This window comes from Simplicispira psychrophila DSM 11588, from assembly GCF_000688255.1.
In the GTDB taxonomy this organism is placed as follows: Bacteria; Pseudomonadota; Gammaproteobacteria; order Burkholderiales; family Burkholderiaceae_C; genus Simplicispira; species Simplicispira psychrophila.
Window position 1 is genome coordinate 226,673 of sequence record NZ_JHYS01000003.1, and the last position, 88,882, is coordinate 315,554.

The 88,882-nt window shown below is 60.5% G+C and carries 78 protein-coding genes (1 of these 78 only partly in view); 42 read left to right on the plus strand and 36 right to left on the minus strand.

Annotated features, from left to right (window positions below; translation table 11 throughout):
• The 3 genes in view from smc to ligA are tightly spaced (at most 17 nt apart) and all read left to right on the plus strand, a layout consistent with a single transcriptional unit that may run on beyond the window.
• Window positions 1-2,815 carry the 3' portion of a chromosome segregation protein SMC gene (smc, locus tag Q390_RS0104940; protein ID WP_027995066.1) on the plus strand. 725 nt of this gene lie to the left of the window's left edge, so 2,815 of the gene's 3,540 nt are visible here — the last part of the coding sequence; the start codon falls outside the window, past its left edge; it ends in the stop codon at window positions 2,813-2,815.
• Between the two features lie 16 nt (window positions 2,816-2,831).
• Window positions 2,832-3,965, plus strand: a complete 1,134-nt coding sequence (locus Q390_RS0104945; protein WP_027995067.1) for a cell division protein FtsZ — start codon at window positions 2,832-2,834, stop codon at window positions 3,963-3,965.
• A gap of 17 nt (window positions 3,966-3,982) precedes the next feature.
• Entirely contained in the window at window positions 3,983-6,076 is a 2,094-nt protein-coding gene (gene ligA / locus Q390_RS0104950; RefSeq protein ID WP_027995068.1) for an NAD-dependent DNA ligase LigA, read from the plus strand.
• 45 nt (window positions 6,077-6,121) lie between these two features.
• Here ligA and Q390_RS17585 read toward each other — a convergent pair whose 3' ends face one another.
• On the minus strand, window positions 6,122-8,713 hold the full coding sequence (locus tag Q390_RS17585) for a chemotaxis protein CheW (RefSeq protein WP_084153782.1): 2,592 nt from the start codon (window positions 8,711-8,713) through the stop codon (window positions 6,122-6,124).
• Window positions 8,714-8,807: 94 nt separating this feature from the next.
• Between Q390_RS17585 and Q390_RS20490 the strand changes: the two genes are divergently transcribed.
• The 4 genes from Q390_RS20490 (at window position 8,808) to Q390_RS0104970 (ending at window position 10,171) form a co-directional block, all read left to right on the plus strand.
• Window positions 8,808-8,942 (plus strand): hypothetical protein, encoded by a 135-nt coding sequence (locus Q390_RS20490; protein ID WP_281174773.1) that lies wholly within the window; start codon window positions 8,808-8,810, stop codon window positions 8,940-8,942.
• Window positions 8,943-9,056: 114 nt separating this feature from the next.
• Complete coding sequence (locus Q390_RS0104960; RefSeq protein ID WP_027995069.1) at window positions 9,057-9,368, plus strand: ElaB/YgaM/YqjD family protein; 312 nt, start codon at window positions 9,057-9,059, stop codon at window positions 9,366-9,368.
• A gap of 60 nt (window positions 9,369-9,428) precedes the next feature.
• Window positions 9,429-9,824: a phage holin family protein gene (locus Q390_RS0104965; RefSeq protein ID WP_027995070.1), complete on the plus strand. Its 396-nt coding sequence runs from the start codon at window positions 9,429-9,431 to the stop codon at window positions 9,822-9,824.
• Window positions 9,824-10,171 (plus strand): hypothetical protein, encoded by a 348-nt coding sequence (locus Q390_RS0104970; protein WP_051603039.1) that lies wholly within the window; start codon window positions 9,824-9,826, stop codon window positions 10,169-10,171. The genes Q390_RS0104965 and Q390_RS0104970 overlap by 1 nt, the downstream gene beginning before the upstream one ends.
• 87 nt (window positions 10,172-10,258) lie before the next feature.
• On the opposite strand, the gene Q390_RS0104975 is transcribed toward Q390_RS0104970, so the two are convergent.
• The gene (locus tag Q390_RS0104975; protein WP_027995072.1) at window positions 10,259-11,344 is read right to left on the minus strand and encodes a quinone-dependent dihydroorotate dehydrogenase; all 1,086 of its coding nucleotides are present in this window, start codon (window positions 11,342-11,344) and stop codon (window positions 10,259-10,261) included.
• 36 nt (window positions 11,345-11,380) lie between these two features.
• On the opposite strand from Q390_RS0104975, the gene rpiA reads away from it, so the two are divergent.
• Window positions 11,381-12,070 (plus strand): ribose-5-phosphate isomerase RpiA, encoded by a 690-nt coding sequence (gene rpiA / locus Q390_RS0104980; protein WP_027995073.1) that lies wholly within the window; start codon window positions 11,381-11,383, stop codon window positions 12,068-12,070.
• 30 nt (window positions 12,071-12,100) lie between these two features.
• On the opposite strand, the gene Q390_RS0104985 is transcribed toward rpiA, so the two are convergent.
• The 5 genes from Q390_RS0104985 to Q390_RS0105005 all read right to left on the minus strand — a co-directional run bounded on the left by Q390_RS0104985 (window position 12,101) and on the right by Q390_RS0105005 (window position 19,039).
• On the minus strand, window positions 12,101-12,748 hold the full coding sequence (locus Q390_RS0104985) for a glutaredoxin family protein (protein WP_037472181.1): 648 nt from the start codon (window positions 12,746-12,748) through the stop codon (window positions 12,101-12,103).
• Window positions 12,749-12,799: 51 nt separating this feature from the next.
• Window positions 12,800-14,830 (minus strand): M3 family metallopeptidase, encoded by a 2,031-nt coding sequence (locus Q390_RS0104990; RefSeq protein WP_027995075.1) that lies wholly within the window; start codon window positions 14,828-14,830, stop codon window positions 12,800-12,802.
• A 63-nt stretch (window positions 14,831-14,893) separates the two neighbouring features.
• The gene (folD, locus tag Q390_RS0104995) at window positions 14,894-15,760 is read right to left on the minus strand and encodes a bifunctional methylenetetrahydrofolate dehydrogenase/methenyltetrahydrofolate cyclohydrolase FolD (RefSeq protein ID WP_027995076.1); all 867 of its coding nucleotides are present in this window, start codon (window positions 15,758-15,760) and stop codon (window positions 14,894-14,896) included.
• A 94-nt stretch (window positions 15,761-15,854) separates the two neighbouring features.
• Window positions 15,855-16,481 carry a response regulator transcription factor gene (locus Q390_RS0105000; RefSeq protein ID WP_027995077.1) on the minus strand — a complete coding sequence of 209 codons (627 nt, stop codon included), beginning with the start codon at window positions 16,479-16,481 and terminating at the stop codon, window positions 15,855-15,857.
• Complete coding sequence (locus Q390_RS0105005) at window positions 16,478-19,039, minus strand: PAS domain S-box protein (RefSeq protein WP_037472183.1); 2,562 nt, start codon at window positions 19,037-19,039, stop codon at window positions 16,478-16,480. Before Q390_RS0105005 ends, Q390_RS0105000 begins: the two co-directional genes overlap by 4 nt.
• A 167-nt stretch (window positions 19,040-19,206) precedes the next feature.
• Between Q390_RS0105005 and aceE the strand changes: the two genes are divergently transcribed.
• From aceE to Q390_RS0105035, 5 genes are all read left to right on the plus strand, one after another.
• On the plus strand, window positions 19,207-21,945 hold the full coding sequence (gene aceE / locus Q390_RS0105010) for a pyruvate dehydrogenase (acetyl-transferring), homodimeric type (RefSeq protein WP_027995079.1): 2,739 nt from the start codon (window positions 19,207-19,209) through the stop codon (window positions 21,943-21,945).
• Between the two features lie 29 nt (window positions 21,946-21,974).
• Complete coding sequence (aceF, locus tag Q390_RS0105015) at window positions 21,975-23,684, plus strand: dihydrolipoyllysine-residue acetyltransferase (RefSeq protein WP_027995080.1); 1,710 nt, start codon at window positions 21,975-21,977, stop codon at window positions 23,682-23,684.
• A gap of 58 nt (window positions 23,685-23,742) precedes the next feature.
• Window positions 23,743-25,611, plus strand: coding sequence for a dihydrolipoyl dehydrogenase (gene lpdA, locus Q390_RS0105020; protein ID WP_027995081.1), 1,869 nt, complete (start codon window positions 23,743-23,745; stop codon window positions 25,609-25,611).
• Window positions 25,612-25,639: 28 nt separating this feature from the next.
• A complete protein-coding gene (locus tag Q390_RS0105025) occupies window positions 25,640-25,858 on the plus strand; it encodes a DUF3079 domain-containing protein (protein ID WP_027995082.1) in 219 nt (72 codons plus the stop codon).
• A gap of 174 nt (window positions 25,859-26,032) precedes the next feature.
• The gene (locus Q390_RS0105035; RefSeq protein WP_027995083.1) at window positions 26,033-26,467 is read left to right on the plus strand and encodes an EamA family transporter; all 435 of its coding nucleotides are present in this window, start codon (window positions 26,033-26,035) and stop codon (window positions 26,465-26,467) included.
• A 9-nt stretch (window positions 26,468-26,476) separates the two neighbouring features.
• Here Q390_RS0105035 and Q390_RS0105040 read toward each other — a convergent pair whose 3' ends face one another.
• Window positions 26,477-28,060, minus strand: a complete 1,584-nt coding sequence (locus Q390_RS0105040; protein ID WP_027995084.1) for a methyl-accepting chemotaxis protein — start codon at window positions 28,058-28,060, stop codon at window positions 26,477-26,479.
• A 199-nt stretch (window positions 28,061-28,259) separates the two neighbouring features.
• On the opposite strand from Q390_RS0105040, the gene Q390_RS0105045 reads away from it, so the two are divergent.
• Complete coding sequence (locus Q390_RS0105045; protein WP_027995085.1) at window positions 28,260-29,207, plus strand: class I SAM-dependent methyltransferase; 948 nt, start codon at window positions 28,260-28,262, stop codon at window positions 29,205-29,207.
• A 7-nt stretch (window positions 29,208-29,214) separates the two neighbouring features.
• On the opposite strand, the gene Q390_RS0105050 is transcribed toward Q390_RS0105045, so the two are convergent.
• Genes Q390_RS0105050 through Q390_RS0105060 form a run of 3 tightly spaced genes read right to left on the minus strand, consistent with a single transcriptional unit; the run spans window position 29,215 to window position 30,476 of the window.
• Window positions 29,215-29,718: a hypothetical protein gene (locus tag Q390_RS0105050; RefSeq protein WP_027995086.1), complete on the minus strand. Its 504-nt coding sequence runs from the start codon at window positions 29,716-29,718 to the stop codon at window positions 29,215-29,217.
• A gap of 32 nt (window positions 29,719-29,750) precedes the next feature.
• A complete protein-coding gene (locus Q390_RS0105055; protein WP_027995087.1) occupies window positions 29,751-30,002 on the minus strand; it encodes a GlsB/YeaQ/YmgE family stress response membrane protein in 252 nt (83 codons plus the stop codon).
• A 3-nt stretch (window positions 30,003-30,005) separates the two neighbouring features.
• Window positions 30,006-30,476, minus strand: coding sequence for a C40 family peptidase (locus tag Q390_RS0105060; RefSeq protein WP_425423934.1), 471 nt, complete (start codon window positions 30,474-30,476; stop codon window positions 30,006-30,008).
• A gap of 279 nt (window positions 30,477-30,755) precedes the next feature.
• On the opposite strand from Q390_RS0105060, the gene Q390_RS0105065 reads away from it, so the two are divergent.
• Window positions 30,756-31,367 (plus strand): isochorismatase family protein, encoded by a 612-nt coding sequence (locus tag Q390_RS0105065; RefSeq protein WP_027995089.1) that lies wholly within the window; start codon window positions 30,756-30,758, stop codon window positions 31,365-31,367.
• A 309-nt stretch (window positions 31,368-31,676) separates the two neighbouring features.
• Window positions 31,677-33,572 carry a propionate--CoA ligase gene (locus tag Q390_RS0105070; RefSeq protein WP_027995090.1) on the plus strand — a complete coding sequence of 632 codons (1,896 nt, stop codon included), beginning with the start codon at window positions 31,677-31,679 and terminating at the stop codon, window positions 33,570-33,572.
• Window positions 33,573-33,871: 299 nt separating this feature from the next.
• On the opposite strand, the gene Q390_RS0105075 is transcribed toward Q390_RS0105070, so the two are convergent.
• The gene (locus tag Q390_RS0105075) at window positions 33,872-34,423 is read right to left on the minus strand and encodes an NUDIX hydrolase (protein ID WP_027995091.1); all 552 of its coding nucleotides are present in this window, start codon (window positions 34,421-34,423) and stop codon (window positions 33,872-33,874) included.
• Between the two features lie 112 nt (window positions 34,424-34,535).
• Window positions 34,536-35,231 (minus strand): fumarylacetoacetate hydrolase family protein, encoded by a 696-nt coding sequence (locus tag Q390_RS0105080; RefSeq protein ID WP_027995092.1) that lies wholly within the window; start codon window positions 35,229-35,231, stop codon window positions 34,536-34,538.
• Between the two features lie 141 nt (window positions 35,232-35,372).
• Between Q390_RS0105080 and pgeF the strand changes: the two genes are divergently transcribed.
• Window positions 35,373-36,245 carry a peptidoglycan editing factor PgeF gene (gene pgeF, locus Q390_RS0105085; RefSeq protein WP_027995093.1) on the plus strand — a complete coding sequence of 291 codons (873 nt, stop codon included), beginning with the start codon at window positions 35,373-35,375 and terminating at the stop codon, window positions 36,243-36,245.
• Here the strand turns inward: pgeF and Q390_RS20280 are convergent.
• Window positions 36,165-36,470 carry a hypothetical protein gene (locus Q390_RS20280; RefSeq protein ID WP_084153783.1) on the minus strand — a complete coding sequence of 102 codons (306 nt, stop codon included), beginning with the start codon at window positions 36,468-36,470 and terminating at the stop codon, window positions 36,165-36,167. The genes pgeF and Q390_RS20280 overlap by 81 nt on opposite strands.
• A 118-nt stretch (window positions 36,471-36,588) precedes the next feature.
• On the opposite strand from Q390_RS20280, the gene Q390_RS0105095 reads away from it, so the two are divergent.
• The 3 genes from Q390_RS0105095 to phbB all read left to right on the plus strand — a co-directional run bounded on the left by Q390_RS0105095 (window position 36,589) and on the right by phbB (window position 40,371).
• A complete protein-coding gene (locus tag Q390_RS0105095) occupies window positions 36,589-38,289 on the plus strand; it encodes a PHA/PHB synthase family protein (RefSeq protein ID WP_027995095.1) in 1,701 nt (566 codons plus the stop codon).
• A gap of 34 nt (window positions 38,290-38,323) precedes the next feature.
• On the plus strand, window positions 38,324-39,502 hold the full coding sequence (locus Q390_RS0105100) for an acetyl-CoA C-acetyltransferase (protein WP_027995096.1): 1,179 nt from the start codon (window positions 38,324-38,326) through the stop codon (window positions 39,500-39,502).
• Between the two features lie 131 nt (window positions 39,503-39,633).
• A complete protein-coding gene (phbB, locus tag Q390_RS0105105) occupies window positions 39,634-40,371 on the plus strand; it encodes an acetoacetyl-CoA reductase (RefSeq protein WP_027995097.1) in 738 nt (245 codons plus the stop codon).
• Window positions 40,372-40,802: 431 nt separating this feature from the next.
• On the opposite strand, the gene Q390_RS0105110 is transcribed toward phbB, so the two are convergent.
• The 6 genes from Q390_RS0105110 to dapC form a co-directional block, all read right to left on the minus strand.
• On the minus strand, window positions 40,803-42,866 hold the full coding sequence (locus Q390_RS0105110) for an ABC-F family ATP-binding cassette domain-containing protein (protein WP_027995098.1): 2,064 nt from the start codon (window positions 42,864-42,866) through the stop codon (window positions 40,803-40,805).
• Window positions 42,867-42,964: 98 nt separating this feature from the next.
• Window positions 42,965-43,897 carry a 50S ribosomal protein L3 N(5)-glutamine methyltransferase gene (gene prmB / locus Q390_RS0105115; protein WP_027995099.1) on the minus strand — a complete coding sequence of 311 codons (933 nt, stop codon included), beginning with the start codon at window positions 43,895-43,897 and terminating at the stop codon, window positions 42,965-42,967.
• Window positions 43,894-45,078, minus strand: a complete 1,185-nt coding sequence (gene dapE / locus Q390_RS0105120) for a succinyl-diaminopimelate desuccinylase (protein ID WP_027995100.1) — start codon at window positions 45,076-45,078, stop codon at window positions 43,894-43,896. The genes prmB and dapE overlap by 4 nt, the downstream gene beginning before the upstream one ends.
• Window positions 45,079-45,096: 18 nt before the next feature.
• Window positions 45,097-46,266: a PilT/PilU family type 4a pilus ATPase gene (locus tag Q390_RS0105125; protein ID WP_027995101.1), complete on the minus strand. Its 1,170-nt coding sequence runs from the start codon at window positions 46,264-46,266 to the stop codon at window positions 45,097-45,099.
• Between the two features lie 49 nt (window positions 46,267-46,315).
• On the minus strand, window positions 46,316-47,140 hold the full coding sequence (dapD, locus tag Q390_RS0105130) for a 2,3,4,5-tetrahydropyridine-2,6-dicarboxylate N-succinyltransferase (RefSeq protein ID WP_027995102.1): 825 nt from the start codon (window positions 47,138-47,140) through the stop codon (window positions 46,316-46,318).
• Window positions 47,137-48,351, minus strand: a complete 1,215-nt coding sequence (dapC, locus tag Q390_RS0105135) for a succinyldiaminopimelate transaminase (protein ID WP_027995103.1) — start codon at window positions 48,349-48,351, stop codon at window positions 47,137-47,139. The genes dapD and dapC overlap by 4 nt, the downstream gene beginning before the upstream one ends.
• Window positions 48,352-48,587: 236 nt before the next feature.
• Between dapC and Q390_RS0105140 the strand changes: the two genes are divergently transcribed.
• Window positions 48,588-50,102 (plus strand): methyl-accepting chemotaxis protein, encoded by a 1,515-nt coding sequence (locus Q390_RS0105140; RefSeq protein WP_027995104.1) that lies wholly within the window; start codon window positions 48,588-48,590, stop codon window positions 50,100-50,102.
• 9 nt (window positions 50,103-50,111) lie between these two features.
• On the opposite strand, the gene Q390_RS0105145 is transcribed toward Q390_RS0105140, so the two are convergent.
• Window positions 50,112-50,735, minus strand: coding sequence for an RnfABCDGE type electron transport complex subunit B (locus Q390_RS0105145; RefSeq protein ID WP_051603040.1), 624 nt, complete (start codon window positions 50,733-50,735; stop codon window positions 50,112-50,114).
• Window positions 50,736-50,752: 17 nt separating this feature from the next.
• The gene (locus Q390_RS0105150) at window positions 50,753-52,228 is read right to left on the minus strand and encodes a polyhydroxyalkanoate depolymerase (protein WP_027995106.1); all 1,476 of its coding nucleotides are present in this window, start codon (window positions 52,226-52,228) and stop codon (window positions 50,753-50,755) included.
• 585 nt (window positions 52,229-52,813) lie between these two features.
• Here Q390_RS0105150 and Q390_RS17590 point away from each other — a divergent pair.
• Window positions 52,814-55,531 carry a bifunctional diguanylate cyclase/phosphodiesterase gene (locus Q390_RS17590; RefSeq protein WP_245606868.1) on the plus strand — a complete coding sequence of 906 codons (2,718 nt, stop codon included), beginning with the start codon at window positions 52,814-52,816 and terminating at the stop codon, window positions 55,529-55,531.
• Window positions 55,532-55,534: 3 nt separating this feature from the next.
• Here the strand turns inward: Q390_RS17590 and dusA are convergent, their stop codons facing one another.
• On the minus strand, window positions 55,535-56,563 hold the full coding sequence (gene dusA, locus Q390_RS17595; protein WP_037472186.1) for a tRNA dihydrouridine(20/20a) synthase DusA: 1,029 nt from the start codon (window positions 56,561-56,563) through the stop codon (window positions 55,535-55,537).
• A gap of 149 nt (window positions 56,564-56,712) precedes the next feature.
• On the minus strand, window positions 56,713-58,560 hold the full coding sequence (locus Q390_RS0105165) for an AMP-dependent synthetase/ligase (protein ID WP_027995107.1): 1,848 nt from the start codon (window positions 58,558-58,560) through the stop codon (window positions 56,713-56,715).
• Window positions 58,561-58,702: 142 nt separating this feature from the next.
• On the opposite strand from Q390_RS0105165, the gene Q390_RS0105170 reads away from it, so the two are divergent.
• Entirely contained in the window at window positions 58,703-59,362 is a 660-nt protein-coding gene (locus tag Q390_RS0105170) for a c-type cytochrome (RefSeq protein WP_027995108.1), read from the plus strand.
• Window positions 59,363-59,366: 4 nt separating this feature from the next.
• Here the strand turns inward: Q390_RS0105170 and Q390_RS0105175 are convergent, their stop codons facing one another.
• Window positions 59,367-60,002, minus strand: coding sequence for a GntR family transcriptional regulator (locus tag Q390_RS0105175; RefSeq protein WP_027995109.1), 636 nt, complete (start codon window positions 60,000-60,002; stop codon window positions 59,367-59,369).
• Window positions 60,003-60,150: 148 nt separating this feature from the next.
• On the opposite strand from Q390_RS0105175, the gene scpA reads away from it, so the two are divergent.
• From scpA to bioB, 8 genes are all read left to right on the plus strand, one after another.
• Window positions 60,151-62,313: a methylmalonyl-CoA mutase gene (gene scpA / locus Q390_RS0105180; RefSeq protein ID WP_027995110.1), complete on the plus strand. Its 2,163-nt coding sequence runs from the start codon at window positions 60,151-60,153 to the stop codon at window positions 62,311-62,313.
• Between the two features lie 11 nt (window positions 62,314-62,324).
• Entirely contained in the window at window positions 62,325-63,374 is a 1,050-nt protein-coding gene (gene meaB / locus Q390_RS17600; RefSeq protein ID WP_051603042.1) for a methylmalonyl Co-A mutase-associated GTPase MeaB, read from the plus strand.
• Between the two features lie 36 nt (window positions 63,375-63,410).
• The gene (locus Q390_RS0105190; RefSeq protein WP_027995111.1) at window positions 63,411-64,943 is read left to right on the plus strand and encodes an acyl-CoA carboxylase subunit beta; all 1,533 of its coding nucleotides are present in this window, start codon (window positions 63,411-63,413) and stop codon (window positions 64,941-64,943) included.
• Window positions 64,944-64,964: 21 nt separating this feature from the next.
• Window positions 64,965-67,019 (plus strand): acetyl-CoA carboxylase biotin carboxylase subunit, encoded by a 2,055-nt coding sequence (locus Q390_RS0105195; protein ID WP_027995112.1) that lies wholly within the window; start codon window positions 64,965-64,967, stop codon window positions 67,017-67,019.
• A gap of 113 nt (window positions 67,020-67,132) precedes the next feature.
• Window positions 67,133-67,603 (plus strand): VOC family protein, encoded by a 471-nt coding sequence (locus Q390_RS0105200; RefSeq protein WP_027995113.1) that lies wholly within the window; start codon window positions 67,133-67,135, stop codon window positions 67,601-67,603.
• Window positions 67,600-68,244, plus strand: coding sequence for a fused MFS/spermidine synthase (locus Q390_RS0105205; protein WP_211250415.1), 645 nt, complete (start codon window positions 67,600-67,602; stop codon window positions 68,242-68,244). The genes Q390_RS0105200 and Q390_RS0105205 overlap by 4 nt, the downstream gene beginning before the upstream one ends.
• On the plus strand, window positions 68,241-69,131 hold the full coding sequence (locus tag Q390_RS0105210) for a spermidine synthase (protein WP_211250416.1): 891 nt from the start codon (window positions 68,241-68,243) through the stop codon (window positions 69,129-69,131). Before Q390_RS0105205 ends, Q390_RS0105210 begins: the two co-directional genes overlap by 4 nt.
• Before the next feature lie 154 nt (window positions 69,132-69,285).
• Window positions 69,286-70,329, plus strand: coding sequence for a biotin synthase BioB (bioB, locus tag Q390_RS0105215; RefSeq protein WP_027995116.1), 1,044 nt, complete (start codon window positions 69,286-69,288; stop codon window positions 70,327-70,329).
• Between the two features lie 127 nt (window positions 70,330-70,456).
• Here the strand turns inward: bioB and Q390_RS0105220 are convergent, their stop codons facing one another.
• Complete coding sequence (locus Q390_RS0105220) at window positions 70,457-70,648, minus strand: YgaP family membrane protein (protein ID WP_027995117.1); 192 nt, start codon at window positions 70,646-70,648, stop codon at window positions 70,457-70,459.
• Window positions 70,649-70,695: 47 nt separating this feature from the next.
• Window positions 70,696-70,905: a YgaP family membrane protein gene (locus Q390_RS0105225; protein WP_027995118.1), complete on the minus strand. Its 210-nt coding sequence runs from the start codon at window positions 70,903-70,905 to the stop codon at window positions 70,696-70,698.
• A gap of 152 nt (window positions 70,906-71,057) precedes the next feature.
• On the opposite strand from Q390_RS0105225, the gene Q390_RS0105230 reads away from it, so the two are divergent.
• Window positions 71,058-71,399 carry an ArsR/SmtB family transcription factor gene (locus tag Q390_RS0105230; protein ID WP_027995119.1) on the plus strand — a complete coding sequence of 114 codons (342 nt, stop codon included), beginning with the start codon at window positions 71,058-71,060 and terminating at the stop codon, window positions 71,397-71,399.
• A 68-nt stretch (window positions 71,400-71,467) separates the two neighbouring features.
• Here Q390_RS0105230 and Q390_RS0105235 read toward each other — a convergent pair whose 3' ends face one another.
• Entirely contained in the window at window positions 71,468-72,535 is a 1,068-nt protein-coding gene (locus Q390_RS0105235; protein ID WP_027995120.1) for a tyrosine-type recombinase/integrase, read from the minus strand.
• 132 nt (window positions 72,536-72,667) lie between these two features.
• On the opposite strand from Q390_RS0105235, the gene Q390_RS19020 reads away from it, so the two are divergent.
• The 7 genes from Q390_RS19020 (at window position 72,668) to gloA (ending at window position 78,273) form a co-directional block, all read left to right on the plus strand.
• Window positions 72,668-73,657 (plus strand): DNA-binding protein, encoded by a 990-nt coding sequence (locus Q390_RS19020; protein ID WP_084153784.1) that lies wholly within the window; start codon window positions 72,668-72,670, stop codon window positions 73,655-73,657.
• A gap of 204 nt (window positions 73,658-73,861) precedes the next feature.
• Complete coding sequence (locus Q390_RS0105245) at window positions 73,862-74,230, plus strand: c-type cytochrome (RefSeq protein ID WP_027995121.1); 369 nt, start codon at window positions 73,862-73,864, stop codon at window positions 74,228-74,230.
• Window positions 74,227-75,516, plus strand: a complete 1,290-nt coding sequence (locus Q390_RS0105250) for an NAD(P)/FAD-dependent oxidoreductase (RefSeq protein ID WP_027995122.1) — start codon at window positions 74,227-74,229, stop codon at window positions 75,514-75,516. Before Q390_RS0105245 ends, Q390_RS0105250 begins: the two co-directional genes overlap by 4 nt.
• A gap of 42 nt (window positions 75,517-75,558) precedes the next feature.
• Window positions 75,559-76,902: an NAD(P)/FAD-dependent oxidoreductase gene (locus Q390_RS0105255; RefSeq protein WP_027995123.1), complete on the plus strand. Its 1,344-nt coding sequence runs from the start codon at window positions 75,559-75,561 to the stop codon at window positions 76,900-76,902.
• 3 nt (window positions 76,903-76,905) lie between these two features.
• A complete protein-coding gene (locus tag Q390_RS0105260) occupies window positions 76,906-77,442 on the plus strand; it encodes a thiosulfate oxidation carrier protein SoxY (RefSeq protein ID WP_051603044.1) in 537 nt (178 codons plus the stop codon).
• 15 nt (window positions 77,443-77,457) lie between these two features.
• On the plus strand, window positions 77,458-77,784 hold the full coding sequence (gene soxZ, locus Q390_RS0105265) for a thiosulfate oxidation carrier complex protein SoxZ (protein ID WP_027995125.1): 327 nt from the start codon (window positions 77,458-77,460) through the stop codon (window positions 77,782-77,784).
• Between the two features lie 75 nt (window positions 77,785-77,859).
• Entirely contained in the window at window positions 77,860-78,273 is a 414-nt protein-coding gene (gloA, locus tag Q390_RS0105270; protein ID WP_027995126.1) for a lactoylglutathione lyase, read from the plus strand.
• A 74-nt stretch (window positions 78,274-78,347) separates the two neighbouring features.
• Here the strand turns inward: gloA and eda are convergent, their stop codons facing one another.
• The 3 genes from eda to Q390_RS0105285 form a co-directional block, all read right to left on the minus strand.
• Window positions 78,348-78,986 carry a bifunctional 4-hydroxy-2-oxoglutarate aldolase/2-dehydro-3-deoxy-phosphogluconate aldolase gene (gene eda / locus Q390_RS0105275; protein ID WP_027995127.1) on the minus strand — a complete coding sequence of 213 codons (639 nt, stop codon included), beginning with the start codon at window positions 78,984-78,986 and terminating at the stop codon, window positions 78,348-78,350.
• Window positions 78,977-80,830: a phosphogluconate dehydratase gene (gene edd, locus Q390_RS0105280; protein WP_027995128.1), complete on the minus strand. Its 1,854-nt coding sequence runs from the start codon at window positions 80,828-80,830 to the stop codon at window positions 78,977-78,979. Before edd ends, eda begins: the two co-directional genes overlap by 10 nt.
• 136 nt (window positions 80,831-80,966) lie before the next feature.
• Window positions 80,967-81,497 carry an OmpA family protein gene (locus Q390_RS0105285; RefSeq protein ID WP_027995129.1) on the minus strand — a complete coding sequence of 177 codons (531 nt, stop codon included), beginning with the start codon at window positions 81,495-81,497 and terminating at the stop codon, window positions 80,967-80,969.
• 118 nt (window positions 81,498-81,615) lie between these two features.
• Between Q390_RS0105285 and Q390_RS0105290 the strand changes: the two genes are divergently transcribed.
• From Q390_RS0105290 to Q390_RS17610, 3 genes are all read left to right on the plus strand, one after another.
• Window positions 81,616-82,185: a gamma-glutamylcyclotransferase gene (locus tag Q390_RS0105290; RefSeq protein ID WP_084153786.1), complete on the plus strand. Its 570-nt coding sequence runs from the start codon at window positions 81,616-81,618 to the stop codon at window positions 82,183-82,185.
• Entirely contained in the window at window positions 82,182-82,844 is a 663-nt protein-coding gene (gene pdxH, locus Q390_RS0105295; protein WP_027995131.1) for a pyridoxamine 5'-phosphate oxidase, read from the plus strand. The genes Q390_RS0105290 and pdxH overlap by 4 nt, the downstream gene beginning before the upstream one ends.
• 134 nt (window positions 82,845-82,978) lie before the next feature.
• A complete protein-coding gene (locus Q390_RS17610) occupies window positions 82,979-84,070 on the plus strand; it encodes a site-specific integrase (RefSeq protein WP_245606869.1) in 1,092 nt (363 codons plus the stop codon).
• Here Q390_RS17610 and Q390_RS0105305 read toward each other — a convergent pair.
• The 5 genes from Q390_RS0105305 to msrA form a co-directional block, all read right to left on the minus strand.
• On the minus strand, window positions 84,024-84,977 hold the full coding sequence (locus Q390_RS0105305; RefSeq protein ID WP_027995132.1) for an AEC family transporter: 954 nt from the start codon (window positions 84,975-84,977) through the stop codon (window positions 84,024-84,026). The genes Q390_RS17610 and Q390_RS0105305 overlap by 47 nt on opposite strands.
• Before the next feature lie 155 nt (window positions 84,978-85,132).
• The gene (locus Q390_RS0105310) at window positions 85,133-87,157 is read right to left on the minus strand and encodes a TonB-dependent receptor domain-containing protein (RefSeq protein ID WP_051603059.1); all 2,025 of its coding nucleotides are present in this window, start codon (window positions 87,155-87,157) and stop codon (window positions 85,133-85,135) included.
• Between the two features lie 231 nt (window positions 87,158-87,388).
• Window positions 87,389-87,787: a hypothetical protein gene (locus Q390_RS19025; RefSeq protein ID WP_051603045.1), complete on the minus strand. Its 399-nt coding sequence runs from the start codon at window positions 87,785-87,787 to the stop codon at window positions 87,389-87,391.
• A gap of 10 nt (window positions 87,788-87,797) precedes the next feature.
• Window positions 87,798-88,064: a hypothetical protein gene (locus Q390_RS0105320; protein ID WP_027995134.1), complete on the minus strand. Its 267-nt coding sequence runs from the start codon at window positions 88,062-88,064 to the stop codon at window positions 87,798-87,800.
• 124 nt (window positions 88,065-88,188) lie between these two features.
• Window positions 88,189-88,725, minus strand: coding sequence for a peptide-methionine (S)-S-oxide reductase MsrA (msrA, locus tag Q390_RS0105325; protein ID WP_027995135.1), 537 nt, complete (start codon window positions 88,723-88,725; stop codon window positions 88,189-88,191).
• Window positions 88,726-88,882: the final 157 nt, after the last annotated feature.

An 88,882-nucleotide genomic window follows, 5' to 3' on the forward strand; every position in this document is an offset into this window, starting at 1 on the left:
CGAGCAGGCGCGGGTACGAGCCGACGGTCTGCAGGCCGTCAACGACTTGGAGGCGCGCATGGCCGAGCTGCGGCACATCGAATCCGAGCTGGAAACCATCCGCCAGGCGCATTACGCCGCGGGCGACGAGGTCACCCAGGCGCAGGGAAAGCTGTACGAGGCCACGGCCGAAGTCGGGCGCCTCGAAGCCGAAATTCGCTACGTCATCGAGGGTCGCCAGCGTGTGCAGCAGCGCTTGGTGGCGCTGGCCGAGCAAATCACGCAGTGGTCAGAGCGCAAAGACGCAGCTGAATTTGAACTGGAGAACTTGGCGGGCGCGGGTGTTGATGCTGAGGAGCGCGCTGAATTGCTGGCTGCGCAGGTTGAAGAGCAGGCGCTGCAACTGCCCGATCTCGAAGAGGGTTTACGCCAAAGTCAGCACCACGCCAACGAACAGCGCAGCGCTGTGGTGCAGGTGCAGCAACAGATTGGCGTGCTGGCGGCTGAACAGCGCAGCATCGACGAACAAAGTCGCCAGCTCGATACGCGCTACGAGCGCCTGCGCGCTGACCGCAATGCGCTGGCCGCGCCGGACGAGGCGCGTCTGGCAAATCTGCGCAGCCAACTAGACGCCGCGCAAGCAGATACGCAAGTGACCGAAGCGTGTCTGGCCGATTTACAAGACGCCGTGCCGCAACTGGACGAGGATCGGCGCACGCGCCAGCAGACGGTGAACCATGAATCTGCACGCCAGGCCGATTTGTCGGCGCGCATGGAAGCGCTGAAGGCGCTGCAAGAAAAGCTCAAAACCGACGGCAAGCTGCAACCGTGGTTGGCCAAACACGGCTTGGACGGCCTGCAAGGGCTGTGGAGCCGTATCCATATTGAAAGTGGCTGGGAGCATGCACTGGAAGCCGCGCTGCGCGAACGTTTGGGTGCACTCGAAGTCGGCCGACTGGACAGCGTGCGCGGTTTTCTGGGGGCGAGCGGGGGCGATGCGCCGCCGGCTAAGCTGGCGTTTTTCAGCGCCCCGGTCGTCGGTGTAGCCACCCCAGCCCCTGGGCAGCGCAGCGGTTTGCCGCGTTTGGCCGACTGGCTGCGCTTGCAAGACGCGGGTTTGCGCGCCGTGCTGACGGACTGGTTGCAGGGCTGCTACACCGCGTTCACACTGGACGACGCCTTGACGTGGCGCAGCCAGTTGCAGGCCGGTGAAGCCATTTACATTCCCGGTGGCCATGTCGTCACGCCGCACAGCGTGGGCTTTTACGCACAGGACTCCGAACAGTCGGGTCTGCTGGCACGCGCGCAGGAGATTGACCATCTGACCAAGGAGTTGCGCGCCCAGGCGCTGATCAGCGAAGAAGCCCGTAGCGCGCTGGTGCGTGCCGAATCGACCTATGCCGACGCCGCCCAGCGCCTGACTGCCGTGCGCCGCGAGGCCAGCGAGGCGCAAAGCCGTACGCATGGGCTGCAGGTCGAGCACCTGCGCCTGTCGCAACTGGTCGAGCAGACGCGCGCGCGCAGCACGCAGCTTGGCGCCGATCTGGCCGAGGTGGAGGCCCAATTGGCCGATCTACAGGAACGCCGTGTGCTGGCCGAAGCGCGTTTTGAAGAATTGGACATGCAACTGGCCGATACGCAGGAGCGCCACGCCCAACTGGACGACCGCGTCATCGGGGCTGAACGCCAATTGAATGAGTGCCGCGAGCAGCAGCGCCGCTTGGAGCGCCAGGCGCAAGAGGCGACGTTTTCGCAGCGCAGCCTGGACGCACGCCGCGCCGAACTCGCGCGCACGTTGGCCACTGCCAGTGGCCAAGCCATTGCGCTGCTGGAGGAGAGCGTGCGCGCCCAGGGTGAATTGGAGCGCCTGTCTGACGCCGCTGCGCAGGGCGGTTTGCAGGAGGTGCTGGCGCAAAAAATGGAGCGTGAGCAGGCGCTGGCAGCGCAGCGCAGCGCTTACGATGGCCTCACGACCCAGCTGCGCACCAGCGACGAGCGGCGCGTGCAGATCGAGCGTGCGCTCGACCCGCTGCGCGCGCGCATCACCGAATTCCAGCTCAAGGAGCAGGCCGCGCGCCTGGGCGTGGAGCAATACACCACGCTGCTGCAAGACGCCCAGGCAGATCTGGAGGCTGTGGGCCAGTCGATAGCGGCAGGCAACGTGCGCGTGACGGGCTTGCAGGGTGAGATCGACCGCTTGCACCAAGCGATTGCTGCGCTGGGCGCTGTCAATCTGGCGGCGCTGGACGAACTGGCGGTGGCGCGCGAACGCAAGACCTTTCTGGACATGCAGACCGCTGACCTGACAGAAGCCATGACCACGCTGGAAGACGCCATCCGCAAGATTGACGCTGAAACGCGCGAGCTGCTCTCGGGCACCTTCGACGCAGTCAATGGCCATTTCGGGCGCATGTTCCCCGAGCTGTTTGGCGGTGGCAATGCGCGCCTGATCGTTACCGGCGATGAAATTCTCGACTCAGGCGTGCAGGTCATGGCCCAGCCGCCCGGCAAAAAAAACCAGACTATCCACCTGCTGTCGGGTGGCGAAAAAGCGCTGACCGCCATCGCACTGGTATTTGCCATTTTTCAACTCAATCCGGCGCCTTTTTGCCTGCTCGACGAGGTCGATGCCCCGTTGGACGATGCCAACACCGAACGCTATGCCAAACTGGTGTCCAGCATGAGTAAAGAAACCCAATTCCTGTTTATCAGCCACAACAAGATCGCCATGGAAATGGCTGAGCAGTTGATTGGCGTCACCATGCAAGAACAGGGCGTCTCGCGTATCGTGGCAGTGGACATGGAGTCTGCCCTGTCAATGGCTGACGCCGCCTGAACCCAACCTACCCACCATGAGCACTTTGCAAATCAGCCTGGCCATCATTGGCGTCGTTCTGTTGACCCTCATCGTTGTCTACAACGCCTGGACGGCACGCCGCAATGCGCCGAAAAAGGCCCGTCCACCCGATCTTGAACGCGACTCCGAACTGTCGCGCCAAGAGCCGGCATTTGACGCTGGCGGCGGGCCCCACAGCCAGGTCCCTATCCCGCATCCGCCCGACAGCATCCATTCAACTTTCGACTCGGTGCCGGGGCCCACCTCCCACGCCATTGACGATAGCGATGCCCACAACCTGCCCGCGCCCGTGCGCATGCATGAGCGCCGTTCTGGTCTGGACCCGCTGATCGATGTGATTGCGCCCATGCAGTCCGATCAACCGGTGTCGGGCGAGGCCGCACTGGCCGCGATGCCCACCACGCGCCGCGTGGGCAGCAAACCGTTTGGCATTGAAGGCTTCAACGAAGAGATGCAGCAGTGGGAGCGGCCCCTGACGGGCCAGCGCTATCGCTTGTTTCAAGCCGGTGTGCAGTTGGCCAACCGCACGGGCGCGTTGAATGAAATCGAGTACTCCGAGTTTGTGGTCAAGGCGCAGGCCTTTGCCGATTCGATCAACGCGGCGCCAGATTTTCCGGACATGCTGCACGAGGTGGCGCGGGCGCGCGAGCTGGACCAGTTTGCCAGCGAGCACGATGCGCAACTGGCGTTTGTGCTGCGCGCGCGCCGTGCGGCCTGGAGTGCCGGTTATTTGCAGCAAAATGCCGCCCGCATGGGTTTTGTGGCGGGCGTGCTGCCTGGGCGCATGGTGCTGCCGGCGAGTACGTCGGGTTTGCCGCCCCTGCTCAATCTGGTGTTTGATGGCCAGGCTGCCACGGCCGATGACATGGATCAGTCTGCCATCCGCGATCTGCTGATCAGTCTGGACGTGGCCCAGGTGAATCGCACCGAGAAGCCGTTTGCCCGCCTGCGCGAGATTGCCGTGGTGTTGTGTACCCATATGGACGGTGTGCTGTGCGACCAGAATGGCTCGCCGCTGCCGGCCATGGCCATGGAACCCATCGCCACGGATCTGGAACTGCTCTACGACAAGCTCGATAGCCGCGATCTGGCCGCCGGTTCGTCACTGGCACGGCGTCTGTTCAGCTGAGGCGGCGGTGCGCTGCCATGACTGATAATTTAGAGCTTTTTGGGGCTACAGAGCCCAGCAGGGCTGCGCTTGTAGCTATTAAAAAAGAAGTGCAGGCGCTGCGCACGCAGCTCAATGCCTGGGCGCACCAGTACTACGTGCAGGACGCGCCCACGGTGCCTGACGCTGAATACGACCGGCTCTACCAAGCCCTCGAAGTCTTGGAGTTTCAATATCCCGAACTGGTCACACCCGAGTCCATTACCCAGCGCGTCGGCGGTGCAGTGATGGAGGGTCTGGCGCCGGTGCGCCACGCCCTGCCCATGCTCAGCATCCGCACTGAAACCGACACCCAGGGTAGCGGCGCGCAAGCTTTTGATGCGCGCGTGCGCCGCGAATTGGGCCTGCAGGACAGCGACCCGTTGGTGGAATATGTGGCTGAGCCTAAATTTGACGGCTTGGCGATGAGCCTGCGCTACGAAAATGGCCAGCTGGTGCAGGCCGCCACGCGCGGCGATGGTGAAGTGGGCGAGAACGTCACGCACAACATCCGCACGCTGCGGCAAATTCCGCTCACGTTGCCGAGCGGCGTGCCGCCGCTGCTGGAAGTGCGCGGTGAGGTGTTCATGCGCCGCGCCGACTTTGATGCGCTCAACGAGCGCCAGCGCGCGCAGGGCGCCAAGATCTTCGTCAACCCGCGCAATGCTGCCGCCGGGGCGGTGCGCCAGTTGGATTCGGGTATCACCGCACAGCGGCCGTTGAGCTTTTTTGCCTATGGGTTGGGCGCAGTGACGCCAGCGGACGAGGGTGGCCCGGCGTTTGCCACGCACTACGTCCTGCTGCAAACGCTGAAATCATGGGGTTTTCCGGTCGCAGCCCAGGTGCAGATTGCGCAAGGCGCTTCTGAATTGATAGCTTATCACCAGCACATCGGCGCCGCACGCGACCAGCTGCCTTACGACATTGACGGCGTGGTCTACAAGGTCAACGCGCTGGAGGTACAGCGCCGACTGGGCTTTGTAGCGCGCGAGCCGCGCTGGGCGGTGGCGCACAAATACCCGGCGCAAGAGATGGTGACACGCATCGAAGGCATTGATATACAAGTCGGGCGCACCGGCAAGCTGACTCCGGTAGCGCGCCTGGCGCCGGTGTTTGTCGGCGGCGTCACGGTGACCAATGCCACGCTGCACAACCTGTTTGAAATCCGCAAAAAAAAGGTGCGCGTCGGCGATCAGGTGATCGTGCGCCGCGCGGGCGATGTGATTCCGGAAGTGGTCGGCTTGGTGCCGGGTGCGCCTGCGCGCCCGGTGTATGTGCCCAATTTTCAGATGCCTAAGCAGTGCCCGGTGTGCGCCAGCACCGTGGTGCGCGAAAAGGGCGAGGCCAATCACCGCTGCACGGGCGGGCTGTTCTGCCCGGCCCAGCGCAAAGAGGCCCTCCTGCACTTTGCCGCGCGCCGCGCCATGGACATTGAAGGGCTGGGCGACAAGCTGGTGGATCAACTGGTCGAGCAGCACGTCATCGGCACGCTGCCCGACTTGTACCGTCTCGGGTTGGTGTCCCTGCTGGCGCTGGAGCGCATGGCTGACAAATCAGCGCAGAACCTGCTGGCTGCGTTGCAGCAGTCGAAACAGACCACTCTGCCGCGCTTTCTGTTTGGCCTGGGTATTCGCCACGTGGGCGAGGCCACGGCGAAAGACCTGGCACGCCACTTTGGCAGCCTGGACGCCATCATGGACGCGCCCGAGGAGCAATTGCTGCAGGTGAACGATGTTGGCCCGGTGGTGGCACACAGCTTGCGTACGTTTTTTGACCAGCCGCACAACCGCGAGGTGGTCGAACAGCTGCGTGCCTGTGGCGTGGCCTGGGAAGAAGGGGCACCGGCCGAGCGCGCCGCTCAGCCACTGGCGGGCATGACCGTGGTGATTACCGGCACGCTGCCCACGCTCAGCCGCGAGCAGGCCAAAGAACGGCTCGAAGCCGCCGGCGCCAAGGTGGCCGGCTCGGTGAGCAAAAAAACCAGCTATGTGGTAGCGGGTGAGGAAGCCGGCAGCAAGCTGGCTACAGCGCTGAAGTTGGGCGTCCCCGTGCTGGATGAGGCGGGCATGTGGGCGCTATTGGCCCCGCCTTGATGCGTGCGCTGGAGCGGGCCTTTTCCTGACGCTGGCCTGCGCGCGTTAGGCCGCCCGCCGGGGTGCTGGCGTGGCAAGGTCAAGGCCCGGCTCTGGCAGTGGGGGGGCTGTAGTATCGCTGGATCGGCGCAGTAGGGCCATAATTTTTTCGACATCCAGGCACTGCACCAGCACTTGCCCCTGATTGGCTTTAATCAGGCGGTCGATGAGTTGGCCGTTGTAGCCCGTCAGGGCCGGGGCCTGCATGATCCGATGGCTGGCGAAAGTGGTCACCCCGTGCAGTTCATTGACCAGCAGACCGATGCGCCGGTCATCGTGTTCCAGCACGATGACTTGGCTGTGCGGTGTCGCCTGCGAGGGCGTGCCGCGCAGCAGGTGGCCCAGATCAAATACCCAGATATAGCCCGTGATGTTGCCCTGGGCCTTGCGCGCCACGGCCCCTACGCAGTAGGGCAGCCGACCCACCGAGACTGTGGCGATGGCGCTGGCGGGTAAGGCCTCCAAAATGCCTTGCGTGTCCAGAGCAAAGAGCCCGGCATCGACAAAAAATGTGGCCATTTCCTGGTTGCCTGGTGCTGTCACATCGGACACCAGCGTGGTGCGCCGGCGTTGGGCGGCATCGGTGGCGCCGCTTTGCACAGCACCAAACGATTCAAAAGACAGCGCCAGTACGTCATGGCGGTAGCCATCGCTGACCTTGAATTCACGGTAGCCATTGGAGGCTGAACAACCCACGATGCAGTAGTGGCCGTCATGCACCATGGCGCGTGCCAAGCTGGCCCCATTGGGCAGTGCCTGCATGTCGCTGGGTAGAGCGAGAAACTGGCCCACTGGTCTTGTTGGGTCGGTGCTGGCAAGGACTTCTCCGCGGCGATCGACAAACACTGTGACTGTGTTGGGTTTGCCTGCTGTGGCGCTGTGCAGCATGGCGGCAAACTCCCCGCTGGCATTGAAAACAATGCCGATGCCCCCGACCACGGCGTTGTCATCGCCGGGCGTGCGAATAGCAGCGTGGTAGACGCAGGTGTGCTTGCCATCGTCCAGGGGCGAGGGTCCCCAGGGGGTGACGTGGTAGGACTGTGTGCTGGGCAAGGCGAGCACGGCAGCCAGCGTGTCTGACGCCAGCGACGTGCCCAGCACGCTGCTGCCATCTTGGCAGGTGGGACGGCTGGCGGCCACGATGTGGCCCTGGCGGTCGTACACCACCAGACGGGTGTACACCGTGTAGAGGCTATTGATGTGCTCCAGAAGTTGGCAAGCCCCGGTGGTATCTGGCGTGCGATTGGCCAGTAGGGCGCGCAGCGCGGGAGTCTGGGCCCACCAGCGGCAGTCGTTAGCACGCTCGTACAGGTTGCGGTCGAGCAGATCCACCAGCAATTGGGTCAGAAACTCGCTGTCACGCATGCTCGAGCTCAATACCGTGTCGTACAAATCACGGATGGATTGGCTGAACATCTCGTTGGTGCGTGCACCTGTCTCACCAATCTGCTCCAGGATGGCCTTGAGCTTTTGCACTCCGCCTGATTGGCCGGCGGTCATGACCTGGCCATTCCAGACTACGCGGCGGATCGTGTCTGCAGCGCTGACGATTTCGTACAAAGGCGGGCAGAAAGTGTGTGCGTGCGCCAGCAGGCCCTGGGCGATGGCAGGTTCTAATCGGTCGATGGCCCGGCTGGGCTGGGCCACAAATGCCAGCTCTACCGGCACCATGACTTGGCCGCGCCAGCCAAGCGGGCCCGGGTAGCCCTGATAACCCTGCGCCGCCACGGTTTGCGTCAAATAGGTGCGTCCGCCGTGCAGCAGCACAGGCGATGCCCTATTTTGGTGCACTGGCACCTGGGCACCGACGGGCACCCAGAGCGGGTCAGCGCTGGCGATGACCCGGTTGTCAGCGTCCAGCAGCAGGGCGATATTGCGTGCGTTTTCGTTTTGCCGCGAGTGAAAGATGCCTTGCATCTCTTCCTGAAACGAGAAACTCAGGCACAGCACACCTACAGGCTCGCCAGTACGCGGGTGCAGCATGCGTTGTGAATAAATCAAGGCATGGGGCTTGCCCGGCCGCAGATCGGTGGCGCGGAAAGTCTCTACATAACTGTGGCTTTGCAGCGTTTGCGCCAGCAGGGGGTCGCGGCTGCCCTCTACGGGCGAGTCTTCGTCTATCTGCGCCAGCACGTTGCCGTGTAAATCCATCAGCATGATGTCGTCATAGACGGTGTATTTGCTGCGGTACTCGCGCAAGCGCGCCAACACTGGGCCCAGGTCGTTATCGACGCAGGCCACAAAGCGGCACAACTGCCGATCGGTGGCCAGAAATCCTACGTCGGCAGTGCGTTCGTAAAGATTACGCACCATGATGTCGATGACATGGCGGGCGTGGGTGCTGATTTCTGACAGCACTTTGCCCAGTGATTCCTGCACCAAAGAAGTGACCAGATCACCTTCCAGTCTTTGAAAACCTTCGCGTGTAGCCGCCACCATCGGCAAGATGCTGTGGGCTTCTTGTGGGCAATTCATCTTGGCCGAAGCTTCAATCAGGCGCCACATCAGATTCAGCTCCCGCAGCGAACTCTCGCAACGTGTGACATTGCGCATGAACGGCATGAACATGTCGGTGTGGTCGATGGTATTGGATGGCATGGATAGCTTTCTTGGTAGGTGTCGCAGGTTGGTACCCACGCCAGGAACTGACCAAATATATAAAGCAAGAGACGGGCCAGGTGTCGGAATACCCATGGCCGCAGCCACCGTTATGGTTTCTTTCAGAGAAATAAACAGCATTTTGCATTGGGGGAAAAGCGCCAGCGCGGCACAAAAACAATGCAAGGCCCTGCCTTTTGTAGGACTGGTGCCAAAAAAAGTTTTTTGATCGGTCTATGTGATGTGTGTCTGACAACTCGTGGCTAAGATAGGACGTCTCTTGGCAGGCCAAGACCCTGGCCGCAGGGAAAGGCCCTCGTTTTTATCGTGTTGAAAGACTTGTATGACAAAGAATTTTGCTGACGCCATCCCCACCACTCAAAGCGAATTGGAAAAACTGGTTGCGGATCTGCGCGGCCTGATCTCCAGCCGTGATCTGGACAGCCTTCCTGAAATTAAGGTATTGCGCCAACGTCTGGACGATGGCATGCACAGCGTGCGCGATGCCGCTGTGAATGCTGCCCAGGACGCCGCCCGTCAGGCCCGTGAAGCTGCCCGTGTGGCTGACCGCTATGCGCATGATGAGCCGTGGCGCGTTGCCAGTGCAGCCCTGGCGGTGGGGGCCTTGGTGGGCTTTTTGCTTGCACGTCGCTGATCGCCGGATGATGGTGTCACGGCAGGCGCTGTCCCTGTCACTACCCAGAAAGGAGCACACATGAACTGGATTTCTTTGCTGGGGCTGGAAGCCTTTGTCGCACGCTGGCACGCTGCCGGAATCGAGAGTGCTCTGGCCGCTGAAGACCGTCTGGAGTTGGCGCATCTGGAGTGGCAGGCGCAAAAACAACGTTTGCGCCAAGTGCTGGTGCTGGCTTTGCTGGTGGCTGCACTCACGGTGGTGGCCCTGATAGTGCTGTCGCTGGCGCTGATTGTGCAGTTTTGGGACACGCCACAGCGCATTTTGGTGGCATGGTTGTTGGCCGGGGGCTGGTTGGTAGTCTGGGCTGGCATGTTGATGACCTTGCTCTCGACGGCGCGCCAGGCGGGCAATGCCTTTGGGCTGACACGGCGTGAATTGAAGCAGGACTGGCTGGATATCAAGGAGCATTTGTGATGACACACCCTTCCGCGCCTTCTACTTCTTCGGTTCCTTCAGCTGCCGCACCGGCGCTGCCTACGCCAACCGCAGATCAGCAGGTGGTGCTGGACCGTATCGCCGCGCAGCGCGAGCGTTTGCGCGACCGGCGTGCCCGGCGTGCACAGCAGCAAGTCATGCAGCGGGCTGAGCCGGGACTGCCGCCCGACGCCTCGGTGGCGCTGCGTGCGGTTGTATTTGCCAAACAGTACCCGTTGGCGGTGGCCGCAGTGGCAGGCGTAGCAGTTGTCGCTGGCCCCAAACGGCTGATGCGCTGGGCCGGCTTGGTGTTGCCGCTGCTGCTGCGTTTGCGCACGCAGCGTTGATTTTTTCTGTGCCGCGTTGGTAGCGCAGTCCCCAAAAAAAAGAGCGACCCGTCATGTCTGACGGGTCGCTCTTTTTACTTTTTTTGCTTATGCCATGGCTTTGATAGCCCGCGCAGCACGGCTGGGTAGTCCCGGGCCTTCATAAATCAAGCCGGTATAGATTTGCACTACATCGGCACCGGCGCGGATTTTGCTGATGGCATCCTGCTCACTCAGAATGCCGCCCACGCCAATGATCGGAAAGCGGCTACCCAGGGCCGAGCGCAATTGGCGAATCACCTGGTTGCTGGTTTCCAGCACTGGTGCGCCACTCAGGCCGCCGGTTTCTTCGGCATGGCGCTGGCCTTGCACCGCGTCGCGGCGGATGGTGGTATTCGTGGCGATCACGCCGTCCATGCCGTGGCGTTGCAGCGTGGCGGCAATCACGCCCACCTGCGTTTCATCCAAATCAGGGGCAATCTTGACAAAAATCGGCACCCGGCGGGCGCTGCTATAGCCTTTGCTATCGGTTTGCGTGTATTGCTGCTGTAGCACTTCGCGCCGCTCGGCAATCGCGCCCAGCAAGCTGTCCAAGGCCGCATCGCTTTGCAGTGCGCGCAGGTTTTGCGTGTTGGGCGAACTGATGTTGATGGTGACGTAGTCGGCGTGCGGATAGACGCCGTCGAGGCAGGTCAAGTAGTCGCTGGTGGCGTCTTCGATGGGGGTGCTGGCGTTCTTGCCAATGTTCAGGCCCAGCAGCATCGGGTGGTGGCCCTTGCTTTGCGTGCGAAATTTGGCCTGCTGCACATGGCGTACAAAGGCGTCCAGGCCGTCGTTGTTAAAGCCCAAGCGGTTGATCAGGGCTCGGCTCTCAGGCAGACGGAACATGCGCGGCTTGGGGTTGCCGGGCTGGGGCTTGGGTGTGACGGTGCCCACTTCAACAAAACCAAAACCCATGGCGCCCAGCGCGTCGATGCAACGGGCGTTTTTGTCCAGTCCCGCGGCCATGCCGACGCGGTTGGGGAAAATCAGACCTGCCAGCTCGATCGGATCGTCAATGGTTTCGTGGCACCAGGCCCATTGCAGTGGCGAGCCTTGGCCGCGTGCCAGCATATCCATAGTGAAGTCGTGGGCGGCCTCGGCGTCCATGCCAAACAAAAACCGGCGGGTGAGAGCGTAGGGAATCAGTGACATGGGGATAATTCAGAATTCATCCCCTGATTCTCCCCCATGACAACACCTACTCCCCTGACACAAGACGAACTCAAGACACTGGTCGGCCAAGCGGCGCTGCAATACATCACGCCGGGCGACATCATCGGCGTGGGTACCGGCTCGACAGTCAACAAGTTCATCGACGCGCTGGCCAGCATCAAAGACCAGATTCGTGCTGCCGTCTCCAGCTCGGTCGCCAGCACCGAGCGCCTGCAAGCCATCGGCATCCCCGTGCTGGATGCGAATGAAGTCGAGAGCCTGGCGGTCTATGTGGACGGCGCCGATGAAATCGATGGCCACGGCCACATGATCAAAGGCGGCGGCGCTGCCTTGACACGCGAAAAAATTGTCGCGTCGCTGGCGCAGCGCTTTATCTGCATTGCCGACGAATCCAAGCGTGTGGAGGTGTTGGGCCAATTTCCGTTGCCAGTCGAAGTCATTCCGATGGCGGCGAAACAGATAGCACGCCGCTTTGCTGCTCTGGGAGGTCAAGCCGTGCTGCGCTGCAAGAGCGGCCAGCCTTTAGTCACCGATAACGGCCAGCATATTTTGGACGTCACTGGCCTGGCGATTGCCGATCCGCTGACATTTGAATCAGAAGTGAACCAGTGGCCGGGCGTGGTGACGGTCGGTGTGTTTGCACACCAAAAAGCCTCAGTCTGCCTGCTGGGTACGACACAAGGCGTGCAGACGCTGGTGTATTGAGCCTCAGCAGCTGCTCAATCTGTTCAAACTCTAGAAACGAATTCCCGCCGGGTTGCTGGGGCCAGGGCCGGTGGGTGTGGTGGGCGCAGGGCGCAGCGCATCGCGTGGCGGGGTTTGCGCCGCAGCGGCTGCTGGCACAACAGGTTTGACGGCTACCAATGGCATAGCCGCCGGTTGACGGTAGTTGCTCGGCAGCTCTGATTTTTTCGGGTAGCCGGCGGCGTCCAGGTACTGTGTCCACTCGCTGTCTGAAAAACCGGTCAGGTGCTGACCGCCAATGGTGCCAAAGGGCAGGCTGGAGCCGCCGCCCAGGCGTCCCAGCTCCACGATGTCTTCGTTGCTGCTGACACTGCGCTCGGTGAACGGCACGCCGCGCCCGACCAGCAGGTTGCGGGCACTGGTGCAGGGCGCGCAGTCAGCTGCGGTGTAGAGCGTGACGGGAAAGCGCGACGCCACTTGGCGCAAGGTGTAAGGCAGGGCGCTGCTACCGTCCGCGCTTGCGGGCGTGTCGGCGGCTCTGGTGGGCTTGGCGTCTTCGTTCGGCGCGCGGTCAGAAAATGTTACTTTGCCATCGGGGCCGACGATGCGGTAGACCGGCTGGGCCTGGACCAAGCTGGAGCAGGCCAGGGCGCACAGGGCCGCAGCCAGAGTCAGCGTGGTGTGGGCTGGCAAGTGCATGGTGTCATTTTCAAAAAATTGAGCGTGCGCTGGTGCAACATTCGCACATTTTCAGGCCATGCCCTGGTGGCGCAGCAACGCGTCCAGGCTCGGCTCGCGGCCCCGGAAGGCTTTGAACGATTCCATTGCCGGGCGGCTGCCACCGGCTTCCAGAATGGTCTGGCGGTAACGGCGGCCGGTGTCGGCGTTGGGAGCGCCATCAGCGCCGATGGTTTCTTCAAACGCGGCGTAGGCGTCAGCGCTGAGCACTTCAGCCCATTTGTAGCTGTAGTAGCCGGCGGCGTAGCCCCCGGCAAAAATATGGCTGAAGGTGTGCATGGTGCGGCTGAAAGCCGGCGGCTGCAGCACGGCGACTTCATCGCGTACCTGGGTCAGCAGGGGCATGAAGTCGTGCGCCGGGTTGTGTGCGGTGTGCAGCAGCATGTCGAACAGCGAGAACTCGATCTGGCGCAGTGTCTGCATGCCGCTCTGGAAATTTTTGGCAGCCAGCATTTTGTCGAACAGCGCGCGCGGCAGCGGCTCGTCCGTCTCGACGTGGGCGGTCATGTGTTGCAGCACATCCCACTCCCAGCAGAAATTTTCCATGAACTGGCTCGGCAGTTCGACCGCATCCCATTCGACGCCGCCAATGCCCGACACGTCGCGCTCATTCACTTGCGTCAGCATGTGGTGCAGGCCGTGGCCGAATTCGTGGAACAGGGTGATGACGTCGTCGTGTGTCAGCAACGCCGGTTTGCCATCAACGCCGCTGGCGAAGTTGCACACCAGATGCGCCACCGGTGTTTGGAGTACGCCGGTATCGGGGCGCAGCCAGCGCGTGCGCATGTCGTCCATCCAGGCGCCGCCGCGCTTGCCGGTGCGTGCGGGTTGGTCCAGATAAAACTGGCCGACCAATTCGCCGCCGCGCTCGATGCGGTAGAACTGTACGGCCGGATGCCAAACGGGCGCATGGTCGGGACGGATGGCGACTTCAAACAGCGTTTCGATGATCTTGAACAGGCCGGCCAGCACCTTGGGGGCGGTGAAGTATTGCTTGATCTCTTGCTCGCTGAAGGCGTAGCGTGCTTCTTTGAGCTTTTCGGCCACATATGGCCAGTCCCAGGGCTGTGGGTTGGGCAGGGCCAGCGACTCAGCGGCAAAGGCGCGCAGATCAGCCACGTCTTTTTCTGCATAGGGGCGCGCGCGCGTGGCCAAGTCGCGCAAGAAGGTGATGACTTCATCCGCTGATTCAGCCATTTTCGGCACGACTGAGACTTCGCCAAAGTTGGCATAGCCCAGCAGGTGTGCTTCTTCTTGGCGCAGCGCCAGAATTTGCTGGATCAGCGCAGTGTTGTCGTATTGCGCGGCATCGCCGGTCGACTGGTCGGAGGCGCGCGTGACATGGGCGTGATAAAGCGTTTCGCGCAGTGTGCTGCTGGCGGCAAATTGCATCACCGGCAGATAGCACGGCATTTTCAAGATGAGCTTGTAACCGTCTTTGCCTTCAGCACGGGCCGCTTCCAGGGCGGCTTGTTGCACGTCGGCAGGTACGCCATGCAGTTCATCGGCGCGCGCGTAGTAGCTGTAGGCGTCGGTGGCGTCGAGGGTGTTTTCGCTGAATTTTTGCGCCAACTCGGCTTGGCGCTCTTGAATTTGCGCAAATCGCTCTTTGGCCGCGCCGGTCAACTCGGCGCCCGACAGCACGAAGTTGCGTACGGCGTTTTTGAGTGCTTGGCGCTGTTCGTCGTTCAACGTCGCCGGGTCGATGGCCTTGTACTTGGCGTACAGCCGCTCGTCGGCGCCCAGGCGCGTCCAGAACTCGGTCACGCGCGGCAAGGCTTCGTTGTAAGCGGCGCGCAGCTCGGGCGTGTCGGCCACGCTGTTCAGGTGGCTGACTACACCCCACGAGCGTCCCAGTTGCTCGGTGGCCACGTCCAGCACGGCGGCGATGGCGCTCCAGCGGGCGGGGAATTGCGGCGCGGTAACTGTTTCAAGGGCCTGGTTGGCACGCGCCAGCAGCGTATCCAGGGCCGGTGCCACGTCGCTGGGGGTGATGCGGTCGAACGCGGGCAAGGCGGAGAAGTCGAGGAGGGGATTGCTCATGCGGGCTTAGGTGGCGCTGTAGGGTGACAGTTCAAGTCAACGGTAAAAAAACGCAGCTGCTTTTTAGGCGCTGAGGGGGGCGCCAGCAGCGCGCTCGGCGGCTTCCAGGGTATTGACCAGCAGCATGGTGATGGTCATCGGGCCCACACCGCCGGGCACCGGGGTGATGTGGCTGGCGACGGCTTTCACACCCTCAAAGTCCACGTCCCCGCAGAGCTTGCCTTCGTCGTTGCGGTTCATCCCGACGTCCAGCACCACCGCACCGGGTTTGACCATGTCGGCGGTCAGCACATTGCGCTTGCCCACGGCGGCGACGATGACGTCGGCTTGCAGCGTCAGCGCTTTCAGGTCTTTCGTCGCGCTGTGGCAGAGGGTGACGGTGGCATTTTTGCCCAGCAGCATCAACGCCATCGGTTTGCCGACGATGTTGCTGCGGCCAATCACCACCGCGTGTTTGCTGCGCAGGTCGTAGCCGATGCTCTCTAACATCTTCATGCAGCCGTAAGGAGTGCACGGCCAAAAGCCGGGCATGCCGGTCATCAGTGCACCGGCGCTGGCGATGTGAAAACCGTCCACATCCTTGGCTGGCGAGATGGCTTCGATGACTTTTTGTGCGTCGATGTGCGCCGGCAGGGGTAGCTGCACCAAGATGCCGTGGATGCTCGGGTCGTTGTTCAGTGCTTCGACACGCGCCAGCAGATCCGCTTCGCTCAGGGTCGGCTCGTAGCGCTCCAGCACCGAGTGCAGTCCGGCGTCTTCGCAGGCCTTGACCTTGTTGCGCACATAGACCTGCGAGGCCGGGTTGTCGCCCACCAGTACCACGGCCAGACCGGGCGTCACGCCACGGGCTTGGAGTGCGGCAGTGCGCTGGGCGACCTCGGTGCGCAGTTGGCGGGAAAGGGCGTTGCCGTCAATCAGTTGGGCTGTCATGTCTGAAAATAGGAGTAAAAACAGCTTCTGGCGCTTATGGGATAAGCGCTAGAAGCTATTAAATTGAGAGTAATTGACGCTGACGAAGTACCGATCAAGCGCTGGCCGTGGTCGGGCCGATGGCGATTTTGATCAGGTCGGCGACGGTGTTGGCACCGAGCTTTTCCATGATGTTGGCGCGGTGTGCTTCCACCGTCTTGATGCTGATGCCCAGGTCATCGGCGATCTGCTTGTTCAGACGCCCAGCGACGATGCGCTCCAGCACCTGCGCTTCGCGGCTGGTCAGTTTGGAGAGCAGGGCGTCGCGGCTGGCCGCTTGCTGGTGGCCGGTGAAGGCGTCGCGGGCGTGCTCCAGCATGCGTTCGACCAAACTGGTCAAGGCTTCTTCATTGAAGGGTTTCTGGATGAAATCCAGCGCACCTTTTTTCATGGTGTCCACCGCCATGGGTACATCACCGTGGCCGGTGATGAAGACGATAGGCAGCGGCGATTTGCGCTCGATCAGGCGGTCTTGCAGCTCCAGGCCGGTCATGCCGCCCATGCGGATGTCCACAATCAGGCAGGCGATTTCGCGTGGGTCGTAGCGCGCGAGAAAAGTTTCGGCCGAATCAAAGCATCGAACGCGGTAGTCTTTTCCCTCTAGCAACCATTGCAGCGAGTCGCGCACCGCCTCGTCGTCATCGACCACATACACAGTGCCTTTTTTCGGAATCAAGCTCATTCAACTATCCTTGGGATTGGTGCGATAGCTACTGAATTGGTAGCGTCATTGTCAGGCGCAGCGAGCGGCAGCCAGAAAGAGAACCTGCAACCCGTGACCTCCAAACCATTGTAGAGGTTCTCTACATGGATTCTTCCTTGGTGGGATTCGACAATGCTGCGGCACAGGTTCAGGCCCATGCCCATGCCTTCCTGCTTGGTCGAAAAGAAAGCTTCAAACAACCGCTCCAGCACATCCTGGGCCAGGCCCTGGCCGGTGTCGTGAACCGAAAATTCGATCACCTCTTGGCCTTCGATATTTTTCGGCACCACACGCAACTCGACGCACCGTCCCGCCAGCGGCCGCTGCGCTTGCACGATGGACTCGGCGCCGTTTTTCATCAGGTTGATCAGTACTTGCTCGATCAGGATGGAGTCCGCCATGATCGGCGGTAGGCGCGCGGCGACGTAATGCGTCAAGCGCACGTTGTGGCGGCGCAGTTCGATATCGGCCAGTTCGACAGCCTCGCCGACCATGGCGGCAGCGTCAGCCAGCTGGCGGTTGGGCGCGCTTTTCTTCACAAAGTCGCGGATGCGCTGAATGATCTGGCCGGCGCGCTGTGCCTGGTGGGCGGTTTTTTCAAGTGCCGTGAGCAGCGTTTCCTGCGTGATCTGCCCGCTGTGGATGCGCGAGACAATGCCGCTGCAATAGTTGTTGATGGCGGTCAGCGGCTGGTTCAGCTCATGCGCCACGCTGGACGCCATCTCGCCCATGGTGATCAGGCGGCTGACCGATTGCGCGCGCTCGGTTTGGCGCGCGGTTTGCTCTTCGGCGCGGCGGCGCGGGGTGATGTCGGTGGCAATCACCATTTGCGCTAAACGGCCATCCACCCAGCTCAGATAGCGTGAGCGCACTTCCAGCCATTTGTCCAAATGCGGCAGGTAGATTTCGGCGTTTTCAGTGTGGGCACTGGTCAGCGAGTCGGTCGGCAGGCCCATCAGGCCGTCTTCGTCCTGCGGGTGGTGCGGGCTGGTGGGTGTGACCGGTAACACACCGGCCTGGGCCACCAACTGCAGGTGGCCGTCGGTTTGCGAGCCAAACCACTGGCGGTAAAGCTTGTTGGCAAACAGCAGTTCTTGGCTGCCCAGTGGTGCCACCGAAACCGAGGCGTCCAGGGCTTCGAGGACGATGGTGAACCGCTCGTGTGAGGCCGAGAGTTGCTCACGGATACGGTTGGGCTCGGTGATGTCGGTCATCGAGGTCATCCAGCCAGTCTGTTGGCCGCGCGCGTCGATCAGCGGTGAAACATACAGCCGGGCATCAAACACGGTGCCGCTCTTGCGTCGCACGCGTACCTGAAAACCGCCCGGCGCGGTCTTGCCGTTGATTTCGTCGAACAGCCGCGCTTGCAGCGTCTCCATGTCCGATTCTGGCCAATACGGAAACGGTGCGGTCTGGCCGACCAACTCGGTATCGCTCCAGCCGGTCATCTGGCAAAAGGCGGCGTTGACGTAGGTGATGCGCCCTTGCAGATCGAGGGCGCGCATGCCGGTCAGCACCGAATTTTCCATCGCCCGGCGGAAGTTGGTTTCGGTGACCAGCGCCTGCTGGGCCTGCATGCGTCGGCGCGTGTGGCGCCAAGTAGCGATCAGCATCCAGACCGTCATGGTGCTCAGCACCACCACCAGCCAGAACAGGCCGCTGCCGACCACCCCCAGCGAGGTGCGGTAGGCCTGGGCGCGCAGCAGCAGGCCGTTACCCACCGGCGAGACCGGTACTTCGTAGGCGTTGGCGCGTGCGCTCAAGGGCAGCCACTGCGGCGCGCGGTGGTTGCGCGGCCCCAGTGGCGTGCCGGCCAGCACTTGGTGGTTGGCGTCCAACAGGGTGACGGCGTAGCGCGCCAGTACTTCAGTCGGCGTGCCGTAGCGCAGCAGGCTGTCGATAGAGTATTCGCCCAGCACCACGCCGCCAAATTTTCCCTGCACGTTCAGCGGCACCTGCAGTTGCAGCAGCGGTGCGGCGTCACCACTGCGGGCCACGGGTTGGGTGTAGATGGGTTGTTGCAGGTCGCGCGTGAGTTCAAATGTGCTGGCGGTTTCGTCTTTTTTCAGCACTTCGCCAACAACGCGGATCTGGCTGCTCGCCAGGGTCGGTGCGGCCTGGCTGGCACGTACCCGGCCATGTCCATCGATCCAAGTGATGGCTTGCAGCTCTGGGTATTGGCTGATCAATGCCTCGGCGCGCCGGTTGAACTCTGCGCCTTCCAAGTCATGGTTGGACAAGTCGCGTGCAATGCGCATAAGCTGCTCCTGGCGTTCCAGCAGGCGCAGGCGCACACGCTGTTGGGCGTATTCGACATCGCGGCGCAATGCTTCCTGTTCGCGCTCGCCTTCTTCCAGGCGTAAATACCAGAACGCTGCCACGATGACCGCCATGAAAAGTAGCACGGCTGCCAACGGTGCCAAGGCGGCAAAGCGGTCTTGGCGCATCGGCGAAAGACTGCGCCACCAGGCGCGCCAGCGCTGTGCCAGCGCTGCGCTACGGGGGAGTGGTAAAGCGGTAGAAATCAACGGTTGCATGATGCAAGTGTAGGTGGCGCAGTGATTTTTTCAGAGCTTGGTATATTGTGCAACTGCAGCAATTTTTCATATTATAAAATCAAAAAGCATAATTTGAAATTATGAAAAATCTATGAGAAACTAGAGAGTAGACATTTCATTTAGGCCCTACCCCCAGGAGACAAGCCATGTCAGCACAGCCCGATTTCCCCGCCGGCAACGGTGTTACCCATACGCAAGATACGGACAGCCAAGAGACCCGTGAATGGACGGACGCCCTGTCTGCCGTGATTGCACAAGAGGGGCCGGAACGGGCCCACTTCTTGCTCGAACAGCTGTTGGAACATGCGCGTCAGAGCAGCCTCGACATGCCGTTCTCGGCCAACACTGGCTACGTCAATACGCTTGACGTAGACCAAGAGGCCCGCTGCCCCGGCAACTTGGAACTGGAAGGGCGTCTGCGTGCTTACATGCGCTGGAACGCCATGGCCTTGGTGGTGCGCGCCAACCGCCACCACCCGCCTGAAGGTGGCGACCTGGGTGGCCACATTGGCTCGTTTGCCTCACTGGCGAATATGTTTGCCGCCGGTTTCAACCATTTCTGGCACGCCGAGAACAACGAACCCGGCAAAGAACATGGCGGCGACTGCCTGTATATCCAGGGCCACGTCTCGCCCGGCATTTATGCCCGCGCCTTCATGGAAGGGCGTTTGACCGAAGAGCAGCTAAACAACTTCCGCCAGGAAGTGGACGGTAAGGGTCTGTCGAGCTACCCGCACCCCAAGCTGATGCCCGACTTCTGGCAATTCCCCACGGTGTCGATGGGCCTGGGCCCGCTGATGGCGATTTACCAAGCGCGTTTTTTGAAGTACCTGCACGCGCGTGGCATTGCCAATACTGAAAACCGCAAAGTCTGGGTGTTCTTGGGCGACGGTGAGATGGACGAGGTCGAATCACGCGGCGCTATCGGCTTGGCCTCACGCGAGAAGCTGGACAACCTGATCTTTGTCATCAACTGCAATCTGCAGCGCCTCGACGGCCCGGTGCGTGGCAACGGCAAGATCATCCAGGAGCTGGAAGGCGACTTCCGCGGCTCCGGCTGGAACGTCATCAAGCTGATTTGGGGTGATCGCTGGGACGCGCTGCTGGCCAAGGACAAAGACGGCGCCTTGCGCAAAATCATGATGGAATGCAACGACGGCGATTACCAGTCGTTCAAGGCCAACGATGGCGCCTATGTGCGCAAACACTTCTTTGGCCGCGACCCGCGCACGCTGAAGATGGTGGAGCACATGAGCGACGACGAGATCTGGAACCTGCGCCGCGGTGGCCACGACTCGCAAAAGGTCTACGCCGCCTTCCACGCCGCCAACGAGACCCAAGGCCAGCCTACCGTGGTGCTGGTCAAGACCGTCAAGGGCTTTGGCATGGGAAAAATTGGTGAGGGCAAAAATACCGTCCACCAGACTAAAAAATTGGGTGCCGAGGACATCCGTGCCTTCCGCGACCGCTTCAATATCCCGATTCCGGACAGCCAGATTGACAGCCTGCCGTTCTACAAGCCAGACGACGACACACCAGAAATGCGCTACCTGCACGAGCGGCGCGAGGCACTGGGCGGCTATTTGCCGCACCGCCGTGCCAAGGCCGACGAGCAGTTCACTATCCCGCCGCTGGATACTTTCAAAGCTGTGCTGGAAGCCACCACCGAAGGGCGTGAAATCTCGACGACGCAGGCCTATGTGCGCTTTTTGACGCAACTGCTGCGCGACAAGGAACTGGGCCCGCGCGTGGTGCCGATTCTGGTGGACGAGGCGCGCACCTTTGGCATGGAAGGGCTGTTCCGCCAAATTGGTATTTACAACCCAGCAGGCCAGCAATACACCCCGGTCGATAAAGACCAGGTGATGTATTACAAGGAAGACAAAAAGGGCCAGATCCTGCAAGAAGGCATCAATGAAGCCGGCGGTCTGAGCAGCTGGATTGCGGCGGCCACCAGCTACAGCACCAGCAACCGGATCATGATTCCGTTCTACGTGTACTACTCGATGTTCGGCTTTCAGCGCGTGGGCGACCTGGCCTGGGCAGCGGGCGACATGCAGGCACGCGGCTTTTTGCTCGGCGGCACCTCCGGGCGCACCACTCTCAACGGTGAAGGGCTGCAGCACGAAGACGGCCACAGCCACATCCTGGCCAATACCATTCCCAACTGCGTCACCTACGACCCGACCTTTGCCCACGAAGTCGGCGTGATACTGCACCACGGCCTGCAGCGCATGGTCGAGCGCCAAGAAAACGTCTACTACTACATCACCCTGCTGAACGAAAACTACGCCATGCCCGGCCTGACGCTGGGCACCGAAGAGCAGATCATCAAGGGCATGTACCTGTGCCAGCCCGGTGCAGCCGATGCGCCAGCGGACGCCCCACGCGTGCAACTGCTGGGTTCGGGCAGCATCCTGCGCGAATCGTTTGTAGCGCAAGAACTGCTGGCGGCTGACTGGGGCGTGCAGGCGGATGTCTGGAGCTGCCCCAGCTTTAACGAGCTGACGCGCGACGGCCAGGACGTCGAGCGCTGGAATCTGCTGCACCCGCTAGAAACCCCGCGCGTGCCGTTTGTCGCGCAGCAACTGGCCGACCATGCCGGCCCGGTGGTGACTTCCACCGACTACATGAAGGCTTACGGCGAGCAGATTCGATCCTTCCTGCCGGCCGGCCGCACGTACAAGGTGCTGGGCACCGACGGCTTTGGCCGCAGCGACTTCCGCCGCAAACTGCGCGAGCACTTCGAGATCGACCGCCACTACATCGTCGTCGCCGCCCTTAAGGCCTTGTCTGAAGAAGGCAAAGTGCCAGTGCAACTGGTGGCCGATGCGATTGCCAAATACGGCATCCAGACCGACCGCATTAACCCGCTGCACGCTTGAGCGCGCCTACAGAATAGGGAGACAACACCATGGCACTGATTGAAATAAAGGTTCCCGACATTGGCAGCACCGACGAGGTTTCGGTGATTGAAGTGTTGGTCAAGGTCGGCGACAGCATCAAGGCCGAACAATCGCTGATCACCGTCGAGTCCGACAAGGCCTCGATGGAGATCCCGTCCAGCCACGCCGGCGTGGTGCAGGAGCTGCGCGTCCAGTTGGGCGACCAGGTCAAGGAGGGCAGCGTGGTGCTGGTGCTGCAAGCCGAAGGCGCTGCAGAATCGGCACAAAATACAGCTCCAGCCCAATCTGTACCAGCGCCTTCAGCTATTAAAAATGAAGTGCCTGCGGCGCCACCAGCAGCGCCTGAAGCTGCCCCTGCAGCGGCCCCGGCCGCCGCCAGCGGCCCAATCGAACTGCGCGTGCCCGACATCGGTGACTTTAAGGACGTCTCCGTGATTGAAGTGCTGGTCAAAGCCGGCGATACCGTCACGCTGGAGCAGTCACTGTTCACCATCGAGTCCGACAAGGCCTCGATGGAAATTCCTTCGCCCATGGCGGGTGTGATCCAGTCCTTGACGGTCAAGGTCGGTGACACCGTGAACATTGGTGATCTGGTCGGGCTGATTGAAGGCGTGGCTGCAGCTGCAGCACCGGTAGCAGCACCCGCTGCGGCGGCGATTCCAGCTCCTGCAGCTGCTCCTGCTGCAGCTGCGACGCCCACGGCAGCAGCAGCCAGCGCTGCACCGGCCACCACTGCTGTGCCGGCGCACAACCCGACAGCCGCCCCCACCGGCCAGTTGGCGCACGCTTCGCCCTCGGTGCGCAAATTTGCCCGTGAATTGGGCGTGCCGCTGACCGAAGTGCAGGGCAGTGGCCGCAAGGGCCGTATCACGCAGGAAGACGTGCAGTCGTTTACCCAATCGGTGATGCGCGGCACGTTGCAGACGGCAGCGCAACAGGCGGTGCAACCGAAAAGCGCAACACCCGGTACGGGGACGGGCGCTGGCCTGGACTTGTTGCCCTGGCCCAAGGTCGATTTCGCCAAATTCGGTGCTATCGAACGCAAGGACCTGTCGCGCATCAAGAAAATCAGCGGCGCCAACCTGCACCGCAACTGGGTGATGATTCCGCACGTCACCAACAACGACGAAGCTGACATCACCGAGCTGGAGGCCTTCCGCGTCTCGACCAACAAGGACAACGAAAAGAGCGGCGCCAAGGTGACCATGCTGGCGTTTGTCATCAAAGCGGTGGTCGCAGCGCTGAAGAAATTCCCCGACTTCAACGCCAGCCTGGACGGCGATACGCTGGTCTATAAGCAGTATTTCAACATCGGTTTTGCTGCAGACACGCCCAACGGGCTGGTGGTGCCGGTGCTGAAAGACGCTGACAAAAAAGGCATCTTGCAAATCAGCGCCGAGATGGGCGAACTGGCGAAAAAAGCACGCGATGGCAAGCTGGGCGCAACGGATATGCAGGGCGGTTGCATGTCGATTTCGTCGCTTGGCGGTATTGGGGGCACGCACTTCACACCGATCATCAACGCGCCTGAAGTAGCGATTCTGGGACTGTCCAAGGGCCAGCTGAAGCCCGTGTGGGACGGCAAACAGTTTGTGCCGCGCCTGGTGCTGCCGCTGTCGCTGTCCTACGACCATCGCGTGATCGACGGCGCGTCGGCGGCGCGTTTCAACGCCTATCTGGGCCTGGTGCTGGCGGACTACCGCCGCATCCTTCTCTAAACCTTGCGGGACAGACCAAAGCAGCGCTTTGCTCTGTCCCCAACTGATTGGAAAAAAGATGGCAACGATAGACATCCAAGTGCCGAACATCGGCGACTTTGCTGAAGTTACCGTGATCGAATTGCTGGTGAAACCCGGCGACACCGTGGCAGCCGACCAGAGTCTGGTCACTGTTGAATCCGACAAAGCCTCGATGGAAATCCCGTCCAGCCACGCCGGCGTGGTGCAGGCGCTGCACGTCAAGCTGGGCGACAAAATCGCTGAAGGCAGCCTGCTGGTGACATTGCAGGCAGAGGCTGGGGCGGCTCCTGCTCCAGCAGCTACTCCTGAAAAAGTAGCTGCAAGCGCTGGTATCCAAACGGTTACAGCATCAAAACAACCTGAAAACCTTGCAGCGCGTGCGGTAGCAGCTCCTATAAACGCAGTACCTGCTTACGCTGGCACGGTGGATATGGAGTGCGATGTGCTGGTGCTGGGCGGCGGCCCCGGTGGTTATTCCGCCGCTTTCCGTGCCGCCGACCTGGGGCTGAAGGTGGTGCTGGTCGAGCGCTACGCCACATTGGGCGGCGTGTGTTTGAACGTCGGCTGCATCCCGTCCAAAGCGCTGCTGCACGTCGCGGCGGTGATGGACGAGGTCCGCCACTTGGCTGATCTGGGTGTTGATTTTGGCCGTCCGGTGGTCAACATCGACCAACTGCGCGGCCACAAGGAAAAAGTCATCGCCAAGCTCACCGGCGGTCTGGCGGCGATGGCCAAAATGCGCAAGGTGACCACCGTGCGCGGCTACGGCAGCTTTGTCGGCGCGCACCATTTGACGGTGGAAGCAACCACCGGCAGCGCGCAAGAAAAGACCGGCGCCAAGCAGGTGATTGGCTTCAAAACCGCCATCATTGCCGCCGGCAGCCAAGCGGTGCGCCTGCCGTTCATGCCCGACGATCCGCGCGTGGTCGATTCGACCGGTGCGCTGGAGCTGAAAGACGTGCCCAAGCGCATGTTGATCCTGGGCGGCGGCATCATCGGCCTGGAAATGGGCACGGTGTACTCCACCTTGGGCGCGCGCCTGGATGTGGTGGAAATGCTGGATGGTTTGATGCAAGGCGCTGACCGTGATCTGGTCAAAATCTGGCAGAAGATGAACGCCAAGCGCTTCGACAACATCATGTTGAAGACGAAAACCGTGGGTGCCGAAGCCACGCCCGAGGGCATCAAGGTGACGTTCGCTGCCGCCGAAGAGGGCGGAACAGCACCCGAACCACAAACCTACGACTTGGTGCTGCAAGCCGTGGGCCGCACGCCTAACGGTAAAAAAATAGCCGCCGACCAAGCCGGCGTGGCCGTAACCGAGCGTGGCTTCATCAACGTGGACATCCAGATGCGCACCAACGTGCCGCACATCTTCGCCATCGGTGACATCGTCGGCCAGCCGATGCTGGCGCACAAAGCCGTGCATGAGGCGCATGTGGCGGCGGAAGTGATTGCCGGGGAACTGCAAAACAATAAGGAGCTGGCCAGCAGCGCCTTCAATGCCCGTGTGATCCCGTCGGTGGCCTATACCGACCCCGAGGTGGCCTGGGTCGGCCTGACCGAAGACCAGGCCAAGGCGCAGGGCATCCAGATCAAAAAGGGTCTGTTCCCGTGGACAGCGTCCGGCCGTGCCATTGCCAACGGCCGCGACGAGGGCGTCACCAAGCTGCTGTTTGACGACAGCCCGGAGGCGCATGGCCACGGCAAGATCCTGGGTGGCGGCATGGTCGGCACGCACGCTGGCGACATGATTGGCGAGATCGCTCTGGCGATTGAAATGGGTGCCGACGCGGTCGATATCGGCAAGACCATCCACCCGCACCCGACGCTGGGCGAGAGCATCGGCATGGCCGCCGAAGTGGCGCATGGCAGCTGTACCGACCTGCCGCCGGTGCGCAAATAGGCTGCATCCCCAGCTGACGAGGCGGACCATGGCAGCAAAGAAATTCCCCAACGCACCGCAGCACCCCGAGCGGGTGTGTTGGGGCTGCGATTTGTATTGCCCCGTCAAAGACATGCGCTGCGGCAATGGCTCAGACCGCACGCCGCACCCGTCAGAGCTGTTTGGCCCGGACTGGGCACAGTGGGGACAAGGGGAGGGCGATCAGGAGGCACAGGACACCAAGGACGCCGTGCCGCCGGCTGCTTGACCCGACCGCAGCCCCACAGAGAGGTTTCTGATCGCTCTTTGGTTAAAACCAAGCAGTTGTTCCTGCGTCTGCACGAAGAAAAAATCAACGTGTTTTATATCAAGATGCCGATGGAGTTTGGTATGGCCGATGAACCATGGGCCTGAAGCTTGAAAATTAATCAAATTCAAATACATGTTGACATCAACCGACTGGTTCTATTGGGCCATTCTGTCTGCAGTTTTCGCTGCACTGACCGCCATCTTTGCCAAGATAGGTATTCAGGGCGTTGATTCAGATCTCGCCACCTTAATCCGAACGGCCATCATCATCGTAGTGCTGTCGGTATTCGTCGTTTACACAGGCAAATGGGCCAACCCTTTTGAGCTTTCGGCGAAGACTTGGCTGTTTCTTGGGTTGTCCGGCCTAGCGACCGGTGCATCGTGGGTATGTTACTTTCGGGCGCTCAAGATAGGAGATGCATCCAAGGTCGCGCCGGTGGACAAGCTCAGTCTGGTTCTGGTGGCAGTATTTGCATTCACTTTTCTGGGAGAGCGTCCGTCGCTTCGCGAGTGGTCAGGTATCGCGATGGTCGCTGGCGGCGTTCTCTTGCTCGCGTTCAAGCGTTGATGGGTTCGATCAGTAGCGTGTTGGCTGATCGCTGAGTTTGAAGCTGCTGACCGCTTCGGTCAGCAACCGGGTTTGCTGCTTGAGACTGTCCGCTGCGGCGGCACTTTGCTCTACCAGCGCAGCGTTTTGTTGGGTGCTCTGGTCGAGCTGGGTAACCGCTTGGCTCACGTCGCCAATGCCCCGTGTCTGCTGCAGCGTGGCGGCGCTGATCTCGCTGATCAGATCTGAGACGCGCTGCGCCTGTGTGACGATGTCTTGCATGGTCGCACCGGCGTCGCCCACCAAGCGCGAGCCGGCTTCCACCTTCTCCACGCTTTTACTGATCAGATCTTTGATCTCTTTCGCCGCCTGTGCCGAGCGCCCGGCCAAGCTGCGTACCTCAGATGCCACCACGGCAAAACCCCGGCCTTGCTCGCCTGCGCGTGCGGCTTCCACGGCCGCGTTCAGCGCCAGGATGTTGGTCTGAAAGGCAATACTGTCGATCACGCTAATGATGGCGGCAATTTTGTGCGAGCTGGCCGTGATCTCTTCCATGGTGGTGACCACTTCGCCGACCACTTGGCCACCTTTTTGCGCGGTGGCGCTGGCAGAGCTGGCCAAGTCGTTCGCTTGGCGTGCGGTTTCCGCGTTGTGCTGCACAGTGCTGTTCATCTGCGCCATCGAGGCGCTGGTTTGCTGGAGGCTGGAGGCTTGTTGCTCGGTGCGGTGCGACAGATCGGCATTGCCAGTGGCAATTTCTTCTGACCCGGTGGCGATGGAGTTGGATGCTTCACGCACCCGGCTGACCAGCTGGCTCAGACTGCGCTGCATCGTCACCAGCGATGCCAGCACGCTACCCGCAGGCGCCTGCGCCGCATTCGGCACGGGGCTCAAGTCGCCCTGGGCCACCCGCTCGGCCACGGCGCCCAGCTCTGCGGGTTCGGCACCAAGTTGCATCACCACGCTGCGGGCAATCCACCAGGCCAGGACCAGCGCCATCACCAACGCTACACACATGGCGGCCAGCATCACCGACAGAAAGCCTTGGGCGCCTTCCAGCGCGGTCTTGTTTTGTGCCTGGATGCGGACTTCTTCGTGGTCGATCAGGCGGTTGATGGCCGCCAGCCACTGCACGTACTGCGGCTTGGCTTGTGTCCAGAGCTGCTGTTTGGCGCCTTCGGTGTCGCCGGCTTCAAGTTGTTTGATGATGGACGCAGTCGTCTGCACTGTTTGCGCCTCAATCGCCTGTATGCCGGCATTGAGCTCCCTGAGCGTGGCAACTTCTTGGGAGCGCTCGACCAGCTGCTGGAGCGGTGCGGCGGATTGGGCATAGAACGCCGCCAGATCAGCGATGGCAGTCGCTTCCTTCTGGCGATCGGCAGCAGACGTGGCCAGTACCATATCGCGGATGGCGATCGAGCGATCATGGGCCGAGCCACGGAAATTGATCGCATGCCGTTGAATCAACGCATGCTGCTGGCTGTTCATTTTCAGCGCCGATTCGATGGTCTGTACCTTGACGATGGCGGCCAAAGTGACCCCCAGCATCACCACGATCATTGCGCCAAAGCCTATATACAGGCTCTGTCTGACCGTTATTTGCCTCATACCCATGGTATTTATCCTAATTTACATTACTGATCTGCAAAGATCGTAACAGCGTATGAAATTCTCTGCGCCGGTCGTCGATATCAAAACAATAGCTGTCAGCGTAGGTAGATAGAGCGTTTGTGGCCCAAAATACCCTGAAAATAGCCAGCGCCTCCGCTTTTTTCTTACATCTCCTGTGCATTCCTGAATGCCTATTCCCACCATGCACGCCTTGCTCGACGCGATTAGTACCTTGTCCCTGCCAATGGATGCGCAGCGCATTTTTCATGGGCGCGGCGGCCTGCACCCTGGCTGCGAGCAGTGGGCGCTGGATGCCTATCCCCCGGTGCTGGTACTGACCAGTTTTGCGCCGGTGACCGATGAAGAACTCGCCACCCTGGGCGCGGCGCTGCAGCAGCGCTGGCTGCAAATCGCACCGCAGGGCGCGCCGCTGAACTGGGTCTTCCAGTACCGACATGGGGGTGGTGCGGACACGCGCCTGATGGCCGGCAGCGTGCCCGAGCCGCACACCGTGACAGAGCAGGGTGCGCAGTTTCGGGTGCATGTGGACAAGGGCCAGAACCACGGCCTGTTTCTGGATATGGCCGAGGGCCGGCGCTGGGTGCGCGAGCATGTCGCCGCCCACGCCACGGCGGGCGCTGGCGGCCGTGGCCTCAAGGTGTTGAATCTGTTTGCCTACACCTGCGCGTTTTCGGTGGTGGCGCTGCAGGCCGGCGCCCGGCAGGTGGTGAATGTCGATATGTCTCGTAGCGCTATCGCCATGGGCCAATACAACCACCAGCTGAATGGCGTCACCGCCGGGACCAGCTTTCTGGCACACGACATCTTCAGCACTTGGGGAAAAATCACGCGCAGCGGGCCGTATGGTTTGGTGATCGTTGATCCGCCGAGCTACCAGAAGGGGAGCTTCATTGCCACCAAGGATTACGCCCGCCTGATGCGCCGCCTGCCTGGTTTGCTGGCGCCGGGCGGACACGCGCTGCTGTGCCTGAATGCGCCCGAATTAGGGCTGGATTTTTTGCAAGACCAGATGCGTGAGCTGGCGCCAGAGCTGATTTTTGTCGAGCGGGTGGCCAATCCGCTGGCCTTTGCCGATGTGTCACCCGAGCGGGCGCTCAAAGTGCTGGTGTATCAGGCACCGCCGCTGTGATGCCCTGCTAATGCTCTGGGCCGGGCGCGGGCAAGGCCAGCCCGGCGGCCTGCACCACCCGCACACAGTCTTGGATGTGCTGCTGCCCGATGTAGCGCAAGGTGGCATATCCCAGTGCCGCCGCCACGGCCTGTCCCGCCAGGGGCACATACTTGGCCAGTTGGCGCGTGGTCATGCGCATCCCGAGGGTTTTCACGGCTTTGAGCACCAAGTCTTTGGTGATGAATTTTCCAATCAGAACCGAGCCCACCATGGCCACGGCCTTTTGTACCTGCTCGTGTTTTTGTGGATCGAGTTGGTTCAGTTGCTGTGGCGTCAGGCCAAACTCGGCGCTGATTTTGGGCAGAAGCCGGGCCAGCAACGCGGCGTCCACCGCCCAGTCCAGGCCGGGCACCGGCACCGTGCTGGCAACGGCGGCCACCATGGCGCGGCGGTGCAACAGGTGCTGGGCGCGTAATACCGCTGCGTCGATGGGGCTATCGGTAGGGGGGCGTCGTCTAGGAAGGAACATGAAAAGAGCGCTGTGCAAGCCACAAAGCGCTTTTATACTTTTCTTTTGATGAGTCCGTAAAGGACCAGCAAAATGACCGCGCCAATGATGGAGGCCAACCAGCCCGCTGGTGCACCCGGTGCATACCAGCCCATGGCTGCACCCACGTAGCTGGCGACAAAGGAGCCGGCAATCCCCAGCAGGGCGGTCATGGTCCAGCCCAGTTTGTCATCGCCGGGTTTGATGGCGCGGGCAATCAGGCCCACGATCAGGCCGACAAAAATGGTTCCGATGAGGGAGATCATGGCTTATTGGGCTTGCGTAGTGAGCGAGTAATCGACGACACGGCGGGCGCCATTGAAGCGCTTTTTCCAGTACGCAGCCTGCATATCTTCCACGCGTACGGTCTCACCGGTGCGCGGCGAATGCACGAATTTGCCATCGCCGATGTAGATACCGACATGGCTGAAGGTGCGCCGCATGGTATTGAAAAACACCAAATCACCGGGTTGAAGCTCTTTTTTGTCAATGGTCTGCGTCGCGGCAGCCTGCTCGTTGGCGCGGCGCGGCAGCACCAGGCCAATGGTCTGGCTGTAGATGGCGCGCACAAAACCACTGCAATCAAAGCCTGTTTCTGCACTGGTGCCGCCGCGCCGGTACGGCACGCCCAGCAAACCCATGGCGGTGACGACCAAGCCCGAAGTTTTGTCGGCGACGTCGTGGCGCACGGCATCGATCTGGGTCATGACGCTAGAGGTCATCACATTTTTGTCCTCCATCCAGCGATCGATCACCTCATGGGTGTTCATCATCCAACGGTCGGTTACCTCGTTGGTGTCATTAGGGGGGGCCGCATGGGCTGCGCTGGCAAAAACCAGCAAAAGAGTACAAAACCATTGAGACATGGAGCGCGAGGGTACCACGGTATGTAGGACAAAAGAGCCATTGGCTGCCCAGCACTATCCCGGAGCGCTGATCTGGCGCAGAGAGGCGGGCAGTTTTCTGACTTTGCGACAATCAGCCCACTTTTTTTTTCACCTTTCAACCTGGGCCACGCCATGCTGCTTGACGCTTCCGAATCACAACTCGTGCTGGTGGATTACCAGACGCGCCTGATGCCTGTTATTTTTGAAGGCGTAGCCGCCTTGGCCAATGCCATGCGGCTGGCCCAATTGGCCAAGCTGATGCAGGTGCCGGTGTGGGGCACCGAGCAAAATCCCTCGCGCCTGGGCCCTAATGACGAGGCGCTGCGTGCCTTGTGCGATCGCACGCTGTCCAAAATGCATTTCAGCGCCACCGAAGAAGGTTTGGGCGAATGGTTGCGCCCCCCGGCCAAGCCGCAAGGCGCACAAGGTGGTAATGCACGCAGCCTGCCCAAGCACCTGCAAAAACCGGCAGCCCTGGAGAATGAGCGCAGCTTGATCGTCATGGCTGGCTGTGAAGCGCATGTCTGCCTGCTGCAGACCGCGTTGGATCTGATCGAAGACGAGTTCGATGTGTGGGTCGTCACCGATGCCTGCAGTTCACGCACCGAGCGCAACCGTGATGCTGCCTTTGACCGCCTGGCCGGCGCTGGCGCCGAACTGGTGACTACAGAAATGGTGGCCTTTGAATGGCTGCGTAGTTGCGAGCACCCAGCTTTCAAGGAGATGCTGGCCTTGGTGAAATAAGCGCGTTCACGCCCGGCCATCCCGGGCTGGGCCGGTCTGTCGGGGCAGGGGATCCCCGACAGGGCTTAAAAATAAGTGGCTAGCACGCTGCTCTTAGTCCGATAAAAATCTCTCCAATGGCACACAATCAAAGGTCAGATAAGCGCTTGTAGCTATATATAAAGGAGCAATCCAGGCGGTCTTGTGAGTCAGCTTCCTGCAAGCGGGGGTCTCAATAATTATGAATTCAGAATTTGTCTTTCGCCGTAAGTGTTCCACGGTAGGCCTCTAGGCTTGGCGTGGTGCAGCCACTATTCAAGGAGCCCCCGCATGACAAGCTACGCAGATTTTTATCGCCAGTCCATCGACCAGCGCGATACCTTTTGGGCTGAGCAGGCCAAGTTGATCGATTGGCACACGCCGCCCGAGCAAATTTGCGACTACAACAACCCGCCATTTGCGCGTTGGTTTGTCGGTGGCACCACCAATCTGTGCCATAACGCCATCGACCGCCACCTGAAAGACCGCGCCGACCAAGCTGCCTTGGTGGCCATTTCGACCGAAACCGGCACCGAGCACTCCTACAGCTTCACTGAGTTACATGCCGAGGTGCAGCGCATGGCCGCTTCGCTGCTGGCGCTGGGTGTCAAAAAAGGCGACCGTGTACTGGTCTACATGCCGATGGTGGCTGAGGCCGCCTTTGCCATGCTGGCCTGCGCGCGCATTGGTGCCCTGCATTCGGTAGTGTTTGGTGGGTTTGCTTCGGGTTCGCTGGCCTCGCGTATTGAAGATGCCGAGCCTGTCGTTGTCGTCAGCGCCGACGCTGGCTCGCGTGGCGGCAAGCCCGTGCCCTACAAGCCGCTGCTCGACGAGGCGATTCGTCTGTCCAAGCACAAGCCTGCTGCCGTGCTGCTGGTGGACCGCGGTTTGGCACCGCTGAACTTGGTCGAAGGGCGTGACCATGTCTGGGGCACGCTGCGCGAGCAGCACCTGCATACCGTGGTGCCCTGCGAGTGGCTTGAATCCACCCACCCGAGCTACACCCTGTACACCAGCGGTACCACCGGCAAGCCCAAGGGCGTGCAGCGCGATACCGGCGGTTATACCGTGGCGCTGGCGGCCAGCCTGAAGCACATTTTTGACGCCAAGGCTGGCGACACTTTCTTCGCCACCAGCGACATCGGTTGGGTGGTGGGGCACAGCTACATCATTTATGGCCCACTGATTGGTGGCATGACCACCATCATGTATGAGGGCCTGCCCATCCGGCCCGATCCAGGCATTTGGTGGAGCATTGTTGAAAAGTACAAGGTCACGCACATGTTCTCGGCGCCCACCGCTGTGCGCGTGCTGAAAAAGCACGATCCAGAGTGGCTGAAGAAGTACGATCTTTCGACCCTCAAGGCGCTGTGGCTGGCCGGCGAGCCGCTGGACGAGCCCACCGCACGCTGGATCAGCGAAGCGCTGGGCGTGCCGATCATCGACAACTATTGGCAGACTGAAACCGGCTGGCCGATTCTGACGCTAGCCAACGGTGTCGAGCAGCAAACCACACTTTTTGGCAGCCCTGGCAAAGCCATGTATGGCTACAACGTCAAGCTGATCGATGAAGTGACGGGCGAAGAGCTGACTACGCCCAACCAAAAGGGCATCGTCGCCATCGAAGGGCCACTGCCGCCCGGTTGCCTGCAAACTGTGTGGCGCGATGACGAGCGTTTTGTCAGCACCTACTGGAGCAGCGTCCCAGGGCGCCAGATTTACAGCACCTTTGACTGGGGCATTCGCAATGCGGACGGCTATTACTTCATCCTCGGTCGCACCGACGATGTGATCAACGTCGCTGGTCACCGCCTGGGCACGCGTGAGATCGAGGAAAGCATCTCCTCGCACCCGAACATCGCCGAAGTAGCGGTGGTCGGTGTGGCCGACGCACTGAAAGGTCAGGTGGCCATGGCCTTTGCCGTGGCACGTGATGCCACTTTGCTGAACGACCCCGCTGAGCGTGACCGCTTGGAAGCCGAAGTCATGAAGCAGGTCGATAACCAACTGGGCGCCGTGGCGCGTCCTTCGCGCGTGTATTTTGTCAATGCACTGCCCAAGACGCGCAGCGGCAAACTGCTGCGCCGTGCCTTGCAAGCCGTGGCTGAACGCCGTGACGCCGGTGATCTGACTACCATGGAAGATCCGGCAGCATTGCAACAAGTGCGGGAAATGGTCGGCGACTGAAAATCGGTCGTTAACTGCATGCGCCGGCTTGGAGTTGGCGCAAAAGAGAGCTGGAACACTGAATAATTCAGTGTTCCAGCTCTCTTTGTTGCTGCACGCGCAGTGTTATTCGGCCTCGTCGAATCAGTATAGTTATATCTTATAATTGAATGTAACTTACATGTTTTTAATAAAAACCATAACTAAAATAAAATTCATAGCTTAACGAGAATAAGGGGGTCGAGTAAAAGGTCATTTCTAGCTCTATACCCCACACCATTGGTACCTTCTGCCTCGAAAATACTCGGGAAGAGCAAGCGCTACGCCAGATCGATCAGATGCAGCTCAAAATGTCCCCGCTGGCGGTCAGCAAAGTAATGCTGCAAAGTCTCTTTCACAGTACGAAAAGCTAACTCATCCCACGGAATTTCATCTTCTGTAAATAAACGTGCTTCCATGGTCTCGAAACCCGGCTTGAATTGGTCGCTGAGCAGTGCAGCACGGTAATACATATGTACCTGCCCAATCAGTGGAACATTCAACAAACTGAACAGGGGGCCTATTTCAAACTGCGCACCAGCTTCTTCGTCGGTTTCACGGGCAGCACCCTGGGATGTGGTTTCGTTCAATTCCATGAACCCGGCAGGTAACGTCCATTTGCCCAGCCGCGGCTGAATATTGCGTTTGCACAGAAGCACACGGCCATCGGGCAGCACCGGAATGGTGCCAACGACATTAAGCGGGTTTTCATAGTGGATGGTGTGGCAGGCAGGACATACAGCGCGCACGCGCGTATCACCATCGTCGGGCAGGCGGTACTCCACGGCGCTGCCGCAGTGGCGGCAATACTGAACAGGACTGCGTAAGATCATGGCACGAGTTTTGTATGAAATAGGCCTGTAACGCTTATGTGGTAAGCGCTGACAGCTATCAAAATAAAGTTATACTGCGGTACTGTCGTTGCCGCCCAGACGCTTGAGTGCCTCACACCACCTGCAGTCGCAACAGACTGAGCCCCTCGATCCCTGCCTCCAGCAGATCGCCCGGCACTACCGCGCCTACACCTTCGGGCGTGCCGGTATAGATCAAATCGCCAGGCTGCAGCGCCCAGGCAGCAGACAAATGTTCAATGGTTTCGGCAATGCTCCAGATCAATTGGGCAACGCTGCTGCGCTGGCGCTCCTGACCATTCACCTGTAGCCAGATGGCCGCTTGCGTTAAGTCGCCTGCCTGCTCAACAGGTGTGATCGGACCGATGGGCGCGCTATGGTCAAAGCCCTTGCCAATGCACCAAGGCCGGCCTTGTTTTTTCATATCATTTTGCAAATCACGCCGCGTCATGTCCAAGCCGACGGCATAGCCATAGACATGCTGTAGGGCGGTGGCAGCAGGAATATTTTTGCCCTCTTTGCCGATCGCCACGACCAGTTCAACTTCATGGTGCAGATTGGCTGTCAGACTGGGGTAGTGAAGGGTGCCGATCTCTTCTGCGTTGACGGGTACCACCGCATCAGCTGGTTTCATGAAGAAAAATGGCGGTTCGCGGCCGCTGAAACCCATCTCTTTGGCATGCTCGGCATAGTTGCGTCCGACACAGTAAATGCGGTGTACGGCAAAACGCGCGGCAGATCCCAGTACCGGTACGCTGGCGACAACAGGCGGAGAAAATACGTAGTTCATGCAGGCCTTTCTAGTTTGCTTTTAGCGAGCGGGCAGTGTGCCACGCGGACCATGCGCACCGTACACTGGCGCCATGAAGGCCCTCGGTACTGTTGAGATTTTTATGTGCTCCATGCTGGCATTACGGCAGTGTCACCCATGATGACTGCCCAGGCAGGCGGCCCAGATCCCGATTGGCTACGCCCTGACTGGCCAGCACCAGGGCACATCCATGCGCTGTGCACGACCCGCGCCGGTGGCGTGAGCGCAGCGCCATTTGATAGCCTGAATTTGGGCGATCACGTTGGTGATATGCCCGCAGCCGTACATACCAATCGCCAGGTATTACAGGCTGCGCTGAATGCCATCACGCCAGGTACACAGCCTGTATTTTTGCAACAGGTGCATGGCACAAAAGTGCTGGATCTGCTGGAGAGGGAGGGCGCATTGCCAGCAGATTCCTGTGCTGATGCTTATGCCACCACGGCTGAGGGCCTGGCCTGCACCATTATGGTGGCCGACTGCCTGCCCGTGCTGCTGACCAACCGCCAAGGCAGCGCCGTAGCTGCGGCCCACGCCGGCTGGCGTGGGTTGGCGGGCACCGATGGCCTAGGCATTCTGGAGACGTTTTATAAGCATTTTGTGACGCTAATCCAGGCGCAACAAGCGCCCGTAGCTATCAAAAACGAAGCAATTGAAAATTCAGACATGGCAGCTGACCTTTTGGTTTGGCTCGGCCCGTGCATTGGTCCCCAGTCGTTTGAGGTCGGCGCAGAAGTGCGTGCCATCTTTTGTGCCCACGACAGTGCCGCTGCCGTACATTTTGTGCCCTATGGCCCAAGCAAATACCGGGCTGATCTGGCGGCCCTGGCGCGCCAGCGTCTGCGCGCACTGGGTATCACGCAGATCTATGGCAACGACGGCAGTGCCGAATGGTGCACGGTGGCCAACCCTTCACGTTTCTTCTCGCACCGGCGCGACAGTGCCACTTTGGGTGCTAGCGGACGCTTTGCCGTCTGCATCTGGCGCGGTTGAATGGGCCGCAGCGCCGGCTGCGGCAACACGCTCGGCCATGGCCTGCGCATGAAGGGCGCGCTTGCGTCCTGGTGTGCCCAAGATATACATCACGATGGACAGGGGCAGCAGCCCATACAGAACAAACGTGATGACCGCGCCGAGCACGGTGCCCACACTGCTGGTCGCTTCGACCAAGGCAGCCATGAGAACCACGTAAAGCCATGCAATAACGATCAAATACATCACAAAGTGTCCCAGTAAGGTAATTAGAAGGGTGGAAGCGTTACGATGTCTTGTAACTAGCAATGCCCGGAGCAAAAAACCAGCGCCGGGCTGATTTTCCGTTATCTCAGGAGGCCGCATGAGTTCTGATTCTGGTTGGGCTGAAAGTGCCCAGCAATTCCAGCAAGTTTTTGGTGATAGCTGGTCACGAGCGCTGGAGTCATTCCAGGGCATAGGCGCTTCGGCTGACACTGCCAAGCCCCAAGTGAAATTTTCACCAGAAAAAATCCAGGCCCTGCAGCAGCAATATATGGACCAGGCGCGCGAGCTGTGGACCCAAGGTATGCAAGGAGCCCCCAAGGTCGAGGGCGACAAGCGCTTTAGCGGCGAGAGTTGGGCCCAAAATCCTGTCGCAGCTTTCTCGGCCGCCTCCTATCTGCTCAACGCCCGCACCCTCATGGGCTTGGCAGATGCAGTCGATGCGGATGCCAAAACCCGGGCTCGCATCAGTTTTGGTGTCGAGCAATGGGTTGCTGCCATGGCCCCCAGCAATTTTCTGGCCTTCAACGCGGAAGCCCAGAAAAAAGCCATTGAAACCAAAGGCGAGAGCATTGCCAAAGGACTGCAAAACCTGCTGCACGATATCGGTCAGGGCCATGTATCGATGACCGATGAGAGCCTGTTCGAAGTAGGCCACAACGTCGCCACCACTGAAGGGGCGGTGGTGTTCGAAAACGAGCTGTTCCAACTCATCGAATACAAGCCTCTGACCGCCAAAGTGCACGAGCGTCCGTTCCTGTTCATTCCGCCGTGCATCAATAAGTTCTACATCCTCGATCTGCAGCCTGAAAACTCGTTCGTGCGCTATGCCGTCAGCCAAGGGCAGCGCACTTTTGTCGTCAGTTGGCGCAATGCGGACATGTCGATGGCGCAAACCACTTGGGACGATTACGTGGAAGACGGCGCAATTGAAGCCATCAGCGTAGTGCAGCAAATATCTGGGGCTGAGCAGATCAACGCTCTGGGATTTTGCGTTGGCGGAACCATCCTGAGCAACGCCTTGGCCGTACTGGCAGCACGGGGCCGCGAGCCTGTCGCCAGCGCCACCTTCCTGACCGCTCTGATCGACTTTACCGATACTGGCATTCTTGACCTGTTCATCGATGAAACCTCGGTCAAGTATCGTGAAATGGAAATGGGCCAGGGCGGCCTGATGAAGGGCAAGGATCTGGCATCGACGTTCAGCTTTTTGCGTCCCAACGATCTGGTCTGGAACTACGTGGTGGGCAACTACCTCAAGGGCGAAACCCCGCCGGCGTTTGATCTGCTCTACTGGAACAGCGACAGTACCAACCTGCCGGGACCGTTCTATGCTTGGTACCTGCGTAACATGTACCTTGAAAACAACCTCATCAAGCCCGGCAAGCTGACGGTATGCGGTGAAGTCATTGATCTGAACCAGGTCACGCTGCCGGTTTATATCTACGGCTCGCGCGAAGACCACATCGTGCCGATCAATTCCGCCTACGCCTCCACACAGGTGTTGCCTGGCGAAAAACGCTTTGTCATGGGCGCTTCGGGCCATATTGCTGGCGTGATCAACCCCCCCGCAAAAAACAAGCGCAGTCACTGGACACGCGATGACGGCCAACTGCCCGCATCGCTGGATGCCTGGCTTGCCGGTGCCCAGGAGCATGCGGGCAGCTGGTGGACGGATTGGGCGTCCTGGTTGCAAAAGCACAGCGGTAAATTGATTGCCGCCCCCAAGACCTATGGCAAGGGCGCAAAGTTCAAGGCCATCGAGCCGGCTCCCGGCCGCTACGTCAAGCAAAAAGCCTGACGCGTTTTTCCTCTCTCATCACAGGATTTTTACAATGGAAGATATCGTTATCGTTTCCGCCGCCCGTACGGCAGTAGGAAAATTTGGCGGCGCGCTGGCCAAGATCCCCGCCACAGAGTTGGGCAGCATTGCTGTACGCGAGGCGCTGGCCCGCGCCGGCGTACCTGCCGATCAGATCAGTGAAGTTATCCTGGGCCAAGTGCTAACAGCTGGTCTGGGCCAAAACCCAGCGCGTCAAACCCTGATCAAGGCGGGTATTGCCAAAGAAACGCCAGCGCTCACCATCAATGCCGTGTGTGGCTCGGGCCTCAAGTCGGTCATGTTGGCTGCGCAATCGATCATGACTGGCGACAACGAAATCGTCGTCGCTGGCGGCCAGGAGAACATGAGCGCCAGCCCACATGTGCTCAACGGCTCGCGTGATGGCCAGCGCATGGGCGACTGGAAAATGACCGACACCATGATCGTCGATGGTCTGTGGGACGTCTACAACCAGTACCACATGGGTATTACCGCTGAAAATGTCGCCAAGCAATACGCCATCACGCGCGAGATGCAAGACGCACTGGCACTGGCCAGTCAGCAAAAAGCGGCTGCTGCGCAAGACGCTGGCCGCTTTGCCGATGAAATCGTCGGTGTCAATATTCCGCAGCGCAAAGGCGACCCCGTCGTCTTCAATGTCGATGAATACCTCAATCGCAAGAGCACGGCCGACGTGTTGGCCGGTCTGCGCCCGGCCTTTGACAAAGCTGGTAGCGTCACCGCTGGCAATGCCTCGGGCCTGAATGATGGCGCCGCCGCCGTGGTCGTGATGAGCGCCAAAAAGGCCGCCGCCCTGGGCTTGACGCCGCTGGCACGGATTGCCTCGTTTGCCACCACCGGCCTGGATCCGGCCACCATGGGCATGGGTCCGGTATCTGCCACGCGCAAAGCCTTGCAACGCGCCGGTTGGAGCACCAACGACATCGACCTGTTTGAGCTGAACGAGGCATTTGCTGCACAGGCCTGTGCTGTCAATCAAGAACTGGCCATTGACCCCTCCAAGGTCAACGTCAACGGTGGCGCCATCGCCATCGGCCACCCGATTGGTGCATCTGGCGCCCGCATTTTGGTGACGTTGCTGCACCAGATGCAGCGCCAAGGCGCCAAAAAAGGCTTGGCCGCGCTGTGCATTGGCGGCGGCATGGGTGTCGCCATGGCGCTGGAGCGTTAAGCAGTATCTTTTGGCAGAACGACTTCAATCAGAAACACTGTCTTTATCACCTTAGTGTTTTCCTTCTCGTTAGCAGGGGATTTTCTGGTTAGAGTGGAGTCTGTCACCGAGAACTAACAAGGAGCAATTGAATGAGTAAAAAAGTAGCATACGTCACTGGTGGCATGGGCGGCATTGGAACCGCCATTTGTCAGCGCCTGCACAAAGAAGGCTTCACTGTCGTAGCAGGCTGCGGCCCCACACGCGACCATGCCAAATGGATCGCTGAACAGGCCGAGCTGGGCTATACCTTCTACGCCTCTGCGGGCAATGTGGGTGACTGGGACTCCACCGTCGCCGCCTTTGCCAAGGCCAAGGCGGATCACGGCAGCATCGATGTGCTGGTGAACAATGCCGGCATCACGCGCGACCGTATGTTCTTGAAAATGACCCGCGAAGACTGGGATGCCGTCATTGAAACCAACCTCAACAGCATGTTCAACGTCACCAAGCAAGTGGTGGCAGATATGGTGGAAAAGGGCTGGGGCCGTATTGTCAACATCTCTTCCGTCAACGGTGCCAAGGGCCAAGCTGGTCAGACCAACTATTCCGCTGCCAAAGCCGGTATGCATGGTTTCTCCATGGCATTGGCCCAAGAAATGGCAACCAAGGGCGTGACTGTGAACACCGTCAGCCCCGGTTATGTCGGCACCGAGATGGTCAAAGCCATTCGCCCCGACGTACTGGAAAAAATTGTTGCCACCGTGCCCGTCAAGCGCCTGGGTGAGCCGAGCGAGATCGCCTCGATCATTGCCTGGCTGGCTTCGGAAGAGGGCGGCTACGCGACCGGTGCTGAGTTTGCCGTGAATGGTGGTTTGCACATGAGCTAAAGCTTTATAGTGCCCGCCTCGGTGGTTGGCACTCAAGCCTTCAAAAAACCGTCCATTTTTGGGCGGTTTTTTTACGCCTGTCTTTGTCGTGTTCTGACTTTTATAGCGCAGTTGTTACTCCATGACTGTGCAGCGCCCAGCAAAAAACCCGCAACAGCGGGTTTTGGGTTAGCCAGAAGCTGATATTCTGGCATGGACAGTGTTTTATAGCGCTTGTGGGCGCCCAGTTGGAATCAGCAGCGAGCAGGAGCGCGCTTGCGATCGCGTTCGTCTTCAGGCCAAGCGGTGAGGATGGAGGTGGTAATCATGGTAGTCATTTGGATAAGTTCCGGTGATGAAACTACAACGTGACCCGCGACGTCTGCGTTGACAACGGCAGCACAAAAAAATGCAATCGCACCGGCACCCTCACACCAGTGCCCGTTTTTTGCTCAAGCGGTAACGGCCGATGCCGCCTCTATTTGCCCGGTCAACTCCAGCCAGCGCTCTTCCAGCGTGGCCGTTTCATCGCTGATGGCTTTCAGGCGCCGACCGCCGTCTGCGATGTCGGCCGGCGCCAGCGCTTGCGCCAGACGCTCTTGCAGGGCAGCGCCTTCGGTACTCAGTGCGGCCAAGCGCTGATCGATTTGCTCCAGTTCGCGTTTGAGTGGGCGCAGGCGTTCCAGCTGCTGCTGGCGCAGGGCAGCCTCCTGTTTGCGCTGTTCGCGGCCATCCCCTGATTTTTTTAGGTCATTTTGGCCTGTAGCGCTTATAGGCTCTCCGGTATTAGCTACTAAAACAGGAGCTATTTTTGCGGTGGTAGCTGGTACGGCGGGCACACTCGCCGCCGCTTTGGCGGCCAGGTTGTCGGCGGCGGCTTCGGTTTTGGCCAGTTCGCGCTGGCGCTTGGCTTCGTCCAGCAGATAGCGTTGGTAGTCGTCCAGGTCGCCATCGAAGGGGCCCACGGCGCCGCGCCCGACCATCCAGAATTCGTCACAGACGGCGCGCAGCAACGCACGGTCGTGGCTGACCAACATCACGGTACCTTCAAAATCGTTCAACGCCATCGACAGCGCCTCGCGCGTGGCCAAATCCAGGTGGTTGGTAGGCTCGTCCAGCAGCAGCAGATTCGGGCGTTGCCAAACGATCATCGCCAGCACCAAGCGGGCTTTTTCGCCGCCGCTCATACTGCCGACGCTTTGCTTGACCATGTCACCACTGAAATTAAAGGTGCCCAAATAACTGCGCAAGTCTTGTTCGCGACTGGGTTCACGGCTGTTGGGGCCCAGTTCACGTGCCAAACGCGCCATGTGCTCCAGCGGGTTTTCGTGCGGGCGCAGCACGTCCAGCTCTTGCTGGGCAAAGTAGCCAATCGACAAACCCCTTCCCTCGGTCACGGTACCAGCCAGCGCATTCATGGTGCGGGCAATAGTCTTGACCAAGGTCGATTTACCCTGACCGTTGGCACCTAAAATACCGATGCGCTGGCCGGCCAGCACGCTGCGGCTGACGTTTTGCAGAATGGTTTTGCTGCTGCCGTCTTCGGCCGTATAGCCAAAAGAAGCATCGCTGATGGCCAGCATCGGATTGGGCAAGTTGGCTGGCTCTTTGAATTCAAAGGTGAAGTCGGCATCGGCCAGCACCGGCGCGATTTTTTCCATGCGCTCGATGGCCTTGACGCGGCTTTGTGCCTGCTTGGCCTTGCTGGCCTTGGCCTTGAAGCGGTCAATGAACTTTTGCAGGTGAGCAATCTTGTCCTGCTGCTTGGCAAAGCTGGCACCTTGCAGCTCCAGCTGCTGCGCGCGCAGTTCTTCAAATTTGCTGTAGTTGCCGCCGTAGCGCGTCAACTGTGCGTTGTCGATGTGCAGGGTGACGTTGGTGATGGCATCCAAAAATTCGCGGTCGTGGCTGATGACGATCATCGTGCCGGTGTAGCGCTTGAGCCACGCCTCCAGCCACACGAGCGCATCCAAGTCCAAGTGGTTAGTCGGCTCGTCCAGCAGCAGCAAGTCAGATGGCGCCATCAGCGCGCGCGCCAATTGCAGGCGCATGCGCCAGCCGCCCGAGAAGCTATTGACCGGCTTGTCGAGCTCCGACACCTTGAAGCCCAGGCCCAGAATCAGTGCCTGGGCGCGCGGCACGGCGTCGTGGGAGCCCGCGTCGGCCAGATCGGTGTAGGCGTGGGCAATGGCCATGCCGTCATCGTCGGCTTCAGCCTGCACCAGTGCGGCCTCCAGTTCGACCAAGCGTGTGTCACCAGCCACCACAAAGTCGGTGGCGGGCTCGTCGGTTTCGGGCATGTTCTGCGCCACTTGGGCCATGCGCCACTGCGCCGGAATGTTGAAGCTGCCGCCGTCTTCGTGCAGGCTGCCGTTGAACAGCGCAAACAGGCTGGACTTGCCGGCGCCATTGCGTCCGACCAGACCGACGTTTTCTCCGGGATTGATGGTGGCGTTAACGCTGTTGAGCAACACCTTGGCGCTGCGGCGCAAGACGACGTTTTTAAGAGTGATCATGAGAAATTAAAGGGCATGCGTGGGTGCACGCCATGCCAGGAAACAGAAAACAGGAATCAGGAAGACCCCAAGACGTGAGGCGCTTCAGGAAGAAAGCATCAAGAGGAAAGAAAGCGGCTGAGGGCGTCGCAGGTGACCAGCAGGACTTGGTCTTCACCGGCGCTGGTTTCAAGCCAGAACACCGGTAGCTGCGGAAAACTGGCTTCAAAAAATTCACGCTCGTTGCCAATTTCTAGCACCAAAATAGCGTTTTCGGTCATGTGCGCAGGGGCTGCGTGCAACAGATGGCGAATGAAATTCATGCCATCGCTGCCGCCGGCCAGCGCCAGCACCGGCTCGGCGCGGTACTCGTCCGGCAGGGCGGCCATGCTGCTGGCGTTGACGTAGGGCGGGTTGCAAATGATCAGGTCCCACGGGCCGGGCAGGTGGTCCAAGCCATCGCTTTGCTGCAAAGTGATGCGCTCTTGCAGGTGGTGGCGATCGACATTAATCCGCGCCACGGCCAGCGCGTCGGGACAAATGTCGGCGCCGGTCACCTGCACCTCCGGCCAGGCCAGCGCGGCTAGCACGGCCAAACTGGCATTGCCAGTACACAAGTCCAGCACTTGCTGCGTGTGCTCGCCCAGCCAGTCGTCAAAGTCGCCATTGCCGATCAACTCGGCAATCAGGCTGCGCGGCACGATGGCGCGTTCATCGACATAAAACGACACGCCCTGCAGCCAGGCTTCGCGCGTCAGATAGGCGGCGGGTTTTCTGGTAGTAATGCGCTCTGCAAAAAGGGTAGCTACCAGCGCTTGTCCAGCGGGGGTTACTGCCTGATTTTGTACTGAATCAATGTCATCGCCCAGCGGCGCGTCCAGCGGCAGGCCCAGACGCCACAGCACCAGCCAGGCGGCTTCGTCAAAGGCATTGGTGGTGCCATGGCCAAAGGCAACGCCCGCCGCTTGCAGTAACTGCGTGCCTGAGGCAATAAGGCTGCCGACGGTGTCGCCCTGCAGGGCCGGGAGGTGGGGCGAGGGGGAGGTGCTCATGCCTGTGCTGCCAGCGCTTGCGCGTGCAGATTTTCCAAGGTGCGGCGGTAGATATTTTTCAACGGCTCGATGTCGGCAAGGGCAATGTGCTCGTCAATCTGATGGATGCTGGCATTGGGTGGGCCGCATTCAATCACCTGCGGACACAGGGTGGCAATGAAGCGGCCGTCGCTGGTGCCGCCGGTGGTGGACAGTTCGGTCTTCAGACCAGTCTCGGCGGCAATAGCTTGCTGTACAGCAACCACCAGTTCGCCCGGTGTGGTCAGAAAGGGTTGGCCGCCCAGCGTCCACTGCAAGGCGTACTCCAAACCATGGCGGTCGAGCACGGCGTGTACGCGCTGCTTGAGGGCTTCAGCGCTGGACTCGGTGCTGAAGCGAAAGTTGAAGTCGATGGTGACGTCGCCCGGAATCACATTGCTGGCGCCGGTGCCGCCGCGGATATTGCTCATCTGCCAGCTGGTCGGCTGAAAAAATGCATTGCCCTGGTCCCATACCGTACTGGCCAGTTCCGCCAATGCGGGTACGGCTTCATGGATGGGATTGCGCGCCAGCTGGGGGTAGGCAATGTGGCCCTGGATGCCACGCACTGTCAGCTTGCCGCTGAGCGTGCCGCGTCGGCCATTCTTGATCATGTCGCCGGTACGCTTGACGGCCGTAGGCTCGCCAACGATGCAATAGTCCAGCTGTTCGCCCCGCGCCTTGAGCTGCTCGATCACGATCTTGGTGCCATCGACCGAGGGCCCTTCTTCATCACTGGTGAGCAAGAAGGCAATGCTGAGCAGTGGCTTGGGCGTGGCGGCCAGAAACTCTTCCACAGCGACGACAAACGCCGCGATGGAGGTTTTCATGTCACTGGCGCCGCGTCCGTACAGCTTGCCGTCGCGCTGCGTCGGCGTAAACGGCGGGCTGCGCCACTGCGCCAACGGCCCAGTCGGAACGACGTCGGTATGGCCGGCGAAAACTATCGTTTTGATAGCTAAAGGCGCTTGATGTGTCTGCGTTACAGGCCATTTTGCCCATAAATTGCTAACCCGCAGCGTGGCCGGGCCGCTGTCCATGGTTTCGCAGGCAAAGCCCAGGGTTTGCAGATGTCCGGCCAGCAAAGGCAGGCAGCCAGCATCGTCGGGGGTGACGGAGGGGCAGGAAATGAGCTGTTCAGCCAGAGTCAGGGTACGGGACATCAGAAAGGAGGAGGGGGATCAGGCGCCCGACTTGACGTCGAGCACAATTTCAGTGAACGAAGGCTCTTCGTCCTCGTTTTTTTCGTTTTGCGCGGCCTGCTGGGCCCTGGCGGTGTTGCTGGCCAGAGAGAAGTCGTTTTGCAGGCGCCACATCAAATTGGTCGGCGAGTCGGCATAGGCCAGACCTTCCTTGCGGTCGATGCGATTTTCCATGATCAGACGCGCTAGATCTTCTTCAAAAGTTTGCGAGCCTTCAGCCATGGATTTTTCCATGGCTTCACGCACGCTGGAAAAATCGCTTTTTTCGATCAACTCGGAAATCAGCTTGGTGTTGAGTAGCACTTCTACAGCGGGCACGCGACCACCCGAAGCCGTACGCACCAAGCGCTGTGAAATGATGGCCTTGAGGGCGGAGGACAGGTCGCCCAGCATGGTGGCGCGCACCTCGACTGGGTAAAAACTCAGGATGCGGTTGAGCGCCTGGTAGCTGTTGTTGGCGTGCAGCGTGGCCAGACACAGGTGACCCGACTGCGCATAGGCAATCGCCGCCGACATGGTTTCGCGGTCACGGATTTCGCCGATCAGGATCACATCGGGCGCCTGGCGCAGGGCGTTTTTCAGTGCCATTTGCAGCGATTGCGTGTCGCTGCCGACTTCGCGCTGGTTGACGATGGATTTCTTGTTCTTGAACTGGAATTCCACCGGGTCTTCGATGGTCAGGATATGCCCCGTCTGCAGACTGTTGCGCCGGTCGATCATGGCTGCCAGCGTGGTGCTTTTGCCTGAGCCGGTGGCACCGACCACCAGCACCAGACCGCGTTTTTCCATGATCAGGTCGCCCAGTATCGGCGGCAGGTTCAGGGCATTCAAATCGGGAATATCTTGCGAAATGAAGCGGACCACTACCGCATAGGTGCCGCGCTGGCGCATGGCGCTGACGCGAAAACGCCCGACCCCCTTGATGGGTACGCCCATGTTCAGCTCGCCGGATTCTTCCAGTTCCTCAATGCGGTTGGGGGGCACCACTTCAGCCAACAGATTGCGCGGCGCATCGGGTGGCAAAATTTGGTTGTTGATCGGCACGCACTCGCCATTGATCTTGATGAGGGCGGGCGCATTCGCCGATAAGTAAACGTCCGAGGCCTTTTTTTCGGCCATCAGGCGCAGGATGCGCTCCATTGTGCTCATGGTGTCTCTTTTGTCGTAATGGAGTACGGATGCCTGCGCCGTGCCTGCCTCAGTCGCGCAGCAGGTCGTTCAGGCTGGTCGTCGAACGGGTCTTGGCATCCACTTTTTTGACGATGATGGCGGCGTACATGCTGTATTTGCCGCCTTCCTTGGGCAGGCTGCCACTGATGACCACCGAGCCAGCCGGAATGCGGCCATAGCTGATTTCGCCCGTCGCACGGTCGTAAATCGGTGTGCTTTGGCCTAGATACACGCCCATGCTGATGACCGAGTTTTCTTCGACGATCACGCCCTCGACCACTTCGGAGCGCGCGCCAATGAAGCAGTTGTCTTCAATGATGGTCGGGTTGCCCTGCAGGGGTTCGAGCACGCCGCCCAGGCCGACACCGCCAGACAGGTGGACGTTTTTGCCGACTTGGGCGCAAGAGCCGACCGTGGCCCACGTGTCAACCATGGTGCCTTCATCGACATAGGCGCCAATGTTGACGTAAGAGGGCATTAGGATGGCGCCTTTGGCAATAAAGCTGCCGCGCCGTGCCACGGCGGGCGGCACCACGCGCACGCCGGTGGCGGCCATTTCTTCGGCACTGAGGTGGCCAAAACGGGTCGGCACCTTGTCGTAAAAACCCAGATCGCCGGCACGCATCAGGACGTTGTCGGACAGGCGAAATGACAGCAGCACGGCTTTCTTGATCCACTGGTGCACCGTCCATTGGCCCACGCTCTCACGTGTGGCGACACGCAGTTCGCCGTTATTGAGCTGGGTGATGACCTGTTCAACGGCGTCACGCACGTCCTGCGGGGCATTGGAGGGGGACAAATGGGCACGATCGTCCCAGGCGGCGTCGATGGTGCTTTGCAGAGAGTGGCTCATGGGGAGGGAATGGAGTGAGATTGGATGAATTGAACGATGCGTTGTGCCGCTTGCACGCATTCTTGGGTTTCGGCCACCAGGGCCATGCGCACGCGCTGTGCGCCAGGATTGACCCCTGCCACGTTACGGGCCAGATAGCTGCCAGGCAAAACCGTCACATTGTATTGACTCAGCAATTGTTGGGCGAATGCGGTGTCACTCAGCCCCAGTTGCTCGGGCACGCGCGCCCACAGGTAAAAGCCGGCGTCAGGCAGCTGCACCTCCATCACGGCAGACAACAGGGGCGTGAGTTGGGCGAATTTTTCGCGGTACTGGGCACGGTTGTCGATGACATGCTGCTCATCGCTCCAGGCGGCGATGCTGGCCGCTTGCACCGCCAGACCCATGGCGCTGCCGTGGTAGGTGCGATAGAGCAAAAACGCCCGCATCAGCGCGGCGTCGCCCGCAACAAAACCGCTGCGCAGCCCCGGCACATTGCTGCGTTTGGACAGGCTGGTAAAGGACACCAGATTCTTGAAGTCGCTGCGACCCAGTTGGGCGGCGGCTTCCAAACCGCCCAGCGGTGGCTCGTCACGGAAATAGATTTCGCTATAGCACTCGTCTGACGCAATCACAAAGCCATGGCGGTCCGACAGGGCAAACAGCTTTTCCCACTCGGACAACGGCATCACGGCGCCGGTGGGGTTGCCGGGTGAGCAGACAAACAGCAGTTGTGTGCGCTGCCAGACAGACTCGGGCACGCTGTCCCAGTCGACGGCAAAGTTGCGCCCTGGGTCGCTGGGGGCAAAGTAGGGCGTGGCCCCGGCCAGCAAGGCGGCGCCTTCGTAGATTTGATAGAACGGATTGGGGCAGACCACGACAGGGTCTTTTTGCGTTGGATCGACGATGGTCTGGGTGAAGGCAAACAGTGCTTCCCGCGAGCCATTGATCGGCAGCACCTGCGTCGCTGGGTCCAGCGCCAGCCCATAACGCCGACCGATCCAGCCGGTAAACGCTTCGCGCAGACGCAACTCGCCGGCGGTGACCGGATAGCTGGCCAGTCCGCCCAAACCTGCCGTGAGCGCTTCTTTGATGAATGCCGGGGTAGCATGGCGCGGCTCACCCATCCCCAGGCTGATCGGCGTCAGATGGGGCGGCGGGGTGATGCCATCAAAAAGCTGTCGCAGCCGCTCAAAAGGATAGGGCTGCAATAAAGGGAGCAGAGGATTCATGGGGCGCAATTATCGCGGATGCCTGTCTTGTCTGAAGGGTACATGGCTGTGTGAGCAGAATGCTGGGCAAGCACACCGCAAAAGATGCCAAGTGGCGCCGAAAGGTCGTCAGTCTTGCGCAAGAAAATGTAACCAGTATGGGCTGCTACAAGAGCTGTTTCCTGTAGGGTCAGGTGCCCATGTTCAAGAAGGCTGCAGGCAGCGCACCCTTCTCTACCGTTTGGAGACGCGAACCGATGTCTGGATCCCTTTTTTTACGCCCCGGTGTATGGTTTCTGCGGCGTTTTCGACTGTTCACCAAACTGGCATTGCTGGGATGTAGCTGGTTGGCGGCTTTGGCGCTTCTGCCCGCACTGGCGCTGCGGGGTGCTGCACCGCAGGTGGTGTGGGGCGTCTCGGGCTTCTGCGCGGTTTTTGCTGTCTATACGTTGCTGACGCTTTACGCCAGCCTGTCCAGCGACCTGACGGCGCTAGCCCATGCCATGGAGCAAACCACCCAAGGCAATTTGTGTGTCCAAGTACCGGTACATGGGAACGATGAATTTGCCGACTTGGCGCTGTTGCTGGATCGGATGGTGATTGCCCTCTCGGGCATGGTGGCCAATATCCGCAGCAACGCGGCCCTGGTAGCCCATGCCGGGCAAGGCTTGGCCGAGGACAACCGGGCGCTGGCCGATCGCACGGAGCAGCAGGCGGCGAACCTTGAACAGACGGCAGCCAGCGTGGAGCAGTTGTCTGGTGCCGTACAAAACAACGCGGAAACGGCGCGCGCAGCAGATCAACGTGCCAGCCAAGTCAGCCGTGCGGCCGATGAAGGCGTACAGGCGATGGCCCGGGCGGTGCAGTCGGTGGAGGCCATCCAGCAGGGCGCCCGGCGCATGAACGAGATCATTGGCGTGATTGACGGCATCGCCTTTCAGACCAATATCCTGGCCCTGAATGCTGCCGTCGAGGCGGCCCGCGCTGGCGAGCAGGGACGCGGTTTTGCCGTGGTGGCCTCCGAGGTACGCATGTTGGCCGGACGCTCGGGTGAGGCCGCGCGTGAGATCCGCGCGCTCATCAGCGCTTCAGTGCAACAGGTGGAATCGAGTGCGAGCCTGATTCGATCCGCCGGCGATGGTATTTCCACCATGGCCAGCGGTATCCGCAGCGTGGCTACCAGCGTGTCGGAGATTTCCACCTCGGGTGCCGAGCAAAGCACCGGCCTACAAGAAATCACCGCTGCCGTTCGCCAGCTCGACCAGATCACCCAACACAATGCACAGATGGTCGAGCACGCCGTCGAACAGGCCGTGGCACTGAGAGGGCGTGCCAGCACCTTGTCCAGTGCGGTGGCTGCTTTTCGGTTGCAACAAGGCACGGCGGATGAAGCCACTGCGCTGGTCGGACGCGCTGCTGCTCTGCGCCGCAGCACCTCGGCGCACCAGTTTTTACATACCCTGACAGACAGCAGCCAGCCCTACCATGACCGCGACATGTATGTGTTTGTGCTCGATAGTGCTGGCACCTACCGGGCGTTTGGTGGCAATGCCGCCAAGATCGGCACCCGTGTGCAGGACATTCCCGGCATCGCTGGCGATCAGTTGGTGCACGACATCATCGTGCAGGCCGAGCGCGGGCCGGGCTGGGTTGAGTACGACATCACCAACCCTGCCACGGGGGCGGTGCAAACCAAAATGTCGTTTGTGCAGCGGGTCGATGAAATGTACCTGGGCTGCGGGGTGTACAAGACACTGGCCGTGCGCGGCTGATCAAGCAGATCAAAGTTTGCGTTGTGCGCGGGCACGGGCCAACGCCGCAGCAATGGCCGCTTTTTTAGTATCCACCGCAGGCGCAGCCTCCTGCTCTGGCGTTTCTAGCGCCAGGCGCTGCTGGCGCCCGATATGGCGCTGGCGTGCGTGCTCTGCCTGTAGTGGGGACCATGCCGCCCAACCAGAATTTGATCCGCTGGCGTTGATCAGCGCAATGCAATCGACAGGGCACACTGGAATGCACAACTCACAGCCCGTGCAATGGGCCGCAATAACGGTGTGCATGAGTTTGTTGGCACCCAAGATGGCGTCGGTAGGGCAGGCCTTGATGCACAACGTGCAGCCAATGCACCAATCTTCATCGATCAGGGCCAGCGTGCGCGGGCCTTCTGCGCCGTGCTCGGGATTGAGCGGGCGCGGCGCCTGCCCGGTCAGCGCCACCAGCCGGGAAATACCTTCTTCTCCGCCCGGTGGACATTGGTCAATGCCCGCCTCGCCAGCAGCCACTGCCTGCGCATAGTGCGCGCAGTCAAGGTAGCCGCAGCGCGTGCATTGCGTTTGCGGCAGGACAGCATCAATACGTGCTGCCAGACCTGTCAAGTGCAGTGCCAAAGGCACCGAGAACGTGTTCACGCTCCCCGCGCTCGGGTTCAGGACTTGCGGTTGTTGCGCCTGCGTCCCTTGGTCAGGGGCGATGCTGCCGTCACTGCTGCGATCTGCTGGCCTTCCTTGATTTCTGGAGCCGGGGCGGTGGCTGCGGCTCCCGTGATCGGGCTGACGGGTGCAGCAGCTTTTGCGGGTGCTGGGGGTACCGCATTGGCTACGCTGGCTACAAGTGCGACAGCAGGTGCCGCCTTTGGAGACGTATCGTTATCAAGAATGAACTGGCGCACATACGGGTACACGTTTTCGCGCCAGCGTCGGCCGCTGAAAATGCCATAGTGGCCTGCGCCCTTGGCATCCAGGTGGTTATGGTCTTTTTTCACCAGGCTGGTGCACAAATCGTGCGCGGCCTGGGTCTGTCCAGAGCCGGAGATATCATCTAGCTCGCCTTCGACTGTGAGCAGTGCCGTGGTGGTGATGTCTTGTGGGCGCACGCGCTCGAGCTCTCCGGCAGGCGAGCGCACGTCCCAGGTGCCGTTCATCAGCGAGTATTCTTGGAACACCGTCTTGATGGTTTCGAGGTAGTAGGCGGCATCCATGTCCAGCACGGCGTTGTACTCGTCGTAGAACTTGCGGTGTGCTTCGGTGCTGGCGTCGTCGCCCTTGATCAGATCTTTGAAGTAATCGTAGTGGTTGGTGGCGTGGCGGTCGGGGTTCATGGCCACAAAGCCGGTGTATTGCAAAAACCCAGGATAGACGCGACGGCCGGCACCCGGAAAGCTGTCGGGCACAGGGTAAATCACATTTTTCTCAAACCACTCATAACTGCGGGTGGCAGCCATGTTATTCACTTCGGTGGGCGACCGGCGTGCATCAATCGGGCCGCCCATCATGGTCATGGACAGGGGGGTGGTCTCGCCCCGGCTGGCCATAAGCGACACAGCAGCCAGCACCGGCACGGTGGGCTGACACACGCTGATGATGTGGCAGTTACCGTATTTGCCCTGCAGGTGGCGGATGAATTCCTGCACATAGTTGACGTAGTCATCCAGGTGGAATTCGCCCTCGGACAAAGGTACCAGGCGGGCATTTTTCCAATCGGTGATATAGACCTTTTGGTCTTTCAGCATGGTGCGCACCGTATCGCGCAGCAAGGTGGCGTAGTGGCCCGACAGCGGTGCCACGACCAGCACCACCGGCTGGTTTTTCAGCTTGCTCAGGGTAACGGTGTCGTCCGAGAAACGCTTGAAGCGGCGCAGTTCGCAAAAAGGCTTGTCCAGCTCGATACGCTCATGGATGGCGACGCCGACACCATCGACATCGACAGTGGTAATACCGAAAACAGGTTTTTCATAGCCTTTGCCAAGCCGGTACGCCAGATCGTAGCCAGCTGAAATGCGCTGCGATAGGTGCGTCTTGCTCAGTGGAAACGCTGATCCACCATACAACTTGGCAGCTGCTTGAGCAAAGTCGGCAAATGGCCCCATCAAAGAGCGTTGAGTTTCATAGATCTGATAAAGCATGGCATGGCCTAGGTTATGTTGCAGTGCAATATAACAGTACTTTGTTACTTCGAGAGCAGCGGCTCATGCGAGATACTGACGCACCACAGGTTGCGAGAGATCAATGACAAGCATGTGCATCGCTCGCACTGCAAAATATACTGTTCTTTTTATTGCGTCACATCAAATTTTTTTAGCAACCAACGGCGCAAGTAAGCTTATTTACAGCTATTCAATAGCGTATTAGAAATTTCAGAGGGCATGGCGTTCAGAATTAGTGCATTCGATGTGTTGCAGTATCGATACAGACCCTGGTGTAGCGGAGTTGAAACGCCCCTGTCGATTTTGTTGATCGATGTATCGATTCGCATTGCCTCGGGCTTCTTTGCTGCCACAAGCAAAGGTAATCGGGTGGACACAATGTACCGACTGATCAAGCGTTGAGATCCGTTCAAACCAGCTATTGATGTCCGTCTAAAAACGTATTGTTAGCGCCAGAAACTGGTTTCGTTCGGGTTTTTGACCTGTGGCAAAGTAGTCTGCTACTCCTTTCTCTTCATGCAAGCACCGCAACAATTTTCACGTCGCCCCGCGACCGGCTTTGCCATGCTTTGGGGCTGGCCCATGCTGGTGGCCTGCGCGCTGACGTTGTCGATGCTCGGTATTACTTTTTTGTATTGGCAAGCCCAGGAGCGCCAGAGCGCGGACAAGGTATCGCGGGATTTTCAGCATGCGGTTGACAACATCGTCTACAACATCCAGGGCCGCATCGATGCTTACGAGCTGGTGTTGCGCGGAGTCAAAGGTTTCTTTGACAGTTCGGAAGACATCAGCCAGAAAGAATTTCAAACTTACATCGATACGCTGCACCTGGAAGACAAAAAACCCGGCCTGCAGGGCGTCTCCATGATCCGCTCGCTCGATTCTGCCGAAAAGGATGCGCTGCTTCTGCCCATCTGGCCGACCGGTACGCGCACGCACTATGCGCCTATCGTTTACATCGAGCCACTTACCGCAGAAAACCAAAAGATAGTTGGCTTTGATATTGCTACACGCCCTAAAGCTTGGGAGGCACTGGAGCGGGCACGCGACGGTGGAGAACCTGCTATCACCCGTAAGTTGGTACTGGCCCAGGATGTGGGTGATGACAATAACCCCGCTCGAACGACCCCGGGCCTGGTCATGTACCTGCCGCTTTACGCTCCCCAGACGCGTCTGGATACGCTGGTGCAGCGGCGCGCGGCTTTGCGCGGCTGGGTCAGCGTGCAATTTCGTATGCAAGCCATGATGCATGGGTTGATCGAAAAGCTTGATTCCGACATTGATCTGCACATTTACGACGGTGAGGTGCTCAATGCAAAAGAGCTTCTTTACAGCTCTCTGAACACCGCACCCATCGGTGCCGATCCAGCCCGCCCATCCACACTCCACACCACGCGTCAACTGCTGCTGGGCGGGCACCTCTGGACGCTGCTGCTACAGCCGCGCCCGGCCTTCATCGCACACCATGCCAGCACGCAGCATGCATGGGTCGCGGCCATGGCGGTGGCTGGCAGTCTGATGCTGGGCTGGCTGGCTTGGCTGTTGATGACCGGGCGTGAGCGGGCCCTTATCTTGGCACGCGACATGACGCACGAGTTGCGCCATACCCGGGATGACTTGGTGAGTACCCTGAATGCGGTGCCCGATTTGCTGTTTGAGCTGGACCTGCAAGGCCGCATCCACCGCTTTCGCTTCGCTCGCGTTGATCTGCTGCAAGGACAACCCGAACAATTTGCAGGCAAATGCCTGGCCGACATCATGTCGCCCGATGCCGCTGCCGGCAGCATGGCGGCTTTGAAAGAAGCCTGGGTCACCGGCTACTCGGGAGGGCAGGAATATGGCCTGGAGTTGGCGGGTGAGCACAAATGGTTTGAGCTGTCGGTGGCGCGCAAAGAGGGCGGTAGCAGTTCTGCCGGACCGCGCTTTATCGCTCTGTCACGCGACATCACCGAACGCAAAAAGGCCCAGGCCCATACCCTCCAATTAGCCTATTACGACACCCTGACCGGTTTGCCCAACCGCGCCTTGCTGCAGGAGCGGCTGCACAACGCACTCACGGCACACCAGCGCCTGGGCGAGGTCGGTGCGCTGATTTTTCTGGATCTGGACAATTTCAAGCAGATCAACGATGCGCGTGGCCACGCGGTGGGCGATGCGCTGCTGATACAGGTGGCGCAGCGCTTGATGCAGCAGCTGCGCAGCGGTGATACCGTGGCGCGCCTAGGAGGCGACGAATTCGTGGTGCTGCTGCAGCATCTGGCCAGCGATATGCAAACGGCAGCGGCGGCAGCGCTGCGCATCGCCGAGCAGATACACAGCGCGCTGGAGGTGCCCCACCAGATTGATACGCACCTCTACAGCAGTAGCGCCAGCATGGGGATCACCTTGTTCCCCAAAAACGTTGAAGGAGCCGATGATCTGCTGCGCGAAGCGGACACCGCCATGTGCCAGGCTAAAAAAATGGAGCACAACCGGTTGTGCTTTTTTGAAGCCGCCATGCTGACCGATGCGCAGGAAAGCCTGGCCTTGGCCCAAGACGTCAAGGCCGCCATGGAACGCGGAGAAATTTCCGTGTACGCGCAGTCGCAGGTCAACGCCCACAGCACTGCCGTGGTGGGCGGCGAACTGCTACTGCGCTGGAACCATCCCTTGCGCGGCAATGTGTCACCCGACCGTTTTATTTCAGTGGCCGAAGATTCGGGTCTGATCCTGCGCCTGGGTGAATGGGTCATTGTGCAAGCCTGTGAGACCCTGGCGCGCCTGCAGGCAACGCACCCTGCGCTCACGCTGTCGGTCAACGTCAGCCCACGCCAGTTTCACCAAGACGATTTTGTCGATCGCATACGCGCCATCCTCTTGCAAACCGGTGCGCCGGCGACGCAGCTCATTCTGGAGATTACCGAAACTTTGCTGGTCAATAACCTGGCCACCATTGGCCGCATGACCGAACTGGTGCAAATCGGCATTCGCTTTTCCATCGATGACTTTGGCACCGGCTACTCCAGCCTGTCCTATCTGAAAAAACTGCCGTTGTTTGAGCTCAAGATAGACAAAAGCTTTGTGCAGGACATTCCGGACGATGTCAACGACACCGCTATCGTGCAGGCCATTTTGGCAGTCGCTCAGCACCTGAAGTTGCGCGTAGTGGCCGAAGGGGTGGAAACCCAGGCCCAGGCCGATTTTCTGCGGGCCCACCACTGCAACGACTTGCAGGGTTTTCTGTTTGAACGCCCGATGCTGCTGGAGTCCTGGCTGGCACAGCAACTGCACAGCGGCGCATAGGCTTCAATCCCCAGCACACTCGGCTGCATGTGCCAGCGCCATCACCTCGTGCGGCGACAAAGCCTTCAAGTGGTGGTCGCTCCACACTTGACGCCAGCGGCGCGCACCGCGCAGACCGTGGCGCAAGCCCAGCATATGCCGAGCAATGCTGGCCCACGGCGTGCCGTACAGCGCCTGCTCACGCACCATGTAATCCACCATCGCGGCCTCGACCCCCTCGCGCGTCAGGGTATTCGGTGCATCGCCATAAAACACCTCGTCCCAGCGCGCCAGCCACCACGGGTTGTGGTAGGCCTCGCGCCCAACCATTACGCCATCGACCCGCGCCAGCTGCTCCAGCACTGCTTCATCGGTATTGAGGCCGCCATTGATGGCGATGGTCAGGTGCGGAAAATCCTGTTTGAGTTGGGTGACCACGCCGTAACGCAGTGGCGGAATCTGGCGGTTCTCCTTGGGGCTGATGCCATTGAGCCAGGCATTGCGCGCGTGGACGATAAAAGTGTCACACCCCGCCTCGGCCACGGTGCCGATGAAGTCGCGCACAAAATCATAGTTCTCGTCTTTGTCGATACCAATGCGGTGCTTCACGGTCACCGGCACCTCCACCGCATCGACCATCGCCTTGACGCAATCGGCTACCAACTGGGGCTCTTTCATCAGGCTAGCACCAAACGCGCCGCGCTTCACCCGGTCGCTGGGGCAGCCGCAGTTCAGGTTGATTTCGTTATAGCCCCACTGCGCGCCCAACTGCGCACTGCGTGCCAGCGTGGCCGGATCGTTGCCACCCAGCTGCAGCGCCACTGGATGCTCTTCCGCGTTAAAGCGCAAATGCCGCTCGGTGCCGCCGTGGATGACTGCGCCGCCATTGACCATCTCGGTGTACAGCAGCGTGTGGCGACTGAGCAGCCGGTGAAAATACCGACAGTGACGATCACTCCACTCCATCATCGGCGCGACGGACATGCGCCAAGGGCTGTGCGAGCTGGGCGCGGTGGACGGGAGAGCGGCGGGCGTGGGGGCAACTTCAAACATGGCGGCGATTATCCCCGCCGACGGGCATTAAAAATAATAGCTGCTAGTGCTTTATGAAAATGGCTTTCAGACTGTTTTAATACTGAAAACCAAGCAAATAAAGCGCTGCCAGCTATCATTTTTTATGATGCCACAGTCTCTTCACGCCCTTAAGCCTGCGGCTTGCTGTTCGGCTTGGCATAGATCGCGTCAATCTCCTGGGCAAAATAACCCATCAGGTTGTTGCGCTTGAGCTTGAGCGTCGGCGTCATGAAGGTGTTTTCAATCGTCCACGGCGTCAGCGTCAAGTGCACGGCGCGCGGCATGGCGTAGCGCGGAAAGCTGCGGCTGGCGTGGGTGATACGCTCCACAGCGGTGCGCAGCACGTGTGGGTCGCTCAGGCTGGCGGGGGCGTTGGCGTCGAGACCCAGCTCTGCGGCCAAGCGCTGCCATTCGCTGGCTTCTAGTACGGCGACACAGGTGATGAAGGGGCGGTTGTCACCGACGACAAAGACTTGGGAAAACAGCGGATCGGCGCTGATGGCCAGTTCCAGGTCGGCCGGCGGCACTTTTTCGCCGGTCGAGGTGACGATGATTTCCTTGATGCGGCCGCGAATATAGATGCGCCCGTCGATGAAGTCGGCCTGGTCGCCCGTAGCCAGCCAGCCGTCGTGTGACAGGGTGCGGGCGGTGTCTTCGGGGCGGTTCCAGTAGCCTTTCATGACGATGTCGCCGCGCACCTGTAGCTCGCGATTTTCGCCAATGCGCACCTCCACCCCCGGCAGTGCGCGTCCGACGCTGTCGGGGCGGTTGTCTTTTAAGGTGTTGACCGACACTACCGGTGAAGTTTCGGTCATGCCGTAGCCCTGCAACACCGGCAGGCCCAAGCCTAAAAAGCACTGGGCAATGGTCGGCGACAGCGGCGCGCCGCCGCTGACGGCCACGCGCACGCGACCGCCAAATTGCGCCATCAAGGGTTTAGCCACCAGCGCCTCCAGCACAAACCAGGGCAGGGCGCTCCACAGTCCAGTGCTGCGCGGGGCTTCGTCTGCTGGTGCTGGCAGGCCGTGGATGGCGCGAAAACGCCGCCAGCCGGCTTCTACCGCCACCTCGAATAATCGGCTTTTAAAGCGCGAAGGCGCCAGGCGCTCTTGCACCTTGGCGTAGACGCGTTCGTAAATACGCGGCACCGACACCAGCACCGTCGGTTGCACGGTTTGAAGGTCTTCAGACAGCAGCGCCACCGAGCGCGCGTAGGCTACGCAACTGCCCGCTGCCATCGGCAGGTAGTAGCCGCCAGTGCGCTCGAAGGTGTGCGACAGCGGCAAAAATGACAAAAAGACATCGCTCGGCAAGGGTTGGATGCGCGCCAGCACTGCCTTGACATCGGCCACCACGTTGCGGTGCGTCAGCACCACGCCCTTGGGCTTGCCGGTAGTACCCGAGGTATAGACGATGGCCGCCATATCGACGGCACACGGTGGTGTGTGCATCAGCGGGCGCTGGCGTGCCTGGGTAAGCCAGTCAGCCAAGGCCAGTACCGGCACTGGTGCGGCCAGATCGGACACCGCGCCCGGCGCGGTGACAAGCACTGCGCGCAACTCGGGCAAGGCAGTCTCCAGCGCCTGGATGCGTTGCCACTGTGCCAGGTCGTCCACCAGCAGCAGCGAGGCTTGGCAGTCGGCCAGGATGTAGGCAATGCTGGCCGGGTTGTCGATGGCGTGCAGTGGCACCGGCACATGGCCCAGCGCCAGTGTGGCTTGGTCGATGGACATGGCGTTCAAGCCATTGGGTAGCAGGATGGCCACCCGTGCGCCACGGGGCAGCGCCATCGTGGCCAGCGCCCGACTCCAGTGCACTACCCGCTCTTGCGTCTGTGCCCAGGTCAGGCTGATCCAGCGCTGACAGCTGGCATCAAAGGCCCGGTAAGCCTCGGCGCCTGGCGTGCGGGCAGCGCGCCAAGCAAGCAATTGGGGCAACGTCTGCACGCTGGCGAGGTCAGTGAGAAGGGTGGTCATGGAGCCATTATTGGCCTGAAAATACCGTCCCCAAGGCGGGCCGTGCCGTGTATGCACCAGTAAAAAATGCAAGCTTTTTGAGTTATTTGAAACAATCATGGCGATCCGCCTAAAATGACCGTTTTTTCTAAGTGGGCACCATATGGTAAAGCGCGTTCAAGTGGGATGGGCAGCAGGACTGCTGGCTCTGTGCATATTCCAGCCCACGCTGGCTGAATCTGCCAAAACACGCGCACCCGTGGACTTGAGCGCACGCCTACTGCAAGCGCAGGCCGATCCCAAACTGGAACAGGCCTTGTTGACAACGGGACGCAAGGTCGCCGCTGTGTGTGCCAACTGCCACGGCGAAGGCGGCAACAGCGTCAAGCCCGACATCCCGAATCTGGCGGGGCAAAACCCGGCCTACCTGCTGGAACAGGTGCGCCAATTTGCCGATGGCCGGCGCCGCGATATGTTCATGGAGGGCATGATCCGCGCCATGAACAGCGACGAAAAGGTCGGCATGGTGCTGTTTTACACCTCCCAGCAGGTGGTGCACACTCCCCTTGCCAACGCTGCGCTGGCGGCCAAAGGGCAGGAATATTTCAACAAGGTGTGCTTTCGTTGCCACGGCACCGACGGACGTGGTAGCGCGCAATTTCCGCGTATCGCTGGCCAGCAGATCAACTACCTCACCCAAACCCTCAAGCGCTACCGCTCGGGTGGCGGCACCCGCGCCGACTCTGTCATGGTCACCCATGCCAAGAGCATGACCGATGCCGACATCCAGGCGGTGGTAGCCTTCGTCTCGTCGATGCAGTAATTCATCAGGCCGCAGCCTCCAGCCCCTGCGCAAAATGCGCCTGCATGGCATGGGCGGTAGCCTGCGCATCGCGCGCCATGATGGCCGCCAAAATAGCGCGGTGCTCCTGCAGTGAATCCTCAATGCGCCCCTGCTTGAGCAGCGAGTTGTGCCGGTTGAGCTTCATCACCTTGCGCAAGTCCGCCACCATCTGGCCGCGCCAGCGGTTGTCGGCCAGTTCCAGCAGCAGCAGATGAAAACGCTCGTTGACGGCAAAAAAGCGCTCGCGTTCTTCACAGGCGCCTTCCAACTCGGCGTGCAAGTCCTGCAGGCTTTGCAATTGCGCCGCACTGGCCTGGGCGGCGACTACCGCAGCAGCATCGCTCTCCAGCAGACTGAGCAAGTGGTACACATCGCGCAGGTCTTTGTCAGACATCTCGGTGACATATGCGCCCCGGCGCACCTTCATCGTGACCAGCCCTTCGGCGGCCAGCACTTTCAAGGCCTCGCGCAGCGGCGTGCGGCTGATGCCAAACTCTTCGGCAATTTTGAGTTCATCAATCCAGCAGCCTGGCTCCAGCGCACGGTTGAAGATGCGCTGGCGCAATTGTTCAGCAACTTCCTGGTACAGGGCACGGGGGGTCAAGGTAACGGCGGACATAGCAGTGAAATGTACCAAACGACTGCGACAAAAACTATAAATTAATAATTACGAATCAGGTAAACTCCGTTCATTGCGCCTGCATGTAACGCTTTGCGACTGCTTTGCGACCTGCATGTCCCTTCATTGCGAACCTTGTGACACCGCCATGACCAGCCCTACTGACTCGAATTTCAAGCCTTCCACCCTTGCCGACTGGGAGCGCGATGCTGCCAAGTCCGCCCCCGGTGGCGATGTCTCCGCCCTGAACTGGACCACTGCCGACGGCATCGTCGTCAAACCGCTCTATACCGCTGCCGACACCGCCGACCTGTCGTACACCGACACGCTGCCCGGTTTTGAGCCCTACCTGCGTGGCCCCCAAGCCACCATGTACGCGGTGCGCCCGTGGACGATTCGCCAATACGCCGGTTTTTCGACCGCCGAAGAATCCAACGCCTTCTATCGCAAAGCACTGGCTGCTGGCGGCCAAGGCGTATCTGTAGCGTTTGACTTGGCCACGCACCGGGGCTACGACTCGGATCACCCGCGCGTCACCGGCGACGTCGGCAAGGCCGGCGTGGCAATTGACTCGGTCGAGGACATGAAAATCTTGTTCGACCAGATTCCGCTGGACAAAGTCTCGGTCTCGATGACCATGAACGGCGCGGTGCTGCCGGTGTTGGCTGGTTACGTCGTCGCTGCCGAAGAGCAGGGCGTGAGCCAAGACAAGCTGTCTGGAACCATTCAGAACGACATTCTGAAAGAGTTCATGGTGCGCAACACCTACATCTATCCGCCCAAGCCGTCGATGAAAATCATTGGCGACATCATTGGCTACACGGCACGCAATATGCCGAAGTTCAACTCGATATCGATCTCGGGTTACCACATGCAAGAAGCCGGCGCCAATCAAGCGCTGGAGCTGGCCTTCACGCTGGCCGACGGCAAGGAATACGTCAAAACCGCCATTGCCTCGGGGTTGGACGTGGACGAATTTGCGCCGCGCCTGTCGTTCTTCTGGGCGATTGGCATGAATTTCTATCTGGAAGTCGCCAAGATGCGCGCCGCGCGCCTGCTGTGGTGCCGCATCATGAAAGGCACCGGCGCTAAGAACCCGAAAAGCCTGATGCTGCGCACCCACTGCCAGACCTCCGGCTGGTCGCTGACCGAGCAAGACCCGTACAACAACATCGTGCGCACCACCATCGAGGCGATGGCGGCGGTGTTTGGCGGCACGCAAAGCCTGCACACCAACGCGCTGGACGAAGCAATTGCGCTGCCGACCGAGTTTTCCTCGCGCATTGCCCGAAATACCCAGCTGATCATCCAAGAAGAGACGCACATCACCAACGTCGTCGATCCGTGGGCGGGCAGCTACATGATGGAAAAGCTGACGCAAGACATGATGGATGCGGCCTGGACCATCATCGAAGAAGTCGAAGCGATGGGCGGCATGACGCAAGCGGTGGACAGCGGCTGGGCCAAGCTGAAAATCGAAGCCGCCGCCGCTGAGAAGCAAGCGCGCATCGACTCGGGCAAAGACGTCATCGTTGGCGTGAACAAATACAAGCTGGCCAAAGAAGACCCGGTTGATATCTTGCAAATTGACAACGTCAAAGTGCGCGACGGCCAGATCACCCGCCTGAACCACATCAAAGCCACCCGCGACGACGCCAAAGTCAAAGCGGCGCTGGCGGCGCTGACGGCTTCGGCTGAAAGCGGCGAAGGCAACCTGCTGGAGCTAAGCATCAACGCCATGCGCCTGCGCGCCACGGTGGGCGAGGTCTCGGACGCGCTGGAAGAAATCTTTGGGCGCCACCGCGCCGACACGCAAAAGGTGACCGGTGTGTACGCTGCGGCTTACGATTCTGCCGAAGGCTGGGACAAACTCAAGGCCGAAATCAACGACTTTGCCGACAAAGCCGGTCGTCGCCCCCGGGTGATGATTGCCAAACTCGGCCAAGACGGCCACGACCGGGGCGCCAAAGTGGTCGCCACGGCCTTTGCCGACCTTGGTTTTGACGTGGACATGGGGCCGCTGTTCCAGACACCCGAAGAATGCGCGCGCCAAGCGATTGAGAACGACGTGCACGCGGTCGGCATCTCGACGCTGGCCGCCGGCCACAAAACGCTGGTTCCGGCCATCATTCAAGCGCTAAAAGACCAAGGCGCCGACGACATCATCGTTTTCGTCGGTGGCGTGATTCCGGCGCAAGACTACGAGCACCTGTACGAATCAGGCGTCAAGGGCATTTATGGCCCCGGCACGCCGATTCCGGCCAGCGCCAAAGACGTGCTGGAGCAAATCCGTAAGGCCTTCTCGGTGTGAGCGCGGCTGTGATGTCCCCCCAGACGTCCACGGTGTCCCCAGTCGATGCGCTGTACCAAGCCCTGCTGCACGGCACCCCGGCGCAACAGCGCCGCGCCGTGGCCAAGTCCATCACGCTGCTGGAATCCACCCGCAACGACCACCGCGCCCAAGGCGACGCACTGCTGACGCAACTGCTGCCGCACACCGGCAAAGCGCTGCGTTTGGGCATCAGCGGCGTGCCGGGGGTTGGCAAATCGACGTTTATTGAAACGCTCGGCCTGCACCTGATTGATAAAGGTCTGCGCGTCGCGGTGTTGGCAATTGACCCGTCCAGCACGGTGTCGGGCGGCTCCATCTTGGGCGACAAAACGCGCATGGAGCATTTGTCGATGCGCGAAGAGGCCTATATCCGCCCCAGCCCTAGCAGCGGCACGCTCGGCGGCGTGGCTGAAAAAACCCGCGAAGCCATGCTGGTCTGCGAAGCGGCGGGCTACGACGTGGTGATTGTCGAAACCGTCGGTGTCGGCCAGTCGGAGACCACGGTGTGGGGCATGACCGATATGTTCGTGCTCTTGCAACTGCCCAACGCCGGCGACGAATTGCAGGCGATTAAAAAAGGCGTGATGGAGATTGCCGACTTGGTGGTCATCAACAAGGCCGACATTGATCCGCACGCCGCCACGCGCGCGCAGGCGCAAATCACCTCGTCGCTGCGCTTGCTCGGCCTGCACGGCACGGCGGGTAACGAGCGCCACGACAGCAGCTTTTGGCAACCCAAAGTGCTGCAAATCAGTGCCTTGGAGCGCACCGGCGTTGATGATTTTTGGGCCGCGGTGAGCGAATTCAACAGCCTGCAAACCGCCAACGGCAAACGCGATAAACGCCGCCAGCAGCAAAACATGGCGTGGATGTGGCAGCGCATCGAGGCCGGTTTGAAGCAAGCCTTCCACCAAGACGCACGCGTGCAAGCGCTGTTGCCCAGCGTGCTGGCCGATGTATCCGCCGGACGCATTGCCGCATCGACTGCAGCACGAAATATGCTTGCAACCCATATGGGACAAGCGCAAGTAGCTATTTAATCAATAGCAAAATAACCAATTCAACGAGGACGAACTATGCAAAGCATCCTGGAACAACTGGAGAAAAAGCGTGCCTTGGCGCGCTTGGGCGGTGGCCAAAAGCGTATCGACGCGCAACACAGCAAAGGCAAATTGACGGCGCGCGAGCGCATTGAGCTGCTGCTGGACGACGGCACCTTTGAAGAATGGGACATGTTTGTCGAGCACCGCTGCGCTGACTTCGGCATGCAAGACAACAAAATTCCGGGCGATGGCGTAGTCACGGGCTACGGCATGATCAATGGTCGCCTGGTGTTTGTGTTCAGCCAAGACTTCACGGTGTTTGGCGGTGCGCTGTCCGAAGCCCACGCCGAGAAAATTTGCAAGGTCATGGACCAAGCGATGAAGGTCGGCGCGCCAGTGATTGGCCTGAACGATTCGGGCGGTGCGCGCATTCAAGAGGGCGTGGCCTCTTTGGGCGGTTACGCCGACGTGTTCCAGCGCAACGTCATGGCCAGCGGCGTCGTGCCACAGATCAGCATGATCATGGGACCATCGGCCGGTGGCGCGGTGTATTCGCCCGCCATGACCGACTTCATCTTCATGGTCAAAGACAGCAGTTACATGTTCGTCACCGGCCCCGAAGTGGTCAAAACCGTGACGCACGAAGAAGTCACCGCGGAAGAGCTGGGCGGCGCCATCACCCACACCACCAAGAGCGGCGTGGCCGACCTGGCGTTTGACAACGACGTCGAAGCCCTGCTGATGCTGCGCCGCCTGTACAACTACCTGCCGCTGTCAAACCGCGAAAAACCACCGGTGCGCCCGAGCCACGATCCGGTCGATCGTGCCGATTACTCGCTGGACACGCTGATCCCCGACAACCCGAACCAGCCCTACGACATGAAGGAGCTGATCACCAAGACCACCGACGACGGTGATTTCTTCGAGTTGCAGCCTGATTACGCCAAAAACATCATCATCGGCTTTGGTCGCATGGAAGGCCAGACAGTCGGCATCGTCGCCAACCAGCCGTTGGTGTTGGCCGGTTGCCTGGACATCAAGTCGAGCATCAAGGCAGCGCGCTTTGTGCGTTTTTGCGATGCCTTCAACATCCCGGTGGTGACGTTTGTCGATGTGCCCGGCTTCATGCCTGGCACCAGCCAGGAGTACGGCGGCATCATCAAGCACGGCGCTAAGCTACTGTACGCGTATGCCGAGTGCACCGTCCCCAAGATCACCATCATTACGCGCAAGGCCTACGGCGGCGCTTATGACGTGATGAGCTCCAAGCACCTGCGCGGCGACGTGAACTTGGCTTGGCCCGACGCTGAAATTGCCGTGATGGGCGCCAAGGGCGCGGTGGAAATCATCTTCCGCGAAGACAAAAACGACCCGGTCAAGCTGGCCGCACGCGAAGCCGAATACAAAGAGCGTTTTGCCAACCCGTTTGTCGCCGGCGCGCGTGGCTTTATCGACGACGTTATCCTGCCGCACGAAACCCGCAAGCGCATCTGCCGCTCGCTGGTGATGCTCAAGGACAAGAAACTAGAAAACCCCTGGCGCAAGCACGGCAACATCCCGCTGTAATCGTCCAAGGAGCACAAGAACATGTTTACCAAAATCCTGATTGCCAACCGTGGCGAGATCGCCTGCCGCGTCATTGCCACCGCCAAAAAAATGGGCATCGCCACCGTGGCGGTGTATTCCGACGCCGACAAAGAAGCGCGCCATGTGCTGCTGGCCGACGAGGCGGTGCGCATTGGCACCGCGCCCAGCCGCGACAGCTACTTGCTGGCCGACAAAATCATTGCCGCCGCCAAACAAACCGGCGCGCAAGCGATTCACCCCGGCTACGGCTTCTTGTCGGAAAACGAGGCTTTTGCCCGCCGCTGCGAAGAGGAGGGCATTGCCTTCATCGGCCCTAAGGCGCATTCGATTGCTGCCATGGGCGACAAAATCGCTTCAAAAAAGCTGGCGCTGGCGGCCCAAGTCAACACCATCCCCGGCTACAACGATGCGATTGCCGGCCCCGAGCAGGCGGTTGAAATCGCCAAAGGTATTGGCTACCCGGTGATGATCAAGGCCAGCGCTGGCGGTGGCGGCAAGGGTTTGCGTGTCGCGTTCAACGACAAAGAGGCATTTGAAGGCTTTACCGCCTGCCAAAACGAAGCCCGCAACAGCTTTGGCGACGACCGCATCTTTATTGAGAAGTTTGTCCAAGAGCCGCGCCACATCGAAATCCAAGTGCTGGGCGATAGCCACGGCAATGTGATTTATTTGAACGAGCGCGAGTGCTCGATCCAGCGCCGCCACCAAAAGGTGATTGAAGAGGCACCAAGCCCGTTCATCAGCGACGCCACGCGCAAAGCCATGGGCGAGCAAGCAGTGCAACTGGCCAAAGCGGTGAAATACCAAAGCGCCGGCACGGTCGAGTTTGTCGTCGGCAAAGACCAAGACTTCTACTTCTTGGAGATGAACACTCGCCTGCAAGTCGAGCACCCGGTCACCGAGTGCATCACCGGCCTCGATTTGGTCGAGCTGATGATCCGCGTCGCTGCCGGCGAAGAACTGCCGCTGGCGCAAGAGGATGTGAAGCGCGAAGGCTGGGCGATGGAGTGCCGCATCAACGCCGAAGACCCGTTTCGCAGCTTCTTGCCATCGACGGGCCGTCTGGTGCGCTTTCAGCCGCCAGAGGAGTCGATGTTCCAAGCCGATCCGAGCAAAAAGTATGGCGTGCGCGTCGATACCGGCGTGTACGAGGGCGGTGAAATTCCGATGCACTACGACTCGATGATCGCCAAGCTCATCGTCCACGGCACCGACCGCAACGACGCCATCACCAAGATGCGCGCGGCGCTGAATGGCTTTGTGATTCGCGGTATCAGCACCAATATCCCGTTCCAAGCGGCGCTGCTGGCACATCCGAAATTTGTCTCGGGCGACTTCAACACCGGCTTTATCGCCGAGAACTACGCCCACGGTTTTGCTGCGGAAGACGTACCGCACGAAGACCCGTTGTTCATGGTGGCGTTGGCCGCCTACATGAACCGCCGCTACCGCGCCCGCGCTTCAGGCATCAGCGGACAGTTGTCGGGCCACGAAGTGCGTGTCGGCGAACAATATGTCGTTGTCACGCTGGGCCACGAAGGCCAGAACACGCAGCAAGAAGTCTCGGTGACGGACTTTGCGGTGGAGGGCGCATTGCTGTCTAGCTCCGTGCTGGTCGGCGGTAAGTGCTACCAAATCAGCAGCACCGCCACCTTGGGCCAGATTCGCGTACAGGGCCAGTGCAACGGCATGGGCTTTACCGCGCAAATTGAGCGCGGCGCCAACAAGAACCCGCTGGCGCTGCGCGTGGCGCACAACGGCACGCAAATCGAAGCCATGGTGCTGTCGCCCCTGGGCGCGCGCTTGTACCAGCTGATGCCGTACAAGGCACCGCCGGACATGTCCAAATTCTTGCTCTCGCCCATGCCCGGCCTGCTGGTCGATGTGGCAGTGCAAGAAGGCCAGACGGTGCAAGCCGGTGAAAAACTGGCCGTCATCGAAGCCATGAAAATGGAAAACGTGCTGCTGGCGTCGCAAAACGGCGTGGTCGGCAAAATCGTCGCTGGCAAGGGTGAGTCGCTGGCAGTAGACCAGGTAATCATGGAATTTGTGTAATTCCGGCCTAGGATCAGCAAAAAGGGGCTTCGTGCCCCTTTTTTAAGTCTTTTCAGCCTCTAGCCCTTTAGATACATGCGCTAATAGCTATTAAAATAGGAGCAATATTCCATATGACCAACAGCACCCGTCCTTTCAAAGTCCTCGGCATCCAGCAAATTGCCATTGGCGGCACCGATAAAAACCGCATGAAAGCCCTGTGGGTGGACATGCTGGGCCTGACGCAAACCGGCACCTTCCAGAGCGAACGCGAGAACGTCGATGAAGACATCCTGGCGATGGGGCAGGGTGCCTACAAGGTCGAAGTGGACCTGATGCAGCCGATGGACATCGATAAAAAGCCCGCCGTCCACACCACGCCGTTGAACCACATCGGCCTGTGGATTGACGACCTGCCCGTCGCCGTCGAATGGCTGACCGCGCAAGGCGTGCGCTTTGCTCCCGGTGGCATCCGCAAGGGCGCAGCCGGTTACGACATCACTTTTCTGCACCCCAAAAGCAACGAGCAATTCCCGATTGCCGGCGAAGGTGTGCTGATTGAGCTGGTGCAAGCCCCGGCGGACGTGATCGCTGCGCTGGGGTGAACGCTGGTTTAGATGCTGTCCTCGACCGCCGCCATCTGTTGATTTACCTGGCGGCTGGCTGGAGCGGCTTTTTCGTCATGGGCATCGAGCTGCTGGGCGGACGGTTGCTAGCGCCGTTTTTTGGCAACAGCATTTTTGTCTGGGGCGGGGTAATTGCGGTGTTCATGGCCTGCCTGTCGGTGGGCTATTTGCTCGGCGGGCGCTTTTCGCTGCACCAGCCGTCGTTAGCGCGCTTGGGCCTGTTGCTGCTGGGCGAGGCGCTGCTGGCGCTGCCGATCATTGGCATCGGCGATGTGGTGCTGGAAGCCTTGTCGGACGCCGTGCCCGATCCGCGTTACGGCTCGCTGTTGGGTTCACTGCTGCTGTTTGGCGCGCCCACCGTGCTGTCGGGGATGATTTCGCCGTATGCCGTGCGCTTACTGGTGTCGGCGCTGAGCAGCTCGGGCATGTCAGCGGGTCGGTTGTATTTCGTCTCAACGCTGGGCTCGGCCACCGGCACCTTGCTGACCTCGTTTTATCTGGTGCTATACCTCGAAATCCACACCATTTTGCTGTGCCTGATGGCGATGTCAGCGCTGGTCGGGCTGAGCTTGATCGTGCTGGATCGCCTCCATCCCGCACACAGCAAGGTGCCCGCGTGAAGCGTTGGGGCACAGGCTGGCTGGCGCTGCTGGCCTGCACCGCCGCGCTGGCGCAGAGCGAAAAATTTGCCCTGCCCGACACCATCTACCAAGAAAAATCGCTCTATCGCAACATTTTGGTGGTCGATGGCGAGGGCTACCGCTGCATGAAATTTGGCCGCTTCCATGCCCGCCAAACCTGCATCCGCATCGGCCAGCCGCACCAGCTGGTGCTGAATTACACCAAAGGGCTTTTCAGCGCGCTGTATCTGGCCGCACCGCCCAAGCGGGTGCTGATTTTGGGCTTAGGCGGCGGCGTGATGCCGATGGCTCTGCGGGCGATTGATGCACAGATGCACATCGACACAGTGGAGCTAGATCCCGCCGTGCTCAAGGTGGCGCGTTCCCACTTTGGTTACCGCGAAGACGTACGCCTGCACAGCCATGTCGCTGATGCGCGCGTATTTGTGCGCCAGCAGCGCCGCGCCAAAGCGACGTATGACTTGGTGCTGATCGACGCCTTTGACAAGGACTACATCCCCGAGCACCTGCTGACGCGCGAATTTTTGCAACAGGTGCAGTCGCTGCTGACGCCGCAGGGCGTGCTGACGGCCAACACCTTTGCGACGGGAAAATTGGCGCAGCACGAGGCTGCTACTTATCAGGCGGTGTTTGGGCGGCTGTACCAAGTCGATATGGACGGCGGCAACCGCATTCTGCTGGCCGGGCGCAACGCGCTTCCGCCGCTGGCCGAGGTGCAGCGCAATGCAGTGCAGTGGGATGCCAAGCTGGCGCTGCTGGGGCTGTCATCGACGCAGTTGCTGCCACGTTTTCAGGAACAGCCGAAGGCGATTGGGGTGCGGGTGTTGACCGATCAGTACTCGCCGTCCAACCTGTTACTGCGTTGATAAAAAAGCTTATAAGCTGGCGTGATTTGCTACCTGTTAAATCGAAAAAAGCTTATTTTATAAAACAAAATAACCTATCTACACCACACATGCATCACTGATGCATGGCGCTATTTGCTCCTTTTGAGACGCAGCTTTGAACGAAAGAATTTGTATGCATACCGCCACCAATCAAGCCGTCCAATGGCACCACCCCACCGCACCGATTGCGCCCGCCGCTGGCACGTGGAGCATCGAGGCAATTCAAGCGCTGCTGGACAAACCGCTGCTGGATTTGCTGTTCCAAGCGCAAACCGTCCACCGCGCCCATTGGCCAGAAGGCGACATCGAGCTGGCGACGCTGCTGTCGGTCAAAACCGGCGGCTGCCCAGAAAACTGCGGCTATTGCCCGCAGTCCGCCGAGTTTGAAACAGGGGTGAAGGCGGAAAAAATGCTCGCCGTGGATGAAGTGGTGCGCGCCGCGCAAGCCGCCAAAGACGCCGGCGCGACGCGCTTTTGCATGGGCGCGGCATGGCGCGCACCGAAAGACCGTGATATTGAAAAAATGTCTGAGATGGTGTCCGCTGTCAAAGGCCTGGGGATGCAAACCTGCGCCACGCTGGGCATGTTGGCCTCGCACCAGGCGCTGGCACTCAAAGACGCCGGGCTGGATTACTACAACCACAACCTCGACACCGCGCCCGAGTACTACACCGACGTGGTCAGCACCCGCGCCTACCAAGACCGACTCGACACGCTGCAACACGTGCGCGCGGCGGGGATTAGCGTGTGCTGCGGCGGCATTATTGGCATGGGCGAAGCGCCCGTGCACCGCGCGGGGCTGATTGCGCAGTTGGCCAACCTCAATCCGTATCCGGAATCGGTGCCGATCAACAGCCTGGTGCGCGTGCCCGGCACGCCGCTGGCTGACAGTGAGCCGGTCGATCCGTTTGACTTTATCCGCGTGATTGCTGTCGCCCGCATCGCCATGCCCACGGCGCGCGTGCGTTTGTCGGCGGGCCGCCAGCAAATGGGCGAAGCGGTGCAGGCGCTGTGCTTCATGGCCGGTGCCAATTCGATTTTTTATGGTGACAAATTGCTGGTGACGGGTAACCCAGACGTGCAAGCCGACGTGCAGTTGCTGCGCAAACTGGGTCTGCCGGGACACCAAGTGGCGCAAACCAGTAACGCGCCAGCGCTGAAGCAGGGCGCTAGGTAGTGTGGTTACGGCGCCTTAGAGGGCAGTTGCACGTAAATAAACTCCCCATACATCAAAAACACCTGCCGCAGCAGGTGTTTTTGATAGCTTAAAGCGCAAGCGCTACAAGGGTTGCATAGCGTTTTGACTACTTTTTCATAGGGCAAGTGTTCATGCCCAGCAGCGTGTAAGCCGGGCAGAAACTAAACACGCTGGTGGCCAAAGGAATCACGCCCAGCCAACCCCACCAACCGACCGTACCGGTAGCGGCCAAGCCAATCAGCACCAAACCTACGACGGCGCGCAAGCTGCGGTCCACCGTTCCAACATTGACTTTCATTTCAGGACCTTTTTTTGATAAGCAGATTCCCCGTGGGGAAGGAATGTTCAGCAACCGGGCTGGATACCGATTTTGCGCAACATGGTTTCCAACAAACACCATTGGGTCAAGCCGCTTTGCAGCAGATTGACGCCAACAAAGGCGGTGAACGCCAAAAACCATGCGCTGACGAACACCGGACTGCCTGGAATGCCCAGGGCCAGCGACAGAAGAATGAAAATGCCAGCCAATAGCCGTACCAATTGCCAAGAGCTCATGGGCCAATCCTTTGCAAACAGGGGTGATCGAAAAACAAATGCATTATTTAGCCAATCAGCTAATTAGTCAATGAAGGTATCATTGCGTACCGTGCCCAGTCGCTATATCCATGCGAAACGCCGGAACAATTGCTCACAAGGACAATGAAGGCATGAAAAATTTACCCCCTGAGGCGCTGCAACAGGTCGCCGCGTATTTCCAGACATTGGCCGAGCCAACGCGGCTGCGCATTCTGAATTTTCTGCGCCAGGGCGAGCACAACGTCGGCGAACTGGCGCAGCTGTGCGGCTTTACGGCGGCCAATATCTCGCGCCACCTGTCGTTGATGACGCAGCACGGCTTTGTCGCCCGCGAGAGCCGGGGCACCAGCGTGTATTACCGCATCGCCGATCCGACGGTATATGCCTTGTGTGACTTGGTGTGCGACAACATCGCCAAACAGTTTGAGCGCACCGCAGAAAGCCGCCAGGCGCTTTTCAGCAGCGTGCAATAAATAGAGGGCAGGGCAGCTCTGTAGGTTGGGTTAGCCCAGATGGCGTAACCCGACAACGGCAACAACACTCAAGCGTCGTCGTCCAGCAGGCGTGCGCCCTTGTTCAAAATGGCCGCTTCGGCCCGAAAGTAGCCCATCACTGCCGGGATGCTTTGGTGGCCCGTCAGGGCCATGGTGTCGGCTAGTGAGACGTTTTGCCGCCCGGCCTCGGTGACAAACCCTGAGCGCAGCGAATGCGCTGAAAAATCCCCATCGACACCCGCCAGTGCAGAGCGCGTCTGCACGATGGTGCGCACGGCCGCGGGCGACATGGCCCCGCCCAGGTGCCCGCCCTTCAAAATGCGCCGAAAAATCAACCCATCGATGATGCCGCTGGCATCAAGCCAGTTCTTCAACGCCTGTCCGGCAGCGCCCAGCACTGGTTTGTGGTTTTCTGGCCGGTCCGTGCCGGACTGGTTGGCCTTGGAATGCACCAGGGTGTAGAGGTATTCGGCCTCGCCAATGCGCCGTAAGGCCTGCATATCGGCCGCTGCCACTTCTGAGCGCCGCCGGCCGCCGCTGGCCCAGGCAAATAACAGTAAAGCCCGATCGCGCTTGCCGCGCAGCGTGTCATCACACGTCTCCAGCAGCGCCTGGAACGGGTCTTTGGTCAGCGCCGCTTTTTTGCGCGGCAAGGCGCCGCGCTTGGCATAGGCCTTGCGCGTGCGCGACAACAGTTCGCGCACTTGTGCATCTTGGCAAGGGTTGGCCAGCTGGCGCAGTTGGTGCGCTTTGGACATCACCGAAATCCGGTGCACCAGCGTGTTGTGCGCCATCGGCCCAAGCTTGCCTTTGTAGCCGCCGGCCACCAAGGCCTGATCCACCTCTTTAGGCAACTCGAACGCCAGCCCCTGCGGCGTCATGCGCTGCGCGTGATCCACCACGAACTGCAGCACACAGGTGACCGGCAAAGGCAGCTGGATGCCGCCGCCATAACGCAGGCCATACCAGGCAGCCCAGTAACGCAACGCCGTGCGGTAGCTGACCAAGGTGTTTTGTGATTCACCATCGCGCATCAACTCGCTCACAGCATCGCGCGTGATGTCGCTCAGCGTGGCGGGCTGCAATACCGGGACGGCAGAGAGGGGAAGAAGCATAGGCGTAGTCATTTCAGCATTCTAGAGATAGATTTATAATTTTTCATACATAATACATATTTTGTATTACAAATGTAGAAAATACATCGCGATAACCTTCCCTTATCGATACTAAATAAACGGGTCTGAATCATGCAGCACACTTACCGCAGTCCCCGAGGAATCCAGTACATAGATGTTGCCCAGGCCGCTGATGCCTTGCTGCAAGAAGGCGCGCGGCCCACCATCGAGCGCATTCGGCTGCGTTTGGGCCGTGGCTCGCCCAATACCGTCAGTCCCATGCTGGAACAATGGTTTGGTGGCTTAGGCCAGCGTTTGGGCGGCGCAGGCACAACGTCTTCAGACAGCGCCGTGCCCGAGGCCGTCATGCAAGCGGCGCAGGCGCTGTGGGTCGCCGCCAGCAGCGCCGCTGAGGCCGACGCAGCGCAGGCTTGGGCCGCACGGAAAACCCAGCAAGACGCCACCGCGCAAGAACTGGAAAACGCCCGCGTGCAGCTGCACGCGCGTGAACTGGCTTTGCATGAGCGTGCACAGGCCATGGAAACCGCGCTGGCGCTGTCCACCCAGCAGCTGCGCGAAAGCAACGAGCGCACCAAAGCGCAGCAAGACACCTTGGTGCAGCGCGAGCAGGAATTGCGCGATCTGCGCAGCGCCGCCCAGCGCAGCAGCGAGCGCTTGGCCGCGCTGCAACAGCAACTGGAACAGGTGCAAGCACAAGCGCGCGACGAGCGCAGCACCATCGAAACGCGGCATGTGGCGAACGAACGGCGCTGGCTGGAAGAAGTCGATCGCGCCCGCCAGGAGGCACGTAAATCAGCGCTGCTAGCGCAAGAAGAAGCGAAAAAAAACGCGCTTTTGCAGATCCAGGCTGACATGGCTGGCGCCGCCGCTGCCACCGCTTTGCAAACCACCCGCAGCGCCCACGCCGAGCAATTGCAAGCCGTACGTCAAGAACTGGCCAGCGCCCAAGGTCAAGCCGCTCAGGCCCAAGTGTTGTTGTCAGACTTGCAAGCCCAAACCGCTCTGGCGCGGCCTGCGCCTCCCCCAGCACGGCCGGTCAGGGCCATGGGTGGCGTGGGACGGGCACCACTGCGCCGCAAATTGGCCAGACCGCGGCCGTAGTCGCCGATGCAGCTGAATATGTTACAGAACGTGCTATAGAATCCGCAGCGTCAGATAGTTTTGCTTGTGCCGCGTGACGGCTGAGAGGGACACCCAGATCGCACCAAGGCCCAAGCCGTATTTGTCACCCCGATTGACCGGATCGGATGCGGAGAGTGCGCCAGCCATCGGCTTACAGGCTCTTTGCGTCTACAGGATGCTTTGATGCCACTGTCTTTTATTTTTTTCAAACACCCGTCGGCCTTATGGTTGGCTTGGCTGCTGGCGGCTTTCAGCGCGGCTGCTGCCGCAGAATCTCCTCCCGCTGCCGCGTTGAGCGCGGCGCAAATACAAGACGTCTCCTTGCTGGCGGGCACTTGCGCCAACTGCCATGGGCCGGATGGCCAAGCACCCGGTGGCAGCGCCATTCGCAGCCTGCGTGGTCAAAGCGCCAATCACCTACAGCAGCGCCTGCTGGCTTTCAAGGCCGGCACTGTGGCGGACGCCACCGTGATGACCCGGCTGATGAAGGGCTACGACGCAGCCCACATCGAGGCCTTGGCCCAGTGGTTTGGCAGCAAGGAGGCCAAATGACACACTCCACACTGTTTTCCCGGCGCACCCTGCTCGGCAGCGCCATCACCGGTGCCGCCACACTGGCGCTGCCTTCGTTTGTTCACGCCCAAGCCGGCCGCGCCCATGTGGTGGTGGTCGGCGGCGGCTTTGGTGGTGCCACTGCTGCGCGCTACCTGCGCCAGCGCGCCCCTCAGGTGCGTGTAACGCTCATCGAACCGGCGGAGCGCTTTATCACCTGCCCCTTTTCCAACCTGTACTTGGCTGGCCTGCGCAGCTGGGACAGCCTCGGCCACGGTTATGACGGCCTGCGCCAAGCGGGGGTGGACGTGGTACACGCCCGTGCTGACGACGTAGACACCGCCGCGCGCACGCTGCGCCTGTCGAGCGGCCAGACTTTGCACTACGATCGCTTGGTGCTTTCGCCCGGCGTGGACATGCGCTGGAACGCTATCGAGGGCTACGGCGAAGCGGCAGCGCAAACAGCCCCGCACGCTTGGAAGGCGGGTGCCCAAACCCAACTGCTGCGCCAGCAGATGCACGCGATGGCCGACGGTGGCTGCTTCGTGATGGTGATTCCCGACAACCCCTTTCGTTGCCCGCCCGGGCCCTATGAGCGCGCCGCCATGGTCGCCCACTACTTTCAGCGGCACAAACCGCGCAGCAAAATTCTGTTGCTCGACGCCAAAGACAACTTCTCCAAGCAAGGCCTGTTCCTGCAAGCCTTCAAGATGCTGTATGGCGACATGATCGAATGGGTCAAACAGTCCGATGACGGGCAGGTGCTGCGCGTGGATGCCAAGGCACTGGAAGTCGAAACCGTCTTTGGCACGCGCCACAAAGCGGCGGTGCTCAATGTCATTCCGCCGCAAAAGGCGGGCTTCATTGCCGAGCGCGCGGGTGTCACGGACGCCAGCGGCTGGGTGCCGGTGAAGGCCGAGAGCTTTGAATCGCGCCAGATAGCGGGCGTCTATGTGCTGGGCGACGCCACCATCGCCGCTCCCATGCCCAAGTCTGGCTTTGCGGCCAACACCCAAGGCAAGGTGGCCGCTGCCGCGATTGCGGCCGAGCTGACCGGCCAGCCTGCGCCTGTGGCCGCTTATGCCAACACCTGCTACAGCCTGATCGGCCCCGACCACGGCATCTCGGTGGCCGGCGTCTATCGCGCGCAGGCCGGAAAATTGACCGAAGTGCCAGACTCCGGCGGCGTCAGCCCGCTGGAGGGCAACGCGGCTTTTCGCGCGGCCGAGGCCCGCTACGGCGCAGCTTGGTATGCGGCCATCAGCGCCGACATCTGGGATCGTTGATCCACACCGCAGCTTCAAACATTAACCAAGAGAGCCTTATCCATGCAACGTCGCAATTTTCTGCTCAGTCCATCGGCGCTGGCGCTGGGCACAGTCGCCAGCAGCCTCGCACCCTCGCTGGCGCTGGCCGCCCCGGCCATCATCACGCCGCAATCGCGCATCCTGCCGCGCCAAGGCAAGGGCCCGCGCATCGTGATCTGCGGCGGTGGCTGGGGTGGCATGACCGCCGCGCGCTACCTGCGCGATCTGATTCCCCACTCCGATGTAGTGCTGCTGGAGCGCAACCCGACCTTCTGGTCTGGCCCCATGAGCAACAAGTGGCTGTTCGACATCGTTGGCACCGACTTCGTCAACCGTGACATGCTGCGCCCGGCCAATACCTATGGCTACCAACTGCTGCAAACCGAAGTCACGGGGTTTGAGCGCGATAAAAAGCTGGTGCACACCGCTCACGGGCTGATCGAGTACGACTTTTTGATTCTGTCAGGCGGTATTCGCAACGACTACGAAGCTTGGTTTGGCAATGACCAGCGTGCCATCGACTACACCCGCAAGCACTTCCCTAATGCCTACATCCCCAACCAAGAGATGTTTGCGCTTAAGCAAAAAGTCAAAGACTTCAAGGGCGGCACGCTGGTGATGACGCTGCCCCCGCCGCCCCACCGTTGCCCGCCCTCACCGTACGAGCGCGCCTGCCTGATTGCCGGGCATATCAAGAAGAACAAAATCCCCGGAAAAATCCTGATTCTTGACCCCAAACCAAAAATTGGCCCTATCGGTGTCGGCTACAAGCAGGCGTTTGAAGAGCTGTACCCAGACATCATCACCCACGTGCCGAATGCGCGCGTGCAAGAGGTCGATCCCTTCAACAAGCGCATCAAGACGACGGCGGGCGAGTTTAAATTTGACGATGCCATCCTGATGCCGCCCCACCAAGCGGCCGAAATGGTCTGGCACGCCGACCTGATCGGCAAGGATGCCACCGGCAAACCCACCGGCTGGGCCGACATGCACCCGCGCCTGTTCCATGCCCACAGCGACGACCGCGTGTACTTTGTCGGCGACTTGATGGGCGCCATCTCCGACCAGTTTGGCCACTACCCCAAGAGCGCCCACGTGGCCAACTACATCGGCAAGATCGTGGCCAAGAACATCGCCCAGCGCGTCTCCGGCAAGGAAGTGACGCCCCTCTTGCCCGACAACCTTTGCTTCATGATGGTCAACGCCGAGCCACAGGAAGAAATCTCGGTCAAATTCGAGTACGAGGTCGATCCCACCGACAAGGTCATCCAAACCCAGATCGACATGGACGTGCGCACGCACGATATGGTCAAAGAAGACTTTGGCTGGATCCACAGCAAATTCAGCGACTTTCTGGCCATCTGACCCATGCACAGACCTATTCAGCCTCCCTCCTCCCCGCTGACACGGCGCGCGTTGGTTGCGGGCGCAGCGGTGGCCGGTGCCGCACTGGCCCTGCCCAGCGCGGCATGGGCGCAGGCCAGCCCCGCAGCCGCAGCCGAGCCCATTTCAGCCCATCTGTCCAATCCGCTGGCGCCCAACCCAGTGGAGTTTCAACAGCAAATCGCCCAGTTCACCGGCCAAGCCACACCGCAGGCGCAAGGACTGCTGCTAGAGGTTGCGGTGCTGGCCGACAACCCCAGCGCGGTGCCCATCAAAGTCAAGGTCACCTTGCCGATCACGGACGACGACTGGTGCGAAGAAATCATCGTGCTGGCCGATCTGAACCCCTCGCCCTTAGCCTGCCGCCTGCAGTTCACTGCAGCGGCTGGCACCGCTGAAGCGGCGGTGCGCGTGCGCCTGTCCCAGACGCAAACCATCCACGCCCTGGCGCGCATGAAAAGCGGCAAGGTGCTGGCGGCCCAACAGAGCGTGACCGTGGCCGCCAGCGGCTGCGGCATGTGAGCTTAGGAATACGCGATGCAAAAACCACCCCGTATCTGGGTCAGTAACGCCACACCCGCCAAACATGAGGTGCTGCGCGTGCGCGCGCAGATGGAGCACACCATGGAAAGCGGCCTGCGCCAGGATGCAGAGGGCAAGCTGCGCCCACGCAACATCGTCACCCGCTTCGAAGCGCGGTTGGGCAACACTTTGCTGTTCAGCTGGGAGCCGGGCATCTCCGTCTCGCAAAATCCCTATATCGAATTCACCTTCTTGGCGCGCGAAAGTGGCGTGCTACACCTGCACTGGAAGGACGATACGGGCCAGATGCTGAGCACACAAAAGACCATCACCGTGGGTTGAAACCTAGCTTCCTTCAGCAAACTTGCGCGGCACCACGACCTGCCTGGTGTTTGATCTGCCGGCACAATCGCGGCCATGAGACTCCTACACACCATGCTGCGCGTTGGCAACCTTCAACGCTCGATTGATTTCTATACCCAGGTGCTGGGCATGACGCTGCTGCGCCAATCCGAAAACCCCGAGTACCAATACTCGCTGGCGTTTTTGGGCTTTGGCAGCGGTAACCCCGGCCAAGCAGAAATTGAGCTGACCTATAACTGGGGCACCGAGAGCTATGACCACGGCAACGCCTACGGCCATATCGCTCTGGGTGTGCCGGATGCTTACGCTGCCTGCGAAAAAATCAAAGCCGCTGGTGGCAACGTCACACGCGAGGCTGGGCCGGTCATGGGCGGCAGCACGGTGATTGCGTTTGTGACCGATCCGGATGGCTACAAGATCGAACTGATCCAGCGGGCCGAAAGCGATGCTGGTAGCGGCCTGCGCTGAGCCACAACTAAAGCTATATTTTTGATAGCTGCTAGCGCTTATCCAGTAAGCATTAAAGGCCTTTTTACTGATATTTATTGCAGACCCACAGCGGCACGTGCCAGTGCCGTGATACGCGCCCAGTCACCCTGATCTAGCGCGTCCTGCGACACCAGCCACGAACCGCCGACGCAGGCGACGTTGCGCAGCGCTAAAAAATCGGGCGCATTGCCGGCATGAATGCCGCCAGTGGGGCAAAACAGCACGTCACCAAACGGGCCTTGCCAGGCTTGCAGCATAGCCAAACCGCCGGCTTGCAAGGCGGGGAAAAATTTTAGTACCTGCAGTCCCTCTGCTTGCGCTTGCATGATTTCGCTGGCTGTCGCTACGCCGGGCAGCAGCGGCAGTTGTACATCACGGCTGGCCTGGGCGACGGCGGCGGTCAGTCCGGGGCTGACCAGAAAGCGCGCCCCCGCCGCACTGGCGCTGCGCGCGTCGCTGGCGCTGCGCACGGTGCCGGCGCCGACCACGGCACCGGGGACGTCGCGGGCTATCGCTTCTATGCAGGCCAGGGCGGCTGGGGAGCGCAGTGTCACTTCCAACATACGAATGCCACCCGCCAGAAGCGCGCGTGCCATCGGCGCTGCGTGCTCCACTTTGTGCAGCACGATGACCGGAATGACGGGTGCGTCGCGCACCACATCGAGGGCGCTCAAGGGTGTGTTCAGAGCCATGTGCAGGCGCCCTCCTCGGCGCTCAGTGCGTTGCGGCGCATTCCGGTAAAAAGTTCGCGGCCCAGCCCTACGCTGTTGGACAGAGCCAAGTCGGCGGGAAAGGGGTCGGTCGGGCGTGCTGCCCAAGTGGCAGTCTCTACCAGCGCTTCTAGCTGGCCGGTGTTGGCATCTATGCGCACCAAGTCGCCGTCGCGCAGTTTGGCCAGCGGGCCGCCCATGGCAGCTTCGGGCGAGACATGGATGGCGGCAGGCACTTTGCCCGAGGCGCCGCTCATGCGCCCATCGGTCACCAACGCCACGCGGTAGCCCTTCCCTTGCAACACGGCCAGCGGCGGCGTGAGTTTGTGCAGTTCGGGCATTCCGTTGGCATGTGGGCCTTGCCAGCGCACCACGCAGATCAGGCCGTGGCTGGGATGGTCAGCACACAGGCGCTCCAGTTCGCCAGAGTCAAAGGCAGCCAATAAGGCGTCTTGCGTGTCGAAAATCCGCGCCGGCGCTGCGATGGTGTGGCGGTCGTCAGGCACGGCGGATACTTTGATCACCGCCCTCCCCAAATTGCCTTGCAGCAGTTGCAGGCCGCCGGTGGGGCTGAACGGCGCGGTGACAGGCCGCAAGATGCTGTCGTCACCGCTGGCGCCGCTGTCCTGCCACACCAAACTGCCATGGGGGCTGGCCTGCGGGATACGGGTGAATTCGCGCAGGCCGCCCGGGCGCACCGTTAGCACGTCGGCGTGCATCAGGCCAGCGTCCAGCAGCTCGCGGATCACGTAGCCCGGTCCGCCTGCGGCTTGGAACTGGTTGACGTCAGCGCTGCCGTTGGGGTAGACGCGGGCCAGCAGTGGCACCACGGCCGACAGATCGGCAAAGTCGCTCCAGTCAATGCGGATACCGGCCGAGCGTGCCACCGCCACCCAGTGGATCAGGTGGTTGGTCGAGCCGCCGGTGGCCAACAGGGCCACCATGGCGTTGACGATGGCGCGCTCGTCTACCAGCTGACCGATAGGCGTGAAGTGCTGCGCACGGGTGATGCCCAACGCCGTGCGCGCCGCTTCGCGCGTGAGTTCGGCACGCAGGTTTTCGCCTGGGTTGATGAAAGCCGTGCCCGGCACTTGCAAGCCCATGGCTTCGAGCAGCATCTGGTTGCTATTGGCCGTGCCGTAGAAGGTGCAGGTGCCGGGTGCATGGTAGGCAGCCGATTCAGCCGCCAGCAGCTCGGCGCGGCCAACCAGGCCTTGCGCGGCTTGCTCGCGCACCTGGGCTTTGGCGGGGTTAGAGAGTCCGCTGGTCATCGGCCCAGCCGGCACAAACACCGTGGGCAAATGACCAAAGTGCAGCGCGCCGATCAGCAGCCCGGGCACGATTTTGTCGCACACGCCCAGCAGCAAGGCAGCGTCGAACACATCGTGGCTGAGGGCCACGGCGGTGGCCATGGCGATCACGTCGCGGCTGAACAGGCTCAATTCCATGCCCGGTGTGCCCTGCGTGACGCCGTCGCACATGGCGGGAACGCCACCGGCTACTTGCGCGGTGGCGCCGTGTTTTCGGGCTTCGTCTTTGATCAGGTCAGGGTAATGCTGCAGCGGTGCGTGGGCTGAGAGCACATCGTTGTAGGCCGTGACGATGCCGATATTGGGTGCACGCTCGGCGACGATGCGCAGTTTGTCATTGACCGGCAGACCGGCAAAGGCGTGGGCGACGTTGGCGCAGCCCAGGCGCTGCGCACCGGGTGGGCGTTGCGCCATGGCGTGCAGGCGCTCCAAGTAGGTACTCCGCCTGGGCGCGCTGCGTTCGCGGATGCGCTGCGTCACTGCAGTGATGGCAGCGACGGTGCTGTGAAATGTCATTGGACGCGCCTTTCAAAGCTTGCAATCGAGACGATCATCGTAGCGACCAGTCGGCACCAGTCGTAAAAAACCCGGCACCAGTCGTAAAAAACCCGGCGGCGCCGGGTTGTGTCTGGTGTGTCGTGAATGCTCGGGATCAGTCAGCTGATAGCATCACTTCGACGCGGCGGGCTTCTGGATTGCTGCCGCTGGCTTGCATTTGTTCAGGCTTGTTCAATTCAATTTGTGCTTCGGTCACGCCGAGCGCCATCAAAGCATCGCGCACGGCAAAAGCGCGCTGCTTGGCCAGTTCGGCGTTCATGGCGGCGCCGCCGGTATCGTCATGAAAGCCGGAGATCACGGCTTTTTTGCCTGCCGTCACGCCGGCGACCACATCGGCCAGGGCGTCGTTGGCGCCGGCCGCAATATCGGCTTGGCCCGAGGCAAAGTAGAACTTCACGATACCGTCTTCCACACGTACGCTGGGGCCGTCTTCCACATTGGTCACAATTTCAACCGCCGCAGGCATGTTGGCGGGTGCTGCAATGCTGCTGGCAACTGGCGCAGGGGTGATGCCGCGCTTGTAAACCACCACGCCCACGACGGTGGACAGGATCAGAATAATCAAGGCAAACAAGAAACCCAAGGCAAAACGCTCTTGGCTGTCGTCAGAACTGCTGGAAGACATCTGGAAAACTCCCTCGTAAATAATGGTGGACTAGGAAAAACCCTTAATTGTAGAGTCGTATTGATTTGCCATGAACCCTTTTGCTGCTGCTCCCCGCTGTGACCGTGATCCAGCACCCATGCTCGAACGTGCCCTCGACGAATGGGGTGGTCAGCGTGATTTGTGGATTTTTGGCTATGCCTCACTGATCTGGCGCCCGGATTTTGAATTTACCGAGCGGCGTGACGCACGCGTGCATGGTTGGCACCGGGCGCTGAAGATGTGGAGCCACATCAACCGGGGTACACCGCAATGCCCAGGCCTGGTGTTTGGCATGTTGTCGGGCGGTAGTTGCCGGGGAGTGGTGTTTCGGGTGGTGCAATCCCAGGCACGTACCGTCATGCAGACTCTGTGGCAGCGCGAAATGCCCGTCGGGGTGTACGACCCGCGCTGGCTGCCTTGCCAGACATCGCAAGGCACGGTCAGTGCGCTGGCCTTTACGCTGTCGCGCCACAGCCCGAGCCATACTGGCACGCTGGATGCTGCTACCTATCGGCATATTTTTTGCCACGCCAGCGGACGCTATGGCAGTACGCGCGACTATGCCCACGCGACTTATGAAGGACTGCACGCTGTGGGTATCCATGATCGTGCGCTGGCACGGCTGCTGGCGCTGGCACAAACAGCGCACGGCACAATCGACGCATGACTACCCCCGCCATCCCTGTTATCCCCTCCGCCCTGGCCGACCTGCGCAAGAGCTACGAGCGCGCCGAGCTCAACGAAAGCGCGTCGCACGCCCTGCCCTTGCAGCAATTTGAGCAATGGCTGCAAGAAGCCATCAGCGCGCAAGTGCCCGAGCCCAATGCCATGACCCTGGCCACGGTGGGCAGCGATTTGCGTCCGAGCACACGTGTCGTGCTGATCAAGGACTGCGATGCGCGCGGCATTGTCTGGTACACCAATTACGACAGCCGCAAGGGCCGCGAGCTGGCCGGCAATCCGTTTGCAGCACTGCAATTTCACTGGGTCGAGCTGGAGCGCGTGGTACGTATTGAGGGCGTGGTCGAAAGAGTCAGCGACAGCGAAAGCGACGCTTATTTCAAGAGTCGCCCACTCGATTCACGCATTGGTGCCTGGGCCAGCCCGCAAAGCCAGGTGATTTCCGGGCGCGGTGTGTTGGTGGCAAATGCTGCCAAATATGGCGCACAATTTTTGCTGAACCCGCCCCGCCCGCCGCACTGGGGAGGTTTTCTGCTGCGACCACAGGCTTGGGAGTTTTGGCAAGGACGCAAAAGCCGGCTGCACGATCGGCTGCACTATTGCCAGGACGGCGATGCCTGGGTGCGTGAGCGACTGGCGCCTTGATGCAATTTTCATAGGGTGCAATCGAACGGGATGGGACGAATAGCACGTCCCCCTGTACATTGTTTAACAATGTTGATTGAGCATATTTTAAAAAATTTTATTTATTAAAAACGCATGTAAGTTACATTCAAAGCATGAAGCAAACTCTACCCTCTCCACTGCCGACCGGTCCTCTGTTGTTTCAGCTGTGGCTGACCGAAGAAAGCCGCAAACCGTTCCAGTCCCTCAGTCCCGAGCCCCAGGGCGTCTATGAAAACATCTGGCATGCGTGGCTGGAATGCCTGTCGCCCACCACGCCGGACGATGGCGACTGGCACAACAGTAACGCCAGCGCCCTGCCCGCGCCGCGCCTGTGGCATGAGGCCCAGGGCGAAGATGTAGCGCGGTTTTTGCGCATCCGTCCAGGCCAGCGGGCGGGTCACCAGCCAGATCGCAGCTTGAGCGAAGTGACGCGGCGGCGCTATTGGCGCGTGCTGGACCGCGTCTACACCTTTGCTGTGCAGCAAGGCTGGCTGCAGAGCAACCCGGTGATGCAACTGCGCCTGGCCGAGCGTCCGCGCGCAGTCGATCAGCTAGGCCACTGCCTGCCCCCTGCCCTGTGGACCTTGCTGCCCGCGCATTTTCCGTCGGCAGACAGCTTGCAGGGCGCACGCGACCGGGCGATTTTGTTGCTGTTGTACGAGCTGGCGCTTGCACCAGAGGAGGTACGCGCCTTACAGGACGACAGTCTGTTGGATGCCCAGGGGCAACCTCTCGACGTGCAGTCGGCAGCGGTACCAGTCGCTTTGCAGATTGACGGCGCGCGCAAGGCCCAGCAGCGCCAACTGGCGCTGACGCCTGCTGTGGGCGCTGCATTGGTGCAGTGGCACCAATACCGCCAGGCGCACGACGCCACGCTGTCAGGCCCTCTATTCCACTCACGAAAAGGCGGACCGCTGTCGATTCGGGCGCTGTTCCATGTGGCATCGAAAGTGATCCAGGAAGCCTACGCCGCCCTGCCCGCTACAGCACAGCAATGGCCGCTGCAACGCGTCGGCCCGCAGGTGCTGCGCAATACCGCCATCGTCACTTGGTTGCAGGCCGGTATCCCCGAGGCAGAAGTAGTGCGCCGCATTGGCGTGGAAAGCAGCCGTGCGCTGGGGCACTTGCAGCACAAGTGGGGATCGCACCAAAGCTCGGCTACGACAGCCCGCGCGACACCCACCACAACACCACCGGCACCGTAAGCAGCGCCAGCGCAGTCGATACGGCAATACTGGCGGTGACTTCGTCCTGCGCTACGTCATAGCGCTGGGTGAACAAAAACACGTTCGCTCCCACTGGTAGCGACGCCGCCACGACCATCACCGCCAGCGACAAACCAGACAGTCCCAGCGCCCAGCCGCAAGCGGCCAGTACCAGCGGATGCACGGTATTTTTGAGCAGTGCAATGCGTAATGCGGGCCAAAAGAACGCCCCGACCCGGCCAAAGGCCAGTGTCACACCGACCAGCAGCAGTGCCAGCGGCCCCAGCGCCTGACCCAGCAGTTGCAGCGGCCTGTCCACCACCTCGGGCAGCACCAGCCCAGTCTGCGCAAACGCCAGTCCGACCAGGATGGGCAGCGGCACCGGGTGCAGGATGCCGCTGCGCACGGCCTGCGCCACGGTGCGCAGCAGATGGGGCGGCGCGTGACCACCAGCGCGTGCGCTCTGGTGTGCAGCGGCCAGCTCAAACACCACCGTGGCCGAGGTGAGCAAAATCAGTGAGTGCACGGAAATCAGCGTGAACAGCGTCACCAACCCCTGCTCACCAAACGCCAGTCCGACCAGTGGCACGCCAATCATGATGGTGTTGCTGAAGGTATAGGCCAGCCCGCGCACCGCGCCCAATGTGCTGAAGCCATGGCGCAGCAGCGCAGTGACAAAAATCAGCCCCGCCGCCAAAAAATAGACGGCTACGGGTTCAAAGTGCAATTGCTGGACCTGCACCGTGCTCATGGTGCGAAACAGCAGCGCCGGCGTCAGCACCATGAACACCAAATTGGACAAATCCTTGACCGCTGTTGCTCGGATCCAGCCCCAGCGGGCGCAGAAAAACCCCAGGCAGATGAACAGGATGACAGGGACTAACGCGGAAAAAACAGGGGAATTCACAAGTGGCAACCAGCCAGCAATCGAAGCAGCATTAGTATGATTTTAGTTTTGGGCGCATCAATGTCGATAGCTAGTACCGCAAGCAAAAATGGCGTTTCAGGTATTTTTAACCCTGAAACGCCCTGTTTACCTGCGGTTTAAGCTATCAAAAAAGCTTAGAAAGCCACCTTCACACCGATTGCCATACTGCGCCCCATCAGCGGCGCGGCACTCTTGATGAACGAGGTGTGCGCATAGGCCAAACGGTTGGTCAGGTTGTTGGCCTTCGCATACAACTGCCACGGCATTCCGTTGATGTGCGCGCTGTAGGTCACGCCCAGATTCAACATGCCGTAGCCAGGGGTGGCGGTTTCAAACTCGGCCACGCGATTTTGACGGGCTACCTGCACCCATTCGGCTTGGCCTTCCCAGGCGTTCCAATTCGCATCCATCCGCACACCGGCACGCTTGGCCGGGATGCGCGGCAACAGGCCACCGCCCGCCAAACGCGCACGCACAGTGTCGCCAAACAGCGTGACACCCAGGTGGTGTGTGAGGCGCTGGCGCACCTGGCCTTCGATGCCGGTAAAAGTGGCGTCCTGCTGGCTGTATTGCAGCAGTTGCAGGCCGTCGATCTCATCGAGCGTGCGGCCGTAAATGTAGTTCTGGATGTGGTTTCTGAACACACTCACACCGAAGGTGGTATCGCCGCTGGTTTTCTTCAGACCCAGGTCGATGTTCTGCGAGGTCTCTGAACGCAAATCGGCATGGCCGCGTTCATAGGTGCTGGTGGCCATGTGCAGGCCGCGGGCATACAACTCTTCGGCCGATGGGGCACGGTTGGCGCGGGTGAGTGAGGCGCTCAGCGAATAGCCGGGCCTGAACTTCCACACCGCGCCCACCGATGCTGAAGTACCGTTGTGGCTGCGCTCTATGCCGCTGGTCTGGGCCTGGGCGCTCTGACGGTCGTGGCGCAAGACGGCCTCGAAACGCCAGTCGCCCAAACGGTACTCCTCCAGCACAAACAGGCCGGCTTTGCGCGTCATGGTGGGTTGGATATAGGCCTCGGCCCCTTCGGCGCGGAATTTGCGCTGTGAGGTTTGCAGGCCTATCAAGCCCTTGAAACCGTTGATCGGCTCGTGTTGCAGTTCGATGCGGGCGTCGTAGGCCTTGTTGCTGAAGGTGGTGGCGACAGCGCCGTCTTCGATTTCATCGTGGGCGTAATCCGTCACGCCCGCACGCAGGCGCAGCACAGAAAAACCGGTAAACGGCTGGCGCAATTCGCCGCGCATATCCAAGCGCTCGCTGCGCAGATCGACCACCGGGACAGCGCCGTGCTCGTCTTCATGGCCGCCATCGCCGCTATCGCCGCCATCGCCATGATCCAGCCCATGCGTACCGCAGTGCAGCGCGTTGCCGTGGGCGTGGCAACCTTCAAAGCTGTGGTTGTGGCCCGGCAGGCCATAGCGCGCGGTCTGGCGGGTATAGGCCGCGCCCAGATAGCCCCGGTCGCCCACCCACGACAGGCCAATGCTGCCGGTGTCGGTGCGGTTGAAACTGCCCTCCACTTTGTTACCGCCCGCCCAACCGCTGCCGACGCGGTAATCGCTGGCATCGCGCGCCACGCCTTCGACGTGGACGGCCACGTTGCCGGCGCCGCCCGTGAGCGACAACGCCGCAGCCGCTTCACGCGCACCGCTGCTGGCGCGCAGTTCGGCGCTGCCTTCGTAGCCTTTCGGGGGAATAGCGGTGGGGATTTTGCTGTCCAGCACGTTGACCGCGCCGCCGACCGCACCCGCGCCATAGACCAGCGCCGACGGGCCGCGCAGTACTTCGATGTGCGTCGCCAACATCGGCTCGGACACCACCGCATGGTCGGGGCTGATGGTGGAGGCGTCATGCAGCTCGGCTCCGTCCGAGAGGACTTTGACACGCGGGCCGTCCATGCCGCGAATGATCGGGCGGCTGGCGCCGGCGCCAAAGTGGCTGCTGGTGATGCCGGGCTCACCGGCGAGCGTTTCACCCAGCGTGGCCTCGCGGCGGCGCACCAGTTCGTCGCCCTCCAATACGCTGACGGGGGTAGTCATGTCGCTGGCGCCCAGCTGCAAGCCGCTGGCGGAGACGGTGACTTGGGGCAGGGTTTCTGGTGGGCTGGAAGTGGGTGTTTGGGCCGAAGCCGTGCCCGACAGTAGCAACGCCATCGCCAAGGACAGCGGCTGCAAAGGCCATGCTCTGTTGCCCAGGGTGCCGGCATGGCCGCGCAGATCGATGGATGGAAAGTAGCAGTAGGAAATATTTGTCATGGTTTGATCCAAAAAAAGCGCACGCCAGCCACTGCCAGGCAATGCCGGGCAACGAATGGGTGTAAAAAAGCCCTATAACGCTTACTGAGAAAGCGCTATAAGCTATCAATAAATGAGTGAAAAATGGAGCTACGCCAGCCAGAACGGCGGCGCGCGGGCTTCGAAGGCGGCCTGGCTGCGCTGCCAATGCGGCGCCAGGGGCGTGTCAGCCCAAAACTGTGCATCAGGGACGCTGTGAACCAGCGCAGGGCCTGCACTGGGTGGGCTATCGGCCAGTGTGAGCTGATCGAGCCATAAGCAATCACTGGCCTGGTGCACCGAAAACAGCGACGCCAGCGAGAAGGCAACCGGCTGGGCACTGTGTGGACTGTAGGCGCCAGCGCTGGCAAAGTGGCCCGGCCCGTGCAGCGCGCGGTGGATTTGACCCAGCGTCGGCGCCAACACCAAGGCCAGCAGCAGGGCATAGCCCAACACACTCTGCCAAAGGCGTTGAAAGCGGGCAACAGCGGGACAGGCCAGGGGATGCATTGTCAAAAAATCAGTGTGCGTGCTTCATGCCGCAGTACGGGCCAATCGCCAGGCCTTTGCAGGCGGCCAGCAGTTCTTTTTGGCACACGCTTTCGCCTTTGCCCGACTCCAGGCATTGGGCGGCGGCCTCATGCGCAGCGGCCATGGCGCGGTGGCGCTGCACATCCATCTGGGTTTCCTTGTCCGAATGGCCCTTGCCTGCATCGCCCTGCGCGTGTACCCCAGCGCCAGCCAAAAGGAAAGGCAGCCAAGCGAGGGAGGCAAGCAAGGTCTTCATGCAGCTTCTTTCACGGTGAAATCAAAAATCATAGCTTATAGCGCTGGATGGGTAAGGGACAGAGCGCTGTTTGACTCATATTTTGGCCCCATAGCCCCCATGTGACGACATCAGAACTTGCACCTCAAGGCTTGAGGAACTGTGCAAAGGTCTTGCGAAATTTTGCCACCTTGGGGCCAACCACGGCGGCGCAGTAGCCTTGGTTCGGATTGCGCGCGTAGTACTGGTGGTGGTAGTCCTCCGCCGGCCAGAAATTTTGCTCGGGCAGCACCTCGGTGGTCAGAGGGGCGTCAAACACTGCGTCTTGCGACAGTTGCTGCAGCAGGTCCTGCGCCACCTGTTGCTGCTCGGGCGTGTGAAAGTAAATGCCGCTGCGGTATTGGGTGCCCACATCGTTGCCCTGGCGGTTCAGCGTGGTCGGGTCGTGGGTGGCAAAAAAGATCTCCAGAAGCTGCTCCACGCTGATGATGGCCGGATCAAACGTCAGCCGCACCACTTCGTTGTGGTCGGTGCGACCACTGCACACCTGCTCATATGTAGGGCGCAGCGCTTGGCCGTTGGAATAGCCGCTTTGCACTTGCGTGATGCCGCGCACGCGCTCGAACACGGCCTCAGTGCACCAAAAACAGCCGCCGCCAAGGGTGATGGTTTGCAAGGGCATGGGTCTCTCCTGGGTGGGTGTCATTCACATTCCCGGGGTGGGAACGGCACGATTATCGACCGCGCCGTAAAACCCCGTCCAAGTGCGCTGGCCGCAACGGCCCAAAGGCGAAGCCGACGCACTTGCGCGGGGATATAAGGCGTGGCCGCTGCTACAG

Bases quoted from the DNA above. Each gene is read 5' to 3' on its own strand.
- Q390_RS0104945 (WP_027995067.1), top strand. From the start codon at position 2,832: ATGAGCACTTTGCAAATCAGCCTGGCCATCATTGGCGTCGTTCTGTTG.
- ligA (WP_027995068.1), top strand. From the start codon at position 3,983: ATGACTGATAATTTAGAGCTTTTTGGGGCTACAGAGCCCAGCAGGGCT.
- Q390_RS17585 (WP_084153782.1), bottom strand. From the start codon at position 8,713: ATGCCATCCAATACCATCGACCACACCGACATGTTCATGCCGTTCATG.
- Q390_RS20490 (WP_281174773.1), top strand. From the start codon at position 8,808: ATGGCCGCAGCCACCGTTATGGTTTCTTTCAGAGAAATAAACAGCATT.
- Q390_RS0104960 (WP_027995069.1), top strand. From the start codon at position 9,057: ATGACAAAGAATTTTGCTGACGCCATCCCCACCACTCAAAGCGAATTG.
- Q390_RS0104965 (WP_027995070.1), top strand. From the start codon at position 9,429: ATGAACTGGATTTCTTTGCTGGGGCTGGAAGCCTTTGTCGCACGCTGG.
- Q390_RS0104970 (WP_051603039.1), top strand. From the start codon at position 9,824: ATGACACACCCTTCCGCGCCTTCTACTTCTTCGGTTCCTTCAGCTGCC.
- Q390_RS0104975 (WP_027995072.1), bottom strand. From the start codon at position 11,344: ATGTCACTGATTCCCTACGCTCTCACCCGCCGGTTTTTGTTTGGCATG.
- rpiA (WP_027995073.1), top strand. From the start codon at position 11,381: ATGACAACACCTACTCCCCTGACACAAGACGAACTCAAGACACTGGTC.
- Q390_RS0104985 (WP_037472181.1), bottom strand. From the start codon at position 12,748: ATGCACTTGCCAGCCCACACCACGCTGACTCTGGCTGCGGCCCTGTGC.
- Q390_RS0104990 (WP_027995075.1), bottom strand. From the start codon at position 14,830: ATGAGCAATCCCCTCCTCGACTTCTCCGCCTTGCCCGCGTTCGACCGC.
- folD (WP_027995076.1), bottom strand. From the start codon at position 15,760: ATGACAGCCCAACTGATTGACGGCAACGCCCTTTCCCGCCAACTGCGC.
- Q390_RS0105000 (WP_027995077.1), bottom strand. From the start codon at position 16,481: ATGAGCTTGATTCCGAAAAAAGGCACTGTGTATGTGGTCGATGACGAC.
- Q390_RS0105005 (WP_037472183.1), bottom strand. From the start codon at position 19,039: ATGCAACCGTTGATTTCTACCGCTTTACCACTCCCCCGTAGCGCAGCG.
- aceE (WP_027995079.1), top strand. From the start codon at position 19,207: ATGTCAGCACAGCCCGATTTCCCCGCCGGCAACGGTGTTACCCATACG.
- aceF (WP_027995080.1), top strand. From the start codon at position 21,975: ATGGCACTGATTGAAATAAAGGTTCCCGACATTGGCAGCACCGACGAG.
- lpdA (WP_027995081.1), top strand. From the start codon at position 23,743: ATGGCAACGATAGACATCCAAGTGCCGAACATCGGCGACTTTGCTGAA.
- Q390_RS0105025 (WP_027995082.1), top strand. From the start codon at position 25,640: ATGGCAGCAAAGAAATTCCCCAACGCACCGCAGCACCCCGAGCGGGTG.
- Q390_RS0105035 (WP_027995083.1), top strand. From the start codon at position 26,033: ATGTTGACATCAACCGACTGGTTCTATTGGGCCATTCTGTCTGCAGTT.
- Q390_RS0105040 (WP_027995084.1), bottom strand. From the start codon at position 28,060: ATGGGTATGAGGCAAATAACGGTCAGACAGAGCCTGTATATAGGCTTT.
- Q390_RS0105045 (WP_027995085.1), top strand. From the start codon at position 28,260: ATGCACGCCTTGCTCGACGCGATTAGTACCTTGTCCCTGCCAATGGAT.
- Q390_RS0105050 (WP_027995086.1), bottom strand. From the start codon at position 29,718: ATGTTCCTTCCTAGACGACGCCCCCCTACCGATAGCCCCATCGACGCA.
- Q390_RS0105055 (WP_027995087.1), bottom strand. From the start codon at position 30,002: ATGATCTCCCTCATCGGAACCATTTTTGTCGGCCTGATCGTGGGCCTG.
- Q390_RS0105060 (WP_425423934.1), bottom strand. From the start codon at position 30,476: ATGGAGGACAAAAATGTGATGACCTCTAGCGTCATGACCCAGATCGAT.
- Q390_RS0105065 (WP_027995089.1), top strand. From the start codon at position 30,756: ATGCTGCTTGACGCTTCCGAATCACAACTCGTGCTGGTGGATTACCAG.
- Q390_RS0105070 (WP_027995090.1), top strand. From the start codon at position 31,677: ATGACAAGCTACGCAGATTTTTATCGCCAGTCCATCGACCAGCGCGAT.
- Q390_RS0105075 (WP_027995091.1), bottom strand. From the start codon at position 34,423: ATGATCTTACGCAGTCCTGTTCAGTATTGCCGCCACTGCGGCAGCGCC.
- Q390_RS0105080 (WP_027995092.1), bottom strand. From the start codon at position 35,231: ATGAACTACGTATTTTCTCCGCCTGTTGTCGCCAGCGTACCGGTACTG.
- pgeF (WP_027995093.1), top strand. From the start codon at position 35,373: ATGACTGCCCAGGCAGGCGGCCCAGATCCCGATTGGCTACGCCCTGAC.
- Q390_RS20280 (WP_084153783.1), bottom strand. From the start codon at position 36,470: ATGTATTTGATCGTTATTGCATGGCTTTACGTGGTTCTCATGGCTGCC.
- Q390_RS0105095 (WP_027995095.1), top strand. From the start codon at position 36,589: ATGAGTTCTGATTCTGGTTGGGCTGAAAGTGCCCAGCAATTCCAGCAA.
- Q390_RS0105100 (WP_027995096.1), top strand. From the start codon at position 38,324: ATGGAAGATATCGTTATCGTTTCCGCCGCCCGTACGGCAGTAGGAAAA.
- phbB (WP_027995097.1), top strand. From the start codon at position 39,634: ATGAGTAAAAAAGTAGCATACGTCACTGGTGGCATGGGCGGCATTGGA.
- Q390_RS0105110 (WP_027995098.1), bottom strand. From the start codon at position 42,866: ATGATCACTCTTAAAAACGTCGTCTTGCGCCGCAGCGCCAAGGTGTTG.
- prmB (WP_027995099.1), bottom strand. From the start codon at position 43,897: ATGAGCACCTCCCCCTCGCCCCACCTCCCGGCCCTGCAGGGCGACACC.
- dapE (WP_027995100.1), bottom strand. From the start codon at position 45,078: ATGTCCCGTACCCTGACTCTGGCTGAACAGCTCATTTCCTGCCCCTCC.
- Q390_RS0105125 (WP_027995101.1), bottom strand. From the start codon at position 46,266: ATGAGCACAATGGAGCGCATCCTGCGCCTGATGGCCGAAAAAAAGGCC.
- dapD (WP_027995102.1), bottom strand. From the start codon at position 47,140: ATGAGCCACTCTCTGCAAAGCACCATCGACGCCGCCTGGGACGATCGT.
- dapC (WP_027995103.1), bottom strand. From the start codon at position 48,351: ATGAATCCTCTGCTCCCTTTATTGCAGCCCTATCCTTTTGAGCGGCTG.
- Q390_RS0105140 (WP_027995104.1), top strand. From the start codon at position 48,588: ATGTCTGGATCCCTTTTTTTACGCCCCGGTGTATGGTTTCTGCGGCGT.
- Q390_RS0105150 (WP_027995106.1), bottom strand. From the start codon at position 52,228: ATGCTTTATCAGATCTATGAAACTCAACGCTCTTTGATGGGGCCATTT.
- Q390_RS17590 (WP_245606868.1), top strand. From the start codon at position 52,814: ATGCTTTGGGGCTGGCCCATGCTGGTGGCCTGCGCGCTGACGTTGTCG.
- dusA (WP_037472186.1), bottom strand. From the start codon at position 56,563: ATGTTTGAAGTTGCCCCCACGCCCGCCGCTCTCCCGTCCACCGCGCCC.
- Q390_RS0105165 (WP_027995107.1), bottom strand. From the start codon at position 58,560: ATGACCACCCTTCTCACTGACCTCGCCAGCGTGCAGACGTTGCCCCAA.
- Q390_RS0105170 (WP_027995108.1), top strand. From the start codon at position 58,703: ATGGTAAAGCGCGTTCAAGTGGGATGGGCAGCAGGACTGCTGGCTCTG.
- Q390_RS0105175 (WP_027995109.1), bottom strand. From the start codon at position 60,002: ATGTCCGCCGTTACCTTGACCCCCCGTGCCCTGTACCAGGAAGTTGCT.
- scpA (WP_027995110.1), top strand. From the start codon at position 60,151: ATGACCAGCCCTACTGACTCGAATTTCAAGCCTTCCACCCTTGCCGAC.
- meaB (WP_051603042.1), top strand. From the start codon at position 62,325: ATGTCCCCCCAGACGTCCACGGTGTCCCCAGTCGATGCGCTGTACCAA.
- Q390_RS0105190 (WP_027995111.1), top strand. From the start codon at position 63,411: ATGCAAAGCATCCTGGAACAACTGGAGAAAAAGCGTGCCTTGGCGCGC.
- Q390_RS0105195 (WP_027995112.1), top strand. From the start codon at position 64,965: ATGTTTACCAAAATCCTGATTGCCAACCGTGGCGAGATCGCCTGCCGC.
- Q390_RS0105200 (WP_027995113.1), top strand. From the start codon at position 67,133: ATGACCAACAGCACCCGTCCTTTCAAAGTCCTCGGCATCCAGCAAATT.
- bioB (WP_027995116.1), top strand. From the start codon at position 69,286: ATGCATACCGCCACCAATCAAGCCGTCCAATGGCACCACCCCACCGCA.
- Q390_RS0105220 (WP_027995117.1), bottom strand. From the start codon at position 70,648: ATGAAAGTCAATGTTGGAACGGTGGACCGCAGCTTGCGCGCCGTCGTA.
- Q390_RS0105225 (WP_027995118.1), bottom strand. From the start codon at position 70,905: ATGAGCTCTTGGCAATTGGTACGGCTATTGGCTGGCATTTTCATTCTT.
- Q390_RS0105230 (WP_027995119.1), top strand. From the start codon at position 71,058: ATGAAAAATTTACCCCCTGAGGCGCTGCAACAGGTCGCCGCGTATTTC.
- Q390_RS0105235 (WP_027995120.1), bottom strand. From the start codon at position 72,535: ATGCTTCTTCCCCTCTCTGCCGTCCCGGTATTGCAGCCCGCCACGCTG.
- Q390_RS19020 (WP_084153784.1), top strand. From the start codon at position 72,668: ATGCAGCACACTTACCGCAGTCCCCGAGGAATCCAGTACATAGATGTT.
- Q390_RS0105245 (WP_027995121.1), top strand. From the start codon at position 73,862: ATGCCACTGTCTTTTATTTTTTTCAAACACCCGTCGGCCTTATGGTTG.
- Q390_RS0105250 (WP_027995122.1), top strand. From the start codon at position 74,227: ATGACACACTCCACACTGTTTTCCCGGCGCACCCTGCTCGGCAGCGCC.
- Q390_RS0105255 (WP_027995123.1), top strand. From the start codon at position 75,559: ATGCAACGTCGCAATTTTCTGCTCAGTCCATCGGCGCTGGCGCTGGGC.
- Q390_RS0105260 (WP_051603044.1), top strand. From the start codon at position 76,906: ATGCACAGACCTATTCAGCCTCCCTCCTCCCCGCTGACACGGCGCGCG.
- soxZ (WP_027995125.1), top strand. From the start codon at position 77,458: ATGCAAAAACCACCCCGTATCTGGGTCAGTAACGCCACACCCGCCAAA.
- gloA (WP_027995126.1), top strand. From the start codon at position 77,860: ATGAGACTCCTACACACCATGCTGCGCGTTGGCAACCTTCAACGCTCG.
- eda (WP_027995127.1), bottom strand. From the start codon at position 78,986: ATGGCTCTGAACACACCCTTGAGCGCCCTCGATGTGGTGCGCGACGCA.
- edd (WP_027995128.1), bottom strand. From the start codon at position 80,830: ATGACATTTCACAGCACCGTCGCTGCCATCACTGCAGTGACGCAGCGC.
- Q390_RS0105285 (WP_027995129.1), bottom strand. From the start codon at position 81,497: ATGTCTTCCAGCAGTTCTGACGACAGCCAAGAGCGTTTTGCCTTGGGT.
- Q390_RS0105290 (WP_084153786.1), top strand. From the start codon at position 81,616: ATGCTCGAACGTGCCCTCGACGAATGGGGTGGTCAGCGTGATTTGTGG.
- pdxH (WP_027995131.1), top strand. From the start codon at position 82,182: ATGACTACCCCCGCCATCCCTGTTATCCCCTCCGCCCTGGCCGACCTG.
- Q390_RS17610 (WP_245606869.1), top strand. From the start codon at position 82,979: ATGAAGCAAACTCTACCCTCTCCACTGCCGACCGGTCCTCTGTTGTTT.
- Q390_RS0105310 (WP_051603059.1), bottom strand. From the start codon at position 87,157: ATGGCGTTGCTACTGTCGGGCACGGCTTCGGCCCAAACACCCACTTCC.
- Q390_RS19025 (WP_051603045.1), bottom strand. From the start codon at position 87,787: ATGCATCCCCTGGCCTGTCCCGCTGTTGCCCGCTTTCAACGCCTTTGG.
- Q390_RS0105320 (WP_027995134.1), bottom strand. From the start codon at position 88,064: ATGAAGACCTTGCTTGCCTCCCTCGCTTGGCTGCCTTTCCTTTTGGCT.
- msrA (WP_027995135.1), bottom strand. From the start codon at position 88,725: ATGCCCTTGCAAACCATCACCCTTGGCGGCGGCTGTTTTTGGTGCACT.